This window comes from Ruegeria sp. CI5, assembly GCF_056536885.1.
In genome coordinates this window covers 504784-618830 of the sequence record NZ_JBQFQN010000001.1, presented here as the reverse complement: position 1 = coordinate 618830, position 114047 = coordinate 504784, and the positions used below count along the sequence as shown (strand labels likewise).

At 61.5% G+C, this 114047-nt stretch carries 103 protein-coding genes and 6 tRNA genes (1 of these 109 running past the window's edge); 59 read left to right on the top strand and 50 right to left on the bottom strand.

From position 1 onward, the window contains the following. Window positions 1-131 precede the first annotated feature (131 nt). The 4 genes from ACR0BA_RS03080 to ACR0BA_RS03065 all read right to left on the bottom strand — a co-directional run bounded on the left by ACR0BA_RS03080 (window position 132) and on the right by ACR0BA_RS03065 (window position 2638). Window positions 132-205 (bottom strand) — tRNA-Gly (locus ACR0BA_RS03080). Between the two features lie 109 nt (window positions 206-314). After that, on the bottom strand, window positions 315-1379 hold the full coding sequence (locus ACR0BA_RS03075; protein ID WP_170367140.1) for a methyltetrahydrofolate cobalamin methyltransferase: 1065 nt from the start codon (window positions 1377-1379) through the stop codon (window positions 315-317). 9 nt (window positions 1380-1388) lie between these two features. Beyond that, window positions 1389-2315 carry a methylenetetrahydrofolate reductase gene (locus ACR0BA_RS03070; RefSeq protein ID WP_480726390.1) on the bottom strand — a complete coding sequence of 309 codons (927 nt, stop codon included), beginning with the start codon at window positions 2313-2315 and terminating at the stop codon, window positions 1389-1391. A gap of 26 nt (window positions 2316-2341) precedes the next feature. Further along, the gene (locus ACR0BA_RS03065; RefSeq protein WP_093962131.1) at window positions 2342-2638 is read right to left on the bottom strand and encodes a virulence factor; all 297 of its coding nucleotides are present in this window, start codon (window positions 2636-2638) and stop codon (window positions 2342-2344) included. A gap of 237 nt (window positions 2639-2875) precedes the next feature. Between ACR0BA_RS03065 and ACR0BA_RS03060 the strand changes: the two genes are divergently transcribed. The 3 genes from ACR0BA_RS03060 to ACR0BA_RS03050 are packed head-to-tail and all read left to right on the top strand — an operon-like array spanning window position 2876 to window position 5109. Beyond that, window positions 2876-3988 (top strand): Ppx/GppA phosphatase family protein, encoded by a 1113-nt coding sequence (locus ACR0BA_RS03060; RefSeq protein WP_093962132.1) that lies wholly within the window; start codon window positions 2876-2878, stop codon window positions 3986-3988. 16 nt (window positions 3989-4004) lie between these two features. Further along, a complete protein-coding gene (locus tag ACR0BA_RS03055) occupies window positions 4005-4340 on the top strand; it encodes a hypothetical protein (protein WP_480726388.1) in 336 nt (111 codons plus the stop codon). A 52-nt stretch (window positions 4341-4392) separates the two neighbouring features. Then, window positions 4393-5109, top strand: a complete 717-nt coding sequence (locus tag ACR0BA_RS03050) for an RlmE family RNA methyltransferase (protein WP_170339056.1) — start codon at window positions 4393-4395, stop codon at window positions 5107-5109. Here the strand turns inward: ACR0BA_RS03050 and ACR0BA_RS03045 are convergent, their stop codons facing one another. The 3 genes from ACR0BA_RS03045 to ACR0BA_RS03035 form a co-directional block, all read right to left on the bottom strand. Next, window positions 5110-5316: a hypothetical protein gene (locus tag ACR0BA_RS03045; RefSeq protein WP_170363418.1), complete on the bottom strand. Its 207-nt coding sequence runs from the start codon at window positions 5314-5316 to the stop codon at window positions 5110-5112. A 97-nt stretch (window positions 5317-5413) separates the two neighbouring features. Beyond that, the gene (locus ACR0BA_RS03040) at window positions 5414-7336 is read right to left on the bottom strand and encodes a multiheme c-type cytochrome (RefSeq protein WP_480726386.1); all 1923 of its coding nucleotides are present in this window, start codon (window positions 7334-7336) and stop codon (window positions 5414-5416) included. Continuing rightward, a complete protein-coding gene (locus tag ACR0BA_RS03035) occupies window positions 7333-8199 on the bottom strand; it encodes a YihY/virulence factor BrkB family protein (RefSeq protein ID WP_170432538.1) in 867 nt (288 codons plus the stop codon). Before ACR0BA_RS03035 ends, ACR0BA_RS03040 begins: the two co-directional genes overlap by 4 nt. A gap of 171 nt (window positions 8200-8370) precedes the next feature. On the opposite strand from ACR0BA_RS03035, the gene ACR0BA_RS03030 reads away from it, so the two are divergent. From ACR0BA_RS03030 to cls, 10 genes are all read left to right on the top strand, one after another. Beyond that, window positions 8371-9456, top strand: a complete 1086-nt coding sequence (locus tag ACR0BA_RS03030; RefSeq protein WP_480726384.1) for an AI-2E family transporter — start codon at window positions 8371-8373, stop codon at window positions 9454-9456. A 131-nt stretch (window positions 9457-9587) separates the two neighbouring features. Beyond that, window positions 9588-10565 (top strand): AAA family ATPase, encoded by a 978-nt coding sequence (locus ACR0BA_RS03025; protein WP_480726382.1) that lies wholly within the window; start codon window positions 9588-9590, stop codon window positions 10563-10565. 20 nt (window positions 10566-10585) lie between these two features. Beyond that, a complete protein-coding gene (locus tag ACR0BA_RS03020) occupies window positions 10586-11533 on the top strand; it encodes a DUF58 domain-containing protein (protein ID WP_480726380.1) in 948 nt (315 codons plus the stop codon). Further along, window positions 11530-12003 (top strand): DUF4381 domain-containing protein, encoded by a 474-nt coding sequence (locus ACR0BA_RS03015; RefSeq protein ID WP_480726378.1) that lies wholly within the window; start codon window positions 11530-11532, stop codon window positions 12001-12003. Before ACR0BA_RS03020 ends, ACR0BA_RS03015 begins: the two co-directional genes overlap by 4 nt. Beyond that, complete coding sequence (locus tag ACR0BA_RS03010; RefSeq protein ID WP_480726376.1) at window positions 12003-12986, top strand: vWA domain-containing protein; 984 nt, start codon at window positions 12003-12005, stop codon at window positions 12984-12986. The genes ACR0BA_RS03015 and ACR0BA_RS03010 overlap by 1 nt, the downstream gene beginning before the upstream one ends. Then, window positions 12983-14485 carry a vWA domain-containing protein gene (locus ACR0BA_RS03005; protein WP_480726374.1) on the top strand — a complete coding sequence of 501 codons (1503 nt, stop codon included), beginning with the start codon at window positions 12983-12985 and terminating at the stop codon, window positions 14483-14485. The genes ACR0BA_RS03010 and ACR0BA_RS03005 overlap by 4 nt, the downstream gene beginning before the upstream one ends. Continuing rightward, window positions 14482-15708, top strand: a complete 1227-nt coding sequence (locus ACR0BA_RS03000) for a hypothetical protein (protein ID WP_480726373.1) — start codon at window positions 14482-14484, stop codon at window positions 15706-15708. The genes ACR0BA_RS03005 and ACR0BA_RS03000 overlap by 4 nt, the downstream gene beginning before the upstream one ends. A 257-nt stretch (window positions 15709-15965) precedes the next feature. Further along, the gene (locus ACR0BA_RS02995; protein ID WP_093962145.1) at window positions 15966-17576 is read left to right on the top strand and encodes an arylsulfatase; all 1611 of its coding nucleotides are present in this window, start codon (window positions 15966-15968) and stop codon (window positions 17574-17576) included. Between the two features lie 75 nt (window positions 17577-17651). Beyond that, window positions 17652-18626, top strand: a complete 975-nt coding sequence (locus tag ACR0BA_RS02990) for an HAD family hydrolase (RefSeq protein WP_480726371.1) — start codon at window positions 17652-17654, stop codon at window positions 18624-18626. A gap of 23 nt (window positions 18627-18649) precedes the next feature. Continuing rightward, window positions 18650-20062, top strand: a complete 1413-nt coding sequence (gene cls / locus ACR0BA_RS02985) for a cardiolipin synthase (protein ID WP_170432515.1) — start codon at window positions 18650-18652, stop codon at window positions 20060-20062. Here cls and ACR0BA_RS02980 read toward each other — a convergent pair. Further along, on the bottom strand, window positions 20059-20493 hold the full coding sequence (locus ACR0BA_RS02980; RefSeq protein WP_170338490.1) for an ion channel: 435 nt from the start codon (window positions 20491-20493) through the stop codon (window positions 20059-20061). The two genes, cls and ACR0BA_RS02980, sit on opposite strands and share 4 nt — an antisense overlap. Window positions 20494-20664: 171 nt before the next feature. Between ACR0BA_RS02980 and ACR0BA_RS02975 the strand changes: the two genes are divergently transcribed. Genes ACR0BA_RS02975 through ACR0BA_RS02965 form a run of 3 tightly spaced genes read left to right on the top strand, consistent with a single transcriptional unit; the run spans window position 20665 to window position 24747 of the window. Beyond that, complete coding sequence (locus tag ACR0BA_RS02975; protein ID WP_480726370.1) at window positions 20665-21312, top strand: ABC transporter ATP-binding protein; 648 nt, start codon at window positions 20665-20667, stop codon at window positions 21310-21312. Continuing rightward, complete coding sequence (locus ACR0BA_RS02970; protein WP_480726369.1) at window positions 21309-23723, top strand: ABC transporter permease; 2415 nt, start codon at window positions 21309-21311, stop codon at window positions 23721-23723. Before ACR0BA_RS02975 ends, ACR0BA_RS02970 begins: the two co-directional genes overlap by 4 nt. Continuing rightward, window positions 23713-24747, top strand: a complete 1035-nt coding sequence (locus tag ACR0BA_RS02965) for a lipocalin-like domain-containing protein (protein WP_480726367.1) — start codon at window positions 23713-23715, stop codon at window positions 24745-24747. The genes ACR0BA_RS02970 and ACR0BA_RS02965 overlap by 11 nt, the downstream gene beginning before the upstream one ends. A gap of 6 nt (window positions 24748-24753) precedes the next feature. Here the strand turns inward: ACR0BA_RS02965 and ACR0BA_RS02960 are convergent, their stop codons facing one another. The 3 genes from ACR0BA_RS02960 to ACR0BA_RS02950 all read right to left on the bottom strand — a co-directional run bounded on the left by ACR0BA_RS02960 (window position 24754) and on the right by ACR0BA_RS02950 (window position 28871). Then, window positions 24754-25185: a universal stress protein gene (locus ACR0BA_RS02960; RefSeq protein WP_170338483.1), complete on the bottom strand. Its 432-nt coding sequence runs from the start codon at window positions 25183-25185 to the stop codon at window positions 24754-24756. After that, window positions 25182-27791: a TRAP transporter permease gene (locus ACR0BA_RS02955; protein ID WP_170359133.1), complete on the bottom strand. Its 2610-nt coding sequence runs from the start codon at window positions 27789-27791 to the stop codon at window positions 25182-25184. Before ACR0BA_RS02955 ends, ACR0BA_RS02960 begins: the two co-directional genes overlap by 4 nt. 111 nt (window positions 27792-27902) lie before the next feature. Then, window positions 27903-28871: a TAXI family TRAP transporter solute-binding subunit gene (locus tag ACR0BA_RS02950; protein ID WP_170338481.1), complete on the bottom strand. Its 969-nt coding sequence runs from the start codon at window positions 28869-28871 to the stop codon at window positions 27903-27905. Window positions 28872-29345: 474 nt separating this feature from the next. Here ACR0BA_RS02950 and ACR0BA_RS02945 point away from each other — a divergent pair, with 474 nt between their 5' ends. Next, a complete protein-coding gene (locus tag ACR0BA_RS02945) occupies window positions 29346-30335 on the top strand; it encodes a hypothetical protein (RefSeq protein ID WP_217360949.1) in 990 nt (329 codons plus the stop codon). A gap of 23 nt (window positions 30336-30358) precedes the next feature. Here ACR0BA_RS02945 and ACR0BA_RS02940 read toward each other — a convergent pair whose 3' ends face one another. The 5 genes from ACR0BA_RS02940 to ACR0BA_RS02920 all read right to left on the bottom strand — a co-directional run bounded on the left by ACR0BA_RS02940 (window position 30359) and on the right by ACR0BA_RS02920 (window position 34911). Further along, the gene (locus tag ACR0BA_RS02940; protein WP_170339020.1) at window positions 30359-31096 is read right to left on the bottom strand and encodes an SDR family oxidoreductase; all 738 of its coding nucleotides are present in this window, start codon (window positions 31094-31096) and stop codon (window positions 30359-30361) included. Next, window positions 31093-32418 carry an FAD-binding oxidoreductase gene (locus ACR0BA_RS02935; protein ID WP_170442794.1) on the bottom strand — a complete coding sequence of 442 codons (1326 nt, stop codon included), beginning with the start codon at window positions 32416-32418 and terminating at the stop codon, window positions 31093-31095. Before ACR0BA_RS02935 ends, ACR0BA_RS02940 begins: the two co-directional genes overlap by 4 nt. Beyond that, window positions 32415-32822, bottom strand: a complete 408-nt coding sequence (locus tag ACR0BA_RS02930) for a GtrA family protein (protein WP_254437550.1) — start codon at window positions 32820-32822, stop codon at window positions 32415-32417. Before ACR0BA_RS02930 ends, ACR0BA_RS02935 begins: the two co-directional genes overlap by 4 nt. An 11-nt stretch (window positions 32823-32833) precedes the next feature. Then, window positions 32834-34252 (bottom strand): UbiA family prenyltransferase, encoded by a 1419-nt coding sequence (locus ACR0BA_RS02925; RefSeq protein WP_480726365.1) that lies wholly within the window; start codon window positions 34250-34252, stop codon window positions 32834-32836. 573 nt (window positions 34253-34825) lie between these two features. Then, window positions 34826-34911, bottom strand: a tRNA-Leu gene (locus ACR0BA_RS02920). Window positions 34912-35054: 143 nt separating this feature from the next. On the opposite strand from ACR0BA_RS02920, the gene ACR0BA_RS02915 reads away from it, so the two are divergent. Beyond that, on the top strand, window positions 35055-35633 hold the full coding sequence (locus ACR0BA_RS02915; protein ID WP_093962156.1) for a YqaA family protein: 579 nt from the start codon (window positions 35055-35057) through the stop codon (window positions 35631-35633). Further along, window positions 35630-36094, top strand: coding sequence for a disulfide bond formation protein B (locus tag ACR0BA_RS02910; protein ID WP_480726363.1), 465 nt, complete (start codon window positions 35630-35632; stop codon window positions 36092-36094). Before ACR0BA_RS02915 ends, ACR0BA_RS02910 begins: the two co-directional genes overlap by 4 nt. A gap of 2 nt (window positions 36095-36096) precedes the next feature. On the opposite strand, the gene ACR0BA_RS02905 is transcribed toward ACR0BA_RS02910, so the two are convergent. Further along, complete coding sequence (locus tag ACR0BA_RS02905) at window positions 36097-36684, bottom strand: HNH endonuclease (RefSeq protein ID WP_093962158.1); 588 nt, start codon at window positions 36682-36684, stop codon at window positions 36097-36099. Between the two features lie 213 nt (window positions 36685-36897). On the opposite strand from ACR0BA_RS02905, the gene ACR0BA_RS02900 reads away from it, so the two are divergent. Then, entirely contained in the window at window positions 36898-37503 is a 606-nt protein-coding gene (locus ACR0BA_RS02900; protein WP_480727453.1) for a pseudouridine synthase, read from the top strand. Window positions 37504-37534: 31 nt separating this feature from the next. Then, window positions 37535-37960, top strand: a complete 426-nt coding sequence (locus tag ACR0BA_RS02895; protein ID WP_170437622.1) for a VOC family protein — start codon at window positions 37535-37537, stop codon at window positions 37958-37960. A 10-nt stretch (window positions 37961-37970) separates the two neighbouring features. On the opposite strand, the gene ACR0BA_RS02890 is transcribed toward ACR0BA_RS02895, so the two are convergent. Together ACR0BA_RS02890 and ACR0BA_RS02885 are read right to left on the bottom strand one after the other, a co-directional pair. Then, on the bottom strand, window positions 37971-38636 hold the full coding sequence (locus ACR0BA_RS02890) for an alpha/beta hydrolase (protein WP_480726361.1): 666 nt from the start codon (window positions 38634-38636) through the stop codon (window positions 37971-37973). Then, on the bottom strand, window positions 38633-39265 hold the full coding sequence (locus ACR0BA_RS02885) for a DNA-3-methyladenine glycosylase family protein (RefSeq protein ID WP_480726360.1): 633 nt from the start codon (window positions 39263-39265) through the stop codon (window positions 38633-38635). Before ACR0BA_RS02885 ends, ACR0BA_RS02890 begins: the two co-directional genes overlap by 4 nt. A gap of 97 nt (window positions 39266-39362) precedes the next feature. On the opposite strand from ACR0BA_RS02885, the gene ACR0BA_RS02880 reads away from it, so the two are divergent. Next, window positions 39363-40589 carry an MFS transporter gene (locus ACR0BA_RS02880; protein ID WP_480726359.1) on the top strand — a complete coding sequence of 409 codons (1227 nt, stop codon included), beginning with the start codon at window positions 39363-39365 and terminating at the stop codon, window positions 40587-40589. Here the strand turns inward: ACR0BA_RS02880 and ACR0BA_RS02875 are convergent, their stop codons facing one another. From ACR0BA_RS02875 to cysS, 3 genes are read right to left on the bottom strand one after another with little or no spacing between them, the layout of a single operon-like run. After that, window positions 40590-41366, bottom strand: coding sequence for a squalene/phytoene synthase family protein (locus tag ACR0BA_RS02875; RefSeq protein WP_480727452.1), 777 nt, complete (start codon window positions 41364-41366; stop codon window positions 40590-40592). Between the two features lie 2 nt (window positions 41367-41368). Further along, complete coding sequence (gene cimA, locus ACR0BA_RS02870; protein ID WP_480726357.1) at window positions 41369-43003, bottom strand: citramalate synthase; 1635 nt, start codon at window positions 43001-43003, stop codon at window positions 41369-41371. A gap of 34 nt (window positions 43004-43037) precedes the next feature. Then, on the bottom strand, window positions 43038-44540 hold the full coding sequence (cysS, locus tag ACR0BA_RS02865; RefSeq protein ID WP_480727451.1) for a cysteine--tRNA ligase: 1503 nt from the start codon (window positions 44538-44540) through the stop codon (window positions 43038-43040). A gap of 265 nt (window positions 44541-44805) precedes the next feature. On the opposite strand from cysS, the gene ACR0BA_RS02860 reads away from it, so the two are divergent. Then, a complete protein-coding gene (locus tag ACR0BA_RS02860; RefSeq protein ID WP_480726355.1) occupies window positions 44806-45993 on the top strand; it encodes a pyridoxal phosphate-dependent aminotransferase in 1188 nt (395 codons plus the stop codon). Between the two features lie 16 nt (window positions 45994-46009). Here the strand turns inward: ACR0BA_RS02860 and ACR0BA_RS02855 are convergent, their stop codons facing one another. After that, a complete protein-coding gene (locus tag ACR0BA_RS02855; RefSeq protein WP_170367167.1) occupies window positions 46010-46528 on the bottom strand; it encodes an outer membrane protein in 519 nt (172 codons plus the stop codon). 415 nt (window positions 46529-46943) lie between these two features. On the opposite strand from ACR0BA_RS02855, the gene ACR0BA_RS02850 reads away from it, so the two are divergent. Continuing rightward, window positions 46944-48488 (top strand): trimethylamine methyltransferase family protein, encoded by a 1545-nt coding sequence (locus tag ACR0BA_RS02850; RefSeq protein WP_480726354.1) that lies wholly within the window; start codon window positions 46944-46946, stop codon window positions 48486-48488. Between the two features lie 51 nt (window positions 48489-48539). On the opposite strand, the gene ACR0BA_RS02845 is transcribed toward ACR0BA_RS02850, so the two are convergent. Beyond that, on the bottom strand, window positions 48540-48785 hold the full coding sequence (locus tag ACR0BA_RS02845; protein WP_093962168.1) for an EF-hand domain-containing protein: 246 nt from the start codon (window positions 48783-48785) through the stop codon (window positions 48540-48542). 540 nt (window positions 48786-49325) lie between these two features. Beyond that, window positions 49326-52952: a vitamin B12-dependent ribonucleotide reductase gene (locus ACR0BA_RS02840; RefSeq protein WP_480726353.1), complete on the bottom strand. Its 3627-nt coding sequence runs from the start codon at window positions 52950-52952 to the stop codon at window positions 49326-49328. A gap of 522 nt (window positions 52953-53474) precedes the next feature. On the opposite strand from ACR0BA_RS02840, the gene ACR0BA_RS02835 reads away from it, so the two are divergent. Next, window positions 53475-53915, top strand: coding sequence for a hypothetical protein (locus ACR0BA_RS02835; protein WP_093962170.1), 441 nt, complete (start codon window positions 53475-53477; stop codon window positions 53913-53915). Window positions 53916-53921: 6 nt separating this feature from the next. Here ACR0BA_RS02835 and ACR0BA_RS02830 read toward each other — a convergent pair. The 4 genes from ACR0BA_RS02830 to pdxH form a co-directional block, all read right to left on the bottom strand. Next, window positions 53922-53998, bottom strand: a tRNA-Pro gene (locus ACR0BA_RS02830). 43 nt (window positions 53999-54041) lie between these two features. Beyond that, window positions 54042-54503 carry a DUF192 domain-containing protein gene (locus tag ACR0BA_RS02825; RefSeq protein WP_480727449.1) on the bottom strand — a complete coding sequence of 154 codons (462 nt, stop codon included), beginning with the start codon at window positions 54501-54503 and terminating at the stop codon, window positions 54042-54044. 12 nt (window positions 54504-54515) lie between these two features. Beyond that, window positions 54516-55043, bottom strand: a complete 528-nt coding sequence (locus tag ACR0BA_RS02820; protein ID WP_093962172.1) for a cold-shock protein — start codon at window positions 55041-55043, stop codon at window positions 54516-54518. Window positions 55044-55164: 121 nt separating this feature from the next. Continuing rightward, window positions 55165-55770 carry a pyridoxamine 5'-phosphate oxidase gene (gene pdxH, locus ACR0BA_RS02815; RefSeq protein WP_170338455.1) on the bottom strand — a complete coding sequence of 202 codons (606 nt, stop codon included), beginning with the start codon at window positions 55768-55770 and terminating at the stop codon, window positions 55165-55167. A 135-nt stretch (window positions 55771-55905) separates the two neighbouring features. Here pdxH and fabI point away from each other — a divergent pair, with 135 nt between their 5' ends. The 5 genes from fabI (at window position 55906) to trpE (ending at window position 61888) form a co-directional block, all read left to right on the top strand. Beyond that, window positions 55906-56712: an enoyl-ACP reductase FabI gene (fabI, locus tag ACR0BA_RS02810; protein ID WP_480726351.1), complete on the top strand. Its 807-nt coding sequence runs from the start codon at window positions 55906-55908 to the stop codon at window positions 56710-56712. A 4-nt stretch (window positions 56713-56716) separates the two neighbouring features. Further along, a complete protein-coding gene (gene gpt, locus ACR0BA_RS02805) occupies window positions 56717-57226 on the top strand; it encodes a xanthine phosphoribosyltransferase (protein WP_149774418.1) in 510 nt (169 codons plus the stop codon). A 40-nt stretch (window positions 57227-57266) separates the two neighbouring features. Further along, window positions 57267-58442 carry an aminotransferase gene (locus tag ACR0BA_RS02800; RefSeq protein WP_480726350.1) on the top strand — a complete coding sequence of 392 codons (1176 nt, stop codon included), beginning with the start codon at window positions 57267-57269 and terminating at the stop codon, window positions 58440-58442. 81 nt (window positions 58443-58523) lie between these two features. After that, window positions 58524-60365 (top strand): peptidyl-prolyl cis-trans isomerase, encoded by a 1842-nt coding sequence (locus ACR0BA_RS02795; RefSeq protein WP_170338449.1) that lies wholly within the window; start codon window positions 58524-58526, stop codon window positions 60363-60365. Between the two features lie 11 nt (window positions 60366-60376). Then, window positions 60377-61888: an anthranilate synthase component I gene (gene trpE / locus ACR0BA_RS02790; protein WP_480726348.1), complete on the top strand. Its 1512-nt coding sequence runs from the start codon at window positions 60377-60379 to the stop codon at window positions 61886-61888. Between the two features lie 46 nt (window positions 61889-61934). Here trpE and ACR0BA_RS02785 read toward each other — a convergent pair whose 3' ends face one another. Next, window positions 61935-63398 (bottom strand): divergent polysaccharide deacetylase family protein, encoded by a 1464-nt coding sequence (locus tag ACR0BA_RS02785; protein ID WP_480726346.1) that lies wholly within the window; start codon window positions 63396-63398, stop codon window positions 61935-61937. A gap of 196 nt (window positions 63399-63594) precedes the next feature. Here ACR0BA_RS02785 and ACR0BA_RS02780 point away from each other — a divergent pair, with 196 nt between their 5' ends. The 6 genes from ACR0BA_RS02780 to lexA all read left to right on the top strand — a co-directional run bounded on the left by ACR0BA_RS02780 (window position 63595) and on the right by lexA (window position 68422). Next, a complete protein-coding gene (locus ACR0BA_RS02780) occupies window positions 63595-64176 on the top strand; it encodes an anthranilate synthase component II (RefSeq protein WP_170359085.1) in 582 nt (193 codons plus the stop codon). Next, window positions 64173-65192 (top strand): anthranilate phosphoribosyltransferase, encoded by a 1020-nt coding sequence (trpD, locus tag ACR0BA_RS02775; RefSeq protein ID WP_480726344.1) that lies wholly within the window; start codon window positions 64173-64175, stop codon window positions 65190-65192. The genes ACR0BA_RS02780 and trpD overlap by 4 nt, the downstream gene beginning before the upstream one ends. Further along, entirely contained in the window at window positions 65189-66001 is an 813-nt protein-coding gene (trpC, locus tag ACR0BA_RS02770) for an indole-3-glycerol phosphate synthase TrpC (protein WP_170595261.1), read from the top strand. Before trpD ends, trpC begins: the two co-directional genes overlap by 4 nt. Then, complete coding sequence (moaC, locus tag ACR0BA_RS02765) at window positions 66001-66474, top strand: cyclic pyranopterin monophosphate synthase MoaC (RefSeq protein WP_170338969.1); 474 nt, start codon at window positions 66001-66003, stop codon at window positions 66472-66474. Before trpC ends, moaC begins: the two co-directional genes overlap by 1 nt. Further along, a complete protein-coding gene (locus ACR0BA_RS02760; protein WP_480726343.1) occupies window positions 66471-67643 on the top strand; it encodes a molybdopterin molybdotransferase MoeA in 1173 nt (390 codons plus the stop codon). Before moaC ends, ACR0BA_RS02760 begins: the two co-directional genes overlap by 4 nt. Before the next feature lie 80 nt (window positions 67644-67723). Further along, window positions 67724-68422: a transcriptional repressor LexA gene (lexA, locus tag ACR0BA_RS02755; RefSeq protein WP_170595267.1), complete on the top strand. Its 699-nt coding sequence runs from the start codon at window positions 67724-67726 to the stop codon at window positions 68420-68422. On the opposite strand, the gene ACR0BA_RS02750 is transcribed toward lexA, so the two are convergent. Next, on the bottom strand, window positions 68406-70448 hold the full coding sequence (locus tag ACR0BA_RS02750; RefSeq protein ID WP_480726341.1) for a ComEC/Rec2 family competence protein: 2043 nt from the start codon (window positions 70446-70448) through the stop codon (window positions 68406-68408). The genes lexA and ACR0BA_RS02750 overlap by 17 nt on opposite strands. Window positions 70449-70526: 78 nt before the next feature. On the opposite strand from ACR0BA_RS02750, the gene gltX reads away from it, so the two are divergent. Next, complete coding sequence (gene gltX, locus ACR0BA_RS02745; RefSeq protein WP_480726340.1) at window positions 70527-71933, top strand: glutamate--tRNA ligase; 1407 nt, start codon at window positions 70527-70529, stop codon at window positions 71931-71933. A gap of 114 nt (window positions 71934-72047) precedes the next feature. Next, window positions 72048-73343: a citrate synthase gene (gene gltA / locus ACR0BA_RS02740; RefSeq protein WP_093962186.1), complete on the top strand. Its 1296-nt coding sequence runs from the start codon at window positions 72048-72050 to the stop codon at window positions 73341-73343. Window positions 73344-73381: 38 nt separating this feature from the next. Here gltA and ACR0BA_RS02735 read toward each other — a convergent pair whose 3' ends face one another. Beyond that, the gene (locus ACR0BA_RS02735) at window positions 73382-74452 is read right to left on the bottom strand and encodes a PA0069 family radical SAM protein (RefSeq protein ID WP_480726338.1); all 1071 of its coding nucleotides are present in this window, start codon (window positions 74450-74452) and stop codon (window positions 73382-73384) included. A gap of 277 nt (window positions 74453-74729) precedes the next feature. Between ACR0BA_RS02735 and ACR0BA_RS02730 the strand changes: the two genes are divergently transcribed. Both ACR0BA_RS02730 and ACR0BA_RS02725 read left to right on the top strand, forming a co-directional pair. Continuing rightward, window positions 74730-75428, top strand: a complete 699-nt coding sequence (locus ACR0BA_RS02730; RefSeq protein WP_093962188.1) for a corrinoid protein — start codon at window positions 74730-74732, stop codon at window positions 75426-75428. Window positions 75429-75603: 175 nt separating this feature from the next. Beyond that, window positions 75604-76275 (top strand): DUF1638 domain-containing protein, encoded by a 672-nt coding sequence (locus tag ACR0BA_RS02725; protein WP_480726336.1) that lies wholly within the window; start codon window positions 75604-75606, stop codon window positions 76273-76275. Between the two features lie 25 nt (window positions 76276-76300). Here the strand turns inward: ACR0BA_RS02725 and ACR0BA_RS02720 are convergent, their stop codons facing one another. After that, window positions 76301-76711, bottom strand: a complete 411-nt coding sequence (locus ACR0BA_RS02720) for a SufE family protein (protein WP_170338435.1) — start codon at window positions 76709-76711, stop codon at window positions 76301-76303. Window positions 76712-76849: 138 nt separating this feature from the next. Here ACR0BA_RS02720 and ACR0BA_RS02715 point away from each other — a divergent pair, with 138 nt between their 5' ends. Beyond that, window positions 76850-77374: a hypothetical protein gene (locus tag ACR0BA_RS02715; protein WP_170338953.1), complete on the top strand. Its 525-nt coding sequence runs from the start codon at window positions 76850-76852 to the stop codon at window positions 77372-77374. An 8-nt stretch (window positions 77375-77382) separates the two neighbouring features. On the opposite strand, the gene rnd is transcribed toward ACR0BA_RS02715, so the two are convergent. From rnd to purM, 3 genes are all read right to left on the bottom strand, one after another. Continuing rightward, a complete protein-coding gene (gene rnd, locus ACR0BA_RS02710) occupies window positions 77383-78540 on the bottom strand; it encodes a ribonuclease D (protein WP_480726334.1) in 1158 nt (385 codons plus the stop codon). A 113-nt stretch (window positions 78541-78653) separates the two neighbouring features. Then, window positions 78654-79250: a phosphoribosylglycinamide formyltransferase gene (gene purN / locus ACR0BA_RS02705; protein ID WP_480726333.1), complete on the bottom strand. Its 597-nt coding sequence runs from the start codon at window positions 79248-79250 to the stop codon at window positions 78654-78656. Continuing rightward, window positions 79247-80293: a phosphoribosylformylglycinamidine cyclo-ligase gene (gene purM / locus ACR0BA_RS02700; RefSeq protein WP_480726331.1), complete on the bottom strand. Its 1047-nt coding sequence runs from the start codon at window positions 80291-80293 to the stop codon at window positions 79247-79249. The genes purN and purM overlap by 4 nt, the downstream gene beginning before the upstream one ends. A gap of 106 nt (window positions 80294-80399) precedes the next feature. On the opposite strand from purM, the gene ACR0BA_RS02695 reads away from it, so the two are divergent. Beyond that, window positions 80400-80476, top strand: a tRNA-Ile gene (locus ACR0BA_RS02695). Between the two features lie 13 nt (window positions 80477-80489). Here the strand turns inward: ACR0BA_RS02695 and ACR0BA_RS02690 are convergent. Continuing rightward, window positions 80490-81809 (bottom strand): ATP-binding protein, encoded by a 1320-nt coding sequence (locus ACR0BA_RS02690; RefSeq protein WP_480726330.1) that lies wholly within the window; start codon window positions 81807-81809, stop codon window positions 80490-80492. 44 nt (window positions 81810-81853) lie between these two features. On the opposite strand from ACR0BA_RS02690, the gene ACR0BA_RS02685 reads away from it, so the two are divergent. Both ACR0BA_RS02685 and ACR0BA_RS02680 read left to right on the top strand, forming a co-directional pair. Beyond that, the gene (locus tag ACR0BA_RS02685) at window positions 81854-82768 is read left to right on the top strand and encodes an MBL fold metallo-hydrolase (protein WP_480726328.1); all 915 of its coding nucleotides are present in this window, start codon (window positions 81854-81856) and stop codon (window positions 82766-82768) included. A 74-nt stretch (window positions 82769-82842) separates the two neighbouring features. Next, window positions 82843-82917, top strand: a tRNA-Asn gene (locus tag ACR0BA_RS02680). 258 nt (window positions 82918-83175) lie between these two features. Here the strand turns inward: ACR0BA_RS02680 and ACR0BA_RS02675 are convergent. After that, a complete protein-coding gene (locus tag ACR0BA_RS02675) occupies window positions 83176-84498 on the bottom strand; it encodes a metal-dependent hydrolase family protein (protein WP_480726327.1) in 1323 nt (440 codons plus the stop codon). A 256-nt stretch (window positions 84499-84754) separates the two neighbouring features. Between ACR0BA_RS02675 and ACR0BA_RS02670 the strand changes: the two genes are divergently transcribed. Further along, window positions 84755-84829 (top strand) — tRNA-Asn (locus tag ACR0BA_RS02670). 21 nt (window positions 84830-84850) lie between these two features. On the opposite strand, the gene ACR0BA_RS02665 is transcribed toward ACR0BA_RS02670, so the two are convergent. The 5 genes from ACR0BA_RS02665 to ACR0BA_RS02645 form a co-directional block, all read right to left on the bottom strand. Beyond that, window positions 84851-86470, bottom strand: a complete 1620-nt coding sequence (locus tag ACR0BA_RS02665; protein ID WP_480726325.1) for a long-chain-fatty-acid--CoA ligase — start codon at window positions 86468-86470, stop codon at window positions 84851-84853. A 175-nt stretch (window positions 86471-86645) separates the two neighbouring features. Then, the gene (pgi, locus tag ACR0BA_RS02660) at window positions 86646-88256 is read right to left on the bottom strand and encodes a glucose-6-phosphate isomerase (protein WP_480726324.1); all 1611 of its coding nucleotides are present in this window, start codon (window positions 88254-88256) and stop codon (window positions 86646-86648) included. Between the two features lie 4 nt (window positions 88257-88260). Next, window positions 88261-88932 carry a 6-phosphogluconolactonase gene (pgl, locus tag ACR0BA_RS02655; RefSeq protein WP_170338936.1) on the bottom strand — a complete coding sequence of 224 codons (672 nt, stop codon included), beginning with the start codon at window positions 88930-88932 and terminating at the stop codon, window positions 88261-88263. Beyond that, window positions 88929-90383, bottom strand: a complete 1455-nt coding sequence (gene zwf / locus ACR0BA_RS02650) for a glucose-6-phosphate dehydrogenase (RefSeq protein WP_480726322.1) — start codon at window positions 90381-90383, stop codon at window positions 88929-88931. Before zwf ends, pgl begins: the two co-directional genes overlap by 4 nt. A gap of 292 nt (window positions 90384-90675) precedes the next feature. Next, on the bottom strand, window positions 90676-90945 hold the full coding sequence (locus ACR0BA_RS02645; protein ID WP_093962206.1) for an usg protein: 270 nt from the start codon (window positions 90943-90945) through the stop codon (window positions 90676-90678). A gap of 224 nt (window positions 90946-91169) precedes the next feature. Here ACR0BA_RS02645 and gyrA point away from each other — a divergent pair, with 224 nt between their 5' ends. The 3 genes from gyrA to ACR0BA_RS02630 all read left to right on the top strand — a co-directional run bounded on the left by gyrA (window position 91170) and on the right by ACR0BA_RS02630 (window position 95239). After that, a complete protein-coding gene (gyrA, locus tag ACR0BA_RS02640) occupies window positions 91170-93872 on the top strand; it encodes a DNA gyrase subunit A (RefSeq protein ID WP_480727447.1) in 2703 nt (900 codons plus the stop codon). 138 nt (window positions 93873-94010) lie between these two features. After that, entirely contained in the window at window positions 94011-94736 is a 726-nt protein-coding gene (locus tag ACR0BA_RS02635) for an ArsR/SmtB family transcription factor (protein WP_480726321.1), read from the top strand. A gap of 56 nt (window positions 94737-94792) precedes the next feature. Beyond that, window positions 94793-95239 (top strand): YqfO family protein, encoded by a 447-nt coding sequence (locus ACR0BA_RS02630; RefSeq protein ID WP_480726319.1) that lies wholly within the window; start codon window positions 94793-94795, stop codon window positions 95237-95239. A gap of 38 nt (window positions 95240-95277) precedes the next feature. Here ACR0BA_RS02630 and ACR0BA_RS02625 read toward each other — a convergent pair whose 3' ends face one another. Genes ACR0BA_RS02625 through ACR0BA_RS02615 form a run of 3 tightly spaced genes read right to left on the bottom strand, consistent with a single transcriptional unit; the run spans window position 95278 to window position 98701 of the window. Continuing rightward, window positions 95278-96747: a carboxypeptidase M32 gene (locus ACR0BA_RS02625; protein WP_480726318.1), complete on the bottom strand. Its 1470-nt coding sequence runs from the start codon at window positions 96745-96747 to the stop codon at window positions 95278-95280. A 4-nt stretch (window positions 96748-96751) separates the two neighbouring features. Further along, window positions 96752-97897: a heme A synthase gene (gene ctaA, locus ACR0BA_RS02620; RefSeq protein WP_480726316.1), complete on the bottom strand. Its 1146-nt coding sequence runs from the start codon at window positions 97895-97897 to the stop codon at window positions 96752-96754. Between the two features lie 60 nt (window positions 97898-97957). Then, the gene (locus tag ACR0BA_RS02615) at window positions 97958-98701 is read right to left on the bottom strand and encodes an RNA methyltransferase (RefSeq protein WP_480726315.1); all 744 of its coding nucleotides are present in this window, start codon (window positions 98699-98701) and stop codon (window positions 97958-97960) included. Between the two features lie 162 nt (window positions 98702-98863). Here ACR0BA_RS02615 and ACR0BA_RS02610 point away from each other — a divergent pair, with 162 nt between their 5' ends. After that, window positions 98864-99493: a thiamine phosphate synthase gene (locus tag ACR0BA_RS02610; protein ID WP_170599677.1), complete on the top strand. Its 630-nt coding sequence runs from the start codon at window positions 98864-98866 to the stop codon at window positions 99491-99493. Here the strand turns inward: ACR0BA_RS02610 and ACR0BA_RS02605 are convergent. Then, the gene (locus ACR0BA_RS02605) at window positions 99490-100626 is read right to left on the bottom strand and encodes a HupE/UreJ family protein (protein WP_480726313.1); all 1137 of its coding nucleotides are present in this window, start codon (window positions 100624-100626) and stop codon (window positions 99490-99492) included. The two genes, ACR0BA_RS02610 and ACR0BA_RS02605, sit on opposite strands and share 4 nt — an antisense overlap. A 141-nt stretch (window positions 100627-100767) precedes the next feature. Here ACR0BA_RS02605 and ACR0BA_RS02600 point away from each other — a divergent pair, with 141 nt between their 5' ends. The 3 genes from ACR0BA_RS02600 (at window position 100768) to ACR0BA_RS02590 (ending at window position 103320) form a co-directional block, all read left to right on the top strand. Then, window positions 100768-101661: a PfkB family carbohydrate kinase gene (locus ACR0BA_RS02600; protein ID WP_480726311.1), complete on the top strand. Its 894-nt coding sequence runs from the start codon at window positions 100768-100770 to the stop codon at window positions 101659-101661. Further along, window positions 101658-102572 (top strand): pseudouridine-5'-phosphate glycosidase, encoded by a 915-nt coding sequence (locus ACR0BA_RS02595; RefSeq protein WP_170359037.1) that lies wholly within the window; start codon window positions 101658-101660, stop codon window positions 102570-102572. The genes ACR0BA_RS02600 and ACR0BA_RS02595 overlap by 4 nt, the downstream gene beginning before the upstream one ends. A 70-nt stretch (window positions 102573-102642) precedes the next feature. Then, window positions 102643-103320, top strand: coding sequence for a DUF502 domain-containing protein (locus ACR0BA_RS02590; protein ID WP_149774457.1), 678 nt, complete (start codon window positions 102643-102645; stop codon window positions 103318-103320). Here ACR0BA_RS02590 and ACR0BA_RS02585 read toward each other — a convergent pair whose 3' ends face one another. Together ACR0BA_RS02585 and ACR0BA_RS02580 are read right to left on the bottom strand one after the other, a co-directional pair. After that, a complete protein-coding gene (locus ACR0BA_RS02585) occupies window positions 103321-104349 on the bottom strand; it encodes a patatin-like phospholipase family protein (RefSeq protein ID WP_480726310.1) in 1029 nt (342 codons plus the stop codon). Between the two features lie 28 nt (window positions 104350-104377). Then, complete coding sequence (locus tag ACR0BA_RS02580; RefSeq protein WP_480726308.1) at window positions 104378-105151, bottom strand: 3-hydroxybutyrate dehydrogenase; 774 nt, start codon at window positions 105149-105151, stop codon at window positions 104378-104380. Window positions 105152-105465: 314 nt separating this feature from the next. Here ACR0BA_RS02580 and ACR0BA_RS02575 point away from each other — a divergent pair, with 314 nt between their 5' ends. Then, window positions 105466-107292: an extracellular solute-binding protein gene (locus ACR0BA_RS02575; RefSeq protein WP_480726306.1), complete on the top strand. Its 1827-nt coding sequence runs from the start codon at window positions 105466-105468 to the stop codon at window positions 107290-107292. 477 nt (window positions 107293-107769) lie between these two features. Next, window positions 107770-107997 carry a hypothetical protein gene (locus tag ACR0BA_RS02570; RefSeq protein WP_093962974.1) on the top strand — a complete coding sequence of 76 codons (228 nt, stop codon included), beginning with the start codon at window positions 107770-107772 and terminating at the stop codon, window positions 107995-107997. Here ACR0BA_RS02570 and ACR0BA_RS02565 read toward each other — a convergent pair. After that, window positions 107994-108617: a helix-turn-helix domain-containing protein gene (locus ACR0BA_RS02565; protein WP_093962221.1), complete on the bottom strand. Its 624-nt coding sequence runs from the start codon at window positions 108615-108617 to the stop codon at window positions 107994-107996. The genes ACR0BA_RS02570 and ACR0BA_RS02565 overlap by 4 nt on opposite strands. 65 nt (window positions 108618-108682) lie before the next feature. Between ACR0BA_RS02565 and ACR0BA_RS02560 the strand changes: the two genes are divergently transcribed. The 5 genes from ACR0BA_RS02560 to ACR0BA_RS02540 form a co-directional block, all read left to right on the top strand. Beyond that, the gene (locus ACR0BA_RS02560) at window positions 108683-110200 is read left to right on the top strand and encodes a class I adenylate-forming enzyme family protein (protein ID WP_480726304.1); all 1518 of its coding nucleotides are present in this window, start codon (window positions 108683-108685) and stop codon (window positions 110198-110200) included. Further along, window positions 110197-110856 (top strand): DsbA family oxidoreductase, encoded by a 660-nt coding sequence (locus ACR0BA_RS02555; RefSeq protein ID WP_480726302.1) that lies wholly within the window; start codon window positions 110197-110199, stop codon window positions 110854-110856. Before ACR0BA_RS02560 ends, ACR0BA_RS02555 begins: the two co-directional genes overlap by 4 nt. A 76-nt stretch (window positions 110857-110932) precedes the next feature. Next, window positions 110933-112141, top strand: coding sequence for a multidrug effflux MFS transporter (locus tag ACR0BA_RS02550; protein ID WP_222456735.1), 1209 nt, complete (start codon window positions 110933-110935; stop codon window positions 112139-112141). Window positions 112142-112196: 55 nt separating this feature from the next. Further along, window positions 112197-113861, top strand: coding sequence for a hypothetical protein (locus tag ACR0BA_RS02545; RefSeq protein WP_480726301.1), 1665 nt, complete (start codon window positions 112197-112199; stop codon window positions 113859-113861). After that, window positions 113858-114047 carry the 5' portion of an SH3 domain-containing protein gene (locus tag ACR0BA_RS02540; RefSeq protein ID WP_480726299.1) on the top strand. The gene runs 488 nt beyond the window's last position, so only the first 190 of its 678 coding nucleotides appear in the window; it begins with the start codon at window positions 113858-113860; the stop codon falls past the right edge of the window. Before ACR0BA_RS02545 ends, ACR0BA_RS02540 begins: the two co-directional genes overlap by 4 nt.

Below are 114047 nucleotides of genomic sequence, written 5' to 3'. Positions count from 1 at the left end.
ACAAACGAAAAGGATTTCCCGTTTAACGCGAGAATTCGTTCATTTTGGCTTTTTTGTGGCGGGATTTTGGCGCGAAATAGTCCGAGTCCAGCTCAGCTTTTGAGCTTCAAGCGGGCCAATATCAAAGTGCTTGGAGCGGGTAGCGGGAATCGAACCCGCGCGTTCAGCTTGGGAAGCTGACAGGCTACCATTACATCATACCCGCCGTTCGGTGCTGAATATCACCCGTCCTTTGCAGAGTTCAAGATGCTTCGATCAGCGCGGCAAACAAAAAGGCCGGGCAGATTGCCCGGCCCGTTGACAAAGCAGCCTGCTCAGGCCCGACGACGTCGAGCACCGCCCCGGCGGCCACGTGCGCTCTCGCCTTCGGTGCCTGCAGCATCGGCAGGTTTGTTGTACTTGATCCACTCGCCGCCATGCGGGTCGTTGTTGGTCAGCAGGTTGGCGGCCCGAATGGCCTCCATCTCTTTGCCGGCGCGCGGCTTGGTCGAGCCAAGCCCGAACATCTGAACGAAGGTTTCGTCGTCCATTCCCTCGGGCAGGATGATGCCCGCCGCCGCAACCTCGGCCTTTTTCTCGGCGATCTTCTTCTGCGTCACCGGCAACGCCACCGGGTTCATGATGGCCGAGGTCATGCCCGCGCCCATCGCCATCGGCAGGAAGGCGTTGTTGATGCCGTGACGGTTCGGCAGACCGAACGAGATGTTGGACGCACCGCAGGTGGTGTTCACGCCCAGCTCCTCGCGCAGGCGGCGTACCAGGGCAAAGACCTGCTGGCCGGCGGTAGCCATCGCGCCAATCGGCATTACCAACGGGTCCACAACGATGTCGTGTGCCGGAATGCCATAGTCGGCGGCGCGCTGAACGATCTTCTTGGCCACCTCAAAGCGCACGTCGGGGTCTTCCGAAATGCCCGTGTCGTCGTTCGAAATAGCAACGACCGGCACGTTGTATTTCTTGACCAGCGGCAGAACCAGTTCCAGGCGGTCCTCCTCACCGGTGACCGAGTTCAGCAGCGGGCGGCCTTCGGCGGCCTCCAGCCCGGCCTCCAACGCACCCGGAACCGAGCTGTCGATGCACAGCGGCACGTCGACCAGACCCTGCACCAGCTCGACGATCTGTCGCATCAGCGGCGGTTCGGTCTCGTTCGGGTTGGGGTTCGAGTTGTAGACCACACCCGCGTTGATATCGAGCACGGTCGCTCCGGCCGCGACCTGCGCCAGCGCGTCCTGCTCGACGGTCGAGAAATCGCCCGCTTCCAGCTCGGCGGCCAGCTTCTTGCGGCCGGTCGGATTGATCCGCTCGCCGATCACGCAGAACGGCTGATCGAAGCCGATGATCGCGGTTTTGGTCTTTGATTCTACGACTGTACGGGTCATGTCCGGTCCTTAGGAGTTTGCAGGCTTCGCCGAGGCGCCGCCGTTTTCGATGGCCCAGTTGGCATTGGTCTTGATGCCGCCAAGCGGGAAGAAGTGTACGTTGGTGATGTTGAAGTCGGGGTTGGCCGCCTTGTGCTGGGCCAACTCGGTAATCACGTCGGTCGGCTCGTAGGGCAGCAGCAGCTTGGACACGTCCATGGCGCGTTTTTGCAGCACCTTCAGCGAGGGGCCCACCCCGCAGGCGATCGCGAATTTGATCAGCGTCTGCAGCTTGGCTGGGCCGGCGATGCCGATGTGGATCGGCAGGTCGATCCCGGCCGCCTTCAGGCCGTCGGCCCATGCGATGATCGGTTTTGCATCAAAGGCGAATTGGGTGGCCAGCGCCATTTCGGCGTCGGTGGTTTCGCTGAATTTCTGCTTCCAGCGCAATGCCTCGTCCACGTTTTTGGTCGAACCGTCCGGGTCGATATCCTTGTTGCCCTCGGGGTGGCCTGCGACGTGCAGACGCTTGAAGCCCGCCTTGTCGAACAGACCCGTTTCCAGCAACTGCATCGAGCTGTCGAACTGGCCATGGGGCTTGGCAACGCCCCCGGCCAGCAGCAACGCCTGCTCGACGCCGGCCTCGCCCTGATACATAGCGATCCAGTTTTCCAGCGTCGCCGCGTCCTTGATGATGCGGGCCGGGAAATGCGGCATGACAGGATAGCCCTCGGCCGCGATCCGCTTGGCGGTCTTGACCATGTCCTCGATGGGCGTGCCCTCGATATGGGCGATGTAGACGCGCGTGCCTTCGGGCAGCAGGTCGCGGAAATCCTCGACCTTCTCGGCTGTGCGCGGCATGACTTCGATCGAATAACCCTGCAAAAAGGCTTCGACGGTCGGGTTCACCGGGGCCTTATCGGCCGCATCACGTTTCTTGAAGTTCAGCAAAGCCATTGCGGCCTCCCATAAAGATCTGGGGCTCATGCCCAACCGTCATTTGCGATCAGGGCCTTGATGCGGTCCTGATCGTATTCCGTTTCCAGGCGTAGCGCTTCAGCCTCAGCGATCTCGGTCGGGTCACCCTCAACCTCGAACGGCTCGGCTTTGCGCCACTCGGCCAGATAGGCATCACTGTCCTTGGCGTTCACCTTCATGGCGGCGCGGTCGATGGCTTGCTCGAACCGCACATCCAACTGTCGTTTTGCGCCACGGCGGCCCTTGCCCACGATGACCTGAGCGGGGATGTCGCGCCAGTAAACGATGGTGACGTCAGGCATTGGTCTTGATTCCTCCTAACCAGATGGTCCGGTTCTAAACGGCTATGTGGGGCCGGGTCGGTCGGATTTCGACACCCGGGGCTTTTCCAGCGACGTTTTGCAATTCGGGATACAGGCCCTGCACCGGTTTCTCCAGTGTCGGGGTCCATCAAAATCCTCATGACTTTAATGAGCGTCTTGCACGACGCGCGCCCGCGACCTAAGGTCGGGGTAACTCGAAAATCGGAGGGCGTGACGATGGCGCCCAAGCGTCCCAAAGGTGCGGGCGCGTTCCCGAAGGTGGTCGAAAGCCCCGCGCCGGCAAGACCCGATCCAGACGCCCTGTATGCTGCGCTGGATCTGGGAACAAATAGCTGCCGCATGTTGATCGCCCAGCCTAAGGGCAGCGGGTTCCATGTGGTGGACAGCTTCTCGAAGTCCGTGCAACTGGGCTCGGGGCTTGAAAGGACCGGACGGCTGTCGCGGTCCTCCATGGCGCGTACCATTCAAGCCCTTCGGATTTGCCAGCAAAAGCTGAAACGCAACAAGGTCAAGCGCATGCGGCTGGTGGCGACCGAAGCCTGCCGCCGCGCCCGAAACTCACGCGACTTCATACGTCAGGTAAAGCGTGAGACCGGCCTGACCCTTGAAATCATCCAACCCGAGGAAGAAGCCCGTCTGGCGGTCATTTCCTGTGCTCCGCTGGTCAGCACCAAGACCGAGCAGTTGCTGGTCGTGGATATCGGCGGCGGCTCGACCGAGCTGGTCTGGATCGACCTGTCCTCGGTTCCGCGACGCGACCGTTCAACGGCGATCATGCGGCTGCACAACGGGTTTCACACGGTCGACAGTCCTTTTCCCGCCGCCAAGGTGGTGGACTGGATCAGCGTTCCACTAGGCGTCGCCACACTGCGCGATCAGTTCCACGATGTCGAAGACGATGCTGCCCGCTTTGCCCTGATGAGTTGGTTTTTTGAAGAAAACCTCGCCGATTTTGCGCCCTATAAGGACGAACAGGCCCGCGAGGGGTTTCAGATCGTTGGCACCAGCGGCACCGTCACAACGGTCGCTGCCTCTCATCTGGGCCTGAAACGCTATGACCGGACCAAGGTGGACGGCCTGCGCATGACCAGCGATCAGATCGACAAGGTCATTCGCGGCTATCTGGAGCTTGGCCCTCAAGGCCGCCGTCGCGATCCGCGCATCGGCGAGGACCGGCAGGCCCTGATCATGTCCGGATCTGCCATCTTGCAGGCGCTGTTGCGCTGCTGGCCGACCGACCGCCTCTCGGTGGCGGACCGCGGGCTGCGCGAGGGTTTGCTTTATGCACAGATGAGCGCCGATGGCGTCCTGGAAGACGGGCCGTTTTGAGAAAGCTCTGCGCTGAATGCCGCTTGCGACCATAGCGATCGCCTACCGGGTTTCGACGGCCGCAACCACGATCTGTGCGCTTGAGGCTGCCGGGTTCAAGGTATTCGGCCCGGGTTTTCATGTCGCCAACACCGTTCCGCATTATGCTTTGGCGATTGGCGGCATTGGGATCGCCGTGCCAGCTGTCGACTCGGCAGAGGCACTAGAACTGCTGCACAGTTTTTCGGCGTCACCGCCGACATCCGGCACCCTCGGCGGGAAGGTCTTGAACGGTCTGGGATGGGCGGCATTTGGTGTTTCTACGCCCTGGCCCGATCTGCTATTGATGGAGCGGTCGATATCATCGGCTTGATGCCACATGAACAAGCGGGTAAAGGCCTCGCAGTCTTCAGGAGACCTTTTCAATGGCCAAGAAACCCAGCGGCAAAAACACTTCGGGACGCGGGCAGCGTGACCTGAAGGTCAAGGTCAAGACCGCGCGCGGACGCAAGCTCAGTTCGACCCGCTGGCTCGAGCGGCAGCTGAATGATCCGTATGTCAAGCGTGCGCAGGCCGAAGGGTATCGGGGTCGCGCGGCCTACAAGATTCTGGAGTTGGACGACAAGTTCCGCTTTCTGGTTCCGGGCGCACGCGTGGTCGACCTTGGCTGCGCGCCCGGTGGCTGGTGCCAGGTCGCGGTCAAACGCGTGAATGCGCTGGGCGAGAAATCGGGCAAACGGATCGGGACGGTTCTGGGCGTCGACCTGCAAGAGGTCGAGCCCGTGGCGGGTGCCGAAACCCACGTTTTGGACTTCATGGAAGACGATGCCGACGAGAAGGTAAAACAGTGGCTTGGCGGCAAGGCCGACGTTGTCATGTCGGACATGGCCGCTGCGTCCTCCGGGCACAAGCAGACCGACCACCTGCGGATCATGGCGCTGTGCGAAACCGCCGCCTACTTCGCCTTTGACGTGCTGGAGGTCGGAGGAACCTTTGTCGCAAAAGTTCTGGCCGGTGGCGCCGAGGGCGATCTGCAGAAACTGCTGAAGCAGAAGTTCGAGAAAGTGGCAAATGTCAAACCGCCAGCTTCACGGTCGGACAGTTCGGAAAAATTCGTGGTGGCAACCGGTTTTCGGGGCTGATCAATCGTCGTCGAGCGCGATCTTGTCGGCTACAATCCGCTGCGGCCGCAACGACGCCGCCGCGATCCCCTGCAGCAGCAACGCCTCGCCATGGTTGAGATACGTGGCCGGCTTGTTGCGCAACTCGTCGATCCGCTGATCCAGCGAGACCCGGCGCGTTGCCACAGGTTGGTCGAGCTTTGTCGACGGGCGTTTCAAATACAACATGGATAACCACATCCTGAACTGGTCAATGACTTGACCATGGATGTTGGCCGGCAAATGGGACTGCAAAATGGCGCAACTGCGTCGCTTCGATGCCGGTTTACCGGCCCAGTTGCCGCGCAAGATCCTGAAGCGCTGGGCTGTCGGGCAGAGTCCGAAGACCCTCATCCAACACCTGACGGGCTGCATCCGTGCCGCGGTTGATTTGGGCCAGCTGGATCAGCATTGGCCAAGCATCCTCGCGCTGGGGATCCATGGATACCACCTGACGAAAGGCTTGTTCGGCGGCGACAGGGTTTCTCAGCGTCAGCGCCATCCCCCCAAGGACCAGGTGGGTTTCCGGGAAATCCAGACGGTTGGACAACGAGCGCTGCCAATCCGCCATGTTCTCACGCGCGTTGTTGCGCTGCAGAGGCGTCAAAGCCGCGGCGGGAATGGGCAGGAACTCCTTGGCAGCGGCAAGGCGCACACTTCGCACTGGGTCGGACAACAGCGGCGACAACCGGGCCACCCTGTCGTCCAGCCCTGCCGCCCACTGCAACACCGCCGCGTTGGCGCGAACCAATGGGTCTTCGTCCGTCAGCATCGCTGCTGTTTGCTCGGCCATTTCGGGGGTCGCGAAGGGTTGCAGCAGATAGGCGGCCGTCGCCCGCACGATGCCGGGTTGCGCACCGTCCTGAGCAACAGCCAGCAACGCGGCCGGGTCCTCGACCTCTCCGGCAAATGCGGGGGCGAATGCCGTGCCGAAATGGGGCGTACGATGATCCGAGTCCGGGAACCAGTCATTGATGGCGGCGGCGGCCCAGGGCTGATCCTGATCCGTGTGGCAATCAGTGCAGGCATCCTCTCCCAAGCCCAGATCGGGGCGCGGAACACGGAAACTGTGATCGCGCCGGCCATCGACGCCCATATAGAGACGTTCGATCATGTGGCAGCTTTTGCACTGCGCCCCCTCGCCTCCCTCCGGGTGGTGATGGTGTGAGGGATCGTCGTATTGCGCCTTTCGCAGTGATGGAAAATCGGGATTGCCGGCCGGAGAATGGCACTGCGTACAGACCGCATTGCCCTCGGCCTTCAAGGTTGCTCTGTGCGCCTCATGGCAATTCAGGCAGCCGACGCCTTGCGCATACATTTTGGACTGCAGAAAAGATCCATAGACATAGACCTCGTCCAGTATCTGGCCGTCGGGCTGGTACAGACCCGGACGCAGAAGCGCCAGATTGTAGGCATCGTGAAATGGCGTGCCCGGTAGCGGGTTTCCGTCCTCCAGCGCTTCACGGCGGGAATGACAGCCGGCGCACTGCTGAATTTCGACCTCGGCGTCGCCCGTACCCCAGATGATCGGAAATCCAAACTCGTTCAGCCCGGCAGGTGCGGGCTGACCTTTTGTCCAATCCAGATGGGCCGAGCCGGGGCCATGGCAGGCCTCACAGCCCACGCCGATCTCGACCTGCTCGGAAGCAAAGGACTGGGTCTGCGGCTGAAAGTTCTTTTCGAACCCTGTCGCGTGGCACTCCGCGCAGCGGCCGTTCCAATTCTTGTAGGGGCCGGTCCAGTGCAACCCATCGTCTGGCGGCAAGTCCTGATCCGGATACAGGTGGTACCAGCGCCCGGCCTGCGTGTCCCAGACCACATCAAAGCTCTGCAATCGGCCGGGCTCGGTTTCAAACAGGTATTGCTGCAACGGCTCAATCCCCGCCACGGAATGAACCCTGTATTGCTGGCTTTGGCCGTCTTTCTCGGTCACGTCGGCAAGATAGTCCGACCCCTCCCGTCGAAACGTGACGGTCATGCCGTCATGAGAAAAGGTCGTATCATCGAAATCGGCCACAACGGTGTCAGGCGTGGGCTCTGTCCAGGCCAAGCCGTGGTGGGATCCCGCCCAGGCTTGCACCTGTTCGTCATGACAATCGCGACAAGCGTCCGAGCCGACATAGTCCTGCGCCCAAGCCCAACCGACGTTTTGCAAAAGGGCGCATCCGGAAAACGCAATGCCCCAGGCGATGCGGTGCCAATTTCTCATGAAGCTCCGACCTCGCCCTGGTTGTTGATGTCCATCAGCGCGCCGTTGAACTCTGCGCCGAAAATTAGGATGGCAGCGCACAGATACATGAAAATCAACGCGGCCATGGCCCCCGCCAGGCCAGCATAGGTGGCGCTGTAGGTCGCGAATTGCGCGATATAGACCGAGAACCCCCACCCTCCGGCCGCCCACAACAGAAGGGTCAACGCCACACCGGGCAGGATTTGCATGATGCGGTGACGCTTGGTCGGCAGGATCAGATGGGCCAGTAAGACCGTTCCCGCCGGCACCGCCACCGTGAAGGTCCACCGCAAACGGTCTACCGACAGCCACTCGCCCACGTCCACAGCCGTATTCTCGGACACCAGACGTGTGTAGACCGGCAGCACCAGCTCAACCGCCGCGATCAGCAGGATCGCGGCTCCGCCCAAAATGACCAACCCGAGGCACAGCAGGCGCGTCTTCCAGAATGGCCAACTGTCATTGTCATGATAGGCCTGATTCATGGCGGCACGTACGGCCGCCACTCCGTTCGAGGCAAAGTAGACGGCCAGCAGACCGCCCAGCGTGATCACACCCGAACCCGACCCGTCCAGAACCGCGCGCAGTTCGGCCACGATGGGTTGGGCCACGTCTTGTGGCCACGCACCGAATATCAACTCGATCAGTTCGTCCGTCACATATCCCTGCGACAACGACCCGGCCAAAGCGACGGTGAAAAGAACAAACGGAAACAGCGCCAGCATCAGCGACATCGCCACATGGCTGCTCATGACGAAACCGTTTTTGTCGCCAAAGCGTTGGACCGCCAGCCACAGCGCCCGGCCAAACCGGCCAAAAACGGGAATCGAAAGACGTGTCATTGGGAAACTCTAGCCTGCAATCCGCGTTGGAAGAACCGGCCAATGTGCCAATTGCACGAGATTCTACCGAATAACTGTCTGGCCCGATTGCATAAAGCCCGCTGCCTGTGCAGGATTGCCCCACAAAACTCCAATCGCTGCCGGCTTGCACCGGTATTGCCGAGGCCCCGCATGACGCCATCAGAGCCCCCCACCCGCACACCGCTGAGGTTGAGTGTCGTTCGCGACGTCACCATCGTGCTGACGCTTGTGGTTCTGGGGCTTTACGCAGGCGCCAGCTTTCTGGTTCCGCTGACCATGGCCTTGCTGATCAACGTGCTGATCATCGCACTCAGCGATCGGGTGATCGCACTGACCCGCGCTCCGGTCTGGCTTGCCAACCTGGCCGCAGTCACAGTGGTTCTGGCAGGCCTGTTCATGATCACCTACATCCTCGGCAGTCAGGCCACGCAGTTCGCGCGAACCGCGGGCACCTATGAAAGCCAGTTCGACGGCGTGATCAACCGCGTCACCGGTCTGGTCGGGAATGATGTCACCGCTTTTGTCAGGGACAACCTGATCAGCATCGACATGACCTCGGTCGCGCGGATTTTGCTGGGCAGCGCCACCTCGATGCTAAACCAGTTCTTCCTGATCAGCCTTTATGTGGCCTTCCTGATGGCCGAACGGCTGGCCTTCCGCAAAAAGCTGCGGATTGCGGCCGGCAACCCCGTCACCGGAGCCGAGCTTTCCTCGGTACTGGATGCGATTACCTTCAGCTTGCAGCGCTATGTCGGGGTCAAGACCTTCATCAGCCTCGTTACCGCTGGAATCAGCTATTCGGTTTTTCGCGTGTTGGGTCTGGAATACGCGGAAACCTGGGCCGTTCTGACGTTTGCCCTGAACTTCATCCCATCAATCGGGTCGATCATCGCCGTGATCTTTCCCGCGATGATCGCCCTTGTTCAGTTCGAGACGATCGGCCCGTTCCTGATCATCGTCTTCGGGTGCGGTACCATCCAATTCCTGATCGGCAACTTCCTTGATCCGGCCCTGCTGGGCCGCTCGCTGAACATGTCGACCTTTCTTGTGATTTTGGCGCTGACCTTCTGGACCACGGTCTGGGGCCTGATCGGCGCGTTTCTCAGCGTTCCGTTGACCGTGTGCATTCTGATCATCTTCAGCCACATTCCGGCCCTGCGCCCTATCGCCGTCCTGATGTCGCTGGATGGACGTCTGGCCGACGACGTCAAGTCGCACGGTCCTGATCGGGGCTAAACGCCCTGAAATCGGGGGTGGATCGGCCCGAGGTGCGCTGCTAACTTTCAAATATTGCAATGGATTGACCGAAAAGATCCAGCGGGTCCGGCGCAAACGCATGATTGACCGTTTCTGATGATTGGACCGCCATGACACCGCTTGACCAAATCAACGATCTGAAAGCCCGGATGGCCCAATCGATCATTGGACAGACACAGGTCATCGACCGCCTTCTGATCGGGCTGCTGGCCAACGGGAACCTGCTGATCGAAGGTTTGCCCGGCCTGGCCAAAACCCGCGCCGTCAAGGCGATGGCGCGCAATCTTGATGCCGAATTCAGCCGCATCCAGTTTACGCCCGACCTGCTGCCGTCCGACGTGACCGGGACCGAGGTCTATACCCAGACCGACGCGGGCGGCACCTTTCGGTTCGAGCCCGGCCCGATCTTCGCCAACATCGTCCTGGCGGACGAGATCAACCGCGCGCCGGCCAAAGTTCAGGCCGCGCTGCTTGAGGCGATGGAGGAACGGCAGGTCACCGTATCCGGCACCACCCACAAGATGGAGCCGCTGTTCATCGTGATGGCCACTCAGAACCCGATCGAGCAGGAAGGTACGTATCCGCTGCCCGAGGCGCAGATGGACCGGTTCCTGATGCATGTGCAGATCACCTACCCCCCGGTAGAGGACGAGGTGCTGGTGATCCGTCTGGTCCGAGGCGAGGACACCGCCGCCAATTCCGGAACCACCGCCGAGAAACCCTCACCGATCCCGCAGGACGCCGTTTTTGCCGCCCGGCAGGAGATCGGGCAGATCCATGTCTCGGATGCGATGGATCGGTACATGGCCGATCTGGTTCAAGCCACCCGGACGCCGTCCGCGCTCAGCGATGACCTCGCCGCGTGGATCGAGATCGGCGCCAGTCCGCGGGCATCGCTGGCGCTGGACAAATGCGGCCGGGCCCATGCCTGGATGAACGGGCGCGATTATGTCGACCCGGCCGACATCCGTGCCATTGCCCATGACGTGTTCCGCCACCGTATCACGCTGAGTTTCGAAGCGCAGGGCGACGCCAAGACAGCCGATGACGTGATCGACGAAATTCTGAAACTCGTCGCCCTGCCCTGATCGCAACAAAGGAGAGCCGCGTGTCCCCGACCGCAGCGACATCCCGCGACCCACGCATCCACGTCGATGCCCGCCACCTGCTGAGCCTCGGCGGGCGCAGCGGCGCGCTCAGCCTGCTGCCCCGGCAGCCTGCCCGTTCGGTGCTGAACGGCCGCCATGCCTCGCGCCTGCGCGGGCGCGGCCTGAATTTCGAGGAACTGCGCACCTATCTGCCCGGCGACGACATCCGCACGATCGACTGGAAAGTGACGGCCCGAACGGGCGAGCCGCATGTGCGCGTCTATACCGAAGAGCGTGACCGCCCGGCGCTGCTGCTGGTGGATCAGCGGGTTTCGATGTTCTTCGGTACCCAAGTTTACATGAAATCGGTGGTGGCGGCCGAGGCCGCGGCCATCGCCGCCCATCGGGTCTTGGCACAGGGCGACCGCGTCGGCGGTATCGTGTTCGGCGATACCGACCTGGCCGAACATCGACCACAACGCCGCCCGGCGGCCTTGCGGCGGTTTCTGTCCTCGCTCGGCGCGCTCAATTGCAGCTTGCATGCTGGGTTGCGCCCGCAAACCATGGTCTCGCTGAACCAAGTGCTGCAACAGGCTGCGCGCGTCGCACATACCAATGCCTTGGTCTGTGTATTCTCGGATTTTGACGGCCTGACCGACGGGTCCGAACGGCTGCTGCGCCGCCTGGCCCATTCCAATGACCTGATCCTGTTCGACATTTCCGACCCGATCTCGCACCACTTGCCGCCCGAGCTTCGGCTGACGGTTTCGGACGGCGACCAGCAGATCGAACTGGACGCGTCAGACCGTCAAATGTCGGACCGCGTGACCCAAGCGATGGAACAAAGACTGGCGCAGCTGCAATCCTGGTCGCGCCGATACGGGTTTCCCGTCGTCCCGCTGACCACCGGCGAGCCCGCATTGGCCCAGATCCTGAGGCTGTTCGGCCATCAAGGGGGGCGGTTATGACCCCGGACACCGAAGGCAAATCACTGGTCGAGCTTCTGGACATGCTGAAACCGACGCCCGAGCCGGCTCCGATTTCCATGGTGCCGCAGACCTGGGGCTGGGTTGTTCTGGCGGTGGCGCTGTTGCTCGTGCTTGGTCTGATCCTCGTGACGATCTGGCGGCACCGGCAGGCAAATGCCTATCGGCGCCTTGCCCTGAAGGAATTGGACCGATGCCAGAATGACCCGGCCAAAGTCGCCGAGATCGTGCGCCGTGCCGCCCTTGCCGCCTTTCACCGGTCTCAGGTGGCCAGTTTGACCGGTGACGACTGGACGAATTTTCTGGTTCAAACCGCTGATCTGTCCGGGTTTTCCGCCTCTGCCCTCGGCAATCTGGCGGCCGCTCCCTACCGCAAGGGGGGCACCGATCCGGATGCCACCGAACTGGCGCGGCACTGGATCAAGTCGCATCGGGCCAAGGGGGCGGTCTGATGTTCAGTTTCGCCGCGCCTTGGGTGTTTCTTCTGCTGCCGCTGCCGGCACTGGTCTATTTCTTTGCTCCACCACACCGGCAGCGGGTCGATGCCATTCGCATCCCGTTCTTTCGCCACGTCGCCCACGCGGCCGGGGCCGAGCCGCAATCCGGCTCGGTAACCCTGAGACGGACGCGCATGCAAACCGGGTTGGCGATCGTGATCTGGGTGCTTCTGGTTCTGGCAATGGCCCGGCCCGAACGGCTCGGCGACCCGATCGTCATCGAAAAATCCGCCCGCGATGTGGTGCTGGCCGTGGACATCTCGGGTTCGATGGACCAGCGCGATTTCAAGGCCGCAGATGGCACGCCCAAGCAGCGGCTGGAGGCCGTCAAGGACGTTCTGCGCGCCTTCATCGCCGCGCGCGACGGTGACCGGATGGCGCTGATCATCTTCGGCACCCGCGCTTTCGTTCAGGCCCCGTTCACCGAGGACTTGCAAAGCCTCAACGGCTTTCTTGACCAGACCGCCGTCGGCATGGCGGGTCCGAACACGGCGCTGGGCGATGCGATCGGGCTGGGCATCCGCACCTTCGAGTCGAGCGAGGTGGACAAACGCCTGATGATCGTACTGTCGGACGGTGCCGACACCTCAAGCCGCATGACGCCGGTCAATGCCTCGTCGATTGCCGCGGACAAGGGTGTCGTGATCTACACGATCGGCGTCGGCGACCCGGATGCCACGGGCGAAGACCGAGTCGATCTGGACGCGCTGAAGGACATCGCCAACAAAACCCAAGGCCAGTATTTCTTTGCCGATGATGAGGCCGCCCTGACAGAGGTCTACCAGCAGATCGACGCCCAGAACCCTCGCGTGGTGGAAACCCAAAGCTACCGCCCGAGGGTCAGCCTTGCGCACTATCCGCTGGCGGCGGCGCTGCTCCTCATCCTCGCCAGCACGCTAGGCCTTCGCCTCTCACAGGGACGGAGGCGCGCGGCATGATCGACGCTCTTGCCCAGTTTCATTTCCTGCGCCCCTACTGGTTGCTGCTGTTGCTGCCTATTGCCGCTGTCTGGTGGCTGACCCGGCCGCGCAGATCCGGCAGCTCGGACCTGCCGGCGGGCATCGCGCCTCACCTGGCGCAGGCACTGCGTCTGGGGGCCGAAAATCAAAGGCGGGTCGGTCCGTTGGACCTCGCCGCGCTCGCCGGCGGCCTTCTGACTCTTGCGGTGGCAGGGCCGACATGGTCACGGGCGCCGAACCCTCTGATCGCGGACACCGCGCCGCTGGTGATCGCGCTGAAGGTCACCGACAGCATGGAGGAGGCAGACCTTGCGCCGTCACGGTTGGACCGTGCCAAGTTGAAAATCACCGATCTGATCAACACCCGCGCAGGTGCTCCCACCGCACTGATCGCCTATGCCGGATCCGCACACCGCGTCGCGCCGCTGACCGAAGACGCCAACATTCTGCGCCCCTTGCTGGAAGGGTTAACCCCGGCGGTCATGCCGGTTGCGGGCGATGCCGCCGGTGACGCGCTGACGCTGGCGCAGGACATTCTGGGCGATCAGATGGGCACAGGCGCGGTTCTCTTCGTACTCGACGATATCGATCCGCAACAGGTTGCCGCGTTGGGACAATCTGATACCCCGTTGTTTTTTCTGACAATGCTTCCGAATGGCCGCCAGATTCCCCAACTGGACGGCCTGCGCAGCGCCACGATCGTTCCCTTCTCGGGCGACGACCGCGACATCGCCCGGCTGAACCGCGGGATCACCCGCAGTTTTTCCGCAGCCCTGGGCGAGGATGATCGCGTCGACTGGCAGGACCGCGCCTGGATTTTGGCCTGGCCCGTCGCCTTGATCGCGCTTCTGTGGTTCCGACGTGGCTGGGTCATTCGCTGGGGATTGGTGGCATTGCTGTTTCTGCCGCCGACCGGCGCGCGTGCAGACGGTTGGCGGGACTGGTTCCTGACCCCGGACCAGCAGGGCCAGATCGCCATGAACCAAAAGGACTACGCCGCCGCCAGCACCCTGTTTCAGGATCCGTATCACCGAGGGTATGCGCAGCTAAAAGCCGGGCAATATGCGGAAGCCTCCGAGACCTTTGCTCAGCTTTCAACGCCCGAAGCGGCGTTTGCCGAAGGCATGGCCCGCATCCGAAATCGAGAGTATCGTCCGGCCATCGCAGCCTTTGAAACCGCGCTGGAGCGCCGCCCGGATTGGCCGGAGGCCGCGTACAACCTGGCCGTCGCCAAAGCCATTCTGGCCGAAGTCGAATCCACCCGCGAGCAATCCGATACCGGCGAGGAAGCGGGCATCGGGGCTGATGACGTGGTGTTCGACAACGAAGCCGGTCTGGGCGCGGACACCACGCAACAGGCCGAGACCGGGGACGCCGCGCCCCTGTCAGCCGACCAGTGGATCAGCGCCATCGACACCGATATGCAGGACTTCCTGCGCAGCCGGTTCGTTCTTGAAAATCAGGAGCGGTCCCAATGAGGTACCTTGTGCTCCTGATGCTGCTTCTGAGCCCCGCCCAGGTTTTGGGGCAAGCAAAGGACATCCAGCCCCGCGTCACGATCGAAGTGCCTGAGGATCCGACAATCGTCGGCCAGCCCGCCATCGTTCGCCTGAAGGTGCTGGTGCCGACCTACATGCCAAATCCGCCGGTCTTTCCATCGCTTGAACAGGAAAATCTTCTGGTGCGCTTGCCCGATCGCGCTTCTGGGCCGGTCAGCGAGAGCGTTGAGGGCGAAACATGGTCAGGGGTTCAGCGCAGCTATCGGCTGTATCCGCTGGCCCCCGGCACGTATGATTTCGCCGCTGCCGAGGTGCAGGTGACATTTGCCGATCCCGAAACCAACGATCCCGTTCAGGTCTCGGTTCCCCTGCCTGCCGTTCGCCTGACAGTCGGGATTCCTGACGCAGCCCGAGGATTGGATCCCCTGATAATCGCTGACGGGTTCGAACTGTCGCAGGAGATTGAGGGCGATACCAGCCTTCAAACCGGAGACGCACTGACCCGCACCCTGACGGCAAAGATCACCGGAACGACCCCGATCATGATCCCGCCTTTGTTGCCCCAGATCGAGGACCCGTTGTTGCGGGCCTATCCCAATGAGCCCCGATTGACGGAAACCGAAGACCGGGGCGTTCTGTCCGGCCAACGAACCGACCGCGTGACCTATGTGGCTCAGGACGGCGGACAGACCCAATTGCCGGCTGTCGAGATCGATTGGTTCAACCTCAAGACCAACAAGGTTGAAACTGCGCGCGCCGATTCCGTCGACCTCGTTCTTGCGCCGCCGCCTTGGCAGCCTCCGGACCGGGAAACCGTTCTGCAGCTGGTCGGCTATTTCTTCATTGGGGTCGTGATATTATGGTTTGTTTTTCGCAAACTACATCCGGTTCTTTTGGCACGCTGGGCAGCGGCCAGGCAACGCAGGCTGGCCTCGGCAGCGCATGCCTTTTCGGAACTCAAGCAGGCTGTGCGCCAACAAGACTTGGCCCGTGTTTATCAAAAGTTGGAAGTCTGGAAACGGCGACTGGCCGACCCGCCAGACACCGCTGAATTCGAGGCTTCTCTGGCCAAAATCGGCGCGTCCAGATATGGCGGCGGCGATCAACAAGCGGAAAACTGGAGCAAGGTCCGAGATTGCCTTGACCGTATCGCCCGCCCCCTAGGCCACTCTAAATCCGCCTTGCCCCAGCTCAATCCCTGACGCGGCTGCCAATTTCTTACCTAACGTCAACCCAATCTGAGCCAAATCCCAGGGCGCTGTCTTCAAACATAAGTATTATTAGATTGGTCCTTGTGATAGTTATCAATTGCCTAGAGGGGCTTGTCTTGATTCCCCCTTTTTGCCGAAACGCCTGACTTGGGAAGGGCGTGTTGAATGATTGACGGATCGGGGGACGCATTTTCCCCTTTTGACTTTCCTGCAAGGCCGTTTTTGCCTGATCACATAAGGAGAAAAAGATGTCATCACAGGGAAATTTAACACATCTATGGCGCAGAGGGTTGCGACGATTGGCCGTTGCTACGGTTTCTGTCGCGCTGGCCGCGCCGGCCTGGGCGCAAGATCAGAAGCCCAACATTCTGGTCATCTGGGGCGACGACATCGGTCAGTCGAACATCTCGGCCTACACCAAAGGCATGATGGGATACCGTACGCCCAATATCGACCGGGTCGCGAATGAAGGCATGATCTTCACCGACTATTACGGTGAGCAGTCCTGTACCGCGGGGCGGTCGTCTTACATCATGGGTCAGTCGGTGTTCCGCACAGGGCTGTCGAAGGTCGGCCTGCCGGGCGCGGATCTTGGTATGCAGGTCGAAGATCCGACCATTGCCGGTCTGTTGAAGGACCACGGCTATGCCACCGGTCAATTCGGCAAGAACCACCTGGGTGACAAGGATGAACATCTTCCGACAAACCACGGATTTGACGAGTTTTTCGGAAATCTCTACCACCTGAACGCGGAAGAGGAGCCCGAGAACGAAGACTATCCGGGTGACACCGTTTTGCCCGATGGCCGGACTTTCCGCGAAGCCTTTGGTCCCCGTGGCGTCATCAAGTCCAAGGCCGACGGAACCATCGAAGATACCGGACCGCTGACCAAGAAGCGGATGGAGACCGTGGATGAGGAAACGGTGGCTGCGGCGATCGACTTCATCAAGCGGGCCCACGAGCAAGGCCAGCCCTTCTATGTCTGGTGGAACGGAACGCGCATGCACTTCCGCACTCATGTCAAAGACGAGATGCGCCAGCAGGCCAATGACATGACCGGACGTGTGATGGACGAATACTCGGCCGGCATGATCGAACATGACATGCATGTGGGCCAGCTGCTCGATCTGCTGGACGAGCTGGGCATCGCCGACAACACGATCGTCCATTACTCGACAGACAACGGACCGCACTACAATACGTGGCCTGATGCTGCGTCCACACCGTTCTGGGGCGAAAAGAACACCAATTGGGAAGGCGGTTGGCGCGTGCCCTCGATGGTGCGTTGGCCCGGCAAGATCGAACCCGGCTCGGTCACAAACGAGATCGTGCATCACATGGACTGGCTTCCGACCTATCTGGCGGCGGCCGGAGATCCCGAGATCAAGGACAAGCTGAAGGCAGGCTATTCGTCCTCGGGGATGGGTCGCGACTACAAGGTGCATCTGGACGGCTACAACATCCTGCCGCTCTTGACGGGTGAAACCACAGAAAGCCCGCGCAAGGAGATCTTCTATTTCTCGGATGACGGCGACATGACAGCGCTGCGCTTCGGAGATTGGAAGCTGATCTTCCTGGAGCAGAAGGCCTGGGCCACCCTGCGCGCCTGGATGGAGCCTTGGACCGAACTGCGCGTTCCGATCATCGTGAACCTGCGCCGCGATCCCTATGAGCGCGGATATCGCACGTCCAACACCTACTACGACTGGATGATCGACCGCGTGTATTTCCTGGTTCCCGCGCAGCAATACGTGGCGAATTTCCTCGCAACCTTCCAGGAGTTCCCGCCGCGCCAGAAGGCGGCGAGCTTCAGCCTGGATCAGGTGATGGAAAAGATGCTGACGCCGACCAACAACTGATAAAAGTCGGCTCTACTCTCGAGGGTCGCCGGCTTGATCGGCGACCCTCATTTCTTTGTTGCGAAAGGATATTTCATGTTCCGCCTGATCTTCTTAGCCGCCATTTTCGCGTTGCCTGCGGGCCTTGCGGCGGACCCTCTGCCCAGTTGGACCGACAGTCCGGCCAAGGAACGGATCATCGCCTTTGTCGATACGGTGACGACGCCGAACTCGGACGACTATGTCACCCCTGCAGACAGGGTGGCGGTGTTTGACAATGACGGAACGCTCTGGGCCGAGCAGCCGGTCTATTTCCAGTTCATCTACGCCATGGATGAATTGGCCGAGATGGCGCAGGACGACGCCTCGATACTGACCACGCCGACCTTGGAGGCAGCGGCCAAGGGCGACGCCGAAACCGTGCTGAAGGGCGGTGAAGATGCCTTGATCGAAGTCGTCAGCGCCACGCATTCAGGGCTCAGCGTCGATGCCTTCCAGGCTTCCGTCGCCGAATGGCTCCAGACGGAACGCCATCCCGATACGGGGCTGGCCTATGACCAGATGACGTATCAGCCCATGGTCGAACTGCTCCGGTATCTGCGTGACGAGGGGTTCACAACCTACATAGTTTCGGGCGGAGGCCTGCATTTCATGCGCGTGTTCGCCGAGGACGCCTATGGGATACCGCCCAACCAGATCTTGGGTACCTATGCGGACAGCACCTACGAACTTGTCGACGGCACGCCCACGATCATGAAGGCGCCCGCGCTGGCGTTCATCGACGACAAGGAGGGCAAGCCAATCAACATCGAGCGTACGATCGGGAAACGCCCGATCCTGGCGGTCGGGAACTCGGACGGTGATTTTGCCATGCTGGAATGGACCACCGCCGGCGACGGGCTGCGGATGGGCGTTCTAATCCACCACACAGATGCCGAACGGGAATGGGCCTATGATCGCGACAGCCACATCGGGCGGCTTGTCGACGGGCTGGACAAAGGCCCTGAAATGGGCTGGGTTATCGTGGATATGGCCAAGGACTGGTCTCGGGTTTTCACCGGCTCGAACTAAAGCGCGGAAAGGTCGGCACACAAATGTGGACATTCATCGCCTCGCTGTCCGTCTTTGCCATCTACTGTGTCGCGGTGTTTTTCGCAGTACGGGCCGCTCAGACGGCGCGCACCCCGCAGGGCGCCGTGGGATGGGTGGTGTTTCTGCTTTCGGCACCGTTTCTGGCGGTGCCGCTATACCTGTTTCTGGGACATCACCGGTTCAAAGGGTATCGTATCGCCCGCAAGGAAAGCGAGCGCGTGGTCGAAGGGATCCGCAGCTTTGCCGATCACTCAAAACCCGATCCCGCGACGCTGACCGTCAATCCGCGCCCGTTTGAGGCGCTGGCTCACCTGCCCCTGTCCCGCGGCAACGGGGCCGAACTATTGATCGACGGAGAGGCGACGTTCCAATCCATCTTCCGCGCGATCGATGCGGCCAAGAACTATGTCCTCATTCAGTTCTACATCGTGCGCGATGACGCGCTGGGGCTGGAGCTGCAAGACAGGCTGATCGATGCGGCCAAACGCGGGGTCAGCGTCCGGTTCATGACTGACGCGGTGGGCAGCTATGGCCTGCCGTCCTCATACCTGGAGGAGCTGCGCTCGGCCGGTGTGGATGTCGCTGATCCACGGGACCAGCGCGGGCCGAAGTTCCGGTTTCAGCTGAATTACCGCAACCACCGCAAGACCGTGATCATCGACGGCGAAACCGGGTTTATCGGCGGGCACAATGTGGGCGTCGAATACCTGGGGCAGGATCCGTATTTTGGCCGCTGGCGGGACACCCACATCAAGATGACCGGCCATATCGTTCGTCAGTTGCAGCTGATTTTCACCGAGGACTGGCACTGGGCCCGCGGAGAAGACCTGATTGACGTGCTGGACTGGGCCGGATCGGAATCCGATCAGGACATGAACGCGCTGCTGGTCGCCACCGGACCGGGCGACGCGACTGAAACGGGGTCGTTGATGTTCTTTTCCACGATCGCTGCGGCACAGGAGCGGCTGTGGATCGCATCACCCTATTTCGTGCCGGATATCGACGTGATGACGGCACTGGAACATGCCGCGCTGCGCGGCGTCGATGTCCGCATTCTGGTGCCGGACATGATCGACCACCGCCTGCCCTGGTTGGCCGCCTTTGCCTATTTCGATGAAATCCGGGATTCCGGCGTACGTGTGTTCCGCTACACCGACGGGTTCATGCACCAAAAGGTCATTCTGGTGGACGATACGTTGGCCGCAGTTGGCACCACCAACTTGGACAACCGCTCGTTCCGTCTGAATTTCGAAGCGATGGCGCTGTTTTTTGACAGCCGGGCAGCCGCCGCCACCGAGGACATGCTGAAGACCGATTTCGAAGCCAGCTACGAAATGACCAGAAGCCTCGCCCAGCAACCGCCGCATATCCGCTATGGCGCGCCTTTGGCGCGGTTGTTCTCGCCGATCCTCTAGGTCAGGAACCGTTCCTGGAACACGCGCGTCATCAGCGCGACCATGAATGCCGTGGAAAGACCGAAGGCCAACAATCCGGTGACCGAGGCGAAGGCCCCGAAAATCCGCAACCCCTCGCCCAATACAATGTCGCCATAGCCCAGCGTCGTGAAGGTCACGAGCGAAAAATACAAGGCCGAGTTCCAGTCCGGCAGGACATCTCCCATCACCCAGACGATCGCCCAGATCCACACCTGAATCGTATGCGTCGCCACGATGACGGCCAGCGCCAAGGCGATCGGGCCTGCCGTGGGCAGAAAGGTTCCCTGCCCTTCCCATCTGTCGATCACCTTGCGCACCATGATGGTGCACCATGTGAGCAGCCCGATCTCGATCAGGAAACACAGCCCCAGATAGAAGCTGCCCCAAAGGATCTGCTGCGACAATGTCATGGTAATACCCTGCATCGGCCCGGAAACTGAAACTGCACAATGGCGGCTCTGCCCTCAAGGCACAAGGCCGGACGGCGGGCAGTCGTGCGACGAAAAGAACCGAAACTTTTTGAAGGCTGGACAGCGGATCGGCGCGCCGCACATTGTAGAGCGCACTAGGTGAGACTGATCATGTTGTTGGAAATACAGAATATCCACAAAACCTACCCGCGCGGGCGGCCTGTCCTGAACGACGTATCGTTGTCGCTGGAACGCGGTCAGACGCTTGCCATCACCGGCGAAAGTGGCAGCGGCAAAAGCACGTTGCTGAACCTTGCCGGCGCGCTGGACAGTTTTGACAGCGGTGAGATTGTTCTGGATGGCACGGCATTGTCGCGACTGGACGATCGCGGCCGCGCCTTGTTAAGGCGCGAAGGCGTGTCCCTGGTGTTCCAGCAATTCAATCTGATCCCGTCGCTGACGGTTGCGCAGAACCTGTCATTTCATGCCCGGCTGGCAAATCGCGTTGACCCCGAGTGGCTCGCGCATCTGACCGCGACGCTCGGTCTCGCCGATTTGACCCAACGCTATCCCGAACATCTGTCGGGCGGCCAGCAACAGCGGGTCGCGATTGGCCGGGCCCTTGCCGTCAGGCCCAAACTGTTGCTGGCGGACGAGCCGACGGGAAACCTGGACGAGACTGCAAGCGCGGCGGTTCTGGAGCTGATGCTGTCCTTGGTTGCAGATACCGGGGCAGCCCTGCTGTTGGTGACGCATTCGCCCGTGATCGCAGCCCGGCTTGACCGAACGGCGCACTTGGCAAACGGGCGGATCGCATGACTCGCACCGTGATCCAGGCCCTCTGGTCGCATTGGCGTTGGCACCGTATCCAACTGGCCACGCTGCTGATCGGAATCGCGCTTGCGACAGGCCTTTGGTCGGCGGTCCAGGCCATCAATGCCGAAGCCCGGGCCAGCTATGCGCGTGCCAACCAACAATTGGCGCTTGGGCAGATGGAGATGCTGCGGCATCCATCCGGCCACATTCCTTTGGAAACATACGTAAATCTGCGTCGCGCCGGATGGCAGGTCGCAGCCGTTCTGGAAGGTCGGTACAGGGTCGGGGACCGATCGGTTTTTTTGACCGGAGTGGACCTTGTCTCCTACCCGCCGCTCCCGGCGGTAACGCAACTGGAACAGGAAGAAGACCAACCCGACCCGTCGGCCATGCTTACCGCACCCGGCCGACTGCTGGCGCCACCAGACTTGGTGCCATTTCTGGAGGATCGGCCCGATCTTCCACCGGTGATCGCCAGCACTGCGCTTCCCCCCAATGTGGTTCTGACCGATATCGGCGTGGCTGAAACGTTGCTGAACAAACCGGGTGAGATTTCGCGACTTGCCATGCTGCCCGATCAGCCTCGCGGAGTTGCGCCCCTGTCTCAGGTTGCGCCAGAGCTGAACCGGCAGCCCCCCGGAAACAGCGTCGACACTGCCCGCCTGACCGACAGCTTTCACCTGAACCTTTCCGCTTTCGGTCTGCTGTCCTTCGCCGTCGGGCTGTTCATCGTGCATGGAACGGTTGGGCTGGCCTCTGCGCAGCGTCGTGGAATGGTCCGCAGTCTGCGTGCGATGGGAGTCCCGATGGGGACGCTTTCCCGCATCATTCTGGCCGAACTTGTAAGTCTGGCTTTGATCGGTGGATCCATGGGCCTGCTGCTGGGTTTTTTCCTGGCCGGAGCGTTGTTGCCCGATGTCGCCGCAACCCTGCGCGGGCTCTATGGGGCTCCGGTGGATGGTCAGTTGCAACTGAGGAGCGGTTGGGTGCTGACCGGACTGGGTATGTCCATCGCAGGAACCCTAGCGGCCAGCGGATACGCCCTGTGGCGTCTGAGCCGAATGCCGATATTGTCCGGCCCAGGCTTGCAGGCATGGCGTGGCCGCAGCACACGAGCCGTCGTGACCGGACTGGCGGGTGTGGGGCTCGCTCTTGGCGGGGTCGTGATCTTTCTTCTCTTTGACGGATTGGTCGCTGGTTTCGCTCTGATGGCAGGCATTCTGACCGGCAGCGCCCTTTTGCTGCCTCTGGTTCTTTCCAGCATATTGCACCTGTGTGCAGGGCGCGTCCGTGAACCAGTGCGGCAGTGGGTACTGGCCGACATGCAGGCCCAGCTGCCGGGCCTGTCGCTTGCGCTGATGGCTCTGCTGCTGGCCCTGGCCGCCAATATCGGTGTCGGAACCATGGTGTCCAGCTTCCGGCTTACCTTCGTCGGCTGGCTGGACCAGCGCCTGATGGCCGAGCTTTACATCACGGCAAAGGACTCGGATCAAGGTCACGAGATCGAGACATGGCTGACCCCGCGCGTTGACGCAGTCCTGCCGATACGGAATGTGGAGCTGGATCATCCCACAGGCCCACTGTTTCTGTACGGAGTGGTCGATCATGCGACCTACCGGGACAACTGGCCCCTTGTCGCCGCTGCCCCGGACGTATGGACCAAGGTTCTGTCCGACGGCGCCATCCTGATTAACGAACAGCTGGCCCGCCGTGCTGATCTGTGGCCAGGGGATTCGATTGCGCTCACCGCCGATCACACTCTGGCAATCGCTGGCGTTTATTCCGACTACGGCAATCCGACCGGGCAAGCGATCGTCTCAATGGACCTGTTCGGCAGGATCGCACCAAATGCCGAAAACCGACGGTTTGGTATTCGCATCGCTCCGGAGCGCGCAGATGAGCTGGCGGCGGATCTGCAGAACAGGTTTGATCTGGATCCCAGCGCGATCATCCGGCAGGCCGCGCTGAAGGCGCAGTCCATGGCGATCTTCGAAAAGACATTTGTCGTGACATCCGCGCTGAACATCCTGACGCTTGGCGTGGCCGGCTTCGCCATTCTGACCAGCTTGCTTACGCTCTGGACCCAGCGGCTGCCTCAGATCGCTCCGGTCTGGGCAATGGGGCTGACGCTGTCGCATTTGTCCAAACTGGAACTGGCGCGGAGCATGGTTCTGGCTTTCCTTACCGCCTGCCTCGCCTTGCCGCTGGGTCTGGCACTGGCTTGGATTCTGCTGGCCGTCATCAATGTCGAGGCGTTTGGATGGCGGCTACCCATGCACCTTTTCCCGTCGTCATGGGTGCAGCTCATGCTGTGGACACTTGTGGCCGCCGCCCTTGCCGCGGCGCTGCCTGCCTGGCGGCTTCGGCGGATGCCGCCGGCCGATCTGCTGAGGGTCTTTGCCAATGAACGCTAAACTACTCGTGTGCGCGCTGTTCTGGCCCCTTGCGGCAATGGCGCAGGGGTTTGCCGGTTTGGGCGGTTCAGCCGACGGGTTTGACGTACCACAACCAGAGTACCAGTTCGAATTCCCCGCCGACCACGGCCCGCATCCGTCCTATCGGATCGAATGGTGGTACCTGACGGCCAACCTGACCGGGGAGGACGGTCGGGACTACGGCATACAGTGGACTCTGTTTCGCTCTGCCTTGAAGCCATTTGAAACCGCCGGCTGGCAAAGCCCACAGATCTGGATGGGCCATGCCGCGCTGACAACTCCGGAACGCCACTTTTTTGCCGAGCGCCTGTCTCGTGGTGGAATTGGTCAGGCCGGTGTCACGGCCGACCCGTTCGAAGCATGGATCGACGAATGGCGCATGGCAGGACCAACGCTCCAGACCCTGACCCTGACTGCAAACGGAGCCGATTTCGGGTACGACCTGAACCTGTCTGCCTCGGGGCCGCTGGTTTTTCATGGTGAGAATGGCTTTTCCGTAAAATCCGCTGATGGGCAGGCCAGCTACTATTATTCGCAGCCGGGCTACGCCGTCCAGGGCACGCTGCATCTGCCCGACGGCGATGTAGCGGTCACCGGGAACGGATGGCTGGACCGAGAGTGGTCTTCCCAGCCTCTGTCCGCCGATCAATCCGGGTGGGACTGGTTCTCACTCAGTTTCGAGGACGGCGACAAGTTGATGGCGTTTCGCCTGCGCGGCGGACGTGGGGACTATACCTCGGCCACCTGGATCAACGCGGACGGTTCCAGCCGCAGCCTGCCGGACGGGTCAGTGACCTTCACGCCACTGGAAACCAGCCGGGTCGCGGACCGCGATGTTCCGACGGATTGGCGCGTGATCATCCCGGGCGAGGATCTGGACATTCGCGTTCAGGCTCAGAACACCCTAGCCTGGATGGGGACGCGCTTTCAGTACTGGGAGGGCCCGGTCACTGTGTCAGGCAGCCACAAGGGGCGCGGCTACCTTGAGATGACCGGGTATTAGCGCGACTTAGCGGACCACGTAGACCGAAACGTTCGAGTGGCGCACCACTCGCGCCGCGTTCGGCCCCAACAGGTAATCCTTGAAATCCGGCTTGTGTGCGCCAATCACGATCAGATCGCTGCCGGCACTTTCGGCGGTCTTCAGGATCTCCTGATAGGCCGTGCCGGTTGCAACGACATGGCGGATCGTGGCGTTGCGCTCCGACCCGACCGCATCGACACACAACTCAACCAGCTTGTCATGCGCTTCGTGCTGCGCCTTGTCGTGGAAGTCGGGCCGGAAAAAACCGGACACCCAGCTTTCACCGAAATCCGGCAGTACGGTCACCACGTCCAGCTGCGCCCCGTCGAGATCGGCCAGTTTCGCGGCAATTTTCAGGACAGGAGCATCGATATTGCCGTTGCTGATATCAACGGCGCACAGGACGGACTTTGTCATGCGGGCACCTCTTGTCTGGCGGCACGGCCGCGTTGCAGGAAGGCGATCAACCCCAGCAGCAGCATGGCCGGGATATAGATCAACTGTTTTGGCGGCTGGCTGACCGGAAGATCGGCGGATGCGATACGCACCGGCTCGTCCGCGTAATAGTCGAAATTGGCCAGGTCATCGGCGATGGGCGAGCCGAACATAGGTTCGTCCATTTTCACCAGGCCATCTTCCTCGATCAGCAAAAAGCCCATGGCATCAACACGCGCCGCTCCATCAGGTTCGGACCCCACCGTGACGACGACCGTGGTCTCGGTCATGTTGCCGGTGTCGAAATCCGGACCACTGACCACCACCCGCACGTCGGTGCCGGGTTCAGCCTCACCAATGGCCTGCACGAATCCGGCCGGCTCAACCTCGAGGTGCGAGGGTGAGATGCGATCCATGAAATAGTCCGGCCGGAACAGCGCGAAGGCGATCGCAATCAGCGCAACGCTTTCGTAGATGCGGCTGTGGGTCAGGAAGTAGCCCATCGTTCCGGCCGTGAACACGAGGATCGCAATCGTGGCGAATATGGCCACTATGATCCCCTCAACCCAGGTGACATCGATCAGCAGCAGGTCGGTGTTGAAGATGAACACGAAAGGCAGCGCCACGGTACGCAGGCTGTAGAAGAACGCAGTGAAGCCGGTCTTGATCGCGTCACCGCCCGATACGGCGGCCGCAGCAAAGCTGGCCAGACCCACAGGAGGCGTCACGTCGGCCATGATGCCGAAGTAGAACACGAACAGGTGCACCGCGATCAGCGGCACGATCAGGCCGCTTTGCGCGCCCAGTTCGACCACAACGCCCGCCATCAGCGAGCTGACGACGATATAGTTTGCCGTGGTCGGCAGACCCATGCCCAGGATCAGGCTGAGCAGCCCGACCATCACCAGCATCAGGATCAGATTGCCGCCGGACAGGAACTCGACCAGATCGGCCATCACCTGCCCCACACCGGTCAGGGTCACGGTACCGACGATCACGCCGGCCGTGGCCGTGGCCAGCGCAATGCCGATCATGTTGCGCGCGCCGTCGATCAGGCCCTGCCACAGATCGGCAACCCCATCGACAAAGGAGTTTGCCAGATCACTCTGCCCCCGGAAGATCGCCTTGAGCGGTTTCTGCGTCAGCAGGATCACGAACAGCAGCGCGGTTGCCCAGAAGGCCGACAGACCCGGCGACTTCTGTTCAATCATCAGGAAGTAGACCAGAACAATGATCGGCAGCAGATAATGCAGGCCGGCCTTGTAGATCTCGGAGATCACCGGCAGCTTCACTTCGGTCGCGTTCGGGTCATCGGGTTCAAGATCCGGAACCTGAGCCGCCAGGTACAGCAGAGCAACATAGACGGCGCACACCGCCAGGCTCAGGATCAGACCAGCGCTGGACGGCGCCCAGCTTGTGACAGCATCCACCGGGAACTGCGAACCATAGCAGAGCCCCGCGAACACCAGGAAGAACATCAGCATCCCCACGACCGTACGCGCCAGATGCACGTCGCGGTCGCCCAGAGTGGGCATGTTCCGCTTCACAGCCTCAAGATGGACGATGTAGACCAGCGCAATGTAGGAAATCGCCGCCGGAAGGAAGGCGTGGGTGATGACCTCGACATACGAGATGCCCACGTACTCCACCATCAGGAAGGCGGCGGCGCCCATCACGGGCGGCATGATCTGGCCGTTGACCGAACTTGCAACCTCGACCGAGCCGGCCTGCTCGCTGGTAAAGCCTACGCGCTTCATCAGCGGTATGGTGAAGGTGCCGGTGGTGACGACGTTGGCGATGGACGAGCCCGAAATCAGGCCGGTTGCGGCCGAACCGACAACGGCGGCCTTGGCCGGACCGCCGCGCAGGTGACCCAGCGCGCCGAAGGCCATCTTGATGAAGTAATTCCCTGCCCCGGCCTTATCCAGCAAAGCGCCGAACAGAACGAAGAGGAACACGAATTTCGTCGAAACACCCAAGGCGATGCCGAACACGCCCTCGGACGTGATCCACATGTGGCTCATCGCCTTTTTCAGGCTGGCGCCTTTCCAGCGGATCACTTCGGGCACCCACTCGGACGAGCCGAAGAACACATAGGCCAGGAAGATCGTCGCAATGATCGCCATGGCGGGACCAAGCGCGCGCCGCGCGGCTTCGAACAGCAGGATCAAGCCACCGAGGGCGATCCACTTGTCGACATCATCCGCCAGACCGCCCGCATTGACGATCTTGTCATAGAAGAAATAGCCGTAAAGGGCGACACCGGCCCCCAGTACACCCATGATCCAATCCTGGATCGGAATGTAGTTTCGCGGACTGGATTTAAGCGCTGGATAAGCCGCGAAGGCCAGGAACATCGCGAAGGCCAAATGAAACTGACGCGCGTTGTTCACAACGCTGCCGGGCAGCACATAGTTGGCAATCGGTGACGCCAGAACGACTTGAAAGATCGACCAGATCGCGGCCACGATCGCCAGGAACAAGCCGACATTGCCAGCCGGGTCCCGCGCCCCCGCATCCGAGGATGCGACCAGTTCCTGTAGTTCTTCTTCGGATAACGGACGATTGCCCTGTTGATCAGCGCTCATCAAATGTCTCCCCGTCCAACGGCCGGTTTCCGGCGCAGTTTTGGTATTACCGGCCTCTCACCGGTGAAAACGAGGCGCGAACAGCGCCTCGTTTCTGGACTTGAAGGTGGATTACTGGATCCAGCCTTTCTCTTTGTAGTACTTCTCGGCGCCCGGATGCAGCGGAGCCGACAGACCGTCCTTGATCATTTCCTCAGGCTTGAGGTTGGCGAAGGCCGGGTGCAGCTTTTTGAAGTCGTCGAAGTTCTCGAAGACCGAGCTGACAACCGCGTACACCGCATCGTCAGACACGTTTGCCGAAGTCACGAAGGTCGCGCCCACACCGAAGGTCTGGGTGTCAGCGTCCGAACCGCGATACATGCCGCCGGGGATGGTGGCCGTACGGTAGAACGAGTTGTCGGCAACCAGCTTGTCAACGGCTTCGCCGCTGACGTTCACCAGAACCGAGTCGCACGCAGTGGTGGCTTCCTGGATCGAACCGGACGGGTGGCCGACGGTGTAGACCATCGCATCGATCTGGTTGTCACACAGCGCGGCCGACTGTTCCGCGGCCTTCAGCTCGGTTGCCAGTTCGAAGTCATCCGTGGTCCAGCCCAAGGCTTCCATCAGAACTTCCATGGTGCCGCGCTGACCCGAACCGGGGTTGCCGATGTTGACGCGCTTGCCCTTCAGGTCTTCGAAGTTCTTGATGCCGGAATCGGCACGGGCCACCACGGTAAACGGCTCGGGGTGAACAGAGAATACGGCGCGCAGCTCTTCGAACGGGCCGTTTTCCTCGAATTTCGACGTGCCGTTGTAGGCATGGTACTGCCAGTCGGACTGGGCCACACCGAATTCCAGCTCGCCTTCGCGAATGGTGTTGATGTTGTAGACCGATCCACCCGTCGATTCGACCGAGCAACGCACGCCATGTTCTTTGCGGCCCTTGTTCACGAGGCGGCAGATCGCGCCACCGGTGGGATAGTACACACCGGTCACACCGCCGGTGCCGATGGTGATGAATTCTTCGGCATAAGCCGCCGGAGCCATGAGGGCAGCGGTCACGACCGCACCGAGGCTGAGCTTGCTTTTCTTGATCATTTAGGAACTCCCAAGATTCTTATTGTGGACGGAAGACAGGCCAAAGGCCCCTTGTCCGGGGGACGAGCCATTATGACAATCCGCATGAGCAGGCAACGGATGAGCTCAAATTTTCCCGAATTCTCCCAACAGTCACGATGGTTTGTTGCCCGTACCGCTGTTGTCAAGCGTTAAGCGCCCGACCCCGGCGCCGGGACGCACATATGACGTAGAACCCGAAAATTTCCCCGGCTTGACCCCGCAACTATGGGTGTCGCACCGTGTTGACCGGTCCGCGGCGCGTCAAGTATGATCTCCCAGGTCGCTGAGTTCGAAGATTTCTTGTTTTCTGACAATCGGTTATTTGTTTTTTTCCTGTTCGTGTGAGTTCACAGCGTGATTGGTTATTCTTCATTGCAAAGCAAATCGTCATCAATCAGCGAATTCCGCTGGCATTTGTTTCTGGCGCTGGTCTTTACGGTCGCCGCCGGAGAGATGTTTTTCGACACATATCGCGTCGTTTACTTCGGCGCCGTCTCTTTCGACGACTATTCCCACTACCTGCTGTATCTTCTGGATGAAGAGCGTGGCCGCGTTCCCCCTTCGCCGCATGTTTACCGCATAGGCTCGGTCATACTTGCGCTGCCGTTCTACAATCTGCCGTTCGTGTCACTGTCTACCGGGTCAGGAGAAGTCTTTCTTCCTGACAGCGTTGCCGACGCCAAGGCTCTGGCCGCGATGTGTGCCGCCAACGTCTTCTACCTGGTCCTGACGGCGCTTCTGGTTTACGCCTATTTGCTGCGGCGTGTTGGAACCACTGCGCAATGGGCATTCATCGGCGCCGCGTCAGTTCTGTTTCTGGGGCAGTTTCTGGCGCTGGAAGGCAATGACGGCATATCGGTCTTTCCATTGACGGTGGCCCTTTTGTTGGCTGCCGAGAAGAAATGGAAGTGGTTTGTTCTTACCGTGTTTCTTGGCGCGTTCATCAATGAAAAGATCATCATCGTGACGCTGCTGATCTTTGGTCTGCGCGCATTGGCAATGATGTCCTTGCGCAGCGACGAGGCCAAAGTCACAGCCGCCCTGTTCTGCCTGTTCGTTGGATTTCTGGTTGTCATTACGGCATTTCCGTTTCCGGGCGTGAACGACAATCAGAGACAGGTTGGGCAATTCATCACCAGCGCGCTGTCCACGCTGAAAGGCAGCACAAGCGTCAAAGGACTGTATCTGAATGTCTGGCCGTTGTTGGTTCTGACCGCCTGCTGGTGGATTGCCGTAACCGGTCAGGCTGCAAATCAGGTCCTGCGCCGGACGGACGTTTTGGCGCTGCTGGCGTTTTTCTCGCTCATCGCCATGTTGAACGTACAGTTCAATATCGGTCGTCTGGTCACGTATTTCATGCCGTTTTTTGTCGTGGGCTGCATTCAGGCCCTCGCAGCCAGCGACAGCCAGCGCGCGACTACGCCCAGAGACGGTAATGGGTGACCGGTTCACCCGGCAACGCGAGGTCAGATGCTGAGCTTCTTGAACACCGGCTCGGGGATGTTTCGGATGATCGCCATGATCAATTGCCAAATCGGCTTGACGTAGATTACGTTCCGACCGCGCTCGACCGCCCGGGCCGTTGCGGCTGCAACCTCGGACGGCTGCGCGGTCAGACGCTCGGGCAAGTCCATTCCTTCGGTCATCTGCGTGTCGACGAACCCCGGAAGAACCGTCACGACATGCACACCTTTCTTGGCGAGCCGGTTGCGCAACCCTGACAGAAATGCGGTCAGGCCGGCCTTGGCTGATCCGTATACATAGTTGGTCGCCCGGCCCCGATCACCAGCCACGGAACTGACACCCACGATCGTGCCCGATCCGCGCTCTTCGAACCGGTTGGCAAAGGCTCCGAGGATCTGAGCCGGCCCTTCGAAGTTGCTGCGCATCACCAGAGAAGCCGCGGCGGCGTCCCTTTCGTTCTCGGCCTGCTCGCCCATGTACCCGACAACGCAAACGACGATGCCCGGCAATTCAGGCAACGCATCGATGAACCCATCGAAGCTGTTGGCTTCCAGAACGTCGAACTCGTGCAAGGTTGCCCCTATACCATAGCGCAGTTCGATATCGGCCTTGTCGGCCTCGAGCGTCTCAGCATTCCGGGCGGCCAGCTGGACCGGGTGCCCCCGCTCGGCAAACTCATGAGCGATGGCCTTGCCGATATCCGACCGGGCACCAAGAACGAGAACGGGTTCCATTGTCATATTTCAAGCCTTTCTGACTGGGCCGAGCGGAACCGGTCCCGCCAACCATTGACGTTGCGCGCCTCGCGGAATCGGGTCACGCGATCGTCTGATCTGTTCAAAGTATTGGCCGACATCCTGCTGTCTTTGGCCAGGTAGAACCGTCCACCATGTTCCAGAGTTATCCGATCCAGCTTGTCCATGAGAATGAGAGTTTTGTCGGAAATCGGGAAATCTAGCGCCAGCGTGTATCCCTCCATGGGGAAGGAAAACGGACTGTCCTGCGGGCCGAACCGTTTCAGCACGGACAAAAACGAACCCATGCCCTTGCCAGCGATGGCTTGCAAAAGCTCGGTCAGGCCGGCGCGTGAACGATGTATAGGCAACGCGCATTGAAACTGGGCAAAGCCGCTGCGACCGTAGATACGGTTCCATCCCAATATGGCGTCCAGCGGATAAAAGAACGTATCCCAGTTCACCAGCTTGGTGTCGCCGTTTCGAACTCCCATCCAGTAGTAACCGGCGTTGAATGCCCGAACCGTATGGCGATTCAAGGCAAACGACGGCAGATCCATCGGAACGGATTTTTTGCGCTTGGTCGGGCAGATCAGGGGTTGCCGGGCATACCGCCCCGGCAGGTCCGAGACCGCAGCGTGTTCTCCCAGCATCACCAGAGACCGCCCCAGGTTTCGGCCTGTGGACAAGCAGTCGATCCACGCGACCGAGTATGTTGCATCCTGTGCGGCCTCGAATGCATTCATCGCATCCTGAAGGCTGGGTGCGGCTATGGTCTTTTGCTTGATCCAACCTGACTCGACCGGCTGCAACCGAACCGCCGCCCGCACGATGATCCCGGTAAGGCCCATGCCGCCCAAGGTGTGATCGAACAATGCGCTGTTCGACGCGCGGCTGCATCGGGTGATCTCCCCGTCATCGCCCATGACCTCAACCCATTCGACGCAATGGCGGAAACTACCGACACGGTGGTGGTTCTTGCCATGAACATCTGCGGCGATGGCACCGCCGATCGTGACGAATTTGGTGCCCGGTGTAACGATCGGAAACCAACCCCGAGGCAGAAACGCTGCGATCACGTCGCCCAGCAGAACCCCCGCCTCTGCAACCAGCACTCCGGTCTGGTTGTCGAAGGACACCATCCTGTTCAGATGCCGGGTGTGTACGGTTGTCGTGAGGCCAATTGCGCTGTCCCCATAGGCGCGCCCATTGCCGCGCGCGATCACATCGGGTCCCTCCCGCACGACCGATCGAAGGCTTTCGACGCTGCGCGGCGCGATCACTCTGGTCTCAAGAACGGGGTACCTGCCCCAGCCGGAAAGCCTCATGCCCGCGCCTCCGCCGAGCCGGTGTTGAATACGAAGCGCTTATCCAGATGGTACTTGATCACGTAACCCACCGTCAGCCCGATAACCGCGCCAACCTCGCGCATTAGATCGGTTTTCCAAACCACCCAAAAGGCCGTCTCGGTGCCCCAAAAAATTGCGGTGGTGACCACACCCATCGCCGTATACAGCGAAAATTTCTGACCGTGGGCCTTCAGTCCCGTCTGCCGGTCATAGAAAATCCAGTGCTTGTCGAGGGTATATTTGACCACAAGTCCGACAAGTGTACCCGCAAACACTGCAGCCGCGAAGTACCAGCCACCCTCGCCAAGCGACAGGACTGCGCGCTGCGCAGCGAGGTTCAAGGTCATCGCCACGATGGCAAAGGCGGAATAGCGCAGAATCAACCCCTGAACCGTCACAGCATTGACCCCGCGACAACGAACAGCAGAATTATGGCAAAGCAAAGCAGGCTGACAGGGTCCTTGGCCGCGTAGATCACGGGATCATCGTGCATGTTGCCACGATGCGTAATCATGACGGTCCGGGTGATCCAGAACAGCAGGACCGCACACACGCCCCATAGGGCTTGCGGGTAGGAGTAGAGCTGCACCACCGCCGGCGAGCTGACGTAGAGTGCCATCACCAAAACGGCGACATAACCCGCGCTGACGGCGATCATGGAGATAATCGGAAGGTCATCCACGTGATAGCCGCGCCCGGTTGCCGACAATTTACCGCGCGCCGCATAGTCCACCAACTCGGCCTGCCTTTTGACCGCCGCAAGCGACAGGAACAGAAACATCGAAAATGCAAGGAGCCAGACTGAAAGCTCCAACCCTGTTGCCGCTCCACCCGCCACGATCCGGGTCGTGTAAAGGCCGGCCAAGACACAGATGTCGATGACCAACTGGCGCTTTAGATACAATGAATACCCGGTCGTCAGCGCATAATACGCCACCATCACCAGGAAAAAATCCAGCCCGACCATGGCTGCAATGACCGAGCCTGAAATCAGCAGACCGGCAGCCATCCACGTTCCAGACGAAATCGGAATGCTGCCCGAAGCAAACGGCCGCGCGCGTTTGCGCGGATGCGCCCGATCTGCTGCAAGGTCCAGCAAGTCATTCAGGACATAGACACTGGATGCGATCAGGCTGAACGATATGAAAGCCAGCAACGACAACCAAAACACCTGCCCCGTCAGTTGATGGGCCGCCAGCATCGGCAAAAAGACCAGAAGGTTTTTCATCCATTGATGCGGACGCAACGCCTTGAGATAGGCCTTGGCGGTCACTTCGTGTGTGTGCAGATGCTCGACCTTGGGTGCGACCGCTTCCGCTTGTTTCGCCAGTCCCGGCCCCGCGTTCACGGAAACCGCCAGATTGGCCCTTCGCCACACCGCAAGGTCGGCGTGGGAATCGCCCATATAGGCGTATCCGCCCGGACCAAAGCGTTCGTCCAGAAACTCGGCCTTGTTTTCACCTTTCAGGTTCAGCGACCCGTCGGAACCATAAACCTCGTCAAAAATACCCAAATGGGCTCCGATGCTTTGGGCGATGCCCTCATCCGAGGCCGTCACAAGGGCGGTCTTGCCGCCGTCTGCGCGCCATTTCTCGACATATTCCAGCACCTTGGGATCATAGGGCAACGCGGTGACGTCAATTTCGGCCTCTTCGGCCAGGTAACGTTTCAATGAAGCGCGTCCCCCCAACAGAGCCGCGGCGGAGTGAAACGGGCTACGCCAGTTTCGTCCGAAAGCCGACCAAAAGCTTTCGTACAGCATGTCACTCTTCAAAAGAGTGCCATCCAGATCTACCACAAGGATTTTGCACATAAATCAACCAACTATAATCATTACCCGGGACGGGGAACTATGAGGTCCGTTATTGCAAAGCTCAAAAGGCATGGCAACTGCACAGCCGTGCCAGCCAACCCTTCTCGTCATAGCCTGCTTCGATATCACGTCAGTGCCTGTCACGGCTCTTTGTTTCACCAATTTCTATGGCCAAATGATGGCGTCACGGCCTGTCCCGGTGACGCTGTACCATAATCGCGTTCTTTCAAGTGTTTGACGGCTCTGCACCCAAAGCGGCCGTATTCATATTGCGCGAGCTTAAAGGATCACGTCACTCTGGAATGCGCCCACTTCAGCGCCCAGACACGCGCGGATACGCTGCCAGAGACACCGTGCAGCGGAGACACAGACGACCCTTGTTGTAGCTATAGTTGACGATCTGGAAACTCTACCGCCGCGCCCGATATTGCATCGAAGACGGTCCAGATCCCGCTAGTCCGCGTACAGTTTCATCGCCCAATTCGAGGCTGGATGCCCGAGTCGCAGTCAACCGCACACGCCACAATTGACAGAGCAAATGCCCTGAACACTATACCAAAACGGGTGCGGTGGTGGTGCCCAAGGAGAGACTCGAACTCTCACGCCCGTGAAGGCGGGGGATTTTGAATCCCCTGCGTCTACCATTCCGCCACTTGGGCCACGCGCATTGAATTACCGCCCATCTTGCCGAAGGTCCAGAGGCAAAAATCGGTCAATCTACGATCAGCCCGGGACAGATCGGTTGACGCCCCGTCGGACGCGTGGTTTGCCTCGTCATGACAAAGCTTGGGAACACGCGCTGATGCTGCAATCGCTTTATGATCGGACGATCCGACTGGCCGACCACCCACACGCACTGTGGGTGTTGGCATTTGTGGCATTCATCGAAAGCTCGGTCTTTCCGATTCCACCCGACGTGCTGATGATCCCGATGATTCTGGCGCGCCCATCGCGGGCATGGCTGATTGCCACCGTTGCGCTTGTATTCTCGGTCCTGGGCGGCCTTTTGGGATACGCAATCGGCGCGTTCTTCTACGACAGCATCGGACAACCCATCCTCGAAGCGATGGGCAAGGGTCACGCGATGCAGGAATTCAACCAGCGGTTCAACGATTTCGGGTTCTGGGCTGTTCTGACCGCCGGTGTCACGCCTTTCCCGTACAAAGTCATCACGATCATGTCCGGTTGGACGGGAATGCCGCTGGGGACGTTCATCGCCACTTCGATTCTCGCCCGCGCTTTGCGGTTCTACATCGTCGCCGGGTTGCTTTGGGGCTTTGGCGAGCCTATCCGGGACTTCATCGAAAAACGGCTTGGGTTGATGTTCACCTTGTTCATCATTCTTCTGATCGGCGGATTTCTGGTGGTGAAATACATATGACGCGGAAACGGACACTCATTTTGCTGGCTGCGGGTGGGTCTGCAGCTTTGCTGCTTGCGGCTTGGGGGTTCCAGTATCTGGGCGGCATGGCCCCGTGTAAATTGTGCATCTGGCAACGCTACCCGCATGGTGCGGCTGTGTTGCTCGGCGCGCTGGCCTTTGCTTTTCCGGGCGTTCGCCTGCTGCCTCTCCTCGGCGCAGCCGCTGCCGCCGCCACGTCTGGCATCGGCGTCTATCACGCCGGGGTCGAGCGTGGTCTTTGGGAAGGTCCGTCCAGTTGCACATCGGGCAGTATCAGCGGCCTGTCCGCCGAGGAACTGATGGAGCAGATCATGGCCGCCCCGTTGGTACGGTGCGATGATATCCCGTGGGAAATGTTCGGGTTGTCCATGGCTGGGTGGAACGCCCTGCTGTCCGCAGGTTTGGTTCTGGTGTGGCTGGCCGCTTGGCGCGCGCGTTGAACCTACTGGGCGTCCAGTTCTGCGTCCCAATACAGGAAGTCAATCCAGCTTTCGTGCAGGTGGTTCGGCGGAAACTTCCGTCCGATATTCTGCAGCATGCTGGCGTCAGGCTGCCGAGGCGGTTTGCGCAGGCTCATCCCGGCCTGACGCAGCGATTTCGACCCCTTGCGCAGATTGCATGGACTGCAGGCGGCCACCACGTTCTGCCAACTGGTGACACCCCCTGCTGCACGCGGCACGACGTGGTCGAAAGTCAGTTCGCCCCGGCTGCCGCAGTACTGGCAGCGGAACTCATCCCTCAGAAATAAATTAAAGCGCGTGAAGGCCACGCGCTTTCTGGGTTTCACATAGTCTTTCAGGACAACCACCGACGGTATTCGGATCACCGTACTCGGGCTGCGGACCACTTCGTCATACTCGGCGACGATATCGACCCGGTCCAGCCAGGCGGCCTTTATCGCCTCCTGCCAGGGCCACAGCGACAGCGGATAGTAGGAAAGCGGGCGATAATCGGCGTTCAAAACCAATGCCGGATGGTGCTTGAGGGCACCTGGCTCCCTGACAAATTCGGTCCTGAAATCTCCGTCCATGGCTGAATCGCTCCTCGCTCTCGGCTGCCTGTATGGGACACCAGAGCGGGGAGCACCCGCCCCGGTCTTAACTTAACTATATATCGTGTTAAAACTCTGACAAGTCCTGTTTTTCCACAACATCTCGGTAACGGACTATTCTGAATCCGTAACAATCACGTGACAGTTATCCACAGCTTGCGCAGGTCCGGAACTGAGAGTATGGCGGAGCTCATGTCATGGTTCATCCGCTTCAACAAACCCTTTGACGTGCTGCCGCAGTTCACCGACCGGCAAAATGCCGACTCGCCCCGCAGCACCCTGTCGGATTTCATCGACCTGCCGAGGGTCTATCCGGCCGGGCGGCTGGACCGTGACAGTGAGGGGCTGATGCTGTTGACCGACAATGGGCGGCTGCAATCCCAGATCTCGGATCCCAAGCACAAAATGCCCAAAACCTATTGGGTCCAGGTCGAGGGCATCCCGGATGCGGCTGCCATTCGGGCCCTGCGCGACGGAATCGAGTTGAATGACGGCATGACCCGCCCAGCCAAGGCGCGGCTGATCGACGAACCCGAGGGTCTGTGGCCACGCACGCCCCCAATCCGCGAACGCAAGACGGTGTCGGATTGCTGGCTGGAACTGACCCTGCGCGAGGGGCGCAACCGGCAGGTGCGCCGCATGACGGCCGCCGTGGGCCACCCCACCCTGCGCCTGATCCGCGCCCAGATCGGAGACTGGACACTGGACGATCTCGCACCCGGCAGCTGGGACAGCTTGCCGATGCCCGTTCTGGAAACCGCCCCCCAACGCAAGCGGGACCGGCGACCGCGGCGGTGACTTTTTCGGCGATTTCCGCTATCATATCTCCATGAAAGTAGCAGCCGGAATCCCGTCGCCTTCGGGCATTCTCGAGGCCGCGCTGTATGTCGATGATCTGGACGCCGCCGAACGGTTCTATGGCGAGGTTCTGGGCTTGGAACGCATTCAGCGCGTCAAAGGTCGGCATGTGTTCTTTCGGGTCGGCGCCTCGGTGTTGCTGTTGTTCAACCCGGACCAGACGAAACAGCCCACGACCAACCCTGACCTGCCGGTGCCGCCGCATGGCGCACGCGGTCCGGGGCATGTGTGCCTGATCCTGACGCGCGACCAGATCGCGTCGATGCGCAAGCATCTGCTGAACTGGAACGTCCCGGTCGAGGCCGAGTTTGACTGGCCCAACGGGGCACGATCGCTCTATGTGCGCGACCCGGCCGGAAATTCGGTGGAGTTTGCCGAGGGTCACCTGTGGGGGTGACCCTGCCGCGTCACAGGCTCAGCTTGTCGCGCATGAAGGCCAAGGCGACGCCCAGCCCGTCGGGCGCGATACCGTGGCCGGTGCCCTTCATGACATGAGCAAAGACCTCCTTGAAGCCTGCGCGCTGCAGGGCCTCGGCGGCCTCGGGCAGCGATTGCGGCGGCACCACGTCATCGGCATCTCCATGAACCAGCAGTACAGGCATCCGGCTGACCACCTCGTCGGCCAGCAGGTCCGGCTCCAGCAGGCGGCCCGAAAACGCGATCACGCCGGCCACCGGGTCTTCGCGGCGCGGGGCCACGTGCAGGCTCATCATGCTGCCCTGGGAAAAGCCGAACAGCACCACCTGCTCGGGCAGCACGTCCTCGTCCACCATCAGGGCATCGAGAAAGGCGTTGAAATCCTCGACCGCCATTTCCATGCCGCGCCGAGCCCCTTCCTCGGACGAGCCGTCGATCCACGGGATCGGAAACCACTGATACCCGTTGGGCATGCCGGGGATCTGCTCGGGCGCGTCGGGGGCCACGAACAGCGTGTCGGGCAGGTGTTCGCCCAGAACATCCGCAAGCCCCAGCAGATCGGCCCCGTTGGCGCCATAGCCGTGCACGAACACCACGACCGAGCGCGTGTCGCCCGAAACCGGCTCTTTGCGGAGCGCGTTCAAAACCCGTGTCATCTGATCCCTTCCCTATCCTTGGCCACGCGGTAATAGGCCCACAGAACCCGGGCTGCAACCGACCGCCACGGCGACCACGCCTCGGCCATCTGCCGCAGCGCCTTGTCGGTCGGCCGATCCGGCAGGCCGTACAGCATCCGTGCGGCCTCCTGCAGGGCCAGATCGCCCGGCGCGATCACATCCGCCCGCCCCAGCGAGAACATCGCATAGATCTCGGCCGTCCAAACCCCGATGCCCGGCACCTGTGTCAGGGTCGCAATGACCACGTCATCGGGCGCCTCGCGCAGGCTCTTGTAGTCGATCCGCGCCTCGGCCAGCGCCCGGGCATACCGGATTTTCTGACGGCTCAGCCCCACTGCGCGCAGATCGTCGTCGGTGGCCCATTTGATCTTGCGTGGCCCGGTCAGGCCCGCCTGCTGCATCCGCCTCCAGATCGCGTTGGCCGAGGCCACGCTGACCTGCTGGCTGACGATGGCGCTGAGCAGTTGCGCGAAGCCGTCAGGCCGGCGGCGCAGGGGCAATGGGCGGGTCAGTTCGATCGCGTGCGCCATGCGCGGACAGGCGTTAGACAGCCACTCGGCCCCTTCCGCAACGCATTCTGGTGTCTCGATAATTCGACCAACGGTCATGGCGGCTCCGGGTGGCGGTTCGGGGCGCAGGTTAGGCTGCTTTGTCGCATATGCAACCCGCTTGTATGTCTGTCGGTTCGCCGATACCCATTTGCGCATGACGATGACCAGCACCGCCCCCGACGATACCCGCGCCAAGCGCAACGTTGCCGTTCTGGTGGCGGCGCAGGCGATTCTGGGCGCGCAGATGCCGATGATCTTCATCGTCGGTGGATTGGCGGGCCAGTCGCTGGCCAGCAACGCTTGCCTGGCCACGCTGCCGATTTCGTTGATCGTTCTGGGTTCGATGCTGGCGGCCACGCCGGTCTCGGCCATCATGCAGCGCTGGGGCCGCCGCGCTGGGTTCCTCGTCGGCGCCACCGCCGGAGCGGTGGGCGGCGCCGTGGGCGCCTATGGCCTGTACCTGGGGTCGTTTCCCGTGTTCCTGTTGGGCAGCCTGCTGACCGGCATCTACATGAGCGCACATGGCTTCTATCGCTTTGCCGCCGCCGATACCGCGTCGGACGCGTTCCGGCCCAAGGCGATCTCGTACGTCATGGCCGGCGGTCTGGCTGCGGCCATCATCGGGCCGCAGATCGTCAAACTGACCTCGCAGGCCTATGTCATTCCGTTCTTGGGCACCTATTTCGCGGTGATCGCAGTGAACGTCATCGGTTCGGTCCTGTTCCTGTTTCTGGACATTCCGACCCCCGACCGTCCGTCACAGGATGCACCCAAAGGCCGGTCGCGGCTCGAGCTGCTGAAAACCCCGCGCATCGCCGTGGCCATCATCTGTGCTATGGTCTCATACGCGCTGATGAACCTGGTGATGACCTCGACACCGCTGGCGGTCGTCGGCTGCGGCTTCTCCGAAGGTGATGCGGCGGATGTGGTCACCAGCCACGTTCTGGCGATGTATGTTCCCAGTTTCTTCACCGGCCATCTGATCGCCCGGTTCGGGGCCGAGAAGATGGTCGCAATCGGTTTGGCGGTTTTGGGCGGTGCGGGCGTTGTGGCCCTGCAAGGCGTTGAGATCGGGAACTTCTTTCTGGCCCTCGTGCTGCTTGGCATTGGCTGGAACTTCGGCTTCATCGGCGCCACCAGCATGCTGGCGGCCGAGCACGATGTGCATGAACGCGGCCGAGTGCAGGGCCTGAACGACCTGCTGGTGTTCGGAGGCGTGACGATTGCGTCGTTGGCCTCGGGCGGATTGATGAACTGTTCGGGCGGATCCCCGGTCGAGGGATGGACCGCCGTCAACCTGGCGATGGTGCCGCTGCTGACCTTGGCGGGCGGCGCGCTGCTGTGGCTGGTGCTCAGACCCCGCGAGGCCAAACTCTCCTGATCACCACCGACCGGTCGAAGCCGTCCAGATCAGTGACACGCGTCGTCGGATTTCGCCCACGTTCAGCGCACCAGCAGCGACCCGACCGGGCTCAGCCAGCACATGACGCAGGACGCGGTCTGCCTGCCAGCCGACAAAAAGCGCAGGGCGCGCCTGATCCGAAACATCGGCCCGCCGTGCTCGGGCCGCGGACATCCTGTCCAGCGCGCGCTCGGCCAACTGGCGCACACCGTTCGGCGTCCCGTCCAACAGGGGAATGCGCCCGCGGGCTTCAAGCTCGGGGATGGCGCGGAACCAGTTCGCCACACCGACCGCATAGCCAAAATCGCGCAGGACCGTTTCGTCGGCGGCACCCAGGGCTTGCGCCGAGGCGACCATGAGCGACCCTGCGCTGTGGGTGAGGTAGGCCTCGAAGTGTTCCTTATCCTCGAACGGATCCCGGTAGATATCCCAACGCCTTACGGCCACGAATTCATCCAGCATCGCCGCCAGATGCGGGGACAGGACGCGCGACAGGGGCGTGACCACCTCGTGCCGCCGCACGGTGGGCCCTTCGGCGATCTCCTGCAGCGCGTCGCGCCACCATTGCAGGCGCATTTCCGCGATCATCGGCTCTTGGGTGACCCAAGGCGCGCGGGCGACCTCGATATTCATCGCATAGATCGGAAACAGCACGGCCCGCGCCGGCACCGGCGCCGCCATCGCGGCCATGAACCGATCGGGGTCGGCGCGGTGGACCAGCGCCGCGCAGGCCTTGACGTCGTCGTCGAAGCGCACGCTCACTCGGCCACCGCCGATTGCGGACTGCAATCGCGCACCAGCTTCCACTGGATCGCCTCCAGCAGCGCCTCGAACGAGGCATCAACGATGTTCGCGCTGACCCCCACCGTGGACCAGCGCCGCCCCTGCCCGTCTTCGCTGTCGATGATGACGCGGGTCACCGCCTCGGTCCCGCCCTGGGTGATACGGACCTTGAAGTCCACCAGATGCATATCGTCCAGGATGGGCGAGTACTGCCCCAGATCCTTGGCCAAAGCTTTGGCCAGCGCGTTCACCGGGCCACGGTCGCTGCCGTTTTCGTCCATCGACTCGCTGACCGACAGCTTCTTTTCGCCATCCACCTTCACCACGACGACCGCCTCGGACAGGCTGACCATCTGGTTGTACTTGTTCTTGCGCCGCTCGACCGTGACCTTATAGCGCTTGACCTCGAAGAATTGCGGCAGCTGGCCCAGTTCATCGCGGGCCAGTAGCTCGAAACTGGCCTGCGCGGTGTCATAGGAATACCCCTCGGCCTCGCGCGCCTTGATCCGTTCCAGGATGCGCCCCAGCGCCGGGTCGCCCGACTCGACCTGCAACCCGGCCTCGGTCAGGCGTTTGCGCAGGTTCGACTGGCCGGCCTGGTTCGACATCGGAATGATCCGCGCATTGCCCACGGTGGCCGGATCGACATGTTCATAGGTCGAAGGGTCCTTGAGGATCGCACTGGCATGCAGCCCCGCCTTGTGCGCAAAGGCCGACGCCCCGACATAGGCCGCCTGTTTGCTGGGCACCCGGTTCAGGATGTCGTCCAGCATGCGGCTGATGCGGGTCAGACCGGTCAGCGCATCGCGGCTGACCCCGATCTCGAAGGCCGAGGCATAGGGTTCCTTCAACAGAAGCGTCGGGATCAGGGCGGTCAGGTTGGCGTTGCCGCACCGCTCACCCAGCCCGTTCAATGTGCCTTGGATCTGGCGTGCGCCGGCATCCACGGCCGCCAGAGAACAGGCCACGGCATTTTCGGTGTCGTTGTGGGTGTGGATGCCCAGCCGGTCGCCGGGAAAACCCGCCGCGATCAGCTCGGACACGATCCGCCCCACTTCGGCCGGCAGCGCGCCGCCATTGGTGTCGCACAACACCACCCAACGGGCACCGGCCTCCAGCGCAGCCTGGCAGACCCGCATGGCATAGGCGGAGTTGTCCTTGTAGCCGTCAAAGAAATGCTCGGCGTCGAACAACGCCTCGCGCCCCTGCGCCACGATATGCGCGACCGAGGCGCGGACGTTCTCGACATTTTCCTCCAGCGAGATCCCCAGCGCGTCGGTCACGTGATAGTCATGCGACTTTCCGACCAGACAGACCGCCCGCGTGCCGGCGTTCATGACGGCGGCCAGCACGTCGTCATTCTCGGCCGAGCGCCCGGCCCGCTTGGTCATGCCAAAGGCGGTCAGGCAGGCGCGCGTCTTGGGCGCGGCGTCAAAAAACGCGCTGTCGGTGGGGTTCGCGCCGGGCCAGCCGCCTTCGATATAGTCCACCCCCAAAGCATCCAGCGCCTGCGCGATCTGGACCTTTTCGGCGGTCGAGAACTGAACGCCCTGCGTCTGCTGCCCGTCGCGCAGCGTGGTGTCATAGAGGTACAGGCGCTCTTTGGTCATGCCGCCGCCCTGAAATTTTCGAACCCCTTGTTGATCATTTCATGGCCTCCAGTTTGGCGCGATCAAAGTTCGGACCGGGCAACAACTCAATGCCTTCTTTGCTCATTCGCACCTCAGCCCCCGCTTCTAGCAAGTCAGACTTTAACTGATCCAACTCAGAGAAGTTTTTAGTTTTCTTCGCGTTTTCGCGCACCCTTTGAAGACGTAGACCAAATTCCTGTAAAATTTGAAGGTCCGAATCTGGCATGGCTTCGCCTCGCGATTCAATTGTCGCACCTGAAACGTATTCGTTGGCAAAAGTGTCCACACGAAAACTAGCAAACCTTTTTACCAACGCCTCTGTATCGAAACCCAGCAAATTCAAGGCTGATGCAAGTTCCGCTTCTAGTTTATTTTTCAGATACTTATTTACTAGCGACAGTGCGAGCGACGTATTTAGGTCATTCGCAAGAGCGTCTAAAAACTCCTGAGGAGGGTTTATCTGGGTATTACCTGTCCACGGCTTTGAAAGCATTGGTTCACCCAAGAACCGCGCAATTTTGCGAAGAGTCTTCTCGGCTTCGCGCGCCTTCTTCTCGGTCCAGTCCATCGGCTTGCGATAGTGGGTCTGCAGGAAGACGAACCGGATCACCTCGCCCGGCACGCCCTGATCCAGCAGGTCATGCACCGTGAAGAAATTGCCCAGCGATTTGGACATCTTCTTTCCCTCGACCTGCAGCATCTCGTTGTGCAGCCAATAGCGCGCGAATTCGCCGTGCGGATGGGCGCATTTGCTCTGGGCGATCTCGTTTTCGTGGTGCGGGAACATCAGGTCATTGCCGCCGCCATGGATGTCGAAACTCTCGCCCAGCAACTCATAGCTCATGGCCGAGCACTCGATATGCCAGCCCGGACGCCCCCGGCCCCAAGGCGACTCCCAACCGGGCAGTTCATCGTCCGAGGGCTTCCACAGCACGAAATCCATCGGATTCTTCTTGTAGGGCGCCACCTCGACCCGCGCGCCTGCGATCATGTCGTCGACCGACCGGCCCGACAGCCTGCCATACTCGTCGCGCCAGCTGTCCACCGCGAACAGAACATGCCCCTCGGCCTCATAGGCGTGACCCTTGGCGATCAGGTCCTCGATCATCGCGATCATCTGGTCGATATACCGCGTGGCCCGCGGCATCTGGTCGGGCTCCAGCGCCCCCAGCGCGCCCATGTCATGCAGGTACCAGCCGATCGTCTCGTCCGACCGCTCCTGGACCAACTGCTCGAGCGTTCCTTCGGCCCCGGCCTGCTTGCGCGCCAGGGCCGTCGCGTTGATCTTGTCATCGACGTCGGTGAAGTTGCGCACATAGGTCACATGCGCGGGCCCGTAGACATGGCGCAGCAGGCGGTACAGCACGTCAAACACCACCACGGGCCGCGCATTACCCAGATGCGCCCGGTCATACACGGTGGGTCCGCAGACATACATCCGCACGTTGTCGGGATCGATCGGAACGAACTCTTCCTTCGTCCGGGTCCGCGTGTTGTGCAGTTTGATCGTCGTCATGCGTCTGGCTCCTGGATACAGCAATAGCGTGCGCGTTGACGCGGGCTTAGCAACTTGTCTCAGGGAAGAAAACGAAAGAAACCGGCCCGCGTGAAAGTTCAGCAGGGAATGCAGCAGATAATGATGCAGGTCTTCCGGTTCATGGACCATCGCATAGCACGCCCGGTCCCGCGCGCCAAGACTTCTATTGCCGGCGGGGGAAGCTGATTGACAAATCATCGCGGCTCTGACCCATTCGGCGGACTTGCTGCAACGGAGGCGCGCCATGAAACTTTCGCACCGCATCACGCATCTGACCGGAGGCGGTTCGGACGGGTGGGACGTGTTCTATCGCGCGCGCCGCATGATTGCCGAAGGCCAAGCCGTGACCGAACTGACCATCGGCGAGCATGACATCCGCACCCACCCCTCGATCCTGGCCGAGATGGACCGGTCGGCGCGCGCGGGCCATACCGGATACGCCATGGTGCCGGGCACGGATCTGCTGCGCGATACCGTAGCCGCGCGGGTGCAGACCCGCACGGGCGTTCCCACCACGCGCCACAACGTGCTGATCACCCCGGGCGGACAAGCCGCACTGTTCGCCGCACATATGGCAGCGTGCGACCCGGGCGATGTGGGCCTCTATCTCGATCCCTTCTACGCCACCTATCCCGGCACGATCCGAGGGGCGGGCGCGATCGCGCGCGCGGTTCAGACCCGGGCCGAGGACGCCTTTCAACCCGACGCGGCCCGGATCGCGGAACGGGCCGAGGGTGCCGCATCATTGCTGATCAACACGCCGAACAACCCGACCGGGGTCGTTTATTCCCGCGAGACCCTGACCGAGATCGCCGATCTGTGCCGCGAACGCGACATCTGGCTGATTTCGGACGAGGTCTATGACACGCAGGTCTGGGACGGCGCACACCTGTCGCCCCGCGCCCTGCCCGGTATGGCCGACCGCACCCTGGTCGTGGGCTCGATGTCGAAATCCCACGCCATGACCGGGTCGCGCTGTGGCTGGATCGTTGGCCCCGAAGAAGCCATCGAACATCTGATCAACCTTGCCACGCACACCACTTACGGGGTTCCGGGATTCATTCAGGACGCTTCCAGCTTTGCGCTGACCGCCGGGGACGAACTGGAGGAAGAGGTCGCGGCCCCCTTCCGCCGCCGCCGCGCCGTGGCGATGCAGGTTCTGGCCCGACAGAACACGGTGGGCCTGATCCCGGCTCAAGGCGCGATGTATCTGATGCTGGACATCCGCGCGACGGGGCAAAGCGGCGAAGACTTCGCCAATGCGCTGCTGGACACCCACGCCATCGCGGTCATGCCCGGAGAAAGCTTCGGCCAAGCCGCCGCTGGACATGTGCGCGTGGCCATGACCATTGACGATGACCGGTTCGCCGCCGCCCTTCAGACCCTATGCGATTTCGCCGCCCGGTTGGCGGGTCAGACGGCGGCCGAGTGACCGAGACGGGTTTTGTTCAGAACCGGAAGGTCGTGCGCAGATTGAAGGTGTTGGTATCCAGATCGCCGCGCGACCGCGTGACATCGTTGAAATTCTGCCGCAAGGCTTCGCCACTGATGATCAGCCGGTCGCCCAGAGGATAGGCTACGCCGATCCCGTAGACGGCCGCCGTGTCGCTGTCGCCCGAAGTATTCGCCCGCGCGGCACCCACCACGACGTAGCCCAAAGCGCGCCCGAACTCGTACCCGCCGCGCAGTTTCACGCGGGATACGCTGTCCAAACTGCCCTCCGAAGCGCCCAGGTCGAGGTTCAGCCGGTCATATTCCAACTCACCCCCGACGACGAAGCTGCCCAGATCCAGATCGTATCCGATATTCGCGCCGATGCTGCCCGAGTTGCCCCCACTGCCGCCGGGGCCGTCCGCGTCGGTATAACCGAAGGTGAACCCGGCATAAGGCCCGGTCCAATCCTCGGCCAATGCCACCTGCGCCGCTGGAATCAGCAGGACCGACAGCAAGGCGCGGATCAGTTTCATGCAGACCTCCGGTTTTTGTTCAGCACCCTTTGCGATTGCAACAGATGCGGTGATGTGCACCTCAATTACACATGTGCTTTGGTGCCGTCAGATCAATTCAAGTCACGCAAATCTTAACAATAAGTAATGGAAGCATAACATATTTCGCCCTTTGCGTGAGGATTTCCTGCGGCGTTCATCGACGTTCCAAATTTTCGGGGCCAAAAGCGACATCGGTCGCAAACAGGACAGATTGCTTGCGCGGACCCTGACACCATTCGTCGCAGGAGTTGAGGACCACATGCCAAACGATATCTGGAAGATTTGCCTGATCAGCCGCACCATCGGTGCCGATCGGGGGCGTGCGGCACGAGGACGGCCGGGACGGGTTGAAGCTTCCCCCTTTTGACCTGACTTTCAATTTGGAATCCTCACCATGAACGACCAATCCCGCTCAACGTCCCGCAGTGGCGGCCGCGCCGCCCGACGGGCCGCCCGTGCCGCGGCCCTGCCCGAACATCTTCGCCCCGTCCGCCCGGGGCTTGAGGGCGGCACCTACAAACCGCTCAGCCAACAGGACATGGAGCGTATTCACTCCGCCGCGCTCGATGCGCTCGAAACCATCGGTCTGGCCGACGCGCCACCCAGCGGGATCGATTACCTGGTCAATGCCGGCTGTACGCTGGGCGATGACGGACGCATCCGTTTTCCCCGGGCGCTGGTCGAGGACACGATCGCCCGCGCCAACCGGTCGGTGACGCTGTACAGCCGCGACGGCAAAACCGATCTCGAACTGTCCGGCGGACGCGTTCATTATGGAACCGCCGGTGCAGCCGTCAGCATGGTCGACGCCCAAGGCCGCAACTACCGCGACTCAACCGTGCAGGACTTGCACGATGCCGCGCGGATTTGCGAACAACTGGACAATATCCATTTCGTGCAGCGCCCCATGGTCTGCCGTGACATCACCGACAACCGCGAGATGGACCTGAACACGATTTATGCTTGTTGTTCTGGGACTTACAAGCATGTCGGAACATCCTTCACAGACCCCAGCTATGTAGCTCCGGCCATGGAAATGCTGCATATGATCGCTGGCGGCGAGGATAAATGGCGTGAACGGCCCTTCGTCTCGAACTCGAACTGCTTTGTCGTGCCTCCGATGAAATTCGCGACCGAGAGCTGCCAGGTGATGGAAGAATGCATCAAGGCGGGGATGCCGGTCCTGTTGCTATCCGCTGGGATGGCGGGTGCCACGGCCCCGTCAACGGTGGCCGGTGCGATTGTCCAGGCTACGGCGGAATGCCTGGCAGGTCTGGTTTATGTAAACGCCGTAAGCCCAGGCGCTCCGGCGGTTTTTGGCACTTGGCCCTTTGGTCTTGACCTCAGGACCGGTGCGATGAGCGTCGGGTCTGGCGAGCAGGCCCTGTTGACGGCAGGTTGCGCCCAGATGCACAAATTCTACGACCTGCCCGGCGGCGCTGCAGCCGGTGCTTCGGACTCCAAACTGCCCGACATGCAAGCCGGATGGGAGCAGATGTGTTCCAACGTCATGGCCGGGCTGTCCGGCCTGAACATGGTCTACGAAGCAGCCGGCATGCACGCTTCGCTGCTGGGTTTCTGCTTCGAAAGCCTGATCCTTGGTGACGATCTGATCGGTCAGGCCCTGCGATGCGTTCGTGGGATCGAGGTCACGGAGGACACGCTGGCGCTGGACCAGATCGCGTCGGTCTGTCTCGGTGGCCCGGGTCACTACCTGGGAACCGACGCAACACTCAGCCGGATGCAGGCCGACTATGTCTATCCAGCGCTTGGCGACCGGACCTCGCCCAAGGAATGGGCCGAGCTGGGCAAGCCGGACTTGGTCGAAAAGGCCACCGCGCGAAAAGAAGAGATCCTTGGCGCTCCGTCTCCGGCGCGTTTCGATCCGGCGCTGGATGCGGAACTCAGAAGCAGGTTCAACATTCACTTGCCTGCATAACCAATTGAAAAGCAGCCCAGATCGCTCTGGGCTGCCTCGTACTTCAAGCTGTTAACCGTTGCTGGGCGGCAGCAGACCGGCTTCTTGCGCGGCTGCGATTTCGGCCTCATCCAGAGCGCCGTCACCATTCGCGTCCAAAAGCGAGAACGCATCGGCATCCATGTCGGGCACAACGGCCTGAACCTCTTCGATGGTCAGAACGCCGTCGCCATTTGCGTCAGCCGAGCTCTGCGCGAATGCAAGCGCAGGGAACCCGAGGGCAACTGCGGCCAGAACGGCCAGTTTCTGAGAGTTCATTGTCAGTCTCCTGATAGGGGGTTTGTGGTAGTCTGTCCGGACAGGCACACAAAACACCTGCTCAGCCGCACTGTCATCGGCCGCAGAGATTTTCCCGCAATTCGCGCCAATCCCTGCCCGTTTGGGCCATTTGGAGTCGCAAGCTTTCGCTGCGCCAAGCCGCTTGCCGGCCTATCGGCACAACTTCCCTCATCCGTACCCCTGTTCCCGGCAAACTGTCGCTCAGCCCGACTGAGTCGAAAAAAGAAAGGGGGCCGAAGCCCCCTGTCAGTTTTGCCGTCCAGGCTCAATTCGTTGACCGCCCGGTGTTTTTTTGCCTGCGGCCTGGACTGCACATGGGACGAGCGCACCCGCCCCGTGAGAGAGTGGGAAGGACCGATATTCCGCCCCACCCTGTTCCCGGCCAGCACGGGCATGCCGGCCGAGTGGACCAGGGCGACCTAGGGTAAGTCTCAGGTTTTGCCCTGCTCCGAATTCGTCGGGACCGGAAGTCCGGGGGGAAATCCAGGTCCCTACACCCCGCCTGGCGGGGCGTTTGCCTTAGCTACACCCGCTGGTTGCCCCGCAGGTGTTGCATTTCATGCAGGTGCCGTTGCGCACCAGCGTGTAGTTTCCGCATTCGCCACAAGGATCACCCTCGTATCCCTGCATTTTGGCTTTGGTCCGGGCATCCATCCCGGTGGCCGTTTCGGTGACGACGGTGGTTTCACTCTTGGTTTCAAAGGTCACGGCCGCTTCGGACAGCCCGGTCGCTTCGGCGGCACCGTTGAACATCATCAGGTCCTGCGGCAAACGCTTGCGCAAATAACCGGTCGAACTGATCTGTTTCAGCACCTCCAAGGATTTCGAAGCCGCGCTGTCGCTGATCTCCGAGACGTTCGATACACCCTCTTCTTCGCCACGACCCAGGTCGTCGAATGTTGCACCTTCGGGCTTCACATGCGCCAGGTCGGTGCGATCCAGGTACGACACGGCCAGTTCGCGGAAGATGTAGTCGAGGATCGACGTGGCGTTTTTGATCGAGTCGTTGCCCTGAACCATCCCGGCGGGTTCGAACTTGGTGAAGGTGAAGGCGTCGACAAACTCTTCCAGCGGCACGCCATATTGCAGACCGACCGAGACGGCGATGGCGAAGTTGTTCATCATCGCACGGAAGCCAGCGCCTTCCTTGTGCATGTCGATGAAGATCTCGCCCAGCTGCCCATCTTCGAATTCGCCGGTGCGCAGATAGACCTTGTGCCCGCCCACGATCGCCTTTTGGGTATACCCCTTGCGACGATGCGGCAGTTTTTCGCGGTGACTGCGGATGATCTCTTTGACCACCACCTTTTCGACGACCTTCTCGGCCAGGGTCACGGCCTTTTCCTGGATCGAGCCGCTTTCGAGGATTTCAGCCGCTTCGTCGTCATCCTCGACCAGCGCCGCTGCCAGCGGCTGGCTGAGCTTGGACCCGTCGCGATACAGCGCGTTGGCCTTGACGCCCAGGCTCCAGGACAGCTCGTACGCCTTCTGGCAATCTTCGATCGTAGCGTCATTGGGCATGTTGATCGTCTTGCTGATCGCGCCCGAGATGAAGCTTTGCGCCGCAGCCATCATGGTGATGTGGCTGTCAACACCCAGGAACCGCTTGCCCTTCTTTCCACACGGGTTGGCGCAGTCGAAGATTGCATAGTGCTCGGGCTTCAGATGCGGGGCCCCTTCCAGGGTCATGGTGCCGCAGACATGGTCGTTGGCCGCGTCGATATCCGACTTGCTGAAACCCAGATGGCGCAGCATGTCAAAGGTCGGATCGTTCAGCTTGCTGGCCGGGATGCCCAGGACGCCGGTGCAGAAATCCTCGCCCAGCGTCCACTGGTTGAAGACAAACCGGATGTCGAACGCGCTTTCCAGCGCTGCGTCGATCTTGGCCAGCTCGTTCGGGCCGAACCCGTGACCGGTCAGCGAGGTGTGGTTGATCCCCGGCGCGTTGCCGATGGTGCCATGCCCGACTGCGTAGGACACGATCTCCTCGATCTGTGCCGAGGAATAGCCAAGCTTTTCCAGCGCCGACGGCACCGAGCGGTTGATGATCTTGAAGTAGCCGCCCCCGGCCAGCTTCTTGAACTTGACCAGCGCAAAGTCGGGCTCGATCCCGGTGGTGTCGCAGTCCATCACCAGTCCGATCGTGCCGGTCGGCGCGATCACCGTGGCCTGCGCGTTGCGGTAGCCGTTCTTCTCGCCCAGGCTCAACGCTTCGTCCCAGGCGCTCATCGCCAGATCGATCAGGCGTTTGTCCGGACAGTTGGCGTGATCCAGCGGCACCGGCTTGACCGACAGCTTCTCATAGCCCTCGGTCACACCCTGGGCAGCGCGACGGTGGTTGCGGATGACACGCAGCATGTGCTCGGCATTGCGCTTGTAGCCAGCGAACGGCCCCAGCTCTCCGGCGATCTCGGCCGAGGTGGCGTAGGCAACGCCGGTCATGATTGCGGTAAGTGCGCCACAGATCGCCCGACCCTCGTCCGAGTCGTAGCCGTAGCCCATGTTCATCAGCAGTCCGCCGATATTGGCATAACCCAGACCCAGCGTACGGAAGTCATAAGACAACTGCGCGATCTCTTTCGACGGGAACTGCGCCATCGTCACCGAGATTTCCAGCGTCAGCGTCCAGAGACGGGCCGCGTGCATGTAGTCGGCCGCCTGGAACTCGCCATCCTTAAGGAAGGTCAACAGGTTCATCGAAGCAAGGTTGCAGGCCGTGTCATCCAGAAACATGTACTCTGAGCACGGGTTCGAGCCACGAATCTCGCCGTCTTCAGGGCAAGTGTGCCATTCATTGACCGTGTCGTGGAATTGAATGCCCGGATCGGCGCAGGCCCAGGCCGCGTGGCCGACTTTTTCCCACAGATCGCGTGCCTTGACCGTCCGGGCAACCTTGCCGTCGGTACGGTTGATCAGCTCCCAATCGGCATCTTTTTCTACCGCCTTCAGGAAAGCGTTGGTCACACGGATCGAGTTGTTCGAGTTCTGCCCCGAGACCGAGCTGTAGGCCTCAGAGTCCCAGTCGGTGTCATAGGTCGGGAACTCGATGCTGTCGTGGCCCTGCTTGGCGTAATCCAGCACGCGCTTGATGTAAGTCTCGGGTATCGCGACCTTTTTCGCCTCGCGGATCGCCGTTTTCAGCGCGTCATTCTTCTTGGGATCATAGGCATCCGCTTGCGCGCCGTCCCAGGCGCGGATGGCCTCGAAAATGCCGTTCAGCATCTTCTCGTGCATCTTCGATCCGGCAACGATCGAGGCCACCTTCTGCTCTTCGATCACCTTCCATTCGATGAATTGCTCGATGTCAGGGTGATCTGCATCGACGATCACCATCTTTGCTGCTCGACGGGTTGTCCCGCCTGATTTGATCGCGCCAGCGGCGCGGTCGCCGATCTTGAGAAAGCCCATGAGGCCCGAGGACTTGCCGCCACCCGACAGCGCTTCGCCTTCCGCGCGCAGATGGCTGAAGTTGGTCCCGGTACCCGAGCCGTATTTGAACAGGCGCGCCTCGCGCACCCACAGATCCATGATGCCGCCTTCGTTCACCAGGTCATCGTCGACCGACTGGATGAAGCACGCATGCGGCTGCGGATGTTCATAGGCCGATTTCGACTTGGTCAGTTTGCCGGTCTTGTAGTCCACATAGTGGTGACCTTGGGCCGGGCCGTCGATCCCATAGGCCCAGTGCAGACCGGTGTTGAACCATTGCGGGCTGTTCGGCGCGGCACGCTGTGTCGCCAGCATATAGCGCATCTCGTCGAAATAGGCGCGCGCGTCCTCCTCGGTCGAGAAGTAACCGCCCTTCCAGCCCCAATAGGCCCAGGCACCCGCGAGGCGGTCAAACACCTGCTTCGAAGACGTTTCGCCACCAAATTCGGCATCGTCGCCCGGAACCGAGCGCCACAGAAACTCGGGCACGTCCTTCTCACGGACTTTTTTCAGTTTGCTGGGAACGCCGGCCTTGCGGAAATACTTCTGAGCGATCACGTCGCTGGCGACCTGGCTCCACCGAGAGGGGACCTCGATGTTATCAAGGCGGAACACGATCGTTCCATCCGGATTGCGGATCTCGGACGTGACGGACACGAATTCCAATTCTGCGTATGCGTCGTGCCCTGCCTTGGTAAATGTTCTTTCAATCTTCATGTCCGCCGCCCTAGATCAATCAGCCCAAATTCGGTTGTCCGGCACCAATTCCGTTTTCTGGCGGGGTGCCGCCCGCCTTGACCGCCGATCAGGGACGCAGAGGACCGGGCGCTGCCTTTGGCAGCGCAAACCCGTTTGCACGGTTGCACGTCAGTTTGGAGTGCTTTCCGACCCTCGCCCTATGCCAATTCCGGCTATTCCTACCAGATTTAGTGGCAACTCACTCGGCCCATACAATCTGGCGTATCTACCCATAGTTGGTCAACGGCATTTTTTGGCTTCTAACCAAAACTTTTCTGTTGACCGCAAAACCGCAGGATGGGCCAAGGCACAACGCGCCGATTCCTCCACAACGCTGTCCACAAAACCGTGCAGATCGGTCAAATCGGATTTTCTTTTTTCCCGGCCCGGTTACGAGAAAATGGTCACCTGCCCGCCCGTGCCCCATACTGTGAGGAGAATCACCAATCTTCGTGGCAGCGCAACGCGACGCATCACGACACACAAATGACGGAGTGCGCCGTGAAAACCTCGATTATCCGTTTGTTTCCGGTCCTTACCTTGCTGGCCGCTTGTGCGACGCCCGAGCCGGAACAATCTTCACGCAGCGCTCAGTTCGCCGAATACCCCGATCAGTTATTCAGCACGTTCGAGATCAGCTGCGAAGGTCCGGAGGAACGGTTCACACGCCCCGAGCGCAGCAGTTTCGAGTGCCGTTCCTCTCTGCCTCCGGAAACCACCGCGTTCTTGATCCTCAACTATGACGGTTACCCGCAGGACTTGCCCAAAGGGGTGCGCCGCATGTCTTCGACCCGCAATCAGGCCGGTTACCGGGTCGATGCCGAGTTGTTTTTCCTGGTCCCCCAGAAGGACGGAGCGACGATCAAGGTTCCCGTCGAAAGCTCGGTTCTGGATGATGAATTGACACGGCTCTACCGGTATTTCGGTGGAACTCCGTTGTAAGGAAAGTGGTCGGGGCGGCGAGATTCGAACTCACGACCCCCTGTACCCAAAACAGGTGCGCTACCAGACTGCGCCACGCCCCGGACCGTGCGCCTTCCTAACGGCGCCATTCGGATTTGAAAAGCCCTAACAGGGCCAGATTGCAGGGCCTTGCGAAAAAATTTCGTGCCGCATGACCGTACCTGGCGCGATCGAGTAGCGCGCGGCAAGCCCCGCATTCACCTCAAGAACCGCAAAGACCGAATCGCCGCCCTCGATTGGGGTCAGATCCCCCGGTACGGCATCGGAATGAACACGGGTCACCATACCAGTGCGATCCAGAAAGATCATGTCCAGCGGGATCAAGGTGTTCTTCATCCAGAATGCGACCGGCTGGGGCGGTTCGAACACGAACAGCATCCCTTCGCCCTGAGGCATGCTTTCGCGGAACATCAAACCCTTTGCCCGCTCCTGCGGGGAAACTGCCAATTCGACCAGAAACCGGACCTGTGCCTTGTCATTGCGAAGGTCCACCCGGTCAGACCGGCATTCAGCAAAGGCGCCTTGTGACAGAAAAATACTCAGAAGAAGACCGGCCAGAATCCGCATCACGCGCAGCGCTCAGTCATTGAGCGCGGATTCCCACGCAAGCACTTGTGCGGCCATGCGGCCCCGCTTGCCGTCGATGACCCGCATCGCCAGCGCCTCGCCCGGTTGGAGATCCGCCAACCCGGACCGGCGCAGAACTTCGATATGCAGAAACACGTCCTCGCTGCGACCAAAGACATTGGCAAAGCCGAAACCCTTGCTCTTGTCGAACCACTTGACCCGCGCGGCCTCGAGCGGGGCATGCGCGATCTCATTGGGATCCATTTCGGCGAAATCCGCCAGCATCACCGAGTCGGCGCGCTCGGGCGGATCAATGCTCACGACCTCAACCGCTTGAACGCCACGATCGGTGCGGTGAGTCATGATCTCAATGCCCGCGCCATCCGCGACCGAGCTTTGCCCGAAGTTCCTCAGAACGTTCACGTGCAGCAGGATATCAGGACCGCCATCGTCGGACACGACAAAGCCATACCCCTTTGCAGGGTCAAACCATTTTACGTGTCCACGAACGCGGTACATGCTGTTCAGGTCTTCTGGCACGGTGTTCCCATCACGAGATTCAAAGGGTCGTTAGGGGTCTGATGTGTATGGAAACGTCGGGCAAATTCAAGCTGAAAAAATTCAGACATTTCCGGGTGTTGCATTTCACGATACGCGAACGTCATGGATTCAACCTCTGTACGTTCCACTTTTGCTCGGACGGGTCGCGCCGCCAGCGGAACCTGTCGTGCAGCCGAAAGGCACCATCCGCCCAAAACTCGATTTCAACCGGCGTCAGCCTGTAGCCACCCCAGAATTCGGGCCTAGGCGGGTTGGATCCCAGCTTTGCCGTCACCTTTGCAACTTCGGCCATCAAAGCAGCCCGGCTGCTCAGAGGTTCCGACTGTCGCGATGCCCAAGCACCCAGCCGGCTTTTCAGCGAGCGTGACGCATAATATTCGTCGGCCAAGGGACCGTCTTCTTTGGTGATTGTACCACGAACCCGGATCTGACGCCGCAGTGATTTCCAGTGCATCACAAAGGCGGCTTTGCCGGCCGCATCCAGCTCTTGGGCCTTGGCACTGTGATAGTTGGTATAGAAAACGAAGGAGTCCGCCTCGATATCCTTCAGCAACACCATCCGTGCGTTCGGCATACCATCGGGGTCCACGGTCGCCAGGGCAATCGCGTTCGGATCGTTCGGTTCCGTCTTTTCGGCCTCGGCCAACCAACGGGCCGCGATCACGAACGGATCGTCACCGGCAAAGATGCCGTTTCGCTCACTCATGTCCATCCCCTGGAACGAATTGAACATGACCCTACGGCGAGAACCCGCCCCGGGCAAGAGTGCATGGCCTTGATGCAGCGCAATCAATGGCATAAACCAACGCAACACATCGCGACGACAGGCGGAGAACCGAACATGTCAAATCAGTTGATGGCCGGCAAGCGCGGCCTCATCATGGGACTGGCCAATGACAAATCAATCGCATGGGGAATCGCCCGCGCCTTGTCCGAAGCCGGAGCCGAACTGGCTTTCTCTTATCAGGGGGATGCACTGAAAAAACGGGTCGACCCGTTGGCGGCTCAACTGGGGAGCGAAATCGTCCTGCCGTGTGACGTCAGCAACGAAGAGTCGATCGATGAACTGTTCGCAGCGCTGAAAGAGAAATGGGGCAAGCTGGATTTCGTCGTCCACGCCATTGGTTTCTCCGACAAGAACGAACTTCGCGGCCGTTATGTCGACACGTCGCGCGCGAACTTCAAGCTGACGATGGACGTGTCGGTCTACTCTTTCACCGCGGTGATGCAACGCGCCGAGAAGCTGATGACCGACGGCGGCAGCGCCATCACCCTGACCTATTATGGTTCTGAGCAGGTCATGCCGCACTACAATGTCATGGGTGTTGCCAAGGCCGCGCTCGAGGCGTCGGTGAAATACCTGGCCGAGGACTTGGGCAAGGACAACATCCGCATCAATGCGATCTCGGCCGGGCCGATCAAGACCCTCGCCGCCAGCGGCATCGGCGACTTCCGCTACATCATGAAGTGGAACGAGTACAACTCGCCCCTGCGCCGCAACGTGACCATCGACGACGTGGGCAAATCGGCCCTTTATCTTCTGTCCGACCTCAGCAGCGGCGTAACCGGTGAAAACCTGCACGTTGACTCGGGTTATCACATCGTCGGCATGAAGGCCGTCGACGCGCCGGATGTGGAAAAGGGATAAGACCATGAGCGCAAAGGACCGCCTGCCCCACGAAAAAGGCTTTCATATCAGCTGGGACCAGATTCACCGCGACTCGCGCGCGTTGGCCTGGCGTTTGGATGGTCAGGGACCGGATGAGGGCGCATGGCGCGCCGTCGTCGCGATCACGCGCGGCGGCATGGCACCGGCGATGATCGTCAGCCGAGAGCTGGACATCCGCACCGTAGATACGATCAGCGTCAAGTCCTATCACCATCAGGAACGTGGCGAGGCAGAGGTGCTCAAGGCCCCCGATGCCGATCTGATGGGGGATGGTGAGGGCGTGCTGATCATCGATGATCTGGTCGACAGCGGCAAGACGCTGGAACTGGTGCGCAAGATGTACCCCAAGGCCCATTTCGCCACGGTCTATGCCAAGCCCAAGGGCCGCCCGATGGTCGATACCTTCATCACCGAGGTCAGCCAAGACACCTGGATCTTCTTCCCTTGGGATATGGCCCTGCAATATGTCGAGCCCTATCGCGGCACCGACTGATCCCACTTATCCACCACAAATCAACAAGACCGGACACCCGATGACATTGACCCGCACCGCCGCCACCTTCGCCCCTCCGGTGATGGAGGCGCGGCGTTGGCTCGAAGGGGTCACGTTCTCGGAAGACCGCCCGCTGATCAATGTCAGCCAGGCGGCGCCGGTCGATCCGCCGCCTTTGGCGCTGCGGCAGGCGATGGCCGATTTCGCGATCAATCAGGACGCCGCACATCTCTACGGCCCGGTACTGGGCAACCCCGATCTGCGCGCGGAGCTCGCGCGTGAGATCGGCGATCACTACGCTGCCGAGGTTCGGCCGGAGCAGACAGCCATCACCTCGGGTTGCAATCAGGCCTTTGCCTCGGTCATCCCGGCGATCACGGATCAAGGCGATGAAGTCATCCTGCCAACACCTTGGTATTTCAACCATAAAATGTGGCTGGATATGGCCGGTGTGCGGGCGGTTGATCTGCCGACCGGGTCGGACCTGCTGCCCGATCCGGAACAGGCGCGCGCGCTGATCACCAAGCGCACGCGCGCGATCGCGCTGGTCACGCCCAACAATCCGGGTGGGGTCGAATACCCGGCCGATCTGGTCCGTGCCTTCTATGACCTTGCGCAACAGCATGGCCTGCGCCTGCTGGTCGATGAAACCTATCGTGATTTCGACAGCCGCAGTGGCCCGCCGCACGCGCTGTTTCAGCAGCCCGACTGGGACCGGACGCTGGTGCATCTATATTCCTTCTCGAAGGCCTACCGCCTAACCGGCCACCGCGTGGGCGCGATCGCCACAGGTGCGCCGCTGCTGTCCGAGGTCGAGAAATTCCTCGACACCGTCGCCATCTGCCCCGGACAAATGGGCCAGTTCGCGGCGCTGTGGGGGATGCAGAACCTGTCACAGTGGCTGGCGGGCGAACGCGCCGAGATTCTGGATCGCCGCGCCGCGATCACCGAGAACATGCCCCGCCTGACCGACAAGGGCTGGCGGCTGCTGGGTCTGGGGGCCTACTTCGCCTATCTCGAACATCCGTTCGACATGCCGTCGGACGAACTGGCGCGCAGATTGGTCTCCCAGGCCGGTATTCTGCTGTTGCCGGGTACGATGTTCATGCCCGATCACGACCCCGCCGGGAAACGCCAGGTGCGCATTGCTTTTGCCAATCTGGACCGTGCCGGAATCGGGCTATTGTTCGACCGCTTGCAGGCTCTGTCCTTCTGAGCTTGCCCCCCGGCATCCTGCGTCGTATTCAGGGCCGCAACAGTCACGGCAGAACCCTGCCGCAAGATCCAAGAGGGCACTATGGCCGCAGGCATTAATAAACTCTCCAAAACCTTCGTCTGGATTCTCATGGGCATGCTGATGCTGGGTCTTGCCGGTTTTGGCGCCGTCAACCTCAGCGGAACGGTACGCACAGTCGCCCAGGTCGGGGATGAGGACGTTTCGGTCGATGCCTATGTCCGCGAGCTGCAGCGCGAAATCCGCGCGGTCGAGGCGCAGACCGGTCAACCGATGCAGATGTCACAAGCCCGCGAGCTGGGGCTGGATCAGCGGGCCTTGGCGCGTCTGGTTTCGCTGGCAGCCCTGAACAACGAGGTCGCACAGCTGGGTGTTTCGATCGGTGATGCCAACCTGCAGAAGGAAATCGTCGGCATTCAGGCCTTTCAGGGCCCTGACGGATCTTTTGACCGCGAAGCCTACCGCTTCCAGCTGGAACAGATCGGCATGACCGAAACCGAGTTCGAGGAAGACCTGCGAAAGGAAACAGCACGGACAATTGTCCAAGGCGCGATGATGGACGGTGTTGAAATGCCCGCAATCATGACCAAAGCCTTGGCCGACTATGTTCTCGCTCGCCGCAGCTTTACCGTCGCAACTCTGTCGCCGGACGCTCTGACGACCCCGATCCCCGAGCCGACAGACGCCGAGATTCAAGCGTATTACGGCGCGAATACCGATCGGTTCACTCTGCCGCGCACCAAAAAGATCACCTACGCCGTTCTGTCGCCGGAGATGCTGCAGGATACGGTCGAAATCGACGAAGACGCGCTCAAGCGTCTGTATGAGCAGCGCAAGGACCAGTATCAGCAACCCGAACGTCGTCTGGTTGAGCGGCTGGTCTACCCCTCGGAAGAAGAGGCGACTGCGGCGATGGCGCAGCTGGAAGTCGGCGGGGCGGATTTTGAGCAGCTGGTACGCGAACGCGAACTTGAACTGAGCAGCGTCGATCTGGGTGATGTGACCCGCGAAGATTTGGGCGAGGCCGCGGATGCCGTTTTTGCCGCAGAGATTGATCAGGTCGTGGGTCCCCTGCCCTCGGTCTTTGGTCCGGCCCTGTTCCGGGTCAACGGATCGCTGGCCGAACAGAACGTGAGCTTTGAGGACGCCGAACCGGAACTGCGCGCAGAGCTGGCCGGCGAACGCGCCCGGCGCCTGATCGAAAGCCAGGCCGAAGATATCAACGACATGCTGGCCGGCGGCGCCACGCTGGAAGAGTTGGCCAACGAAACCGAAATGGAGCTTGGCAAGATTGACTGGACCCGCCAAAGCGACGACGGCATCGCCGCGTATGACGGCTTCCGCCAGGCCGCTCAGGCCGTCCGCGAAGATGATTTCCCGGAAATCGGATTCCTCGAGGATGGTTCGATCTTTGCCCTGCGGCTGGATGAGGTTCTGCCGCCGCGCCCCGAGCCGCTGGAGTCCGCTCGCGACCGCGTCGCCGCCGCATGGGTACAGGAACAGACGGCCAAGGCGCTTGAGGAACAGGCCAACGGCATCGTGACTCAATTGGCCGTCGACGGTGATTTCACGGCGACCGGTCTGCCATTCCGTGTCGAAAACGCGCTGACCCGTACCGCGTTTCTGGATAACGTACCGGCCGACTTCATGACCCAGATCTTTGAGATGGAGCCCAATGAGCTGCGCGTGATCGCGGGACCGGATGCGGCATTCATCGTTCGGCTGGACGAGGTTCTTCCGCCTGCGGAAACCGACGAACAGCGCCTGATGCAGGAAGCCGCTGCCGCTCAGCTGAACCAGGCACTGGCCCAAAACATCTTCGACATCTATGTGCGCGACGCTCAGACACGCGCGCGGCCGACCCTGGACCAGCGCGCGCTGAACGCGGTTCAGGCCAACTTCTGACCGGAACGAAAATGGCTCTGACACCCGATTTCGACAGCTTTGCCCGCGCCTACGAGGCCGGAAAGAACCAAGTCGTTTATACCCGTCTGGCCGCGGATCTGGACACACCGGTTTCGCTGATGCTCAAGCTGACGGGCGCCCAGAAGGACGCCTTCGTCCTTGAATCGGTGACCGGAGGCGAAGTTCGCGGGCGGTATTCGATCATCGGGATGAAGCCGGATCTGATCTGGCGCTGTCGGGGCGAAACCTCGGAATTGAACCGTTCGGCGCGGTTTGATGCGGATGCGTTCGACGCGCAAGATGGCAACCCGATGGACAACCTGCGCGCGCTGCTCGCCGAAAGCGGCATCGACCTGCCCGATGACCTGCCCCAGGCTGCGGCCGGCCTGTTCGGTTATCTGGGATACGACATGGTGCGCCTTGTCGAACACCTGCCGGATGTGAACCCCGATCCTCTGGGGCTGCCGGATGCGATACTGCTGCGCCCGTCGGTGGTTGCGGTCCTGGACGGTGTGAAAGGCGAAGTCACCATTGTGTCTCCGGCCTGGGCCAGCGACGGGCAGTCAGCCAAGGCCGCCTACGCACAAGCGGCCGAGCGTGTGATGGACGCGGTGCGCGACCTGGAACGCGCGATGCCCTCGGAATCGCGGGATTTGGGCGAAGCGCACGAGATCGCGCCGCCGGTATCCAACTTCACCAAATCGGGCTACATGGAAGCCGTAGAAAAGGCCAAGGAGTACATCCAGGCTGGTGACATCTTCCAGGTGGTTCCGGCACAACGCTGGACGCAGGATTTCCCGCTGCCGCCCTTTGCACTGTATCGTTCCTTGCGCCGCACGAATCCGTCGCCGTTCATGTTCTATTTCAACTTCGGTGGCTTTCAGGTGATCGGCGCCAGCCCCGAGATACTTGTACGCGTGTTCGGCAACGAAGTGACCATCCGGCCGATCGCCGGAACACGTCCCCGTGGTGCGACCCCCGAAGAGGACAAGGCCAACGAGCTGGATTTGCTGGCCGACAAAAAGGAACTGGCCGAGCACCTCATGCTGCTGGACCTGGGCCGCAACGACACAGGTCGCGTGTCCAAAATCGGCACCGTCCGCCCGACCGAGGAATTCATCATCGAGCGCTACAGCCACGTGATGCACATCGTGTCGAACGTTGTGGGCGAGTTGGCCGACGACAAGGATGCCCTGGACGCCTTCTTTGCCGGGATGCCTGCGGGCACGGTTTCGGGTGCACCGAAGGTCCGGGCGATGCAGATCATCGACGAGTTGGAACCCGAAAAGCGCGGTGTCTACGGCGGCGGTGTCGGCTATTTCAGCGCCGGTGGCGACATGGACATGTGCATTGCGCTGCGTACAGCCATCGTGAAGGACCAGAAACTTTATATCCAGGCCGGCGGTGGTGTCGTCTATGACAGCGACCCCGAGGCCGAATATATGGAAACCGTGCACAAATCGAATGCGATCAGGCGGGCCGCCGCGGATGCGGCGCGGTTCACCGTATCCGGGAATTCATAAAAAAAGGCGGCCAAACTGGCCGCCTTTTCTTCTTTTTCTACACTGATTACTGTATCTGGCTTTTCATCACCGCCGAGATCGGGGCCAGGGCAACTCGGTTGCCGCGATCCTCAAGCCCCCAGAGCAACAACGCCGAAATTGTCTCGGGCCGCAATCGGCCCAGCATCACAACTGCGCCTTCCTGCCCGGCACGAAAAGCTGCCTGGTCCAGGAACCGGCGCATGACCGTTGGATCCTGACGCGCACCGTCGATGTCGCGGAACACCACACTGGATGGAATGCCATTCCGCGCGGCCAGCTTTTGGACGGTGTTCAACCCGTTGTCCTGCACGACCAGCCCACGGCCCGTTCCTGCCGCGATGGCAGCCACCTGATCGGCCAACTTGCGGTTGCCCTGTATCCCGGTGTTCACGCCCTCGAGCAGGCCAACGGTTTCAGGCAAGGTTTCAAGCCAGACCGCCAGCGAAACTTCGGCATCCTGCGCGCTGGCCGCCTTTGGCAGGTCGGTCAAGGCCAGAACCTCGAACCCAGCCTCGCGATAGCGCTTCATCTTCTCCGCCGCTTGCGGATCCGAAGGGCTGACCGCAAAGCTCAGCGGATACGGAAAATCCTTCAGCGCCTCGGCCCCGAACGCACCTTCGTCATCGATCAGGATGATCGACATCAGAGGTTTGGCATCCGGGTTGTCAAAGGCGGCGGCATAAGCATCGATCGGCTTACCGGGCATGCCCTCACCCTCTGCCGGCTGATCGGCCGGGGAATCATCGCGTTCGGTCAGCGGGATCACGCGTTTGCCGGCAATCGAAGATGAGGCCGTTGCCTGTTCGCCGCCGATCTGGGGCAAGGCCGCGATCCGGGCCCGTTTGCGGGGCTGCGTGTCTTCGTCCCCCTCGACCGCGATCGGGCTGTCGCCGGTTCCGGTCGGTTGATCCGGCTCAGGTGTCGACGGCAGCGCGGCTGTTTCCGGCGCCGGGGTCGCCTCGGGTTCCGCATTTGCCGCAGTCTCTGGTTCGGCGGTCTCTGGCTCGACGGTCGTGACCTCTTGCGCCGGGGGCTGTGGTGCGGCCGGCGGTGTCGCGTCCACGGTAACGGGCTGGACCTCCTCGTTCGGGCTCGACGGAACCGGTCCGGGCGCCGGGGGCGCGGCTGGCGCGTCGGTCGTCACATTGACCGACGCGGCGTCTCCCGCACCCGGGTCGTTCAGGCCTGCCACGGTGTCACCGACCTGCGGACGATCATCCGGCTCGGCCTGAATGCCATCCAGTCCAGTGGCCCCATCCGCCGTATCGTCCAGCGCCTCCAACGCTCGTGGTGCGATTTCGACAAGATCGGAATCCGGACCAGCGCCCTGCACGTCCGTATCCGCCTTGGGCAGATCGGCTTCCACCGCGGCTGGCGCCGCTGTCTGAATATCCGGTTTGCTGCCAAGTGGCGTGTTCAGGGAAAGCACTGCGCCCAGAACCAACACAACGACCGCGCCGGCGATCATTCCACCGATAAATCCGCCCATCTGTTCTTGCCTCTCGTCTTTCATCCTGCCTCGGCAGCCCGTGCACCGTCTCTGCGGCACTCACCCGTCCGGTCGCCTTGTTGGGGTTGTCCCCTTGACGCTGCCGCACAAGCCTGAGCATGTATGTCCCGACACTATACCGTGGCGCGGGGCTGTATCGCCAGTCCGAATTGCCCAAACACAAGACAAGTGCCAAATGCTGCTGCTGATCGACAACTACGACTCGTTTACCTACAACCTTGTCCACTATTTGGGCGAATTGGGCGCGGAAATGGTCGTGCGCCGCAATGATGCGCTGGATGTGCAGGAAGCGATGGCCATGAACCCTGCCGGCATCTTGCTGAGTCCCGGCCCTTGTGATCCTGACCAGGCAGGGATCTGCCTCGCCCTGACCGAGGCAGCTGCGGAAACGCGCACGCCTTTGATGGGTGTTTGTCTGGGTCACCAGACCATCGGTCAGGCCTTTGGCGGCAAGGTCGTGCGGTGCCACGAAATCGTGCACGGCAAAATGGGAACCATGCATCACACTGGCAAAGGCCTGTTCGCCGGCCTGCCGTCACCGTTTGAGGCGACCCGCTACCACTCACTGGTCGTCGATCGGGAGACCCTGCCCGATTGCCTCGAAATCACGGCAGAGTTGGAAGACGGCACCATCATGGGCCTGCAACACAAAGAGCTACCGATCCACGGTGTTCAATTCCACCCGGAGTCGATCGCCTCGGAGCACGGCCACGCTCTGCTGAAGAATTTCCTGAACGAAATGAAAGTCCCCGCATGAGTGACGCGCTGAAACCGCTGATCGGAGCTGCGGCCGATCGCGCCCTTACCCGTGCCGAAGCCGAACAGGCCTTTGAGATCCTGTTTGAAGGCCGCGCCACGCCCAGCCAGATCGGCGGTCTGTTGATGGCCATGCGGACGCGCGGCGAAACGGTCGAGGAATATGCCGCCGCTGCCGCCGTGATGCGCGCGAAATGCAACGCGGTCAAAGCGCCATCTGGCGCGATCGACATCGTGGGAACCGGCGGTGACGGGAAAGGCACGCTCAATATCTCGACCGCGACGGCCTTTGTCGTGGCTGGCGCGGGTGTTACCGTGGCCAAGCACGGCAACCGGAATCTCAGCTCGAAATCCGGGGCCGCCGATGCATTGGGACAGATGGGAATCAACGTGATGGTCGGTCCGCAAGTCGTTGAAAAGGCTTTGCAGTCCGTCGGCATCGGGTTCATGATGGCGCCCATGCATCACCCGGCCATCGCCCATGTCATGCCCACCCGGCAAGAGCTTGGTACCCGAACCATCTTCAACATCCTTGGCCCCCTGACCAACCCCGCCGGAGTCAAGCGGCAGCTGACCGGAGCCTTCAGCCGTGACCTGATCCGACCGATGGCCGAGACTCTTGGCTTGCTCGGGGCCGAGCACGCCTGGCTGGTACATGGCTCGGACGGGACCGACGAGTTGACGATTACTGGCATCAGTTGGGTCGCGTCGCTTGAGGACGGACGGGTGAAAGAGGTCGAACTGCATCCCGAAGATGCGGGCCTGCCGGTTCATCCGTTTGAAGAAATACTGGGCGGAACACCCGAGGAAAACGCCGTCGCGTTCCGCGCATTGCTGGATGGCGCGCCGTCGGCCTACCGGGATGCGGTCCTGTTGAACGCGGCTGCGGCCCTTGTGGTCGCCGAAGCTGCACCGGACCTGAAGCAAGGCGTCGAAATGGCCGCCGAAAGCATCGACAGCGGCAAGGCGAAAGACAAGATTGCTGCTCTGGCACAACTCACACAGGAAGCCGCATGACCGAAACCGTTCTGGACAAGATCAAGGCCTACAAGCTGGAAGAAGTCGCCGCCGACAAAGCCCAAGTTCCTATGGACGAGGTCGAGCAACAAGCCCGCGAAGCGTCTGAAACGCGCGGATTTGTGGATGCTCTGCGCACGGCAAGTCGCCGCGGTTATGGTCTGATCGCCGAAATCAAGAAGGCAAGCCCGTCCAAAGGGTTGATCCGTGAGGATTTTGATCCGCCCGCGCTGGCAAAAGCCTATGAAGAAGGCGGCGCCGCCTGCCTTTCGGTTTTGACCGATACGCCCAGCTTTCAGGGTGCCAAGGAATTCTTGACCGCTGCCCGGGCTGCATGCTCGCTTCCGGCACTGCGCAAGGACTTCATGTATGATCCCTATCAAGTGGTCGAAGCGCGGGCACTGGGTGCCGACTGTATCCTGATCATCATGGCATCAGTCGACGATCAGCAAGCCGCCGAACTGGAACAGACCGCGTTTGACTGGGAGATGGATGTCCTGATCGAGGTACATGACGAGGCCGAGCTTGAGCGCGCGGCCGATCTCAAAAGCCCCCTCATCGGGATAAACAACCGCAATCTCAAGACCTTCGAGACCTCGCTTGATACCACTCGTCGCTTGTCCAAGCTTGTTCCTGCTGACCGCATGATCGTGTGCGAAAGCGGGTTGAACACCCCGGAAGACCTTGCGGATATCGCCCGCTATGGTGCCCGGTGTTTCCTGATCGGAGAAAGCCTCATGCGGCAGCAGGACGTCGCCGCCGCGACCCGTCACATCCTGTCGAACCCGCTGGTGCCGGGGGTCATGTGATGCCCTTGACGCATTTTGACAGCGACGGCCAGGCCCATATGGTCGATGTATCGGACAAGGACACGACAAACCGCGTCGCCGTTGCCGCGGGTTACGTGAAAATGGCGCAACAAACCTTTGAAATTATTTCCGAAGGCCGCGCGAAGAAGGGCGATGTTCTGGGGGTTGCCCGGTTGGCCGGGATCATGGGGGCAAAGAAGACACCGGACCTGATTCCGCTGTGCCATCCCTTGCCTGTCACCAAGGTGTCGGTTGACCTGACATTGGACCCGGACCTGCCGGGCGTGCAGATCGAAGCGACGGTCAAGACCACTGGACAGACTGGCGTCGAGATGGAGGCCCTGACAGCCGTGTCTACCGCAGCACTGACCGTCTATGACATGGCCAAAGCCGTTGACAAGGCAATGGAAATCGGCGGCATCCGCGTTCTGCTGAAAGATGGCGGCAAATCAGGTCGTTACGAGGCGAAATGATAACGGTTGAAGAAGCCCGACAGCTGCTGTTCGGCCTGGTAGCCACCATGCCCGAAGAGAAGATTGCGCTTGCTGACGCGGCCGGTCGAGTGCTGATGCGGGATGTAAAAGCCGAGCGGGACCAACCCCCGTTTGCCGCCTCTTCAATGGATGGATATGCGCTGAAGTCAGCCGAAGTGGAACGTCACGCGATGTTCAAGGTCATCGGTGAGGCCGCCGCTGGCCAGCGTTTCACCGGCAAGGTTGGCCCGGGCCAGGCGGTTCGAATCTTCACCGGGGCTCCGGTCCCCGACGGGGCAGATTTCGTCGTCATCCAGGAAGATACCGACCTGCGCGGCGATCTGTTGACGATCACGGAAGAACCCGGCCAAAAAACCAACATCCGACCGGCAGGCGTGGACTTCACCATCGGCGATGTAGTTAGTGCGCCGCGAGTCCTCTCGCCCGAAGATCTTGCATTGCTGGCGGCGATGAATGTTCCAACCGTCTCCGTGGCCAGCAAACCTCAGATCGCGCTGATCGCCACGGGAAACGAGCTGGTCATGCCGGGCGAAACTCCGGGACCTGACCAGATCATTGCCTCGAACTCGTTTGGCATCAAAGCGTTGCTCGAGAAAGCTGGCGCAAATGTTCGCATGTTGCCAGTGGCACAGGACACACTGTCATCGCTGGAAACCGCATTTGGCTTGGCCGAAGGCTCCGATCTGGTCGTGACAATTGGCGGAGCGTCGGTGGGTGACTACGACCTTGTGGCCGAAGCATCGCAACGGCTGGGGCTCGAACAATCCTTCTACAAGGTCCTGATGCGCCCCGGCAAACCACTGATGGCGGGGCGGCTGGGTGATGCGGCGATGATCGGGTTGCCCGGCAACCCAGTCAGCGCGATGGTTTGCGGATATCTCTTCCTGGTCCCCTTGGTCAAAAAGATGCTGGGCATCCAGACTGTTGATCCGATTCTCCATCAGGCCATCCTGTCGGAGGCCCTGCCACCGAACGGCCCGCGCGAGCACTATATGCGCGCTCGATTGGAAAGCGATGGGATACGCGCATTCGAGGATCAGGACAGTTCGCTGCTCAGCGTTCTGGCGCGGTCGAACGCCTTGCTGATGCGCCCTCCAAATGATCCCACGCGGGCTGCGGGGGAAACGGTGTCCTACCTGCCCATCTAGGTTCAGCCGGCAAATCCATTGACACAAAACGTGAACATGCGTAGAACAAAAGAAAACGCATGGGCAACGAGGTGTGAGCGATGCTGACCAAGAAGCAATTGGATTTGCTGGAATTCATCCACAAACGCGTTCAGGCGGACGGTGTTCCACCCAGCTTTGACGAAATGAAAACGGCGTTGGACCTGAGATCCAAATCCGGCATCCATCGGTTGATTACTGCACTGGAAGAGCGTGGGTTCATCCGGCGTCTCGCCCACAGGGCGCGCGCGATCGAGATCGTAAAACTGCCCGAGAGTCTTGGAGGCGAGCCGACCGCCGGCTTCACGCCCCGCGTGATCGAAGGTGACAAGCCCAGCGTGCCCCGCCCCGCCAATGTCGATCCTGTGTCGGTGGACGCTCTCGAACTTCCGGTGATGGGCAGAATTGCCGCCGGTGTTCCTATCGAGGCGATCAGCCACATTTCCCATCATGTTGCGGTACCGAGCACGATGGTATCGGGCCGTGGCGAACACTATGCCCTTGAGGTGCGGGGAGACTCCATGATCGATGCCGGTATCAATGACGGGGACGTGGTCGTGATCCGCGAAACGTCTTCGGCAGACAATGGCGACATCGTCGTGGCTTTGGTCGAAGATCAGGAGGCAACCCTGAAAAGGTTTTTCCGGCGCGGCCAGGCGATCGCGCTCGAGGCCGCCAACCCCGCTTACGAAACGCGGGTATTGCCCGAGGACAAGGTTAAGGTTCAAGGGCGTCTGGTCGGACTTATTCGGACTTACTGAAGCCGTCGGGCCGAGCTTGTGACCAAAGGCGCGGCCCCGTCGCATCAGCGCTGCTGAACAGCTTTCCTTGGCGGATCGCAAGGCTCCCGGTCTTTCGCAGTCGGTCAGGATCAAAAACGGCGCAGTCACCAGTCAGTTTGATCGGCACGGCAGAGACCACGAGTTCGCCCCGTCGGCAAACGGTGACCTGCTGCGCCGCGCGCTTTCCCGTGATGTGGACCAGCTGGAAATCCTCTGAAGGATATCGCTGAACAAGATCTGGGGTCGATGGCCACCGGCCTGCAGCCTCCGGCTGGGTTGCTCCGTCTCCATCGTTTTCAAGCCAGACCGAAGCGACGAACCCAGCGCCTTTTTCCTTGCTCAACGCGCGGCCTTGCTCGGTCATCACCCCAACCAAACCACCTGAATCGGCGATCAGCACCTCGGGCCGCTGGCCTTGTCCCCAGAACACTGCGGCGAACGCCATCGGAAAAACTCCGACCCAGCGGCTGCGTCCCTGCCACAAAATGACCCACAGCGCACCCAAGGAAAACAGCGGCAGGACAAAACCGGGCGAGCTGGTAACGAAGCCCTGTGCACCATCCAGGCCGGACACCCAGTCCGAGACGGCCAGGATCCACGCCAGCCCGATACCCATCACATGGATCGCCACGGCCTCGAGCCCGAAAGGCGCGAGGATCGCTGCCAGAACTGCCGAGGGAACCACGACGGATCCCATAACCGGCACGGACAGGGTGTTGGCCAGCAAACCGTAGTGCGAAACCATGTTGAAATGCGCCGCACCAATTGGGGCCGTCGCCAAACCAGCGACCGCCGAGGAGCACAGAAGCCCACCCACCGGGCGCAACCATTTGGGCACTCTTGGAACCTCGACGTCGCGAAGGGCACCGAAAACCGCGACCAGTGCTGTCGTGGCGGCAAAGGACATCTGAAAACCGGGGCTGAACAATGATTCGGGGCGAAGAAACAGCACCAACAGCGCCGCAACCGCGACGGCCCGCAAAGATATGGCACGCCGATCGATCAAAACCGCCCCAAACAGAACCGATACCATCACAAAGGCGCGCTCGGTCGCGACATTGCCCCCAGAAAGCAACAGATAGAGCGTTGCAGCGATCAGCGCGCAGACCGCGGCAACCTTGCGAACCGGCCACCGCAACGCCAAGGCGGGCAAGGCCGCAAGCAGTACCCGGCAAGTCACAAAGACGAACCCCGTCAACAACCCCATATGCAGGCCGGAGATTGCAAGCAGATGGGCAAGGTTCGACGCACGCAAATTGTCCAAAGCGGCGGCGCTGATGCCGCTGCGATCCCCGGTCGAAACAGCTGCGGCAAAGCCGCCGACATCACCTGGCAGCACTTCTCTCACTCTGTCGGAAATGGCCATGCGCACGGCAGCGACACGCACCCCGGCCTCAAAGCGGGCCGGAGCAGCGGTGACCACCGGCGTGCGCGCGTATCCGACTGCGCCCAAGCGCTGAAACCAGGCGTGTCTGCGAAAATCAAAGCCGCCAGGCTCGACGGGGCCTTGCGGCGGTGACAGATGGGCCGTCGTCATAACGCGTTGCCCTGGCACAATCGGTACATGGTCGCCATGCAACGAAAGTCGGATGCGCCGCGGGGCTTGGTCCGGTGGCACGTCCCCGATCCGTACCTGGTCCAGCGTAACCCGCAGCGCATCCGAAGCAGAGCGATCCAACGCCACGACCCTCCCCTCAACCGGGCCGTAATAGCGCCATTTCAAAACCGGCTCTGCAACCATGTGAGCGCGAGCACCCGCCAAGATGAACCCGACGGCGACCAGCGCCCCCCCTATTGCCAACGGAGCCCAGGCAGACGACATCCGGCGGCTGGCCCAAATGGCAAGCAGGGCCAACCCGGACAGGCCCGAATAAATCCGCGCATCCGGCTCGAACCGGATTGCGAAATACAGGCCTATGCCGATGGCCAGACAAACCGGAGACCAAGGCAAAAGGTGCCCTCGCTGGTTTAGCAACGCACCTTCGACCCACGCCACAACACGCATGGTTGCCCCCGTCCTTGAGGCTCGTTAGACAGGCTCGACTCTACGCTCAACGCGGTTACCAAAAGGTTAATCACTATAATGTCCGATCAGGTCGTCACCCGATTTGCACCCTCGCCCACCGGCTATCTGCACATTGGCGGAGCCCGTACTGCGCTGTTCAATTGGCTTTACGCCCGTGGTCGAGGCGGAAAGTTCCTACTGCGGATCGAAGACACGGACCGCGAACGGTCAACGCCCGAAGCGACCGAGGCTATCCTCAAGGGCATGAGCTGGCTCGGGCTCGACCACGACGGAGATGTCATCAGCCAGTTCGAGGGCGCAGCTCGTCACGCCGAAGTCGCGCATCAGCTGCTGGCAGAAGGCAAAGCATACAAGTGCTTTGCGACCCAGGAAGAAATCGCGGCCTTTCGTGAACAGGCCCGGGCCGAGGGCAAGTCGACCCTGTTCCGCAGCCCGTGGCGCGACGCCGACCCCACCACACACCCCGACCGCCCCTTCGTTGTGCGGATCAAGGCTCCGCAGGATGGCACAACCGTCATCCGCGACAAGGTCCAAGGTGACGTAACCATCCGAAACGATCAGCTGGACGACATGGTCCTCCTGCGTTCGGACGGCACACCGGTCTATATGCTGGCGGTGGTCGTTGATGACCACGACATGGGTGTGACGCATGTCATTCGCGGCGACGACCACCTGAACAACGCGGCGCGGCAGATGATGATCTATGAAGCCATGGGCTGGAAAGTTCCGGTCTGGGCGCACATCCCGCTGATCCACGGCCCTGACGGAAAGAAACTCAGCAAGCGGCACGGCGCATTGGGCGCGCAGGAGTATCAGGCCATGGGCTATCCTGCCGCCGGTATGCGAAACTATCTGGCGCGCCTGGGCTGGAGCCACGGGGACGACGAGTTCTTTACCGATGAACAGGCCAAGGAATGGTTCGACCTGGACGGAATCGGGAAAAGCCCGGCGCGGTTCGATCTGAAAAAGCTCGAGAACTTGTGCGGACAGCACATCGCCATATCCGATGATGCTGCATTGCGGCAAGAAATCGAAGAATATCTGGACGCCGCTGGCCTGCCTGCGCTGACAGAAACACAATCGGGTGATTTGGAACGTGCGATGTATTGCCTCAAGGATCGGGCGCGTACATTTCCGGAACTCCTTGAAAAGGCGCATTTTGCACTGACCTCGCGACCGATCGAGCGCGATGAGAAAGCAGAAAAGGCGCTGAGTTCTGTATCCGACGGTATACTGGATCAATTGACGCCGCAGCTGCAAAATGCTAGCTGGACCCGGAACGAACTGGAGGAGACCCTCAATTCGTTTGCCGAGGCAAACGGGTTGAAGTTCGGCAAGCTGGCTGGCCCCCTCAGGGCTGCGTTAGCGGGTCGGGCCGTCACACCTTCGGTTTTTGACATGATGCTCGTGCTGGGTCGGGATGAGACCATTGCACGGATTTCTGATGCAGCGGCACAGTCCTGACTTCACATTCGGGTAATGCTGCTCCGCTACGACTTGACTCGCGCAACCTTGCGCGATCACCGCCCGTTTTGTCGGTCAGCGAGCCGGCATTCGTATGATTGAGGAAGGGAAAACATGACCGAGAGCAATAAGACAGCGACTCTGACCGTCCACGGAAAAACCTATGAGTTGCCGGTTCATTCGCCAACGGCAGGACCCGATGTAGTCGACATCCGCAAGCTCTATGGTCAGGCCGGCGTGTTCACCTACGACCCGGGCTTCACTTCGACCGCAAGCTGCGACAGCACCATCACCTATATCGACGGTGAAAAGGGTGAGTTGTTGCACCGTGGCTATCCGATCGACCAACTGGCCGAGAAATCGCACTTCCTCGAAGTTTGCTTCCTGCTGCTGTACGGATATCTGCCCAAGGCCGACGAGCTGGAACAGTTCGAATCCACCATCACCCACCACACGATGCTGCACGAGCAGATGCAGTATTTCTATCGCGGGTTCCGTCGTGACGCGCACCCGATGGCGATCATGGTGGGTGTCGTGGGCGCGATGTCTGCCTTCTACCATGACTCGACCGACATCTCGGATCCGCGCCAGCGCGAGATCGCGTCGCACCGCCTGATCGCCAAGATGCCCACCATCGCGGCCTGGGCCTACAAATACCATATCGGCCAGCCCTTCGTGTATCCGCGCAACGATCTGGACTATGCGTCGAACTTCCTGCGCATGTGTTTCGCGGTTCCGGCCGAGGATTACGAGGTGAACCCGATCCTCAGCCGCGCCATGGACCGGATTTTCACCCTGCACGCCGATCACGAACAGAACGCCTCGACTTCGACGGTGCGTCTGGCCTCGTCTTCAGGCGCAAACCCGTTCGCTTGTGTTGCAGCCGGTATCGCCTGCCTCTGGGGCCCTGCACACGGCGGCGCCAACCAGGCCTGCCTGGAGATGCTGGAAGAAATCGGCAGCGTCGACCGCATCCCCGAGTTCATCGAACGCGCCAAAGACAAGAACGATCCGTTCCGCCTGATGGGCTTTGGTCACCGCGTGTACAAGAACTTTGACCCGCGCGCCAAAGTGATGAAGCAGTCGGCCGACGAGGTTCTGGACTTGCTGGGCATCGAGAACAACCCGAAACTGCAGGTCGCCAAGGCGCTTGAGAAACAGGCACTGGAAGATCCGTATTTCGTCGACAAGAAGCTGTTCCCGAATGTCGATTTCTACTCGGGCATCATCCTCGAGGCGATGGGTTTCCCGACCTCGATGTTCACCCCGATCTTCGCGCTGTCGCGCACCGTTGGCTGGGTCAGCCAGTGGAAAGAAATGATCGCCGATCCTCAGAACAAGATTGGCCGCCCGCGCCAGCTGTACCTGGGCGAAACTCTGCGCGACTACGTCGACATCGAAAACCGCTAAGACAGACAAAAGGCCCCGCCATCGAGCGGGGCCTTTTCTTATTGGAACAGTGACAATTGATCCCCGGCCCGCGCAGGCCGGGCAAAGAGGTCGCAACGCAGTTTGGGAGTTGTGGTCGCCAAGCCAAGTCGCGCAATCGCAGCCTTGAACCGCTTGGCGACCATTTCGGCGAAGACCCCCTCGCCGCGCATCCGATGCCCCCACCGCGGGTCATAGTCCCTGCCCCCGTGCATTTCGCGCAACCGCGCCATGACCTTTTCGGCGCGACCAGGCTCGTGCTCGGACAACCACTCCTGCCACAGTTGAGAGACTTCGCGGGGCAACCGTAGCATGATCCAACTGGCCGCATCCGCGCCTGCGTCGCAGCCCGCCTCCAACAGCGCTTCAAGCTCGTGATCGGTCAGTCCCGGAATGATCGGGGACGTCATGACGCGCACGGGAATCCCGGCCTGGGTCAACTTTCGGATCGTGCGCAGCCGGCGTCTTGGTGCAGGGGCACGCGGTTCCATCCGCCGCGACAGACCATCATCCAACGTAGTCAGCGAGATGCCGACCCGGACCAGCCCAAGGGCGGCCATCGGAGCTAGAATATCGATGTCTCGTTCGATCAAAGCGCCCTTGGTCACGATCGCAACCGGGTGGTTGAAATCTCTCAGAACCTCCAGGCATGCCCTTGTGATCGAACGTGTTTTTTCAATCGGCTGATACGGGTCCGTATTTGTACCCAGCGCAATCGGCGCCACCTTGTACCGCGCGGACGAAAGCTCGCGCGCAAGCACATCCGGAGCGTTCGGACGTGCGATCAGACGCGTTTCGAAATCCAACCCGGCAGATAGACCGAGATATGCATGGGTGGGTCGGGCAAAGCAGTAGACGCAACCGTGTTCGCACCCGCGATACGGGTTGATCGACCGGTCAAATGGCAGATCCGGTGACTTGTTGTAGGTGATCAGAGACTTCGCGACCTCGTCCCGAACCGTGGTTCGCAAGGGAGGCAGAGGCTCGGGATCCTCCCAGCCGTCATCGACCGCTTCGTGCGCATACGCCTCGTACCGACCAGCGTCGTTCGATACGGCACCTCGCCCGGAAATAGTGTGGCGCAATGGCATATTTGTTCCTTCTTTGTTCTCGATATTCCTAGCATCTGCAGGTTTCCGCGGCAAGTCCGCCATCACAGTTGCCGGTCTTGTCTCATGCACAGAACCCATGAATACCGCTCAGAAAGATCATGTGAAATTTGGCGTCGAGCGCGGCAAGATTTTCACCTATAGGTCGGTCTCGGAGCCGCCGAGGTCGCAATCGTCACAGTCTAACTGCGACGAAATGGCCAAAACGGGAAAAACAGCCACCAAGGGCACAAGGCCCGCCAGCTCAGGGAAATGACCCATGTCCGATGAAGAAGACATCGTCCTGTCGGAACTCAACGACGACGAACTCGTCGAACAGATGTTTGATGACCTCTACGATGGTCTGAAGGAAGAGATCGAAGAAGGCGTGAACATCCTGCTGGAACGTGGATGGGCACCGTATGACATTCTGACCAAGGCGCTGGTCGGCGGTATGACCATCGTCGGACAGGATTTCCGCGACGGCATCCTGTTCGTGCCCGAAGTTCTGCTGGCCGCCAACGCGATGAAGGGCGGTATGGCCATCCTCAAGCCTCTGCTGGCGGAAACCGGCGCTCCGCGCGTCGGCAAGATGGTGATCGGTACCGTCAAGGGCGACATCCACGACATCGGCAAGAACCTCGTCTCGATGATGATGGAAGGCGCCGGCTTCGAGGTTGTCGATATCGGCATCAACAATCCGGTCGAAAACTACCTGGAAGCGTTGGAAACCGAGCAGCCTGATATCTTGGGTATGTCGGCTCTGCTGACGACGACCATGCCGTATATGAAAGTGGTCATCGACACGTTGGTCGAACAGGGCAAGCGTGACGATTACATCGTGCTGGTCGGCGGCGCCCCGCTGAACGAAGAGTTCGGCAAGGCGATCGGCGCTGACGCCTATTGCCGGGACGCGGCAGTTGCGGTCGAAACCGCCAAGGAGTTCGTCTCGCGCAAGCACAACCAACTGGCGGGTTGATCCTGCACGCCTTGTTTTGTCAAAGCCGCCTGTCCGGGCGGCTTTTTCATTTCCGCGCCAGGCCAACACAACGAGATTGAAACTCGGGTGCCGAGTGTGTGATCCCAAAGGCCGCGAACTTGCATCCGGGGCTTTTTCGCAGTCATTTGACATTGGAACCTTGCGGAGGCGACACATGCCGCAGCATGACATACCTGACGACAAACGCCTGACGGAACAGGGGTTTGACGAAATGGATGCACAGCAAAGCATCCTGTTGATCGCCTGCGGTGCGTTGGCGCGCGAGATTCTGGACCTGAAGACACGCAACGGCTGGGACCACCTTGCACTGACGTGCCTGCCTGCCATCCTGCATGTCTATCCCGAACGGATCACTCAGGCCGTCGAGGATGCCGTCGCCAAGCATCGCGACCAGTATGACCGGATTTTTGTTGTCTATGCCGATTGCGGGACCGGCGGACTGTTGGAGCAGGCGTGTAAACGGCTGGGTGTCGAAATGGTGCGGGGGCCGCACTGTTATTCCTTCTTCGAGGGAAACGACAAATTCGCCGAACGCGGCGACGATGAGACTACGGCCTTTTACCTGACTGACTTTCTGGCCAGACAATTTGATGCGTTCGTCTGGAAGCCGCTGGGGCTGGATCGGCACCCGGAACTGCGCGACATGTATTTCGGAAATTACACCAAGCTGATCTACCAGGCGCAGACAGATGACCCCGAACTGACCCGTCGGGCACAGGAATGCGCGGATCGGATGGGGCTGGAGTTCGAACGCCGTTTCACCGGATATGGCGATCTCCAGACCACGCTGACAGACTGGGCCGGCGCACGCCCCAAATCTTCCTGATTGGCCCCCGAGTGGTGAAACTGTCTCAGGCGTTTTCGCGCGCTACGTCTCGGATTCGGTCGATCATCGCACGCACACCGTTCGACCGCTGGGCCGACAGATGTTCATTCAATTCCAATCGGGCAAGCTCGGCCGCGGCGTCGACCTTCTCCACTTCGGCAACGGGCAAACCGTTGTAAAGCGAGCGCAATACAGCAATCAGACCACGCACGATCAGCGCATCGCTGTCGCCGTCAAACCGAAAAACACCATCTTCGATCACCGGATGAAGCCAGACCTGACTAGCGCAGCCATGGACTTTGGTTGCCGGCACCTTCAAGGCGTCATCCAGCGGCTCCATCGCCTTGCCCTGCTCGATCACGTGGCGGTACCGGTCCTCCCAGTCCTCAAGGAACTCGAAATCCTCGACAATCTCCTCAAAGGCAGGCGTGGCCATGAACGTGGGTCCTCTGGTTGCGGTTCTGGTTCTGACCTAAGTCGCTCGATGTCCGGTGTCCACCCCCATGGGCGGCTTTTCAAACGACCGAAAGTAGGCTAACCCAGTGCGGGTAATACCTTGCAAAGCTTTGGGTCCATGCAAAAAACTGTTTCCGTCCTTCTTGTCGCCCTGTTGACCCTGTCCGCCTGCAGCAGCTGGCGCGATTCCCGGGCAAACCCGTCGAACTGGTTCGGGAACAGCACCCCTGCCCCGGTCGAGACATCGGCCAGCGACGCAGATGCGCTGGTGCCGAAGCAAAGCTCGGGCCGGGGACTGTTCGCGCGCCCTGAACCCGAAGATACCAGCGTACCGATCACCACCATCACCGAGCTGCGGATCGAACCGAACGCCTCGGGGGCAATCGTTGTCGCGCAAGGCACCGCCTTCCGCCAGGGCGCCTATGACGCAAAGCTCACCTTCGTCGAATCCGAGGAAAACCGGAAGAACGGCGTTATGGAGTTCGTTTTCCGCGTGAACTACCCGACCTATGCCACTGCGCAGGGGCCCGAACGTACGCGTGAAGTGACCGATGCGGTCAATGTCAGCCGTCAGGACCTTGAAGGCATTCGTCTGATCCGCGTGGTTGGTCAGCAGAACGCCCTGGAATCGCGTCGGCGCTGAAATCGATCTTACAGGGGGACGACCTGAACAGTTTGTCCCTTCGCTGCCAAGGCGATCTCGCCTCTGCAGAGTTTGAGCGCGTCCTCGCCAAAAACCTCGAACCGCCAGCCGGACATTGCAGCAACGTCACGGTCCCCAGCCGCGATCTGATCCAGCTCCGAGCTGGTCGCGATGAGCTTGGCCGCGACCCCTGCGGTTTCCGTCTTTGACTTCAGCAATACCCGCAGCAGGTCAGCCAGCGCGGGGTTCACCTTGATCTTGTCCCGGCTGTTGTCCACCCGCGGAAGATCCTCAGGCGGGCAATTCACACCGGCCTGAACGGCGGCCAGAATACCGTCGGCGATGGCACCTTTGCGCGCTTCGCGCAGCAGCAAACGCGAGCTGCCCAGATCAGCATGCGTGCGTGGTTTGGTCGACGCCAGTTCGACCAGCGCATCATCCTTGAATACACGGCTGCGTGGCACGTTGTTCTGCTGGGCATATTCCTCACGGAACCGGGCAAGCTCCCGCACCACCGCAAGGAACTTGGCCGAGTTGGTTCGGGTCTTGACCCGCCGCCATGCCTCTTCGGGGCGGATGTCATAGGTTGCCGGATCGGTCAGAACGCGCAACTCCTCCGCTACCCAATGGCTGCGCTTGGACTTCTCCAGCTCGGCGGCCAGATGTTCATAGATTTTGCGCAAATGCGTCACGTCCGCCAGCGCATAGGTCTGCTGGGCCTCGCTCAGCGGGCGCCGCGACCAATCAGTAAACCGCGAGGTCTTGTCCAGACCCTGTTTGCAGATTTTGCGAACCAGCGTTTCATAGCCAACCTGTTCCCCGAAACCACAAACCATTGCAGCGACCTGCGTGTCGAATAGCGGCTTGGGGAAAATACCGGCTTCCACCCAGAAAATCTCAAGGTCCTGGCGGGCGGCATGGAAAACTTTGACGACGTTTTCGTTCTGGAACAATTCGTAAAGCGGCTCAAGCAACAGTCCTTCTGCCAGCGGATCGACCAATACCGCGCTGTCCTCGTCTTCAGAGGGCACGGCCAACTGGACCAGACATAACTTGGAGTAGTAGGTCCGCTCGCGCAGGAATTCGGTATCGACGGTCACATAGGGGTGTTGGGCGGCAGCCTTGCAGAAGTCAGCCAACTCTCGCGTGGTTTTGAGGGTCTTCATGCGCTTGCTATTCTTGCTCTTGCTCTGGTCATTGCCCGTTGGTTTCTTCTGCCCCGAGCGCTTGGCCAGACCATAGGCCGAATTGGCCGCTCATGTAAATCTCTGGCGCAAGATCAGGGGAGTAACACCGGTGCGCGATCGCCACGGGCAAAGCGCTCCAGAACCGCCGGATACAGCTTGTGTTCCCAGGCCAGCACCTTCCGAGCAAGCGAATCCGGGGTGTCGCCGGGTTCGACCGGAACCCGGGCCTGCCCCAGGATCGGACCGTCATCCAGCGCCGCGGTGACCTCGTGCACGGTGCAGCCGTGTTCGGCATCCCCGGCGGCGATGGCGCGGGCGTGGGTGTTGAGCCCTTTGTACTTGGGCAGCAGCGAGGGGTGGATATTCAGCATCCGTCCCTGAAAGCGGGACACGAAATCGCCCGTCAGCACGCGCATGAACCCCGCCAGGCAGACGATGTCTGGCTGCGCCTCGTGCAGCGGCTTGCACAACTCGGCCTCAAACGCGGCGCGGTCACCGCCGAACGGCCGGTGATCGACCACGGCTGTGGCAATCCCGCGATCCGCCGCCTTGGCCAAGCCGCCAGCATCTGCATTGTTCGACAGAACCAGACAGGGGCGCGCCGGGTGGTCGCCTGTCATGCTGTCGACCAGCGACACCATGTTCGACCCGCCCCCGGAAATCAGGATGGCGACGCGCTTGTGGCTCACAGCAGCTTGCCTGCGTAGCTGACGCCCGCCCCTTCGGTGACCGATCCGATGCGCGCGACGCTCTCGCCGGCATCCGTCAGCAGGGCGGCCAGGTCATCTGCGCGGTCGGCGGCACAGACGACGATCATGCCGATCCCGCAGTTGAAGGTCTTGAGCATTTCCGCCTCGGCGATGCCCCCGGTTTCCGCCAGCCAACGGAACACCGGCGGCAGATCCCAGGCGTTCAGGTCGATTTGCGCACCCAGGTCGTCGGGCAGCACGCGCGGCAGGTTCTCGGTCAGCCCACCGCCGGTGATATGCGCCAGTGCATGAACGCCACCAGCCCGGATCGCGGACAAGGCGGGTTTGACGTAGAGCCGCGTGGGCGTCAGCAACGCGTCTCCCAATGGCCCGTCGCAGAAGGGCGAATCCGCATCCCATCCCAGGCCCGAGATCTCGACCAGTTTGCGCACCAGCGAATAGCCGTTGGAATGCACCCCGTCCGACGCCAGCCCCAGCAGAACATCCCCGGCCTGCACACCGGCGGGCAGATCGCTGCCGCGCTCCATCGCGCCGACAGCAAAGCCTGCCAGGTCGAAGTCGCCATCGGGGTACATCCCCGGCATCTCGGCGGTTTCACCCCCGATCAAGGCACAGCCCGAGCGGACGCAGCCCTCGGCGATGCCCTCGATGATCCGCGCTGCGGTGTCGGTGTCCAGCTTGCCTGTTGCGAAATAATCGAGGAAGAACAGCGGCTCGGCCCCCTGGCAGATCAGGTCGTTCACGCACATGGCCACCAGGTCGATCCCCACGCCATCGACCACGCCGGTGTCAATCGCAATCCGCAGCTTTGTGCCCACGCCATCGGTTGCCCCCACCAGGATCGGGTCGGAATACCCTGCACCTTTCAGATCGAACAGCGCGCCGAACCCGCCAAGACTGCTCATGACGCCGGGGCGGTTCGTCCGCTTGGCGGCGGGCTTGATCCGGTCGACCAGCGCGTTGCCCGCATCAATATCCACGCCTGCATCTGCATAGGTGATGCCGTTCTTGCCCGCTGTCATGGCCGTTCCCTCATGAATGCTTTCAGCGCGGGTTAGTCGATTGTGCGCCGCGTTGCAACGGTCAGGCTTGACGCGGCTGTTCTGCGTGGTACCCAAGCGCTCAGGCGGGCCTGTAGCTCAATTGGTTAGAGCAGAGCGCTCATAACGCTTTGGTTGGGGGTTCGAGTCCCTCCGGGCCTACCAAATACGGCCGAAATCACCGCCCGATGATGATGTCTGCGCACAAACCGCCCAAGCGTTCGCTTTGGCTCAAGCGCAAAACACCGCCGTGGACACGAGCGATATCTGCAACGATCGCCAGCCCGAGGCCCACCCCGCTGCCCTGATTCTGGTTCCGCGACGGGTCCAACCGGCTGAACGGCTTAACCGCATCGGTCCGCTGTTCGGGCGGGATGCCGGGGCCATCATCCTCAACCCGAATGCGCAGCGATTTGTCAGTCAGGGTCATGCTGACCATCGCGTGCGACCCGTAGCGCACCGCATTGCCGATCAGGTTTTCCACGGCGCGGCGGATCGCAGTCGGACGCAGCATCACTGAGCCCTGCCCTTCGGGCGGCAGCAACTCGACGCTTTGTCCGGCCCGTTGCGCATCATCCACGATCGAGCGCAAAAGCTCATCCGGACGAACCTCGACCTGCTCGCCCTCGGACGCGCCGCGCGAGAAATCAAGGAAGGCATCCAAGAGTGACTGCATTTCGTTCACGTCCTGAAGCAGCGGCTTGGCATCGTCCTCGGGCAGCATCGACAGGCCAAGCTTGAGCCGGGTCAGAGGCGTTCGCAGGTCATGGCTGACACCCGACAGCATCAGGGTCCGCTGCTCGATCTGCCGCTCGATCCGGGCTCGCATGTCAAGAAACGCGCTGCCAGCGGCCCGCACCTCGACGGCCCCTCCGGGGGTGAACGGCACGACCCGACCGCGACCAAAAGCCTGCGCCGCATCGGCCAGCCGAGTGATCGGCCGCAACTGATTGCGCATGTACAAGAACGAAATCGAGGTCATGATCACCGCAAAGAACAGCATCGTGACGATCAACTGGTGCGGGGCGACCGTCGACAGACGCCGGCGATCAAAGCCAAGCTCCAAAACACCCAGATGGGTGTTCAAGAACAAAGTCGCGACCTGACTGTCCGGCAACGATACCGCTACGAGGTTCGGCAGCAGCTCTCGAAGATCAGCCTCGATCTGCGGCGCGATGAAATCATACCAGCGCCGCGGTTCAATCGTCGGCGTTTCGTTGATCCCCAAGAAGCGGGCCTGCATGTCCAGCACCCTCAGATCCGGGCGCACCGCGGCCAGCGCCTGCTGTTGGGTTTCGGCACCCTGAATATCTTCCAGAACCAGCCGCACTTCGCGCGACGCCGCGCGGGTCATCTGACCGGTCACATCCTCGAGGTGTTCACGCACGAATGCCACAGACACCACCAACAGAACCACGATCACCGGCAGCACCAGAATCAGGGCCGCCCGGGCATACAAGCTGCGGGGCAAATAGGGTTTGAGCCAGCGCGAGGACATGCGCTAAACCTAGCGGGCTGCCCCGCCAAGAGAAAGAGGCCAAGATGCTGCCAGCAGACGATTTCAACCCGAAACCGGGGATCCCTGTCGCCCTGCAGCCGGGCCTCAGGCTCTTGCTGGCCCCGAACCCGTCGCCGATGACCTATCTGGGGACAAATACATACCTCCTGGGCACCAGCGACCTTGCCGTAATCGACCCCGGACCGTTGAGCGACAGTCACATGCAGGCCATTCTGGATGCGCTGCAGCCCGGGCAAAAGATCAGCCATATCGTGGTCACCCACAGCCACCTGGACCATTCGCCGCTTGCTGCTCCGCTGTCAGAACGGACAGGTGCCCCGATCTACGCCTTTGGCGGGCCACAGGCAGGGCGCAGCGCGATCATGTCCCAACTGGCCGAGCAAGGCCTCGCCGGCGGCGGCGAGGGAATCGACACGGAATTCCGCCCGGACATCGAGTTGGCGGACGGCGACAGGATCGAGGGGGACGGATGGGGTCTTGAGGTCATTCACACGCCGGGTCATCTGGGCAATCACATCGCGCTGGCCTGGGGAGACGTGTGTTTCACCGCCGATCACGTAATGGGCTGGGCCAGTTCACTGGTTTCGCCTCCGGATGGCGATCTGACAGACTTCATGAAAGCCTGCCACCGGCTACGCGCCCGCGACTGGTCCGTCTTCCATGCCGGACACGGCGCGCCGATCACAGACCCTTCGGGTCGGCTTGAATGGTTGATCCGCCATCGGCTCGAACGCGAGGCACAAATCCTCGACGCGCTGGCCGAGCGCCCGGGCACAGCCCGGGATCTGGCCCAGCGGATCTATGTCGAAACCCCGCCTGCCCTGCTTCCAGCGGCCGAGCGCAACGTGTTTGCCCATCTGGTGGATCTGACCGGAAAAGACCGCGTCGCCCCCCGGGGCGCACTGTCGGTGCAAACCAGTTTTCATCGCATCTCCTGAACGCGCAAAAAATTCGCTCTCGGTGCTTTTCCCCTCTGGACGCCGAAAAACCGGATTGCTATATGCGCCTCAGTTCCGGCGTAGCTCAGCGGTAGAGCAGTTGACTGTTAATCAATTGGTCGTAGGTTCGATCCCTACCGCCGGAGCCAAAATCCTCTGATTTCAGAAGTTTGTGGCGCACCCAACCGCTCACGTCCCGTGTGTAGTCGGTTGCCGATCCGACACGCGGAGTTTTCAGCGGGTTCAACGCATGCGATCAGACTGCTTCCAAGGACCTGCGCCGTTAGATCGGGTTTGGTCTTTCGATCAGCCCAATCCTGTCATCCACACCCGGGAAACATCAGAGGATTTTCCAGCGCCTGTGACGCAAGTTTGGTCCGCCATGCATTTGCACAGCAGACCGTCCGCTACAGTTCGTTTTTGTAGATCACCCCGCCTTTCATGATCAGATCGAAGCGCTCTTCGTATTCGGTCATGACAGACATGTCCTCCAGAGGGTTCCCGTCAATCAGAAGGATATCCGCATGAGCACCTTCCGCAATGACGCCCAGCGCCCCGGGATAAGGATTGCGCGGCCCCGACAAGGCAAGCAACTCGGCTGATTTCGACGTTGCCTGACGAAGAATCTCGGCATTGTCGAACCATTCCGTTCTCAGAACGAACTCCTCGTTTGCGCGCTTGATCATCTCAGGAGAAGTGATCACGTCCGTGCCGAAGACGATATTCTCGAATCCAAGCTCCTTGGCCATGGTGAACATCTGGTTGATGCCGTCATAGGCTTCGTCATGCTTGGCTTTTTGTTCGTCGTTGTAGCCTGCCGGATGGAATGTGTAGACGATGACCTGCGGCGACAGCCAGGCATCATGCTCCATCATCACGCGCATGGCCTCTTCGCTCATCAGATTGCCATGCTCGATGGACTTCACCCCATTCTCGACGGCGCGGATGATGCCATCCGAGTTGTAGACATGGGCGGTTACGTAGGTGTTCCAGTCTTCGGCCGCCTCGACGGCTGCTCGGATTTCGTCTGCCGTGTACTGCGTGGTGTCCAGTGGATCAGCAAATGACCCGGTACCGCCACCGACCGAAATCTTGATCTGCGAGGCCCTGCGGCGCAACACCTCGCGTACGGTCTTCAGAACCTCGTCACGCCCATCGGCAACTGCGACATGGAAGTATTTCATCGGAATGCTGGGCTCGAACACCAATGAACCGGGCTCGTTTGCGTCCGTCCGATGATCCGAGTGGCCCGAGCTCTGCGAGATCATGGGACCCGAAGGATAGACCCGAGGCCCCCTCAGGATGCCCTCGTCTATGGCGCGTTTCAGTGAAAACGAGTTCCCGCCGACATCGCGGACCGTCGTGAACCCCTGCATCAGGTATTGTTCGGCGACGGTTGCGGCAACATAGGCCCAGTATTCGCGATCGGCATTGAATGCGATACCGAACGGCATCTGAAACATCAGATGCGCATGCATGTCGGCAAATCCGGGCATCAGGAACCGACCCTGCGCATCGATCACCGTCGCCCCCTCCGGCGCATCCAGATCAGGGCCAATGGCCGTGATCACGCCGTCTTGGATCAAAACGTCCTGACCCTCGATCAGGTCGGAACGGACACCGTCGAAAATCCGAGCGCCGGTGATCAGGGTTCCGGCCTCTTGGGCGATCCCCGGCGCGGCGAGAACAAAGAAGAAAAGCTTCGCTGCAATCCTGCAAGCTGTCCGCATCTTGGGTTCCTTTCCGATTTCAACAGGTTCACCGAAGAATGGTGCATTATCGAGAGGCTAGTCTCTTTCTGATCCGGATGAAACGATCGCGTCGCGGCCGGCGCGTAGATCAACGCAACGATTCACTGCCGCAGGAAACAACAAACCTGTGCAGCCCGATTGAAATCCGAAACGGAAACCTGGAGCGCGCAATTCGTCCGGAGAAAGCAATTTTCGTCTGGACCTCGACTTTGCAGATTGGTACACGCCCCTCAGTTCCGGCGTAGCTCAGCGGTAGAGCAGTTGACTGTTAATCAATTGGTCGTAGGTTCGATCCCTACCGCCGGAGCCAAAAAAACCACGAAATCAAGCGTTAACCTGCCAAGGCGTCCTTGAACTCATCCCGCAGTTTGCGTTTCAGGACCTTGCCCGTCGCATTGAGTGGCAGCGCATCGACGAAGACCACTTTGTCCGGCACCTGCCACTTGGCGATCTTGCCGTCGAAAAACTCCAGCAGTTCGGCCTCGGACGGGTCTTCGCCCTCGGCCTTGACGGCCACTAGCAGCGGGCGTTCGTCCCATTTGGGATGCGGCACGCCGATCACGGCCGCGGTGGCCAATCTCGGGTGCGCTACGGCGATGTTTTCCAGCTCGACCGAGCTGATCCATTCACCGCCCGACTTGATGATGTCCTTAGAACGGTCGCGGATGGTCATGTAGCCGTCGGGGTCCAGCGTGGCCACATCGCCGGTGGCGAACCAGCCATCCTGCAGAAGTTCTTGATCCTGCAGCTGGAAATAGCTGTCCAGCACCCAGTGGCCGCGCACCATCAGGTCGCCCTGCGTGACTCCGTCATGCGGCAGGTCGTTGCCGTCGTCATCGACGATCGTCAGCTCGACCCCAAAGGGCGGACGACCCTGATTCTCGCGCAGTTTGTGCTGCTCCTCGATCGGCAGCTTGCGATGCTTGGCCAGCGGAATGTTGGCGGTGCCCAGCGGGCTCATCTCGCTCATCCCCCAGGCATGCACGGTGTCGACGCCGTATTTTTCCCGGAAGGTCGCGATCATCGAGGGCGGGCACGCCGCGCCGCCGATCACCGTACGTTCGAGGCTTTCCAGCTTGGTGCCGCATTTGGCGGCATGGGCCAGCAAACCCTGCCAGATCGTGGGAACCCCCATCGCCAGAGTCACGCCATAGGTGTCGATCAGGTTCACCAGCGCCTCGCCATACAGGTCCGGCCCGGGCAACACCATCTGCGAACCGGACATGGCGCAGCCATAGGGCGACCCCCAGGCATTGACGTGGAACATGGGCACCACCGGCATCACCACATCCATCGCCGAATACCCGATCACGTCGCGGGTGTTCGAGGCAAAGCTGTGCAGAACGGTCGAACGGTGCGAATACAGCACGCCTTTGGGGTGGCCGGTCGTGCCCGAGGTGTAGCACAGGCTCGAGGCGGTGTTTTCATCGAAGACCGGCCATTCGAAATCGGCGTCGCCGGTCTCGATCAAGTCGTCATAGAATTCCAGTCCGGGGATCTGCTGCAGTGCGTCCTCGCTGCGCGGTCCCATCAGGACGAAATGCTTCACCTCGGTCAGTTGATCGCGGATCGCGGCAACCAGCGGGATGAAGGTGGCGTCGAAGAACAGCACCCGGTCCTGCGCATGGTTGATGATGTAAACCAACTGTTCGGGGAACAGGCGCGGGTTGATCGTGTGGCAGACGAAACCCGCACCCGAGGCCGCATAGTAGATTTCCAGATGCCGGCGGTTGTTCCAGGCCAGTGTGCCGATCCGGTCCTGCGGATGCAGGCCAAGCTTGGTCAGCGCCGACCCCATGCGCCGGGCATTGGCAGCGATCTCGCCCCAGGTCGTCTGGGTGACGGTTCCGTCGGTTTCGACCGAAACGATCTCGGTCTGACCATGATAGCGCGCAGCATGATCGATCAGTGACGAAATCAACAGCGGCTGCGTCATCATCTGTCCCAGCATGGACATCCTCCCATTCATCGCGCCGGCTTGATGCGGCGTCTGTTGCGGCCCGGCGGCACGGCGGCGTGGCCGGCCCCGGGGCTTCTCCTCGGGGCCGATCCTGCCAATCATTTAATTGTCTGACAATAAAAGAATGCGGCCTGCCGTGGCGGCAGGCCGTCAGATTTGCAGGGCTTCAGCCCCGGTGCCTCAGCGCATAAGCCACAAGTGCGGCGGTCGAGCCGTCCTTGCCCTCGGTGCCCGCATCGCCATCGACGATCGGCCCCAGCGAGGTGGCTAACTCCTTGCCCAGTTCCACCCCCCACTGGTCGAACGAGTTGATGCCCAACAGCACGCCTTCGACGAACACCCGGTGTTCATACAGCGCAATGATCTGGCCCAGAACGAAGGGCGTCAGCTGCGGATAGATCAGCGTGGTCGAGGGCCGGTTGCCCGGGAACACGCGATGCCGGGCCTGACGCTCCAACTCGTCGCCATGCAGGCCCATCTCGGCCATGCGCGCTCGCGCTTCCTCAAGCGACCGGCCACGCATCAACGCCTCGGACTGAGCCAGGCAGTTGGCCAGCAGCAGACGGTGATGATGGGCCAGTTCAGGCTCGTGGCCTTCGGCGGCCACCATGAATTCGCAGGGGATCACGTCGGTGCCCTGATGGATCAGTTGGTAAAACGCGTGCTGCCCGTTGGTGCCGGGCTCGCCCCAGACCACCGGTCCCGAAGGCACGCTCAGCGCCGAGCCGTCCATGGCCACCGATTTCCCGTTCGATTCCATCTCGAGCTGTTGGAAATAGGCCGGCAACCGCAGCAACCGTTGATCATAGGGCAGCACCGCGCGGCTGGCATGACCCAGCACCTGACGGTGCCAGATGCCCACCAGAGCCAGCATCACCGGCATGTTCTCGGCCCAGTCCGCGGCGCGGAAATGCACGTCCATCGCCTGCCCGCCGCGCAGGAACGCGTCGAAGGCGTTCGAGCCCACCGCGATCATCACCGGCAGCCCGACCGGACCCCAGACCGAATAGCGCCCGCCGACCCAATCGGCAAAGCCGAACACGCGGTCCGACGGGATGCCGAAGTCTGCCGTCTTGTCCACGGCGCTGGACACGGCCGCGAACTGCCGCCCCGGGTCGCCGCCGCCGTCCAGCATCCAGGCCCGCGCCGTCCGCGCGTTGGTCATGGTTTCGATGGTGGTAAAGGTCTTGGACGCCACGATCACCAGCGTTCGCGTCGGGTCCAGTTCGCGCAGCGTGTCGGCGATATGCGCGCCATCCACGTTCGAGACATAGTGCAGGCGCGGCCCGTCGTGATAGGGCGCCAGCGCCAGCGTCGCCATCACCGGCCCAAGGTCCGAACCGCCGATGCCGATATTCACGACGTCGGTAAAGCTGCCCCCGGCCCCCTGGGCCGTTCCGCCCCGGACCTCTTCGGCGAACACGCGCATGCGCTGCAGGGTGTCCAACACCTCGGGCATGACGTCCTGGCCATCAACCTCGATTGGGCCGCCATCCAGATTGCGTAGCGCCGTATGCAGCACAGCGCGGCCTTCGGTCTCGTTGATCTTGTCGCCCCGGAACATCGCGTCGCGCCGCTCGGCTAGACCGGCCTGATCGCACAGGTCGATCAGCGCCGCGCGGATGTCCGTGTCGATCAGGGTCTTCGAATAGTCGAACAGCAAATCCCCGGTCGAGGCCGAGAATCTCTGCGCCCGGTCGGGATCCTGCGCGAACAGGTCGAGGATGCGGGTATCCGCCGCCTGCGCGGCAAGGGTTCTGAGAGTGTCCAGTTGCATGAGATCAATTCGCCCAGTGTACCGTCATTCCATCCAAGACTGCCGCAATTGGCGCCTCCTCGGGCGGCAGGCTCATGGCACGCTCAAGCGCTGCGCGCTTTTTTTCACCATAGATGACCAGGTGTTTGGACAGGGCCCCATCCAGAACCGGACCCGTCAGAGTGATGCGCGTCTCGGGCTGTGTCTGGGGCCGAGCAACGGCCAATGCCGGTGCGTTGCTTGCCAATGCCTGCGCCAGCCCCTCCATCCCCGGAAACAACGAGGCCGTATGCATGTCGTCGCCCATTCCAAGAACCAGCACCGCCAACGGGCGCAGCGGCTCGATCAGAGCTTCGATTTGGGGCAGAACCTCTTCGGGCGCCTTGCCGGGAATATAGAGCGGGACATAGTCCGCCGCCGCCGCCCGGTTGGTCAGAAGACGGTCGCGGATCAAGCGTTCGTTCGACCGGTCACTGTCTGCCGGGACGCAGCGTTCGTCGGTGGGCAGCACACGGACACGCTCCCACTCAAGATCCGCGGCGCACAGGCTGTCGAAGATCGGTCCGGGCGTGGTGCCGCCGGGAACTGCAAAAGCCACGACATCGTTGTGCAGCAGTGCGGCCTCCAACTCTCCGGCCAGAACGTTGGCAACATCAATGGCCAGCATGTCCCTGTCGGCATATTCCTGAATCTTCATGGCTTGATCCCTTGCCAATGGCGACCGTCGCGTTTCATCAGCAGTTCGGCGTCGCCGGGACCGGTACTGCCGCTGTCATAGGGTTTTGGCACGTCGCCGCGTGCCTGCCACCCCGCAATGATCGGGTCGGTCCAGGCCCAAGCGGCCTCGACCTCGTCTCCGCGCATGAACAGGGTTTGATTGCCCCGGATCACGTCCATCACCAAACGCTCATAAGCATCCGGCGCTTCCTGGTTTTCGGGCCCGAGCGCTTCGGCAAAACTCATATCCAACGGGACGTCGATCAAACGCATTCCGCCCTGCCCCGGCTCTTTGATCGTGACTTTCAGCGTGATGCCTTCGTTCGGCTGCAGCCGGATCGACAGCGTGTTGGCATGCCGCCCGGCCTCGGCCCCGAAGATCGAATGCGGCGCATCCTTGAAGATGACGTTGATCACCGAGGACCGCGCCACCAGCCGCTTGCCGGTGCGCAAGTAAAACGGAGTCCCCGCCCACCGCCAATTGCTGACATGCGCCCGCAGCGCCACATAACTTTCGGTGGTCGAGCGCGGATTGCCCACCGCTTCGCGGTAGCCCGGCCCGTCGGGACCACCCGAATACTGCCCACGCACGATGTGGTGCGGCTGCACCGGGTCCAGCGCGCGGATTACCTTGAGCTTTTCATCGCGCACGGCGTCCGAATCGAACTTGGCAGGCGGCTCCATCGCGATCAGGCACAGAAGCTGCATCAGGTGGTTTTGCACCATGTCGCGCATTGCCCCAGCGCGCTCGTAATACTCTTCGCGACCATCCACGCCGACGGTCTCGGCGACGGTGATCTGGATATGGTCGACATACTGACTGTTCCACAGCGGCTCGAACAGCATGTTGCCGAACCGGACTGCCATCAGGTTCTGGACGGTTTCCTTGCCCAGATAATGATCGATCCGGTAGATTTGGTTTTCGCTGAAATATGAGGCCAGCGTGGCATTCAACGCCCGCGCGCTGTCCAGGTCGTGACCGAACGGCTTTTCGACGACGATCCTCGTCTGCTCGTTTGCCAGACCGTGTTGGCGGATTTTTTCCGCCAACGGGGCGAACAATCCGGGTCCGACCGAGAAATAGAAGGCGCGGATCCGCGAATCCGTCAACAGACCTGAAAGGTTTTCCCACCCATCATCAGAGCTGGCATCCAACCGCAGATACTGCAGCCGGTTCAGGAACCCATCAAGGTTGCCGGGATCTCCCGCTTGACGAGGTGCGTGCTGGGCCAGCGACTCGGCGACGATCGCACGATAGCCCGCCTGATCATGTGCGGACCTTGCTGCGGCGATTATCCAAACATCGTCATTCCACTGTCCCGCGCAATAACGACGAAACAAGGCAGGCAAAATCTTGCGCTGCGCCAGATCCCCGGTGCCACCAAAAATGACCAGATCAAATGGGTCGACGGGTATAACGCGAGAAACCATGAGCCGTCCTTATCGCGCCATCGCCGGCATGTCCAATGTTAGCGCAATCATATCCTGGACTTTCTCTGGTTTCCAATCTGTACCAATCGTGTGCGCCGCACCGGACCGCCACCGAAACACACAAGAATATTCAACCGCTCAACGCGTCCGCCGTCAACGGATTGCCAAGATCTGGTTGTGTTCAGAAATTGTGAGAGTGAGTAACCTGCGCCGAAACGCAGGTCGGCATTCATTCGATGATCCATCGGCCGGATCAAGGCGCATTGGCCTTGAGCGGAACCTAGCCGAAACGCTAGTTCAGCCGGTATTCTCCGACGACGTTCCGCCATTCTCCGGGTGCGATCATCTTGCGGTGGGTAAAGCGCACCGAATGCAGCGGACCCTCGATTTCGCGCTGCCAGAACTCGATGAAATTGAACAGCTTGGGATGATCCGGCGCCAAGTCGTAATCCTGCCAGATGAACGTGTTCAGAACATGGATGTAATCCGGCATGCGATAGAAGATTTCAGCCGTTGTCAGGCCATACCCCTTCAGCATCAATTCGGTTTCGTTTTTCTCCATTCAGACCTCCAGATTTCCTCAAAGGTCCCTTCAGGGTAACATGATTCCTTTTCAATCCGTATTAAAACAATGTGTTACCCGAAAAACACCGCGGTTTCAGGCCACTTCCGGGTTGCTTGCTTGCACCCTATGTGCCGGGTCTGATAAGATGCATCCACAAGATATAGACCCAGCACAAAAAACGGGCAGTTTACGTGAGCGATACGCCAGAAATCCCCGAAAACATGGATGAAACCCCGCCCGAGCGCCCGGTTTACGACGGCCCGACGGTATCCATCGAATCCGAGATGCGGACGTCCTATCTGGACTATGCGATGTCGGTCATCGTGTCCCGTGCGATCCCCGATCTGCGCGACGGCTTGAAACCGGTGCATCGGCGCATCCTCTATGCGATGCACGAGACCGGGAACACCCACGACAAAGCTTACCGCAAATCGGCCCGTCCCGTGGGCGATGTGATGGGTAAATACCATCCGCACGGTGACAGCGCGATCTATGACGCGCTGGTGCGGATGGCCCAGGATTTCTCGATGTCGCTGCCGCTGCTGGATGGTCAGGGCAACTTCGGCTCGATGGACGGCGACAACCCGGCGGCCATGCGCTACACCGAGGTCCGCATGGACAAGCCCGCCGCCGCTCTGCTGGCGGATATCGAGAAAGAGACGGTAGATTTCCAGGACAACTACGACGGCAAGGACAAGGAACCCACCGTCCTCCCCGCGCGGTTCCCGAACATGCTGGTCAACGGCGCCGGCGGCATCGCGGTGGGTATGGCCACCAACATCCCGCCGCACAACCTGGGCGAAGTGGTCGACGCGACGCTGGCGCTGATCGACGATCCGGACCTGACCAGCGAACAGCTGATCGAGTACATCCCCGGCCCCGATTTCCCCACCGGCGGCGTGATGCTGGGCCGGTCCGGTGCGCGCAAGGCCTATCTGGAGGGCCGTGGCAGCGTCATCATCCGCGCCAAAACCCGCGTCGAGGAGTTGCGCAAGGACCGCTATGCCATCATCGTGGACGAGATCCCCTATCAGGTGAACAAGGCCTCGATGATCGAGAAGATCGCCGAAGCCGTGCGTGAAAAGCGCATCGAAGGCGTCAGCCACGTTCAGGACGAATCTGACCGCAACGGCGTGCGGGTGGTGGTCGAGCTGAAGCGCGACGCAACGCCCGAGGTGGTGCTGAACCAACTTTACCGGTTCACGCCGATGCAGACCTCATTCGGCTGCAACATGCTGGCGCTGAATGGCGGTCGCCCCGAGCAGCTGACCCTGCGCCGGTTCCTGACCAGCTTCATCGACTTCCGCGAAGATGTCGTTGCCCGCCGCACTGCATACGACCTGCGCAAGGCACGGGAACGCAGCCATATCCTGTGCGGTCTGGCCGTAGCGGTCTCGAACGTGGACGAGGTCGTTGCCACGATCCGGTCCTCGGCCGACGCGGCAGAGGCGCGCGATAAGCTGATGACCCGCCGCTGGCCCGCAGCCGAGATCGAGAGCTATCTGCGGCTGATCGACGATCCGCTGTCAAAGATGAACGACGACGGCACCTACAACCTGACCGAGGTTCAGGCCCGCGCGATCCTTGATCTGCGCCTGCAACGCCTGACCCAGATTGGTGTCAAAGAGGTCACGGACGAGCTGGAAGGCCTGGCCGCCAAGATCAAGGAATACCTGGACATACTGTCCTCGCGCGAGCGCATCATGAGCATCATCGCCGACGAGCTGCGCGAGGTTCGAGAGCAGTTCGCAGTGCCGCGCCGCACTGAAATCGTCGACTGGTCCGGCGATATGGAAGACGAGGACCTGATCGAACGCGAGGACATGGTCGTCACCGTGACCTCGGGCGGCTACATCAAGCGTACGCCGCTGGCCGACTTCCGCGCGCAGAAGCGCGGCGGCAAGGGTCTGTCGGGGATGCAGACCAAGGAAGAGGACGTCGTAACCAATCTGTTCGTGGCGAACACGCATACGCAACTGCTGTTCTTCACCACCGATGGGATGGTCTACAAGCTCAAGACATGGCGCTTGCCTCAATCTGGGCGCACCGGCAAGGGCAAGGCCATCGTCAACATCCTGCCGATTCCCACGGGTGTTTCGATTGCGGCGATCATGCCGGTCGATGTGCCGGATGAAGAATGGGAAAACCTGCAGATCGTCTTCGCCACCAGTGCCGGTGACGTGCGCCGAAACGCGCTGAGCGATTTCACCAACGTCAAGCGCAACGGCAAGATCGCGATGGATCTGCCCGAGGGTGTGGAACTGGTCAACGCGCGCATCTGTTCCGAGGATGACGACGTGATGCTGGTCACCAATTCCGGCCGGGCAATCCGCTTCCCGACCACTGCCGTGCGCGTGTTCAAGGGCCGCAAATCGACCGGTGTGCGCGGCATCAAACTGACGAATGGCGATCGAGTCGTCTCGATGTCCGTCATTCGCCACTTCGAGGCCACGGCAGACGAGCGCGCCGCCTACCTGAAGATGCGCCGCCTGATGGCAGGCGTCACCGAAGAGACCGAAACCGACGAAGACGAAGGCAACGCAGACAGCATCCTGCCTCAGGAGCGCTATGCCGAGATGTCTGCGGCGGAAAACCTTATCCTGACTATCACGGCCGGCGGGTCGGGCAAGCTCAGCTCGTCGCATGACTACCCGGTGCGCGGCCGCGGTGGAATGGGCGTGATGGCGATGGACAAGGCGATGCGGGGCGGCCCGCTGGTGGCCTCGTTCCCCGTCGAAATCGACGACCAGATCATGCTGGCCACGTCCAAGGGGCAGTCGATCCGGGTTCCGGTCGACGGTATATCGTTCCGGTCCCGCAGTGCGGGCGGGGTCAAGGTGTTCAACACCGGCAAAGGCGAGGAAGTCGTCAGTGTCGCTTGGATCGCAGACCAGGGTGACGAGGAAGACGATAGCGAAACGTAAGGATGGCCGCCTCTGATCGGCGGCCCTCATTTCAACGACGACGGAGCGGCTCTGCAACAGCAGCCGCTCCTTTTCGTTTCGGCGAATGTCGAAGCGTTCTTTCTGGGGTCAAGCCGGGTTTTGCGGTAGGCTCATCCAATGAGACCCGAACCCAGACTGGACATCATCGGCGCCGCCCTCGCCGACCCAACCCGCGCACGCATCCTGTGCAAACTGATGGACGGGCGGGCGTTCACCAACAAAGAGTTGTCCTGCGCAGCCAACATAACGCCACCAACTGCAACGGCCCATCTCAAGCAGTTGGAGCGGGCCGGCCTGACCACTTCGATACGCAGCGGCAGGCATGTCTTTCACCGGATCGCAAGCGCACAGGTCGCATCGGCTTTGGAAAAGCTGTCCACGCTAACTCCCAGCGACCATGTCCGGCGGGCCGCGAAACCGGACTCGGGCGTCCTGTTGGCCCGTTGCTGCTATAACCATCTTGCCGGGCGTCTCGGTGTGTGGATCACGGACAACCTGCTGGATACGGGCGTTCTGCAACTGGCACATGGGGCACTGGCGCCGGGTCCGCGATATCACGCGTTTTTGACCGATCTCGACCTGGACCCACCGCGGGTCAGCGCCCACCGGCCGGTCGCCAAATTCTGTCTGGACTGGACGGAACGCCGAAATCACATCTCAGGTTCCTTGGGAATCGCGATTCTGGAAAAAGCTCTGAAAGACAAATGGCTGACGCGCCAAAGGTCCAGTCGCGCCCTGACCATCACGCCGGAAGGCAAGATCGCACTGACTCGCCATTTCGGCTTGTCGGACTCCGCGCTTGATTGCCTCGGGTCGTCGGTTCGGTCGATGGCGAAGCGATAAGTCACACTCAAGATGCAAACCCGGTCATTCTGACGTTGCTTGGTTAGGAGACTGGAATGACCCAAAAACCACAGGACACCGAACGATATCTGACAGACGAAGGTTGGCGCGTGATCGTTCAGGTTCCCGAGGACCGCGCGCAGGCGGTGATTGATGCTGTTCTGGCCGAAGCCAACCTTGTTTACGGCGATTATGATCGCGTCACCTTCCGGTCGACGCCCGGAACGCAGAGCTTTCGGTCACTCGGGACCGGACGCAATGCCGTCACCTGCGACACGGTGGATGTTCCCTGCGTCGAAGTCTCGTTCTTTCTGGATGTGTCGGACGGCGTGCGTTCGAAGGTGCTGCGCGCAATCTACGCGGCCCATCCCTATGAAGAACCGGTGATCCTTCTGCACCCGTGTTTTCGAACGCTGCACATCCGCGGGCAGGACGAAGACAACCCGAACCGGTTCTGGAACCGGCCTCTGGAAGACTGGGTGCCTGATGCACACCGCAGCTAGATGACCCCTATCATACCCATAGCGGTCATCTTTCCAGGTCATAGACCGTAGAGCGTGCCGAATTTGTCTTCGAGATAAGCCAACAACGGCTCGGGTCCGGGCTCCATGCCGCTGGCGCGGCGGATGACGTCGCGTGGGGCATACAGACCGCCATGCTGCTGAACATGCTCGCGCAGCCAGCCGGTTGCAGTGGCGGTATCGCCCTGCGCCAGTTGATCGTCCAAGCTTGGAACTGCCGCTCGGAGAGCCTGATACAGACAGCCTGCGTACACATTGCCCAGCGAATAGGTCGGGAAGTAGCCAAACAGACCGACCGACCAATGCACGTCCTGCAGACACCCGTTCGAAGGCTTGTCGACCGCATAGCCGAAATCGGCATGGAAGCGGTCGTTCCACGCGGCCTCGAGGTCCTTCACCTGCAGTTCGCCCGACATAAGTGCGCGCTCCAGATCGAACCGCAGCATTACGTGCAGATTGTACTGAACCTCGTCCGCTTCGGTTCGGATGTATCCGTTGTGCACCCGGTTTACGGCGGCATAGAAGGCATATTCATCTGCTATGCCGAAATCACCGAAGGTGTCCATCATCTGCCGGAACAGCCAGCCCGTGAAGGCGCGCGAGCGGCCCAGCTGATTTTCATAGATGCGGCTCTGGCTTTCATGAATGCCCATTGACACGCCCTGGCCCAGCGGTGTCAGCGCGTAGGCCGGGTCGATGCCCTGCTCATAGCAGGCGTGCCCGACCTCATGGATGGTCGAATAGAAACAGTTGAACGGGTCGGTTTCGCTGGTCCGGGTGGTGACGCGCACGTCGTCGCCGCTGCCCGAACAGAACGGGTGTACGGCCTTGTCCACCCGCCCCCGGTTCAAGTCGTACCCGAAAGTCTCCGCCAGCTTTTGCGTCAGCTTCATCTGGGCCGCTTCGTCGAACGTTCCGGTCACGCCCGCGGGGGACGGCCGGTCAAGAACCGCGGCGCGCAGCGCAACCAGACGCGGGCGCAGGGCGTCGAAGATGTCGGCGATCTGGGCAGCGGTCGTGTAGGGCTCGTAATCCTCGACCAGCGCGTCATAGACATCGCCGCCTTGCGCCAGAGCCACCCCTTCCTCGCGCCGCAGCGCCACGACTTCCTCCAGAACCGGAAGAAACGCGGCAACATCCTCGTCGGCGCGGGCCTGTGCCCACTTGCCCTGCGCGGCCGATGTCACGCGGGCGATGGCCGTGGCCAGATCAGCGGGCACCTTGACCGTGCGCTCGTATGTGCGGCGGATTTCGCGCAGTTGCGCCTGACCAACCTCGGTGTCGGCATGGGCGTTTTCCAGCCACTCGGCCACGCGCGGATCCGAACGGCGCGCATGCAACACGGCTTCGATTGCGGCCATCTCCTCGGCGCGCTGGTTGGTGGCCCCGCGCGGCATGACAGTCTCCTGGTCCCAGCCCAGGCGCCCGGCGATCTGTGCCAGTGCCGAGGTTTCGCGCTGAAAGGCCATCAGGTCATTGAATGCAGTCATTGGGTCAAGCTCCGCGCAGCGAGGTTGCGATGGGATAAGCGGTCAGGAACCGGGCGCGCAGGATAAGGGTCCAGACGACCACGGCCATGAACTGGTGGAAAATGGCGATCTGCCAGGGCGCGCCGTAGACCACGGTGAGGATGCCCACGACCACCTGCAGCGACAGCGCCGCGAACATGGCGTTGAAGGCGAACCGGGTCTGCGGGTGGGCGCTGCTGCTGCCGCGCCGCCAGACGAAGAGCGCGAAGGCGAACAGCACATAGCCCACGCAGCGGTGGATGAACTGCACCAGCCCCGGACTTTCGAAAAAGTTGCGCCACATCGGGTCAAGCGCGGTAGCGTCCGGCGGCAGCAGTTGCCCGCCGATCAGCGGCCAGTCGGTATAGGACCGGCCGGCGTCGATGCCCGCCACCAATGCGCCGATCAGGATCTGCAGAAAGGCAAAGTGCAGCAGCCCGGTCGACAGCGAAAACAGCCGCGCCTCTTTGGCGCGACGGGCCTGCATCAGGTCGCGTTCCTCGCGCCCCAGCATGAAGATGTACCAGGCCAGAAAGCCCAGGATCACGAACGCAAGGCCAAGATGGGTGGCCAGGCGATAACTGGCAACTGCGGTCATCCCCTCGCCCTGCGTCACGCCCGAGGCCACCATCCACCAACCGACGGCGCCTTGAACGCCGCCCAACAGTCCGGGGATCGCAAGGCGCCCGGTCCAGCCTGCGGGGATCTTGCGCAACACCAGAAAGCCAAAGAACCCAAGCGCCCAGACCAGGCCGATCACACGGCCCAGCTGCCGATGACCCCATTCCCACCAGTAGATGGTCTTGAAGTCATCCAACTCCATCCACTGGTTCATGATGCGCCACTGGTCGATCTGTTTGTACTTGTCGAACTCGGCCTGCCAGTCCGCCTCGGACATCGGCGGGATCGCTCCGGTGACCGGTCGCCATTCGGTGATCGACAGGCCGCTGTCGGTCAGGCGGGTCAGCCCACCCACCGCGATCATCACGACGACAAGCGCGAACAAGATCATCAGCCAGATACGGATGGCCTTGCGTGCACCACCCCGGCCGCGGTCGATCATGCCGGGCTGGACCGTTTCCTGCTTTTGTTCACCCGAGACTTCTTCGAAGATGCTGCGCTTGCCGCTCATGCCGTCCTCATGTCCTTGATTTTCCCGCAAGCTAGGGCCAGTGCCCGGGAAGGTCCAGCCTCAGCCCTTGTCCTTCCAGCGGACCATCTGACGCATGATCCCGTGCAGCATCTGCACATCGGCCCGCGTCATGCGCATGCGCGACCACAGGTTGCGCAGGTTCACCTTCATCCCTTCGGCCTTTTCCGGCGGGTAGAAGAACCCGGCCTCCTCCAGCCGCTGTTCGTAGTGTTCTACCAGTTTCTCGACCTCGATGCCGGTGGCCCAGTCGCCTTTGCCCAGATCGGTGGCCTCGTGCACCACGTCGCCGGTCTGGCGCATCCACTCATAGGCGGTCAGCAACACGCACTGCCCCAGGTTCAGCGAGGCGTATTCGGGGTTCACCGGCACCGAGATGATCGCATTGGCCTTGGCGATGTCTTCATTCTCCAACCCGGCCCGCTCGGGCCCGAACAGCACGGCCACCTTTTCGCCCGCCGCCACCTTCTGGGCCGCGATCTGCATGGCCCGTTCGGGGCTGTAGACGGGTTTGGTCAGTCCGCGCTGACGGGCGGTGGTGGCGAACACATATGTGCGGTCGCCCAACGCGCCGCCCAGATCGTCGAACAGCTGCGCCTCGTCCAGCAGCCGCCCGGCACCGCTCGACATGGCCACGGCCTTGGGGTTGGGCCAGCCGTCGCGCGGGGCGACGATGCGCATCCGGTCCAGACCGAAATTCCACATCGCCCGCGCCGCGGCGCCGATGTTTTCGCCCATCTGCGGGCGGACAAGCACGAATGAGGGCTGGGGTCTGTCGCTGAGCATCCTGATCTCCGAAAGTTGCGCCTGCCATAATGCCGCCGCTGGCACAGGGCAAGCCCGGCCGCCCTGCCCGATTGCAAATCACCCGGTCTGCGGGCAATAAAGTTTGCTTCGCCGCCGCAATCGGCTAAACCGCGCCAAAGACCAACCGCGAAGGATCCGCCAATGGACACCCCCGAGCAGCCTCAGATCTATCTGATCACCCCGCCGACCATCGACCCGGCCACCTTTCCCGACCGGCTGGCCCGCGTTCTGGACGGGACCGAGATCGCCTGCATCCGGCTGGCGCTGGCCGGCAGCGACGAGGACGCCATCGCCCGCGCGGCCGACGCCTGCCGCGAGGTGGCCCATGCGCGCGACGTGGCGCTGGTGATCTCGAACCATGTCCTGCTGGCGCAACGGCTGGGGCTGGACGGGGTGCATCTGGAGGATGCGGCCCGCTCGGTCCGGGCCGCGCGCAAAGAGCTGGGGGCGGATGCCATCGTCGGCAGTTTCTGCGGAACCTCGCGCCATGACGGGATGACCGCGGGCGAAGCCGGGGCCGACTATGTGGCCTTTGGGCCCGTGGGGGACGTGTCGTTGGGCAAAGGGACCCGCGCCGAGCGTGATCTGTTCCAATGGTGGTCCGAGATGATCGAGGTTCCGGTTGTCGCCGAAGGCGGCCTGACACCCGAACTGGTTGCCGAACTGGCTGAATGTACCGACTTCTTCGGTATCGGAGACGAGATCTGGGCCGCAGAGGACCCGCTAAGCGCCCTGAACACGCTGATCGCGCCGATGAATACCGGCGGTTAGGACATAACCGCCCAGTACAGACCCAAGCCCGCCAACAACAGCGAGGCTACTGTGGAAATACGGCCGCGCAGCCTGGGCGAATCCGGCAAGAGCACGGTCAGGGTGGCGAGGATCAGGATCGCGACTCCGCTCAGCGCCAACAGGATGCCAGCGGCAAAACCCAGCACCGCCGGCGCGACATGGTGCGGCGGCACACCAAGGCGCGACGATGCGTCTGACAGTGTCAGGCCAAGGACTGCACCGGCCGCCAAAAGGAACAGCACGCGCCAGACCCCCAACCGGTCGGTGACGAGGTTCCAAAGCGCCAACAAGGCGATGGCAGCCGGCACGACCGGCCACGGCAGGAACGGCCTCGCACTCAACACGTCGAACATCCCAAGCGGCAGCGTCACCAGAACGCCCAGCCCCAGCGCGGCAAGTTGAACAAGGACCGGGCGCAACTTCAGTGACAAGAAAACCAGCACCGAGGCCAGCGCCAGAAGCTGTGCCCCCGCGCCCGCGACATGCAGCAGCCCGGCCCGGAAAAAAGCCTCGGCCGCTTGCTGCGCCCCCAGCCCGGCCCCGCCTGCCAAGGGAATGCGAGGACTGACCTCGCCGCCGCTCAGAAACCCGGTATAAGGCGCCTCGACCCCTTGCTGGCGCAAGACCACGGGGCCGATTCCTTCAGGCCAGGTCAGGCGCAGGCTGCTTGCATCGGGTGGCAGAGGACCGGCCAACAGCACTCCGGAAATCCGCGGCACGTCAGGGTTGCCGACCACCGGAATACTTGCGCCTTCATAGGACAACGCAACCGGCCCGTTCACGTCGATCTGCAGGGATTGCTTCCAATCCGTTACAAAATCGTGGACGTGTTCCTCAAGCTCGGACGAGACAAGCCGGCGCAACTGCGCGTATCGCGCGCTCCCGCCGTCGCCCCCCTTCGCGACCTCTTGCGGATCGACCCCGGCCAGAACGGCCTCGGCGTTCATGGCGATTTCGACCAGAAGGCGACCGTCCCGGACCTGAAAGTCAACGATTGTCCGTCCGCTTTGTTGCGCCCATGCAGGCATTGCCAAAAAAATACATGCCAGCAATGGCGCAATTATCCAGGCGCGAAACCGCAGGAAGGTCAGCAAACGGATATTGAGACCCATCCGAAAATATCCAAAAGAACCAAAAAACTGTGTCTGAGTGTTTCTTCCTTCCAAACAAAGGGCAAGCCAAATCGCCGACGTGGACCCAGCCCGCGCAGCTTCCGGCTTGCGCGCGCCCTGCGCCTGCGGCATGACGAGGAAATGACTCAGAACAGCGACATCCTGTGCATCGGATCCGTCCTGTGGGACGTGATCGGACGATCCGCCAGCCACATGCGGCAAGGGTCGGACGTGCCCGGCCGCATTACGCGCCTGCCCGGTGGCGTGGCGATGAACATCGCCATGACCCTTGTGCGCTTTGGCATGACCCCAACCCTGCTGACCGCCATCGGCAGCGACCCCGAGGGCGACGAGCTGGTTCACGCCTGCAAGCGGCTGGGCATGGACACGACCCATATCTATCGCTCGCAGGACCTGCCCACCGACCGGTACATGGCGGTCGAAGGCGCAAACGGACTGATCGCCGCCATCGCCGACGCCCATTCGCTGGAGGCCGCCGGTGCCAAGATCCTGCGCCCGCTGATTCATGGCCCGCTGGGCTATGAAAACACCCCGTTCGAAGGGCAGATCGCGCTGGACGGCAACCTGACGCTGGACCTTCTGGAAGAAATCGCCGTCAGCCCGGCCTTCGCCCGTGCCGACCTGCGCGTAGCCCCGGCCTCGCCCGGCAAGGCCGAGCGGCTGCTGCCTTTCCTCAAGCACGGCCGGGCCACGTTGTATGTGAACCTCGAAGAAGCCGGGCTGCTGTGCCAGCGCGAGTTCGCCGATTCCGAAACCGCCGCCCGCGCTCTGCTGGACCGGGGCGCGCTGCGTGCGCTGGTGACCGACGGGGGCAACTCGGCCACCGTGGCCAGTGCCGAAGCGGTAATCACCCAGAAACCCCCGTCGGTTCTGGTCACGCGCGTGACCGGCGCGGGCGACACGTTCATGGCGGCCCATATCGCCGCCGAAGCCAATGGCGCCAGCATCGACGAGGCGCTGACCCGCGCCCTGCATGCCGCCGCAACCTATGTATCCGGAGAGACCCCCCTGTGATCGACATCCAGTATTCCGCCGAAGTGCGCGCGGCCAAGGACGATGGAACCCCCATCGTTGCCTTGGAAAGCACCATCATCACCCACGGCATGCCCTACCCGCAGAACATCGAGGTGGCGGCCCAGGTCGAGCAGGACATCCGCGACGCGGGCGCCGTTCCGGCCACGATCGCGGTGATCGACGGCCGGCTGCATGTGGGGCTGGAACCCGATCAGTTGAAGGATTTGGGACAGGCGCAGGGCGTGGCCAAGATTTCGCGCGCGGATATGGCAGCCTGCATCGCTTCGGGCGGAACCGGGGCCACCACCGTTGCCGCCACGATGATCGCCGCCCATTTCGCGGGGATCCAGGTCTTTGCCACCGGCGGCATCGGCGGGGTGCATCGCGGCGCGGAAACCAGCTTTGACATCTCGGCCGACCTGCACGAACTGGCGCAGACCCCGGTCACAGTCGTGGCCGCCGGGGCCAAGGCGATCCTTGATCTCGCAAAAACGCTCGAAGTGCTTGAGACACTGGGCGTGCCGGTCATCGCCCATGGGCAGGATGAATTCCCAGCCTTCTGGTCGGCCAAGTCGCCCTTTGCCGCGCCCCTGCGGATGGACACAGCCGAGCAGATCGCCAAGGCCCATGCGACGCGCCGCGCTCTGGGTCTGCCAGGCGGGCAGCTGGTGGCCAACCCGATCCCGCTGGCCGATCAGATCCCGTCCGAGGAACTTGACCCGATCATCGCCTCGGCCCAGCAGGACGCCGAAGCGCATCGCATTACCGGCAAGGCCGTCACGCCCTATCTGCTGCAGCGCATCTACGAGCGGACCGAGGGCCGATCCCTGATCGCCAATATCGCCCTGGTGCGCAACAATGCGCGCCTTGCGGCTGGTATAGCCAAGTCTTTGAAGGCTCAGGCTGACTAAGCGTCAAACGGACCTATTGTACCAAGGCGCCGGACTGATTAACTAGTCCGGCAAACCGCTCGGAACCGCGATGAACACACCGTTTGATGAAGAACCCCACCGCCGCCCCGGCCTGCTGTCGCGGCTACGCGCGTCGTTTCTGACGGGTATCGTCGTCATCGCACCGGTCTGGCTGACGCTGTGGCTGATCCTGTCGGTAGTCGGCTGGATCGACAGCGCGGTCCTGCCCCTGATCCCGCACCAGTTCCGGCCCGAACAATATGTGGGTATCAACCTGCGCGGCGTGGGCGTCCTGTTCTTCCTGATCTTCACGGTTCTGGTCGGCTGGATCGCCAAAGGTATCCTGGGCCGGTCTCTGATCCATTTTGCCGAAAGCCTGGTCAACCGGATGCCCGTCGTCCGGTCGATCTATTCCGGGATCAAGCAGATCTCGGAAACCGTCTTTGCCCAGACCGAGCGGTCATTCGAGAAGGCCTGCCTGGTGCAGTATCCCCGCCGGGGCATCTGGGCCATCGGCTTCGTCTCGACCGAGGCCAAGGGCGAGATCAACAAACGCGCCGAGACCGGCGGCGGCCTGCTGAGCGTGTTCATTCCAACCACGCCGAACCCGACCTCGGGTTTTCTGCTGTTCTTCCCCGAGGAAGACGTGATCCTGCTGGACATGACGATCGAGGATGCCGCCAAACTGGTGATCTCGGCCGGGCTGGTCTATCCGAACCAGAAAGACCCCACGCAGCCGCCCGAGTGATCAGCCGAACATCGCGGGCAGATCAACGGTGCTGCGCGCACCCAGATCGGGTTTGTGATCGGCCAGAAACCGGTCGGCGGCGGCCCGTCCCGCCTGTTTCAGGCTGTGCAGAACCACCGGGTTGGGCACCGTTTTGGTCGCAACCGACAGGCTGTTCATCAGGGCGTCATCCGCAATCATGTGCACGAAGACCCGGCTCATCTCGCCCGCCTGCAGTTTGCCCTCGGCCAGCAGGCGCTGCACGAAGTTGATCGCCCGCAGCTCGCGCAGAAGGGACGAGTTGAAGCTGATCTCGTTGATCCGGTTCTGAATCTGCTGCGGGGTCTTGGGAACCTCGTCGCGCTCCAGCGGGTTGATGTTCACGATCACCACATCCTCGGGCAGGCCCGCGTTGAACAGCGGAAACAGCGCCGGGTTGCCGGTATAGCCGCCATCCCAATAGGCTTCGATCCGGTCGGTTTCGGGGTCGTGGATTTCAACCGCCTGGAACAGGTTCGGCAGGCAGGCCGAGGCGAGGATCGCATCAGTCGTCACCTCATCGCCCGTGAACACCCGGATCTTGCCGCTGCGCACACAGGTGGCGCAAACGAACAGGCGCGGCCCCTGATCGGCGCAGACCTCGCCAAAGTCAAAGGCCTCGACCACCGGGGCCAGCGGATTGCGGTAGAACGGCCCATAGGCATAGGGCGACACCATCCGCGACCAGGTATCAGCCACCGAGAACGGCAAAGAATACTCCATCGCCTGCGCGATCTGGGCGGGCTCCATTCCGGCCAGCCAGTTGGCGATGCGCATGTCGCCCACCGCGCCCATCCTCTCCCACAGGGCGTTCAGAGTCTCGCGCGCGCCATCGCGACCGGCATGGACCATGCCGGCCTTGAACGCGGCCCCGTTCAACGCCCCGGCCGAGGTTCCGGTGATCGCTGCGACCTCGATGTCTTCGTCGTCCAGCAGGCGATCCAGCACGCCCCAAGTAAAGGCGCCATGCGCGCCGCCGCCCTGCAGGGCAAGATTGATGCGCTTTACCATATCGGTCAGCCCCAGCGCGCGCCGCCGATCACAACGCGGTCCACCCGCCGTCGACCGAGATCGTGGTGCCGGTGATCTGGGCCGCGGCGTCCGAGCACAGGAACACGGTGGTTCCGCCCAGCTGTTCGACGGTCGCGAACTCTTTCGAAGGCTGCCGTTCGAGCATGACATTCTTGATTACGTCCTCGCGGCTCATGTTGTATTCCTTCATCGTGTCGGGGATCTGCGCCTCGACCAGCGGCGTCAGCACATAGCCCGGACAGATGGCGTTGCAGGTGATCGGCTCCTGCGCGGTTTCCAGCGCAGCGGTCTTGGTCATGCCGACGACCCCGTGCTTGGCCGCCACATAAGCCGCCTTGTAGGGCGATGCAGTCAGCCCATGCGCCGAGGCGATATTGACGATCCGCCCCCACCCGGCCTTGCGCATCATCGGCAGCGCCGCCGCCATCGTGTGAAAGGCCGAGTTCATGTTGATCGCGATGATCGCGTCCCATTTATCGACCGGGAACTGGTCGATCGGCGCGACGTGCTGAATGCCTGCATTGTTGACCAGGATATCGCAGGCTCCGGCCTGTTCGATCAGCGCCCGGCATTCCTCGCCCTTGGACATGTCGGCCTTGATGTAGCGCGCGTTGGTTCCGGTTTCCTTGCTGATCTCGGCTGCCAGCGCGTGATCTTCATCGCGGTCGGTGAACGAGTTCAGAACCACATCGGCCCCCGCCTTGGCCAATGCGCACGCGATGCCCAACCCGATGCCCGAATTCGATCCGGTGATGATTGCTGTTTTTCCCGACAGGTTCATTTTGGGTCTCCCACAGACTCATGATTTGGAGACACAGTGCCATGCTGCACCTGCAAAATAAACGGGGAAAGACCCGGTTGCGGATACGGTCAATTTATGGGCGGGAAGTTCGGAGCTCGAGGCAGAAAAAAACGCCCGCACGAAGCGGGCGTTAAGTTATTGAGGCAGGTTTCATACAGGCAAGAAACCTATCGAGCAGTGGAACCTTTATAAGCAATTCCGCGCCGTCATCCAAGCTAAAAGTTTGATAATAAGAAAAATCATCGGTACGGTGAATCCCAACAAAATAAGGCCAGAGCAGGATTGTTTCCAAAATGAGCCCCGATATTCTCCGTCCCATCCGCCCGTTGATCGCGGGAATCGCTGCCTCGCTTGTCGCCACGTTAGCGCAAGCAGAATCGACCCATGGCATAGCTATGTATGGAGACCCGGCCCTACCACCGGATTTTGTGTCGCTGCCTTATGCCAACCCCGACGCGCCCAAGGGCGGCAAGGTCGTGTTCGGCAATACCGGCGGCTATAACAGTCTCAACCCGTTTGTGCAAAAAGGCACCGCCCCTTGGCAGCTGAGATTTTGGACCCACGAGGGGTTGATGGGCCGTTCGTGGGACGAACCTTTCACTCTTTACGGGCTTTTGGCCGAATCAATCGACACCGCGCCGGACCGATCCTGGGTCGAATTCACCCTGCGTGAGACTGCCCGATTCTCTGACGGATCGCCGGTCACGGTTGACGATGTGATCTGGTCTTACGAGACCCTCGGAACGCAGGGGCATCTGCGCTATCGCGGTCTGTGGGCCAAGATCGACAGCATTCAGCAAACCGGACCACGCTCGGTCCGGATCATCTTCAACGAGCCAGACCGCGAGCTGGCCCTGATCGCAGGGCTGCGGCCGATCCTCAAGAAGGCCCAATGGGAGGGCAAGGATTTCGCCGAGGCATCCCTGCAAGATGTCCCGATTGGCACCGGCCCCTATGTCATCGATGACTACGAGGCCGGGCGTTTCGTGAACCTCGAACGCAATCCGGATTATTGGGGCAACGATGTCCCGTTCCGCCGGGGTACCATGAATTTCGACGAGATGCGGTTGGAGTTCTACGGCGACCAGACGGTTCTGTTCGAGGCCTTCAAGGCCGGCGCGCTGTCGGCCGTCCGCGAGTTCAACGCCGACAAATGGGCCACGCAATACGATTTCCCGGCCGTTCAGCGCGGCGATGTCATCAAAACCGAGATTCCGCATAAAAAGCCCTCGGGCATGACAGGTCTGGTCATGAACACGCGCAAAGCGCCCTTTGACGATTGGCGCGTGCGCGAGGCGCTGACCCTTGCGTTCAATTTTGAATTCATCAACGGCACGATCACTGGCGGTGCTCAGCCTCGGATCACCTCGTATTTCTCGGGGTCTGAACTGGCGATGCAGCCCGGACCGGCAACCGGCCGGGTGGCTGAGATGTTGCAACCCTACGCGGCTGATCTGCCTCCGGGAACTCTGGAAGGGTATGTTCTGCCCGAGGGCGACGACTCGGTTCGCAACCGAAAGGACATCCGCAAGGCCGCTGATCTGCTGGAGCAAGCCGGGTGGACTATCCAGGACGGCGTGCTGAAGAACGCAGCGGGCGAGCCGCTCAAGATAACCCTGGTCATCAGTCAGGGAAGCTTGAATGTGGTTCAGAATGTGGATGCGATCGCCGAGATGTATGCCCGCGCGCTGGAACGGCTGGGGATCGAGCTGACCGTCGACAAGGTGGATGACGCACAATACACCCAGCGGGTGTCCGAGCTGGATTTCGACATGACCCCGTTCCGCCGCGCTCTGTCGCTGTCGCCGGGCAACGAACAACGCCTCTACTGGGGCAGCGAAGGCGCGGATGCCTCGGGGACACGCAACCTGATGGGGGTCACCTCTCCGGCGGTGGATGGGCTGATCGATGCGATGCTGGCCTCGGAAAGCCGTGAGGATTTCGTGGCCGCCACCCGCGCGCTTGACAGGGTTCTGACCGCCGGACGGTATGTCATTCCAATCTGGAGCTTTGATGTTGGCCGCATCGCCCATGTGAAGGAAATGAAGCATCCTCAGATCTTGCCAATCTACGGCGACGGACCGCAGTTCATGCCCGATGTCTGGTGGTACGAGGAGTAGCAGGCAACCGGTAGGGGCTTGTGCCCCTGCCCATTTCAAGTGATGCACTTAGCTCGGATCGGACGCCGCGCGGGCGTCGGCAATTTTCGGCACATGTGACCAAACACCAAAAGGCGATCGAACAAATCCGCCGGCCGCTATTTCTAGAGCATTTGACTACTTTTTGCGGGTGGAACGCTTGTTACCACGATATCTCGCAATCCAAGTGAGGATCGACGCAACGGACACCTGCACCGAAAACAGATTTCTTAGATAGAACAAAGCCCTGTATTCGGCGCAGTCCAGAGTGCGAGCATTTGAACGATCGCCAAAACCGACAGTGAGTGGGAAAACGGGCCGAGCACGGCGTGAAAAACCGCTTTGATTTTCCAGCACCCCGACCTGCGACATTTTGTCATGTCTTCGCGCGGGCTGCGCGCTCCGTACGCTGGTCTGGGGAAGAGCAGTCCTGAAACCCGAACCACGGAAGGCTCGCAGATGTTGAACTGGACTGATTTGACACAAGACTGGAGCGCGTCCTACGCACGTGCCAAGCGCCGTTTTCCGAACCTGCGCGATCAGGATATGGCGCGCGTGAGGACGGACAGGAAACGCTTTGAGGCCTATCTGGCCGAGCGGCACCACCTGACGGTGAACGAGGCCCATGAAGAGGTCGAGGATTTCCTTTACACCGAAGGCCTGAACCGCGAGCTTGCCCGGCGTTAGGCCAGCGACGTGACCCACAGGATGGTTGCATCCTCATCGCTTACCGAGATCACGTTGTGCCCCATGCTGCCGTCGTAATAGGCGCTGTCGCCCCGACGCATCTCAACCGGTTCATAAAACTCGGTGTACAGGCGGATCACGCCGGTCAGCACATACAGGAATTCTTCGCCATCGTGACGCACCCAGCCGTCGAACTCGTCCATTGACCGGGCGCGCACGCGGGCCCGATAGGGCAGCATCTGCTTCTTGGTCAGCGTTTCGGCCAGCAACTCGTGCTCGTAGGTCGTAGTGGCGTGCGCGGTGCCTTCACCCATCTTGGTCACCGCCATGCGACCGATCACTTGATCCCGCTCGGGCGGGGTGAACAGCTGCGGTACAGAGATTTCGAGACCGATCGCCAGCTTCTTGAGCGCATCATAGGTCGGCGACATTTGGCCATTTTCGATCTTGCTGAGCGTGGACCGGGCCAACCCGGCCTGGTTCGCCGCCTGCTCGAGGGTCCATTTCCGCGCCTTGCGCAGTTCACGCACGCGGGCACCCAGATCTACCGGCTCCAGCTCGGTGCGGGAACCGTTGTCGCGGGCGATGCGTACGATGGATTTGTGGTCTTTGCTCGTCATGCGTCATTCTATAGGGCCAGCGCCGCGCGCTTGCAACGCGTGACAAAGGGCAATAGCCAAGGCGCATGTTGTCGATCTTCGATCAGGGGCCGCCGACGCCCTGCCCCGCGCTGTTCAACCTGGCCGCCCATGTGCTGCGCCGCGCCGATGCCACGCCCGACAAGGTGGCCCTGTCCGTGCTGCGCCCTGACGGTTCGGACGACTGGACCTTTGCGAAGTTGAAATCCGCGGTTCTGGGCACCGGAACCGGGCTGCTGCGTGCGGGCCTGGTGCCCGGCGACATCGTGCTGATGCGTCTGGGCAATACGGTCGATTTTCCCATAGCCTATCTGGGGGCGATCGCCGTCGGGCTGATCCCGGTACCGACCTCCTCGCAACTGACCGAGCCGGAAACGGAGCGGATGATCCGGGAACTGTCTCCAGCCGCCATTCTGCGCGATCCGTCCGTGGCCTGTGCCGCGCACCCCAACCAGATCGGCCTGGCCGACCTTGCCGCCATGCGCGACCTGCCGCCCGCGTCGTTCGACATGGGCGATCCGGAACGCATGGCCTATGTCGTCTATACCTCGGGCACCTCGGGCAAGCCACGCGCCGTGGCCCATGCGCATCGCGCGATCTGGGCGCGGCAGATGATGGTCGATGGCTGGTACGGCCTGCGTGAGGCCGACCGCCTGTGCCACGCGGGCGCGTTCAACTGGACCTACACGCTGGGCACCGGCCTGATGGACCCGTGGACCATCGGCGCCACCGCGCTGATCCCCGAACCCGGAACCGACCCGACCGCCCTGCCCGGGTTGCTGCGCCGCCACCGCGCCTCGATCTTTGCGGCCGCCCCCGGCGTGTACCGAAAGATGCTGAACGCGGCGGACACGCTGCCTCTGCCCGATCTGCGCCACGGCCTGAGCGCCGGCGAGAAGCTGTCGCGCGCCTTGCACGAACGCTGGGTTCAGGCCACCGGGACCGAGCTGTACGAGGCCTACGGCATGTCGGAATGCTCGACCTTCATCTCATCCAGCCCGTCCCACCCCGCGCGCGGCGATGCGCTGGGCCAGCCTCAAACGGGGCGCCGCGTGGCGATCCTGGGGCCTGACGGGCCGGTTCTGCAGGGGCAGGAAGGCACCATCGCCATTCACCGCTCGGACCCGGGGCTGATGCTGACCTACCTCAACGCCCCGGACGAGGCCCGCGCGCGCATGCAGGGCGACTGGTTCCTGACCGGCGATCAGGGGGCGATGGCCGTGGATGGGCAGATCACCTATCTGGGGCGCGACGACGACATGATGAACGCCGGCGGCTACCGGGTGTCCCCGGTCGAGGTCGAATCCGTCCTGTCGCGGTTTCCCGGAATCGCTCAGGTCGGCGCGGCGGCGGTCGAGGTCAAACCGGACACTTTCGTGATCGCCGCCTTCTATTCCGGGCCGGAAAAACTGGACGAAACCGACCTGCGCGCTTATGTCGAGGCCAACCTGGCGCGCTACAAACAACCCCGCGCCTTCATCCACCTTCCCGAACTGCCCACCGGGGGCAACGGAAAACTCCTGCGCCGCGCATTGCCGGCCTATTTCAAGGCACCCGAAGAATGACCCAGACCGTCAAGCTTGATATCTTGTCCGACCCGATCTGCCCGTGGTGCTATATCGGCAAGACCAACCTGGACAAGGCGCTGGCCTCGGTCCCGGACCATCCGTTCGTGATCGAATGGCATCCGTTCCAGCTGAACCCCGACATGCCCGAAGGCGGCATGGACAGGCGCGAATACCTGGAACGCAAGTTCGGTGGCAAGGAAGGTGCGGTCAAATCCTATGCGCCGGTGGTGGAGCATGCCGAAAAGGCCGGCCTGAACATCGATTTCGAGGCCATGAAACGCACCCCGAACACGCTGGACGCCCATCGCCTGATCCATTGGGCCGGGATCGAGGGCAAGCAGAACCAGGTGGTGGATGCGCTGTTCACTGCGTATTTCGTACAGGGCCGCGACATCGGCGACCACGAGGTTTTAGCCGACATCGCCGACAGCGTGGGCATGGACGCCGCAGTTGTTCTGAAGCTGCTGAAATCCGACGCCGACCGGGACGACATTCGTCAGCGGGATACGCACTCGCGTGAGATGGGCGTAAACTCGGTCCCCACCTTCATCGTCGCCAACCAGCACGCGGTCCCTGGGGCGCAACCACCGGAATTGTGGGCGCAAGTGATCGGCGAAATCATGTCTCAGCTTGAGCCTTCCTCTGCAGAATAGCACAGAGTTCTGTGCGCGATTGCACCTAGCCCACCTTGCCCTGTCGTGTTAGCGCGTTGGGGCAAGGAGTCCCCGCATGGCTGACCGTATTTCCAAGGCCGAATTCATCGCGCTGATCGCGATGATGTTTGCCACGATCGCATTTTCGATTGATTCAATGCTGCCTGCTCTACCTGAGATCGGTGCGCAGCTCAGCCCTGATGACGTGAACCGGGCGCAGTTGATCCTGACCAGCTTTGTTCTTGGCATGGGAATCGGCACGTTCTTCACCGGCCCGATCTCGGATGCGGTCGGACGCAGGCCGGTGATCTTTGCCGGAGCAGCAGTCTATATTCTGGCATCGGCCGTGGCTTGGGCCAGTTCGTCGCTGGAGTTGGTTCTGGCTGCCCGGGTGGTTCAGGGACTGGGGGCCGCCGGGCCCCGCGTAGTCGCGATGGCGATCATCCGCGATCTGTTCTCGGGCCGGGAAATGGCGCGGATCGTGTCCATCGCGATGATGATCTTCACCCTGGTGCCCGCCATCGCGCCCATGGCCGGTGCCGCCGTGATCGCCTTTGCCGGTTGGCGCGGCGTGTTCATGTCGTTTATCCTGTTTGCGTTGGTCATCATTGTCTGGATGGGGTTCCGTCTGCCGGAGTCCCTCGCGCCGAAAAACCGCCGCCCGTTCCGCCTGCCACTGATGGTCGGTGCCGTGAAAGAGATGTTTGCCCACCCCACCGTGCGCCTGTCGATCTTTGTCCAGACCCTGTGCATGGGCATGCTGTTCACCATGCTGACCATGGTGCAGCCGGTCTATGACGTGATCCACGACCGCGCCGACAGCTTCCCTTTCTGGTTCGGATTCGTGGCGCTGATGTCCGGCTCGGCCAGCCTGCTGAACGCGGCCGTCGTGGTGCGCGTGGGCATGCGCCGCATGGTGACCTGGGCGCTGGCCGGTCAGATCCTGATCACCTCGTTGGTGATTGCCCTGAACATGTCGAACCTGTCGCCGCAGGCCTCGTTTGCGCTGTTCGTGTTCTGGCAGACCACGGTCTTTTTCATGGCCGGCGTCACCATGGGCAACCTGAATGCCATCGCGATGGAGCCGATGGGCCATATCGCCGGCATGGCGGCCTCGGTCATCGGGTCGATCTCGACCGTGCTGGCCGCCGCGATCGCCGCGCCTGTGGGGCTGCTGTTTGACGGTACGCTGGGGCCGCTGACCTTCGGCATCCTGACCATGTGTGTGCTGGCCTTCGGGCTGATGGTCCATATGGGCCGGATCGAAGAACGCGTTCCCGCCTGACCTGTCCCGCGCGCCCGAACTGCGCTAGACTCGCCCCAGTCAGGGGGAATTCGGCATGAGCGACTATTACGATCTGGGCACGCATAGCTGCCCCGTCACCACGTCCTCGGATCAGGCGCAGCTTTGGTTCGACCGGGGCCTTGTCTGGACCTACGGCTACAACCATGAAGAGGCGGTCGTGTGTTTCCAGCGCGCGCTGGAGCATGACCCCGACTGCGCCATGGCCCATTGGGGCGTGGCCTATGCCGCCGGGCCCAACTACAACCTGCCCTGGGATCTGCTGGACGACCGCGGTAAGGCCAAGGCCCTTAACTGCGCCTATGACGCAACCCAGTGCGCACTGGCCCTGCTGGATCGCTGCACGCCGGTCGAACGCGAACTGATCCGCGCTCTGCCCGCCCGCTATCCCCAGCGGGATCCGGCGCCCGACATGCACCGCTGGGACCACGACTTCGCCGACGCCATGCGCGCCGCCTTCGTGGCCCAGCCCAACCATCTGGACCTGCGCACCATCTATGTCGAGTCGCTGCTGAATCTGACCCCTTGGCAGATGTGGGACCTCAGGACAGGCCAGCCTGCCGAGGGTGCCGCGACGCTTGAAGCGAAGGAAGCGCTGGAATGGGCCATGGCCAACGATCCGGCGGCGATGTCGCATCCGGGTCTGCTGCACCTCTATGTGCATCTGATGGAGATGTCGCCCACGCCGGAAAAGGCGCTGAAGGCCGGTGACGTGCTGCGCACGCTGGTGCCCGATGCCGGACATCTGGTGCACATGCCCACCCATATCGACGTGCTGTGCGGCCACTACCAGAACGTCGTCCACTGGAACGAACAGGCGGTCATCGCCGATCTGAAATATTACCAGCGCGAAGGCGCGTTCAACATCTACACCGGCTATCGCCAGCACAATTACCATTTCGTCATCTATGGCGCGTTGTTCCTGGGCCAGATGGAGCCCGCCCTGCGCGCCAACAAGGGCCTGTGGGACACCACGCCCGAGGAAATGCTGCGCATCGAAAGCCCGCCGATGGCGGATTACTTCGAAAGCTACATGGCCATGGGGCCACATATTCTGATCCGTTTCGGCCGGTGGGAGGAAGCCAAGGCCCTGCCCCTGCCCCCCGATCCCGACCTATATCTGACGGTGACGGCCACCACGCATTACGCCCGCGCCATCGCCCATGCCGCCACCGGCGACGTGGCCGAGGCCGAGGCCGAAGAGCAGATATTCCTCGCCGCCAAAGACCGCGTGCCCGAAACCCGCCTGCTGCACAACAACCGCGTCATCGACCTGCTGGAGATCGCGCGCGAGATGCTGCGGGGCGAGATCGAGTACCGCAAAGGCAATTTCGACACGGCCTTCGCCCATCTGCGCCGTTCGGTCGAACTGGACGACAATCTGCCCTATGACGAGCCCTGGGGCTGGATGCAGCCCACTCGCCACGCGCTGGGGGCGCTGCTGTTCGAACAGGGCCACGTGGCCGAGGCCGAAGCCGTCTATCGCGAGGATCTGGGTCTGGGCGGCATCCTCAGCCGCGCCTCTATCCATCCCGACAATGTCTGGAGCCTCAAGGGCTTGCACGATTGCCTCAAGGCGCGTGGCGCGGTAGAGGAATTGCAGCTGATCCGACAACGACTTGACCTGGCCCTGGCGCGGGCCGACCGCAGCGTCGGCGCCTCGTGCTTCTGCGCCCAGGCCGCGATGAGAGCCGCTGAATGAAACTGTTGAACGCTGCGCTGATCGCGCTGTGCTGCGGTCCCGCTTGGGCCGACCGTCAGACCTTTCCGCCTGTGGACGAGGCCAGCCAAGGCCCGGCACTGGAAGCCTTTCGTGCGGACCTGCGCGCAAAGGTCGCCGCCCGCGACCTCGAGGGCGTGATGGCCGCCACCTGCCCCGAGATCTACA

Coding starts and splice junctions, on each gene's coding strand:
- pdxH (WP_170338455.1), bottom strand. CDS start 55,770: ATGAGTGAGCGAAACGGCATCTTTGCCGGTGACGATCCGTTCGTGATC.
- ACR0BA_RS02945 (WP_217360949.1), top strand. CDS start 29,346: ATGTTTTTCGACACATATCGCGTCGTTTACTTCGGCGCCGTCTCTTTC.
- gltX (WP_480726340.1), top strand. CDS start 70,527: ATGTCCGATCAGGTCGTCACCCGATTTGCACCCTCGCCCACCGGCTAT.
- cls (WP_170432515.1), top strand. CDS start 18,650: ATGTGGACATTCATCGCCTCGCTGTCCGTCTTTGCCATCTACTGTGTC.
- trpD (WP_480726344.1), top strand. CDS start 64,173: ATGAGTGACGCGCTGAAACCGCTGATCGGAGCTGCGGCCGATCGCGCC.
- ACR0BA_RS02665 (WP_480726325.1), bottom strand. CDS start 86,470: ATGCTGGGACAGATGATGACGCAGCCGCTGTTGATTTCGTCACTGATC.
- ACR0BA_RS03070 (WP_480726390.1), bottom strand. CDS start 2,315: ATGGCTTTGCTGAACTTCAAGAAACGTGATGCGGCCGATAAGGCCCCG.
- ACR0BA_RS02845 (WP_093962168.1), bottom strand. CDS start 48,785: ATGAACTCTCAGAAACTGGCCGTTCTGGCCGCAGTTGCCCTCGGGTTC.
- ACR0BA_RS02555 (WP_480726302.1), top strand. CDS start 110,197: ATGACCCAGACCGTCAAGCTTGATATCTTGTCCGACCCGATCTGCCCG.
- ACR0BA_RS02990 (WP_480726371.1), top strand. CDS start 17,652: ATGTTCCGCCTGATCTTCTTAGCCGCCATTTTCGCGTTGCCTGCGGGC.
- ACR0BA_RS03015 (WP_480726378.1), top strand. CDS start 11,530: ATGACCCCGGACACCGAAGGCAAATCACTGGTCGAGCTTCTGGACATG.
- ACR0BA_RS02550 (WP_222456735.1), top strand. CDS start 110,933: ATGGCTGACCGTATTTCCAAGGCCGAATTCATCGCGCTGATCGCGATG.
- ACR0BA_RS03000 (WP_480726373.1), top strand. CDS start 14,482: ATGAGGTACCTTGTGCTCCTGATGCTGCTTCTGAGCCCCGCCCAGGTT.
- ACR0BA_RS02915 (WP_093962156.1), top strand. CDS start 35,055: ATGCTGCAATCGCTTTATGATCGGACGATCCGACTGGCCGACCACCCA.
- ACR0BA_RS02800 (WP_480726350.1), top strand. CDS start 57,267: ATGACATTGACCCGCACCGCCGCCACCTTCGCCCCTCCGGTGATGGAG.
- ACR0BA_RS03025 (WP_480726382.1), top strand. CDS start 9,588: ATGACACCGCTTGACCAAATCAACGATCTGAAAGCCCGGATGGCCCAA.
- ctaA (WP_480726316.1), bottom strand. CDS start 97,897: ATGAGCGGCAAGCGCAGCATCTTCGAAGAAGTCTCGGGTGAACAAAAG.
- ACR0BA_RS03055 (WP_480726388.1), top strand. CDS start 4,005: ATGCCGCTTGCGACCATAGCGATCGCCTACCGGGTTTCGACGGCCGCA.
- ACR0BA_RS02715 (WP_170338953.1), top strand. CDS start 76,850: ATGCAAAAAACTGTTTCCGTCCTTCTTGTCGCCCTGTTGACCCTGTCC.
- moaC (WP_170338969.1), top strand. CDS start 66,001: ATGCCCTTGACGCATTTTGACAGCGACGGCCAGGCCCATATGGTCGAT.
- ACR0BA_RS02725 (WP_480726336.1), top strand. CDS start 75,604: ATGCCGCAGCATGACATACCTGACGACAAACGCCTGACGGAACAGGGG.
- ACR0BA_RS02635 (WP_480726321.1), top strand. CDS start 94,011: ATGAGACCCGAACCCAGACTGGACATCATCGGCGCCGCCCTCGCCGAC.
- trpC (WP_170595261.1), top strand. CDS start 65,189: ATGACCGAAACCGTTCTGGACAAGATCAAGGCCTACAAGCTGGAAGAA.
- ACR0BA_RS02825 (WP_480727449.1), bottom strand. CDS start 54,503: ATGCGGATTCTGGCCGGTCTTCTTCTGAGTATTTTTCTGTCACAAGGC.
- ACR0BA_RS02760 (WP_480726343.1), top strand. CDS start 66,471: ATGATAACGGTTGAAGAAGCCCGACAGCTGCTGTTCGGCCTGGTAGCC.
- ACR0BA_RS03050 (WP_170339056.1), top strand. CDS start 4,393: ATGGCCAAGAAACCCAGCGGCAAAAACACTTCGGGACGCGGGCAGCGT.
- ACR0BA_RS02860 (WP_480726355.1), top strand. CDS start 44,806: ATGAAACTTTCGCACCGCATCACGCATCTGACCGGAGGCGGTTCGGAC.
- ACR0BA_RS02610 (WP_170599677.1), top strand. CDS start 98,864: ATGGACACCCCCGAGCAGCCTCAGATCTATCTGATCACCCCGCCGACC.
- ACR0BA_RS02995 (WP_093962145.1), top strand. CDS start 15,966: ATGTCATCACAGGGAAATTTAACACATCTATGGCGCAGAGGGTTGCGA.
- ACR0BA_RS02955 (WP_170359133.1), bottom strand. CDS start 27,791: ATGAGCGCTGATCAACAGGGCAATCGTCCGTTATCCGAAGAAGAACTA.
- purM (WP_480726331.1), bottom strand. CDS start 80,293: ATGACAGCGGGCAAGAACGGCATCACCTATGCAGATGCAGGCGTGGAT.
- ACR0BA_RS02905 (WP_093962158.1), bottom strand. CDS start 36,684: ATGGACGGAGATTTCAGGACCGAATTTGTCAGGGAGCCAGGTGCCCTC.
- ACR0BA_RS02570 (WP_093962974.1), top strand. CDS start 107,770: ATGTTGAACTGGACTGATTTGACACAAGACTGGAGCGCGTCCTACGCA.
- ACR0BA_RS03010 (WP_480726376.1), top strand. CDS start 12,003: ATGTTCAGTTTCGCCGCGCCTTGGGTGTTTCTTCTGCTGCCGCTGCCG.
- ACR0BA_RS02980 (WP_170338490.1), bottom strand. CDS start 20,493: ATGACATTGTCGCAGCAGATCCTTTGGGGCAGCTTCTATCTGGGGCTG.
- ACR0BA_RS02850 (WP_480726354.1), top strand. CDS start 46,944: ATGAACGACCAATCCCGCTCAACGTCCCGCAGTGGCGGCCGCGCCGCC.
- ACR0BA_RS02685 (WP_480726328.1), top strand. CDS start 81,854: ATGCTGCCAGCAGACGATTTCAACCCGAAACCGGGGATCCCTGTCGCC.
- ACR0BA_RS02730 (WP_093962188.1), top strand. CDS start 74,730: ATGTCCGATGAAGAAGACATCGTCCTGTCGGAACTCAACGACGACGAA.
- ACR0BA_RS02855 (WP_170367167.1), bottom strand. CDS start 46,528: ATGAAACTGATCCGCGCCTTGCTGTCGGTCCTGCTGATTCCAGCGGCG.
- trpE (WP_480726348.1), top strand. CDS start 60,377: ATGGCTCTGACACCCGATTTCGACAGCTTTGCCCGCGCCTACGAGGCC.
- ACR0BA_RS02630 (WP_480726319.1), top strand. CDS start 94,793: ATGACCCAAAAACCACAGGACACCGAACGATATCTGACAGACGAAGGT.
- ACR0BA_RS02545 (WP_480726301.1), top strand. CDS start 112,197: ATGAGCGACTATTACGATCTGGGCACGCATAGCTGCCCCGTCACCACG.
- ACR0BA_RS03005 (WP_480726374.1), top strand. CDS start 12,983: ATGATCGACGCTCTTGCCCAGTTTCATTTCCTGCGCCCCTACTGGTTG.
- ACR0BA_RS02735 (WP_480726338.1), bottom strand. CDS start 74,452: ATGCCATTGCGCCACACTATTTCCGGGCGAGGTGCCGTATCGAACGAC.
- gyrA (WP_480727447.1), top strand. CDS start 91,170: ATGGATGAAACCCCGCCCGAGCGCCCGGTTTACGACGGCCCGACGGTA.
- ACR0BA_RS02645 (WP_093962206.1), bottom strand. CDS start 90,945: ATGGAGAAAAACGAAACCGAATTGATGCTGAAGGGGTATGGCCTGACA.
- ACR0BA_RS02960 (WP_170338483.1), bottom strand. CDS start 25,185: ATGACAAAGTCCGTCCTGTGCGCCGTTGATATCAGCAACGGCAATATC.
- ACR0BA_RS02885 (WP_480726360.1), bottom strand. CDS start 39,265: ATGACCGTTGGTCGAATTATCGAGACACCAGAATGCGTTGCGGAAGGG.
- ACR0BA_RS02975 (WP_480726370.1), top strand. CDS start 20,665: ATGTTGTTGGAAATACAGAATATCCACAAAACCTACCCGCGCGGGCGG.
- ACR0BA_RS02690 (WP_480726330.1), bottom strand. CDS start 81,809: ATGTCCTCGCGCTGGCTCAAACCCTATTTGCCCCGCAGCTTGTATGCC.
- ACR0BA_RS03060 (WP_093962132.1), top strand. CDS start 2,876: ATGGCGCCCAAGCGTCCCAAAGGTGCGGGCGCGTTCCCGAAGGTGGTC.
- pgi (WP_480726324.1), bottom strand. CDS start 88,256: ATGCAACTGGACACTCTCAGAACCCTTGCCGCGCAGGCGGCGGATACC.
- ACR0BA_RS03045 (WP_170363418.1), bottom strand. CDS start 5,316: ATGTTGTATTTGAAACGCCCGTCGACAAAGCTCGACCAACCTGTGGCA.
- ACR0BA_RS02580 (WP_480726308.1), bottom strand. CDS start 105,151: ATGAACCTGTCGGGAAAAACAGCAATCATCACCGGATCGAATTCGGGC.
- rnd (WP_480726334.1), bottom strand. CDS start 78,540: ATGAAGACCCTCAAAACCACGCGAGAGTTGGCTGACTTCTGCAAGGCT.
- ACR0BA_RS02675 (WP_480726327.1), bottom strand. CDS start 84,498: ATGCGGACAGCTTGCAGGATTGCAGCGAAGCTTTTCTTCTTTGTTCTC.
- ACR0BA_RS02890 (WP_480726361.1), bottom strand. CDS start 38,636: ATGACACGGGTTTTGAACGCGCTCCGCAAAGAGCCGGTTTCGGGCGAC.
- ACR0BA_RS02965 (WP_480726367.1), top strand. CDS start 23,713: ATGAACGCTAAACTACTCGTGTGCGCGCTGTTCTGGCCCCTTGCGGCA.
- ACR0BA_RS03075 (WP_170367140.1), bottom strand. CDS start 1,379: ATGACCCGTACAGTCGTAGAATCAAAGACCAAAACCGCGATCATCGGC.
- ACR0BA_RS02785 (WP_480726346.1), bottom strand. CDS start 63,398: ATGGGCGGATTTATCGGTGGAATGATCGCCGGCGCGGTCGTTGTGTTG.
- ACR0BA_RS03040 (WP_480726386.1), bottom strand. CDS start 7,336: ATGAGAAATTGGCACCGCATCGCCTGGGGCATTGCGTTTTCCGGATGC.
- gpt (WP_149774418.1), top strand. CDS start 56,717: ATGAGCGCAAAGGACCGCCTGCCCCACGAAAAAGGCTTTCATATCAGC.
- ACR0BA_RS02560 (WP_480726304.1), top strand. CDS start 108,683: ATGTTGTCGATCTTCGATCAGGGGCCGCCGACGCCCTGCCCCGCGCTG.
- ACR0BA_RS03035 (WP_170432538.1), bottom strand. CDS start 8,199: ATGACACGTCTTTCGATTCCCGTTTTTGGCCGGTTTGGCCGGGCGCTG.
- ACR0BA_RS02750 (WP_480726341.1), bottom strand. CDS start 70,448: ATGCGTGTTGTGGCGTGGGTCGAAGGTGCGTTGCTAAACCAGCGAGGG.
- ACR0BA_RS03030 (WP_480726384.1), top strand. CDS start 8,371: ATGACGCCATCAGAGCCCCCCACCCGCACACCGCTGAGGTTGAGTGTC.
- ACR0BA_RS02840 (WP_480726353.1), bottom strand. CDS start 52,952: ATGAAGATTGAAAGAACATTTACCAAGGCAGGGCACGACGCATACGCA.
- gltA (WP_093962186.1), top strand. CDS start 72,048: ATGACCGAGAGCAATAAGACAGCGACTCTGACCGTCCACGGAAAAACC.
- pgl (WP_170338936.1), bottom strand. CDS start 88,932: ATGAAGATTCAGGAATATGCCGACAGGGACATGCTGGCCATTGATGTT.
- ACR0BA_RS03065 (WP_093962131.1), bottom strand. CDS start 2,638: ATGCCTGACGTCACCATCGTTTACTGGCGCGACATCCCCGCTCAGGTC.
- ACR0BA_RS02895 (WP_170437622.1), top strand. CDS start 37,535: ATGAAAGTAGCAGCCGGAATCCCGTCGCCTTCGGGCATTCTCGAGGCC.
- ACR0BA_RS02615 (WP_480726315.1), bottom strand. CDS start 98,701: ATGCTCAGCGACAGACCCCAGCCCTCATTCGTGCTTGTCCGCCCGCAG.
- ACR0BA_RS02795 (WP_170338449.1), top strand. CDS start 58,524: ATGGCCGCAGGCATTAATAAACTCTCCAAAACCTTCGTCTGGATTCTC.
- ACR0BA_RS02600 (WP_480726311.1), top strand. CDS start 100,768: ATGACTCAGAACAGCGACATCCTGTGCATCGGATCCGTCCTGTGGGAC.
- ACR0BA_RS02950 (WP_170338481.1), bottom strand. CDS start 28,871: ATGATCAAGAAAAGCAAGCTCAGCCTCGGTGCGGTCGTGACCGCTGCC.
- ACR0BA_RS02605 (WP_480726313.1), bottom strand. CDS start 100,626: ATGGGTCTCAATATCCGTTTGCTGACCTTCCTGCGGTTTCGCGCCTGG.
- ACR0BA_RS02880 (WP_480726359.1), top strand. CDS start 39,363: ATGACGATGACCAGCACCGCCCCCGACGATACCCGCGCCAAGCGCAAC.
- ACR0BA_RS02590 (WP_149774457.1), top strand. CDS start 102,643: ATGAACACACCGTTTGATGAAGAACCCCACCGCCGCCCCGGCCTGCTG.
- cysS (WP_480727451.1), bottom strand. CDS start 44,540: ATGACGACGATCAAACTGCACAACACGCGGACCCGGACGAAGGAAGAG.
- ACR0BA_RS02720 (WP_170338435.1), bottom strand. CDS start 76,711: ATGGCCACGCCTGCCTTTGAGGAGATTGTCGAGGATTTCGAGTTCCTT.
- ACR0BA_RS02585 (WP_480726310.1), bottom strand. CDS start 104,349: ATGGTAAAGCGCATCAATCTTGCCCTGCAGGGCGGCGGCGCGCATGGC.
- ACR0BA_RS02970 (WP_480726369.1), top strand. CDS start 21,309: ATGACTCGCACCGTGATCCAGGCCCTCTGGTCGCATTGGCGTTGGCAC.
- ACR0BA_RS02910 (WP_480726363.1), top strand. CDS start 35,630: ATGACGCGGAAACGGACACTCATTTTGCTGGCTGCGGGTGGGTCTGCA.
- ACR0BA_RS02900 (WP_480727453.1), top strand. CDS start 36,898: ATGTCATGGTTCATCCGCTTCAACAAACCCTTTGACGTGCTGCCGCAG.
- ACR0BA_RS02780 (WP_170359085.1), top strand. CDS start 63,595: ATGCTGCTGCTGATCGACAACTACGACTCGTTTACCTACAACCTTGTC.
- ACR0BA_RS02940 (WP_170339020.1), bottom strand. CDS start 31,096: ATGACAATGGAACCCGTTCTCGTTCTTGGTGCCCGGTCGGATATCGGC.
- ACR0BA_RS02575 (WP_480726306.1), top strand. CDS start 105,466: ATGAGCCCCGATATTCTCCGTCCCATCCGCCCGTTGATCGCGGGAATC.
- lexA (WP_170595267.1), top strand. CDS start 67,724: ATGCTGACCAAGAAGCAATTGGATTTGCTGGAATTCATCCACAAACGC.
- ACR0BA_RS02925 (WP_480726365.1), bottom strand. CDS start 34,252: ATGTGCAAAATCCTTGTGGTAGATCTGGATGGCACTCTTTTGAAGAGT.
- zwf (WP_480726322.1), bottom strand. CDS start 90,383: ATGGTTTCTCGCGTTATACCCGTCGACCCATTTGATCTGGTCATTTTT.
- ACR0BA_RS02565 (WP_093962221.1), bottom strand. CDS start 108,617: ATGACGAGCAAAGACCACAAATCCATCGTACGCATCGCCCGCGACAAC.
- ACR0BA_RS02625 (WP_480726318.1), bottom strand. CDS start 96,747: ATGACTGCATTCAATGACCTGATGGCCTTTCAGCGCGAAACCTCGGCA.
- ACR0BA_RS02935 (WP_170442794.1), bottom strand. CDS start 32,418: ATGAGGCTTTCCGGCTGGGGCAGGTACCCCGTTCTTGAGACCAGAGTG.
- cimA (WP_480726357.1), bottom strand. CDS start 43,003: ATGACCAAAGAGCGCCTGTACCTCTATGACACCACGCTGCGCGACGGG.
- fabI (WP_480726351.1), top strand. CDS start 55,906: ATGTCAAATCAGTTGATGGCCGGCAAGCGCGGCCTCATCATGGGACTG.